Source organism: Brevibacterium sp. ACRRH, assembly GCF_022346365.1.
GTDB classification, from domain to species: domain Bacteria; phylum Actinomycetota; class Actinomycetes; order Actinomycetales; family Brevibacteriaceae; genus Brevibacterium; species Brevibacterium paucivorans.
Window position 1 is genome coordinate 1 of record NZ_JAKRMN010000009.1, and the last position, 109,881, is coordinate 109,881.

A 109,881-nucleotide genomic window follows, 5' to 3' on the forward strand; every position below is an offset into this window, starting at 1 on the left:
GCGTCGGGCAGGGACAGTGCAAGGTCGAGGTCCCAGTAGTCGGCGGGGATGAACTTCATGCGTTCACGTTCACGCTCAACGACCAGGCGGGTGGCAACCGACTGCACGCGACCAGCGGACAGCCCGGCGCGGACCTTGCGCCACAGAACCGGCGATACTTCGTAACCGTATAGACGGTCGAGGATGCGGCGGGTTTCCTGGGCGTCGACGAGGTTGATGTCGAGTTCGCGCGTGTTTTCCAGTGCGCGGTTGATGGCTTCCGGGGTGATTTCGTGGAAGACCATGCGCTTGACGGGGATTTTTGGTTTGAGCACTTCGATGAGGTGCCATGCGATGGCTTCACCTTCGCGGTCCTCATCGGTTGCGAGGTAGAGTTCGTCGGCGTCCTTGAGGAGCTTCTTGAGTTCGGTGACCTTTTTCTTCTTGCCGGGGTCCACCCGGTAGTACGGGTCGAAGCCGTTGTCCACATCCACGGCGAACTTGCCGTAGGGGCCTTTTTTCATGTCGGCCGGGAGCTCTGACGGCTGGGGCAGGTCACGGATGTGGCCTACGGACGCTTCCACATCGTAGCCGTCGCCCAGGTATCCAACGATTGTGCGGGCCTTTGTGGGTGACTCCACAATAACGAGGCGACGTGGCTGAGTGGTTGGCACGAGAGTCCTTTCTCACGCAAGTGTGTACGCGTCCACTTGAATGTAGCACTTGTGATGTGCGCGGTTTTATGAGTTGGGGTACAAGATACCACTGACAACCGCGTCACGAACCTGCGCTACGAGTTGCGACGCGAGCATATCAGGCTCCACGTCAAGCAACTGGGCGAGGGCGTGGGCCACTGCCCGCAAGGTGAGGCTACCGTCTGCGACTCCGATGCAACCGGCGAACGCGGTGTCTACGGTCATTTCGCGGGCGAACCCGGTTCCCACTTCGATGGTGATGGTTGTGGGGGATTCGTCGCCGGGGGTGAAGTGGCGGTGTTCGACAACGCCTTCGTTGCGGATGAACGCGGTGTCGAGCAGTTCGTTGTCGTCTGCCTGGTTGAGCCACTGGATGAGATCGAAGCGCACGTCGAGGAACTGCGCGATTCCGCCGGGGTTAGCGCCCAGCGGGCCGGGACGTGATTCGAAGTGGCGGATGGGGGCACCTGTTGCACCTTCGGCTTCCGCAGCCCGAGCCCGCACCTGGATCCACCCGAACGCGATCCGGGTGACGCCTCGGGAGGCGAAGTCGTCTAGCCACGCGGCCGTGTCTGCGTTCCAGCGGGAGCTGCCGGGCACCACTCCCCCGTCGCGGATCCACGTTTCAGCGTAGTGGGCGGGGGTGAGTTGTTCGCGTTCGATGACGCTGATGTCGACGGTGTTGGGGACCCAGTTGGTGGGGGCTTCGGTAGGGTCTGTGGGGTTTGCGGGGTCTTCGTTGGTGGCGGGCGTGATTTCCCAGTTGCCCAGCAGGCATGCCGTGCCCGAGGTGGTCAAGTGGTTTGGCAGCTGGGCGAGCAGCGTGCGCATGAGTTGGTCGCCGGTGTGGCCGCCGTCGCGATATTCCAGTGTGGCCGTGTGGCCTTGTGGGGTGATGACGAAGGGTGGGTTGGAGACGATGAGGTCGAATTGTTCTGGGGTGGGTTCGAAGAGGGAGCCTTGGCGGGTTTCGATGTTGTGTGCCCCGTTGAGCGTGGCGTTGGCGCGGGTGAAGGCGAGCGCGCGGGATGAGATGTCGGTGGCGATGACGTGGTCGCAGTGGCGGGCCAGCGCGACGGCTTGGATGCCGCACCCGGTACCGAAGTCAAGCGCGGTGCGCACGGGGGTGCGCGGGGTGATGTTGAGGAGGGTGCGCCCGGCACCGCCCACGCCCAGCACGAAGTCACCGGCGACGGGTTCGTCGCGGGTGAGGGTGCCGTGGTCGGAGAAGAGCCAGATGTGGTCTGGGGTGCTGTCAGGGGCGGGTTCGTCTGCCTGGTCGCTTAGGCCCGGTGGCACTTCGACGGCGCGCAGGGCGAAGGGGGCGTGTATGGTCCCGGCGCGTTCGAGTAGAGCACCGGCTTTGGTTGCCGTGTCGAAAAGGTGAGTGCCGAGGGAGGTGCGGACGACCTCGGCGTCCATGGTGGCCGCGCACACGAAAAGGTTCGCTAGCACCGAAAGCGGGTCCGTGCGACCGGTCAGGAACCAGCGGGCGGGGGCGGCGTTGTTGCGGGTGAGAGCGTCGTCGATGTCTGCGCCCCACAGTTCGCGCAGGCCGGTGGGGGTGAACTGGTGGTGGTGCAGGGCGTGACGCAGGGTGTTGCCGGTGGTCTGATCAATCGTGAGCACGGGCACTACTTTACGGGTCGGTTTGGGGTGCGGGCTACGGAGCTGTGTTTGGCGTGACGGCTAAGGTTGGGGTGTGCTGATTGATCTGGTGACTGCGTTTGGCGAGCGGGCTGACCGTGTGACGCATGCGCGCAGTTTTCCCGCGCGGGAGGCGCAGTTCGCGGATTGGCCGGAGTGGGTGAGTCCCGAGGTCGTGCACGCGTGGCAGGTCACGGGTATTGAGCGTCCGTGGCAGCACCAGGTGGAGGCGGCGCAGAGGGTGTGGAAGAACGATGATGTCGTCATCGCCACGGGCACGGCCAGTGGGAAGAGCCTGGGATTTTGGTTGCCGGTGACGCAGGCGGCGTTTGAGTGCCGGGATGCGTTGCCTACGAAGGTGGCGACGACTCTATATATTTCGCCCACGAAGGCGTTGGGGCACGATCAGTTGTCGAAGCTCGTGTCGTTGCCGTTGCAGGGGGTGCGAGCGGGCAGTTTCGATGGGGACACCTCGGAGGCCGACCGGCAGTGGGCCCAACAGCACGGCAACATCATTTTCACCAACCCCGATATGTTGCACCGCAGCATTCTGCCTGGTCATGAACGGTTTCGCCGGTGGTTTAAAAACTTGCGGTTTGTGGTTGTTGACGAGGCGCACAGGTACCGAGGCGTGTTCGGGTCGCATGTGGCGTTGGTGTTGCGCCGGTTGTTGCGAGTGGCGGCGTTATATGGGGCGCGACCGGTAGTGGTGGGGGCGTCTGCGACGATGGCTGACCCGGCCAGCGCGTTTGGCCGGTTTACTGGCCGGGAGGCGTATGCGGTGACGGAGGATACGTCACCTAAGGCTGCGGGCACGTTTCTTTTGTGGGAGCCGCCGTTGGTGGCTGGTGAGGAGGCGCAACGCCGGTCGACGATCAGTGAGGCCACGAGCATGTTGGTAGATACGACGTGCGCGGGAGTTCGGTCGATTGCGTTCATTGCGTCGCGCGCGGGGGTCGAGGCGCTGGCGGACTCGGTACGTAGCCAGGTGGAGCGGATAGCGCCGGAGTTGACCACCTCGGTCGCGGCCTACCGGGGCGGGTACTTGCCGGAGGAGCGCCGGGCTTTGGAGACGGGCCTGCGCGGGGGCAAGTTGCGGACGGTGGCGTCGACGAGCGCGCTGGAGTTGGGGATCGACATCAGCGGGTTGGACGTGGTGGTGATCGCAGGCTGGCCGGGCACGTTGGCGTCGTTGTGGCAGCAGGCCGGGCGCGCGGGCCGGGCGGGGAACGAGTGGTTGGCGGTGTTGATCGCGCGGGATGACCCGTTGGATACGTTTGTGGTGCATAACCCGGAGCATGTGTTTGACGCCCCGGTTGAGGCGGGGGTGATTCATCCGGAGAACCCGTATGTGGTGGCGGGGCATTTGTTGGCGGCGGCTGCCGAGGAGCCGTTGACGGAGGATGACTGCCGGTTGTGGTTTGGCGAGCGGGCCGTTGAGGTGGCGCGCGAGTTGGCCGAGGCGAAGTATTTGCGTGCGCGTCCCACGGGGTGGTTTTGGGCGAAGGCGGAGTCTGCGGCGGCGTTGACGGATATTCGCGGGTCTGGTGGCGCGCAGGTGCGGTTGGTGGATCAGGCGACGGGGATGTTGTTGGGCACGGTGGATGATGCGGCTGCGCCCCGGCAGAGTTTCCCGGGTGCGGTGTATGTGCATCAGGGCGAGACGTTTTCGGTGTTGGAGTTGGATTTGGCCGAGCGGGTGGCGTTGGTCGCACCCGCGACGGTGGATTACACGACACAGGCGAGGTCGGTGACGGAGATTCGCGTGGTGGGCACCGACGGGTCGCGTGGGCTGCCCAGTGGGTGTCGGGTGTTTCATGGGGCTGTTGAGGTGACGACCCAGGTGACGGGGTACATCATGCGGCAGAACGGCACGGGCGTGGTGTTGGGTGAGCGGCCCTTGGATTTGCCGGCGCAGACGTTGCGCACGCATGCGGTGTGGTGGACCGCGCCGGATTCGGTGGTGGATGACGCCGAGGTGGTTGCCGGTGATCTGCCCGGCGCTGTCCACGCGGCCGAGCATGCATCGATTGGGCTGTTGCCATTGTTCGCCGGTTGTGACCGGTGGGACATTGGCGGGGTTTCTACCGCCCGGCACGCCGACACCGGGCAGGCGACCGTGTTTGTGTATGACGGTCAGTCCGGCGGTGCGGGGTTTGCCGAGCGTGGCTTTGAGGTTTTTGGGGAGTGGCAACAGGCCACGCTGGATGCGATTGACGCCTGCGAGTGCGTTGCTGGCTGTCCATCCTGTGTGCAGAGCCCCAAGTGTGGCAACGGCAACGAACCTCTTGATAAGGACGCGGCGCTGCGGTTGCTGCGAGAGGTGCTGGGGTAAGTTTTGAGGCCAGACGAGCCGTCGCAACATCAGCCGGTTCCCTAGCCTGGCCTTTTCTCAGAACGACGGGAGGTCACCAACCCGGCTTCTACTAAGGTCAGAACGTCTGAACGGTGGCGCGTCACCAACCAGTTCTACCGACCTCGGATTCCCCTACCAAGGTCCTTCAAATCCCCCCCCCCAGCTGGTGACGCCCTACTGAGGCAAACACTTTCCTAAGGAAAACTGTCTTCTCAGAACGGTGGCGCATCGCCGACCAGCTCTCCCGGCACCGGCGCATACTCCCAGACGGACCTCTCGTCACACCTAGCTTTGCCTTCCCGGGGTGTCCTCGATTGGCCAGCAGGCTTCCGTCCTGCACCCTCAGCAGATCTTCCTACCCCAGGGTTTACCCCGTCGTCTGCCGACTCATCTACCTCTTCTGTCACGACTGGCTTGGTGATTTCTTCCTGCGTCACGAATTGCTTCGAAGCCGCAACCCCCGCTTTTGCATGTTCAGCGTCCAGAAAGCCATTCACCGAGCGACTCACATCCAACTTCCCCGCGTCGAAGAACTGGACCAACTGCTCGTACTGCTCCTGATTAATTCTGGACTCCGGCGGATACACCAGCGTCGTGCCGATCCGCGGGAACTCAACCGCCAGTCCTCCGTCGTCACGTGTGGTGATGCTGATGCGCCTGTTGGTTTTCTCCTGGTGGTGCTTCTTACACAACGGGTGCAGGTTCTCCAACACGGTTTGCCCGCCACGCTTAGGGTCCGCGTGGTTGAACGGCTCTATGTGGTCTTTTTCGCACACCCGAGCCGGCACCGGACACCATAGCACCGAGCACATCACTGACCGAGCTTCAATCACGCGCTTGAGTGGCGCTGTCACGCGATACTTTGTTGGGGTTGTTTGAAGCACGACACCAGTGTCTGGATCGGTAAACATCCGATACACCCACGTTGCCCGGGAGATCAGTTCATCAGCGGTCTGGTCATCAATCGGAGTCCGGTTGTTCACCATCGCGGGCACGTTCAGGCGTTCCCGTACCAAAACTGGGCGAGCCATATTCCCGTCATTTTCGCGCGTCGCAGTCTCGTGCGAATCACTCTCTTCTGGAGGCCTCGCACCTTGCGCGCTTTCATTTGGCGGGTCTCCAACTGGAGTAACTCCGCTTAAACCGTTTTCATCCGGAGGATCTTCACCTTGTGGTTTACCGTCTGCGTTCATTCCGGCTGGTTGCTGTACACCCGGCGGTTCACCGCCCGGATCTGTTCCTCCCGGGGACCGATCTTCCGAAGCCCAACCGTCACCACCAGGCATCTTCACGCCATTAGCTTCCAGATCCAGCTCAATGAGTCCCGGCATTTGATCTTTGAGGAAGTGGAGCACGGGGACCGTGACGTTGATGTTGGCCTGAGCTTTTAACCATTCCTCGTTGATTGGCATGGAGATGCACAGTTCCATTTCATACACGCGCTGCGCATTGTTGGCTTCCCATTTGTCATTAAACACAGGAACGCTACTTAGCCCCTTGGCTCCTTCACCTGCAACGTCAACGCTTTCGTCATGCTCCACGCTGGCCGGTTTCCGTTGCCCCGTGGATACAACTTTTGCGCGTACTTCAGTACTGGGAATAGCTCCGACTGCCATGTCGAACAAGAGTTGATCCATCAACCGGTCGTCGTCGATTTCCACGTCACCCAGGTCACCGACCCGGAGTTTAACCTTTTCACCAGATTCGCCGGGGACAAGAATTTCGCGGTCTTTATCCGAAAGCGTGGCGATGAACGGGTCGATATCGTTTTTCTTAACCGCCCGCGCGCAACCACTTAAACGCGCGAAGTACGCGTGCATAACCAGGGTTGGGCCGGTCATCGTCACCGTGGACGTACCGTCGCCGTTGTCCCAGTACCGCACGCACCGGTTTCGCACCGCGTCTTCATTTCGGCTCTTTGGGGTGGTCAGCATCGCAATGATCTCATTGACGTGTTTTCTAAACGTTTTGAAGGTCACGTCCAGTCGCCGTGACGTGAGTAGCTCATCAAACTGTGGAACACAGATCCCCAAGTGCGACAACCTTCGGGCGACATATGACACCCGGTCGTATCCGACAACACCGGCTTTCGCCAACGCCCACAGCTTGGGCATGAACAGCGCGCCTGTCACCACCCGGCGAGCCTCAGTGACCACCTGCGGTCCAGTGCAGTCCATGAACTGCGAAAGCACTCCCACCGTTGGGGAAGGCAAAGAGTCCAGCAACCGTTCCACGTCTTTTACGGAAACCACACCGCCACTCGGCCTAGGCACGCACACGACAGTGTCATCAATCGACACCCTGGGTGCCTGTTCGCGCACTTGGCCAAACGCATCTACCCGAGTTTCACCAGCGAAACTGGGCACCTTCCCGACGACAGTCGGAGCCGCGCCCGCCTCGGCATCGAAAACTGTACGTAGCTCCGATGAGTCATCCGGCATTGGGTCGAGGTGAGCAACTATCACAGACACCAAGGCCTCGGCGCGCTTAATGGTCGCGTCATTGACCTCGCGCTCAACTTGCCCGAAAGCCTCAAACACAGCATCGCTGGGTTCGCAGTAAAGGTCTACGTCTTCTTCTAAGCCTGGGTTAAGCATCGTTGCTCACCTCCTTCGTGGTTCAATCTTACCACTATTAGAACACATATTCAATATCTAGATCAACATTTGTTTATGACTATTCGATATCTGTTCGACTTACGCGCGATAGGAGCTAAATCGGTCGAACCCTAGAAGACCGGCGCCGAGGTGGTTAAAAGCTCCGCGCGCAATCGGCGCCGATCCCCTAGGTGCCCCCTAGCTTCGAAGTGTGCAAACACCCGCGCTCGGCAGTCCCTTAGACAACCACCGTCGTCTCTCGCGCGACCGAAGAAACACCACGTCTTCAGTTCCCCTGTGGGTTTCCCGCAACCGCGGTCACCTTGATGGCCTTGAGCGGTTTGGGCATATCAGCCCTCACTTCCACCTTCACAGTGCCCAGGTCCGTGCGTGCAACGCAGTCGACCATCTCGAGGTCTTCACGTTTCACCATCTCCTTGGCCACCTGGCACGGCTCGCCGGGCACCTTGCCGCGCACCGCATCAGCCGCACCCAACGCCGCCAGGTCCGCGGTCCCCTCGGCATGCGCTTTGATCAACGCACTTCGCGCAGCGAACCCCACCGCGCCCATCAGCACCAACGCAAACGCCGTCAGCGCTACGGCCATCACGGTCGCGGTCCCCCGCTCACGCAAACCCCGCTCACGCAAACCGCTCTCTCGCCTCACAGAACGCGCTCTCCACATTCCCGCCACAGAACGCAAACCACCCACCTCGGGCTTAATGCCCATCGAGCGAACCATGGCTTTCACCTTCCGTCCGTGCCTCGGCTGACGCTTCAACTTCCTTCATCACCGGATGCAACGCTTTGGGTAACGTAGTTTTCACATGCACCTTCGCGTACCCTCCACCCTGCGACACGGTCACGGTCGAACCCGGCCCAGCCTTACGCTTAGCCGCCTTCTCAATGTCTTGCGAGGGCTCACCTCGGGCCGCTTCCCTGGCGCCCGCCCGAGCCGCCTCGTACACCCGCACCTGCGCAATTCCAATGACGCCCGCACCCACCACGAGGATCAGCACCAACACCAACGCAGGAAGCACCACAGCGAACTCAGCAGTCACCGTGCCACGTTCACTGCTCCGCACCTTTGCCCTGCGTTGGCCAGAGCCTGTCCTACGCTCACCCGACACACCCCTGCGATCACCAAGCACACCGCCCGATGCCACAGCCTCGTGCCCGCCGAACCCAGCACAGCACCCAATATGCTTAACCCATTCCTGCACCGATCCTCGCAGTGGGACGAGCCATCGCATTACTGCCCCATTCCCAATGCGGTTTGCATGAGGTTGAGCAGAATGTTGTTGATCGGTTCACTCTTGAGCAACACCACCAGCAACGCCGCGAAGCCACACGCAGCTAACGTCGTAATCGCGTATTCAGCTGTGGTCGCCCCGGTTTCGTCACGCAGGTCAACGCGCATGATTTCTTTCGACTCCATCGTCTTTCCTTTCTCTTTGTGTGCGATGGACTTTGAGCGTCTCGCACCGCACTCCCCCTCAGAAAGAGCCCCATTCGCAACTGTGGAAAACGCCATTTCTTCCACATGCCGCGGGCCACTCCAACGCGTGCAGTATCCACAGGCCATGCACCCCACAACCGCCCAACACTCACCGCACGAAAATCGCCGACATATCGCCCACCAGCGTGATCACCACCGGCACCACACCCGTGAGAATCACCGACGGCAAAACGCACACTCCCAACGGAATGACCAGGTGAACGCCCAGTTTCGCCGCCGCCATCTGTCGGCGCCTACGCTCTGCGCGCCGCATATCGGACGCCAATCCGGACAGTAGCGGCGCCAACGCCACCCCCGTCGACCTCGAAAACTCCACCAACGACACCACCGTGCGGTGCTCGGCCACAGAATCCTGCGTTCCCACGTACGCGTTATCCACAGACCCAAGTGCCAAAGAACGACCTAACCGCCCCAACCCCGACCGGTCCTGCGTAGCCCTCGCCGCCAACTCAAACGCCCGCGGAATCGGCAACCCCGCCCGCAGACAAATCGCCACCAAGTCCAGATCAAACGCCAACTGCTCCACTTGGCTCTCACCCAACGTGAGCTGTCCAAACGCCCACTTCCACACCCGCTTGAGCACACTGCCCCGGCGCACCCGCCTCGGCTGCGACAGTTGGCTCAACCTCCCAGACGACCTGGGCCACAACAGCCACACCACGCACCCGGCGCACGCCCCCGCAACAAGAACAGCCACTGGCCCCAGCGCTCCCGCACCCACCGGCGCAACACTCAACACAGCCACAACGCCCACCTCTACCTCGCTCCTGCCAACATGGACCGCATCCAGATCCGCCCCACAATCAACAGCACCAAACCACCACAAATGCTCAGCGCACCCGGCACTGACGTCACCAACTCCACCAAGTCAGCACCCACCAGCACCGCCAACCCCAACGACATAATCGGTAGCCAACTCAACACCATCACTGAGGAAATCGGCCCCGCCAACGCCACATCGCGCTCCCGCATCGCGTCCGCCCGATCCCTACACGTCGACGCATACGACGCCAGCATTTCGGCCGCCGGCGCACCCGCCTGCTCCGACACGAACCACACCGACGCCATCCCCGTCAGAATCCGCGCATCCTCATCACCCAGCTCACCGGCGTACATGCGCAACGCCTGATCCGGCTTCTCACCCAACTCCATGGCCCGCGCCACCTTGCGCAACACTCGCTCCGCGACCTCGTTATCCGGCAGATCCGCTACCAGCGTCATCGCCCGCGCTGGCTCAATCCCCACCTTCAACAACTGCACCGCCCGGTCAATCACCGCGATCATGGACGAATCCTCGCTCCCATCGACCGCACCCGCACCGTCGCCCCTTCCGCGCACCCGCATCACGAACGCGCGCACGCGGTCCCCGAAACGACCTCGGCCACCGCTCTCACCTCGGCCGGCCCCGCTCTCACCTCGGCCCCCGCTCAGAGTCCCAGCTCCCCGGCCAGCCCCACCAACACCGAAGATCCGGCGCACCCGCGCGCCCGCACCCGGCCCCATAAACAGCCACACCGCGGCCGCCACACTCAGCCCCGCACCAAACGCCACCAAAGCAAACACAACAATCACCCAGCCCTAGTCCTAGCCCCAGCCCTCGTCCCTACCTCTACTCCCGCAGCCGCGCAGCCAAATCCGCCCAGCCGGCACCTCGGCCACTGCCCAGCTCCCACGCCGGCACCGTCGACAGCACGCCCCGCTCCAACACCGGAACCGCCACCTGCGACACCACCCGGCCCCTGGGCCCCCGCGTCACATGCACAATCACGTCCAACGCCGTACTCACCTGCGACGTCACCGACTCCGGCGCCATCCCCGCCAACGCCCCCAGCGCCTCCAGACGGGCAGGCACCGCACTGGCCGCGTTCGCGTGAATCGTGGCGCACCCACCCTCGTGCCCCGTGTTCAAGGCGGTAAGCATGTCCCGCACCTCGGCCCCACGGCACTCCCCCACCACCAGCCGATCCGGCCTCATCCGCAAAGCGTTCTTCACCAAGTCAGCCATGGACACCTCACCCATGCCCTCCACGTTCGCCTGCCGCGCCGCCAACTGCACCACATGCGGATGCGCCACACTCAACTCCCGCGAATCCTCCACAACCAACAACCGCTGGCCCGGATCCACCTCGGCCAACAACGCCCCCAACAACGCCGTCTTCCCCGACCCCGTCCCACCAGAAATCAAGAAGTTCTTCCGCCGCTCCAACACGTGCAACAACAAGTCAGCCACGTCCGGCACCACCGTCCCCGACCCCACCAACTCACTCAACGTGAACCCCCGATGCCGCGGAATCCTAAACGACAACACCGTCACATCCCCCGACAACGGCGGGATCACCGCGTTCAACCGCACCCCGTCGGGCAACCGCACGTCCACCAGCGGCTGCGAGTCATCCAACCGCCGCCCGCCCAACGCCGCCAACCGCACCGCCAGCGCCCGCACATCCGCCTCGGTCCCCAACGACACCGGCACCCGGCACAACCCCTCACCGTGGTCCGCCCACACATCCCGCGGCCCGTTCACAAACACGTCCGTCGTCGACGCGTCGTCCAACAACGGCTGCAACGGCCCCGCCCCCGCCAACTGCGCGGAGATCTTCGCCACCAATTCCAGCACCGCCGCTGACCCCAAGACCCTCCCGGATCGCGCAAGCGCGCTCGCCACCGCCGAGGTGGTCACCGGCCCCGGATTTTCCAGCAAGTAGTCGCGGACCTCGGCTACGAGGTCGTCATCAAGCCACTCCTTCATGACCACTCACCGCTCCTCGGCATACACGTCGTCAAACAGGTAACTGGCGAACTTCGCCAGGTGCGTGCGCCCGCGAGGTAGCCCTTCACCTCTGTCGAGCTTCTCCCCCAGCGCCACATCGTCCCGGAACGTGCCCGCCAATTCCACGCCCACCGCTTTAGCCAGCAGATCCGCGTCCACCCCACCGCGCCCGCTTTCCCGCACCGCCACCCGGATCGACGAGTGGACCTGAGTGAGCCGACCCGCCACCGCCGCCGTTGCCACCGCGGCCCGCACCCGCCCCGGCGTCACCACCGTCATGCTGTGGCACGTGGCCGCCCACTCGATCGGCGCGTGCCTGGGCAGGTCGATCACCACGAAGTCGAAAGCCTGCTGCGACGCCGCGATCACCGCGTCGAACACACCCTCCGTAATGTGCGACGTGTCCGCTTCAAGCATGCGATCCCACGACAACACCGACAGGTTCCCCTGCCTGGGCAACGCATCCTGCAGCGTCGACGGCCGCAAACGCCCACGTGAGCTCGCCAACGCCGGCCATCGCAACCCCTCGATGTTTTCGCATCCCAGCACCACGTCGAGCCCACCGCCCAGCGCGTCCGCGTCGACCAGCACCGTAGACACTCCGGACTCCGCGCTCTGCCTGGCCACCGCGCACGCCAACACCGACGCACCCGCACCTCCCGTTCCCCCAATCACCCCGTGGGTGAGCGCCGGATTCCGAGGTGGTTCAACCGCCTGGATCATGCGTTGCGACAACCATTCGGCACCGGCGGGCAGCACCACCACGTTGTCCACCCCCAGCCGAGCCGCCGCCCGCCACACGTCATCCCCAGCGCCTTCGGCTCCCACCAGCACACTCGGGATTCCGGGGGTCGCGGGCGCGTGGGTGACGTCCTCGCCCACCAGAATGAGGACGGCGTTTTGCCACCCACCGCTGTCGGGGCTGCGGACTTCCAGCGTCACTCCCACCCCGTCGGCCAGCGCGGAACAATGTTCAATCAGACTTCGCACGTGCGTGAATAAAACTACTTGCATAGCTTCACTGTGTGACGCCGTGCCTTCGCTTTCTAGAGCCGGTCACACATCTGTGGAAAACCGAGGTGGCACCCACCGACTGTGTACATCAGTCGTAAGTCTGTGCCATGGAGTCGCGCACGCCCTGGCAATTCGCGGGCCGACCCCACCCGCGAGCGCACAAAAAAGCACCCGCACTGGGAGTTATCCACAGTGCAGGTGCTTCTAGTGCGTGTTTACGGAAGGATCACATCGGACACATTGTGCAAAATTCCTTCTTGCTGCGCACTGTTGTGCACAACGTATGACGTGCCGCGGTCCTCCTGTGCCAAGAACCACTCGCCAGGTGTCACCATGAACACGGTCTCGCCCGTGGTTTCGTCCACGGCCGGGCGCGGTTCCGGCACCGCAAACCAGAATGGCTCGGAAACCGGCGCCTGCGCCTCATTGCCCTGCTGTGGTTGCACGGCGTGTGCCAGCTGCGTCTCCTGGTCTTCCGGAGCCACATTGTGCGCCCCGTATCCGGCGTTTTGGCCAGCGTCCTGGCCGGCCGCGTGTCCGCCAGCCTGCCCAGCACCGTGACCATCCTGCCCAGCTACGTGTCCGCCAGCACGCTGGTCTCCCGACCCGTCCACCGGCTCGAAGCCCTGCTCCGAGTACTCATACGGGCGGAAGTACTGCGTTGGCTCGTTGTCATCGGCCACGCGAGACGCCGCGTCGCCGCGCGCATCGGGCTCGCGTGGTGCGTCATCTTGAGCGTTCGCTCCCGCGCCCGAGGTGTTCGCCACCTCATGCTCACGACCCGCCTCGGTTGGCGCTCCTGGCTTGGCCCATGGGTTCTGCGGTTGCGCATCCCCGGTAGCGCCCGTGGCACCTGCAGCGCCCGTCGTACCAGTAGCGTCCGAGGCTCCCGCCGCACCCGCAACACCGGCGACTCCTGCGGCCACACCTGCTCCGGCGACTCCCGTGGCAGCTCCGGTCGAACGCGATCCTGCGCCCTCTGCACCGTCTGCCTCAGAAGCGTCCTTGGGTTTTGCGGCGGCCTCAGACTGGTCAGCCTTCTGTGGCTCGTCTGCCTCCTGCGATGCGTCGGTGTTCTGTGACGCGTCGGTCTTGTGCGACTCGCCTACCGCACTACCCGAGGTCGCAGCACTCTGCGCCCACGGCCCACCTGGCTGGTCACTCGTCTGGTTTTCCTTGCCACCGGTCATGAATGCCTGTGTGGGCTGGTTCTGCGCGTAGCGAGGTTCCTTGGCGCTGTGACGGCCCAGGTACGCCTGCTCGTCATCAGAGGTGTAGAACGTGTCTTCGTCCTTCTGACCCTGGCCACTCTGACCCTTGTCGCCCTGGTCCTGCTGGCCGTGATCCCCTGGCTGGTTCGGCTGTCCGCCGTTCTGTGCCCACGGCTGGCTGGTCTGCTCGCCAGGCTGGCTCTGCTGTGCCCACGGCTGTCCCGGGGTTTCGCCCTGACCTGCGTGGCCATCGTACTGAGCCTGACCAGGCTGAGCTCCAGCGCTCTGGCTGTCGTTCTGTGGCGCAAACGCACCGTGCCCTGCACCGTATCCCGCGCCACCACCGGCAGTCATCTGCTGACCGCTGGGCTGTGCCCACGGCTGGCTAGGACCGGAAGCGGGCTGCGATGCCGACTCATCAGCACCAGCACCCGACTGCGAAGCCGGCTGCGAACCCTGACCGGGCGCGAACTCTGAACCTGGCTGCGAACCCTGCTCAGGTGCGAACTGTGAACCCGGCTGCGAACCAAAGCCACCGGCTGGCTGCGATCCGGCTTGCGCCTGACCCACACCGTGCGCCTGGCCTGCGCCCTGCTCCTGGCCCGTAATCCCCGGCTGAGCCACGTGAGCAACCTGAGCGTTCGGTCCACCTTGCGCGCCCACAACCGGCCCCTGTGCCGCACCACTCTTGCTGTACGGGCGAGCCTTGGGGTGCGCGTCTGTAGCCGCACGGTACGCGAACTCTTTACCAAACACCGGAATAACGGTCAGCGTTCCAGCTACAAAAACGATGATCGCGGCCAAGAAGCCAAACACTGACCCCACGTGGAAACTTACCGCCATCGTTGCGAGCCACACGAAGTTCATCGCGAACGCCACCGAGGCCAGCACCGAAATCAGCTGGTCTACGCTCAGCGATCCGATCAATCGAATGCTTCCCGTCAGCTTGTTCACCAAAGTGAGCACTGCGGCTGCCAAAATCGGCAGGAGTCCCAGCACCACGTACCCGATCGTCGAGGCCGACCACCGCTGCACGAACCATTCGGCGTTCCCCGAGATTCCCTGCACACGAAAGGCGTACCCCGGGGTGGCCAGCGCTACCAGCGCAAACAAACCAGCAACCAAAAGCAAAATGTCACGCAGGGTCAACGGCCCAATGAGACCTGCTCCCGGCGCCTTAGGTTTCTTGGGTCCCTTAGCCTTCTTGCCCACGGTCTCCGGCATAGGCACACCTGGGTTGGGACCACCGAAGCCACCTGCCTGTGGCGCACCACCAAAGCCACCTGCCTGCTGTGGCGCGCTACCGTATCCAGGCTGCTGCGGCGCGCTACCGTACCCGGGCTGACCGCCCTGTCCTGGGTTCGGCTGGCCCGGGTGCTGAGGAGCACTCCCGTAGCCAGCCTGTTGTGGCGCACTCCCGTAGCCAGCCTGCTGCGGCGCGCTACCGTATCCAGGTTGCTGAGGTGCTGAACCATAACCGGCTTCCTGAGGAGCAGACCCCTGAGCCTGCCATGCACCACCGTGCTCTCCACCGTGCTGCGGACCGGATCCCGAGGCGCCCCACGGGCTTCCGCCGCCCTGCTGACCAGGTGCCTGCTGACCGCCGGGGTAACCGCCCTGCTGGCTTCCGGCGTAGCCACTTTCCTGACCAGGTGCCGACTGACCGGCCTGCCCACCTGGGTACTGGCCGCCCGGCTGACCACCGTGCCCACCCGGCTGACCACTGTGCTGCCCCGGCTGACCGGCGTGCTGACCTGGCTGCCCACCCGGCTGACCGTACTGGCCACCTGAGTATGAAGCGTCGGGTGTACTACCTGGATTCTGTACCCCGCCAGGCTGCGCACCGGACTGCGGCTGGCCAGGGTGTGCTCCTGGCTGCGCTCCACCAGGTTGCCCACCTGGTTGCGGTACGCCAGGCTGCTGTCCGTGACCGGGTGCGCCCCACGGGGATGACGGGTTTGGATGACTCATACAGGGATACTCCTTAATCGGACGTTAAGTCTCATACTGTCAGAATTTGCGCGATCGCACTAAGAAAAGTTTCAAAAGTTTCGTTATATGGTGACTACTGACGCCCTCATTTGTCCGCATGTAGGGTGACTACGCAGGCCCCATTCACCTCAACGACGAAGGAGAAACCAGTGGCATCGAACAACGACGTTACGCAGAACAGCTCCAGCCTGATGGACGAAACCCGAACCTTCCTCCCTTCGCAACAGACCACCTCGGTCGCGAACGTCACCCAAGACGAATACCAACGCGCACAAGCAGACCGACTCAAGTTCTGGGAGGACAACGCACGCGAACTTGTGTCGTGGGACACGCCGTTCACCCAGGTCCTCGACTGGTCCAACCCGCCTTTTGCCAAGTGGTTCGCCGACGGCACCCTCAACGTCGCATACAACTGTCTTGACCGTCACGTGGAAGCCGGCAACGGCGACCGTGTCGCCATCCACTTCGAAGGCGAGCCCGGCGACTCCCGCTCCTACACCTACGCCCAGCTCACGGAAGAAGTCTGCAAGACCGCCAACGCGCTCGCTTCCCTGGGTGTCAAGAAGGGTGACCGGGTTGCGGTTTACCTTCCCATGATTCCCGAGGCGGTCATCACCATGCTTGCGTGCGCCCGCCTGGGTGCGGCGCACTCTGTGGTGTTTGGCGGGTTCTCGGCTGACGCTCTGCACTCCCGTATTGAAGACGCCCAGGCCGAGGTCGTCGTCACCGCTGATGGCGGGTTCCGTCGCGGGAAGCCTTCGAACCTCAAAGGCACGGTCGACGCCGCCCTGGACAAGTCGGAAACTTCCGTCAAGCACGTCCTGGTCGTCAAGCGCACAGGCGAAGACACCAACATGGTCCAGGGCCGCGACCAGTGGTTCCACGACGTTGTGGGCGACCAGCCCACCACCCACACCCCAGAATTCTTCGAAGCCGAAAATCCGCTCTTTGTCCTTTACACCTCGGGCACAACAGGCAAGCCCAAGGGAATCCTGCACACGTCCGGCGGATACCTCACGCAAGCCACGTACACCATGCGCGCCGTGTTCGACATCAAACCAGAGACCGACGTGTTCTGGTGTACGGCCGACATCGGCTGGATCACCGGCCACACCTACGTCACCTACGGCCCCCTGGCCGCGGGTGCCACCCAGGTGATCTACGAAGGCACCCCGGACGCTCCTCACCAAGGGCGCTGGTGGGAAATCGTCGAAAAGTACAAGGCCACGATCCTGTACGCAGCCCCAACCGCAATCCGCACCTTCATGAAGTGGGGCGAAGAGATCCCACAGAAGTACGACCTGTCCAGCCTGCGTCTGCTGGGCTCCGTGGGCGAACCCATCAACCCCGAAGCGTGGATGTGGTACCGCCGCGTCATTGGCCGTGACGAACTGCCCATCATGGACACGTGGTGGCAGACCGAAACCGGTGCGCACATGATCGCGCCTCTTCCTGGCGTCACCGCCCTGAAGCCCGGCTCAGCGCAAACCCCACTTCCCGGGATCACCGTGGAAGTCGTGGATGACAACGGCCAGAAGATCGGCCCCAACCAGGTGGGTCTGCTGGTCATCAAAGAACCGTGGCCTTCCATGGCGCGCACCGTCTACGGCGACCCTGAACGCTTCAAGGAAACCTACTGGTCACGTTTCGACGGCATGTACTTCGCCGGCGACGGAGCCCGCTACGACGAAGATGGCGACATCTGGTTCCTGGGTCGCGTCGACGACGTGATGAACGTATCCGGGCACCGCCTGTCCACCACGGAAATTGAATCCGCACTGGTCAGCCACCCATCGGTTGCCGAAGCCGCAGTCGTAGGCGCCACGGACGAAACCACCGGCCAGGCAGTTATCGGGTTCGTCATTCTGCGCGGTGGCGCACAAGACTCCGAATCGATCGAGCAGGAACTCCGCGCCCACGTGGGCCAAGAAATCGGCCCCATCGCCAAACCCAAGCGCGTGTACATCGTGGACGAACTCCCCAAGACACGCTCAGGGAAGATCGTGCGCCGACTCCTGAAGAACCTCGCCGAAAACCGCGAAGCCGGCGACGCCTCCACCCTGGCCGACGCCTCGGTCATGGACGCGATCGCAGCGTCGGTCAACCGCGACAAAAAGTAAACCCAGCATTCACCTTGGTTTCAGCACAAAATCAGGCGCGGTTTCACCTCGGGAGCAAATAGCGCATATCCTTGAAAAAGAAATTCGTAAGAAGCCTTCTGCAGGAGGACACTCCATGACCGAACGGTCCCTGTCTCAGCTCATCCGAGACATTAAGGATGACAGTCAAGCCCTAGCGCAAGAGGAAATCGCTCTAGCGAAGACCGAATCGCAGGCCGGTGCCAAGAACCTGGGAATCGGTGGCGGGCTCGCCGTTGCGGCCCTGTTCCTTCTGTTCCTGTCCAGCTTCATGGCAATTTTCGCCCTCTCCGCTGTTTTCCACGAGGTCGCGAACCTGCCTTGGTGGGCGAGCTTCCTGATCGTGTTCGGGATCCTTGTTGTCATTGCAGGAATCCTGGTGGGTGTGGCAATTCCGCTCTTCAAGAAGGGCAACCCCACGCCTACCGCTGCGATCGACCGCGGAAACTCTGTCAAGGACGCTATTCTGCGCGCCCTGAAGAACCCCACCGGCCCTCGTTACTGATACCAAACGGTGCAAAGCGAGCGTCACGACGCGTTGTAACGCGTCGTGACGCTCGCTTTGCGCTGTTTTACACGTCGATGTGCATGTAGGTGCGGTCCCATTCGGTGGCCCATCCCAGCTCGGTGAACGCAAAGTCCAACAGCCCGGCCGTAAAACCCCAGACCTGTAGCACACCCACGTCAAACACAGGCGACGTATACGCCCGATTCGCCGGATAAAACACTCCACGGTTCGCCGGCGCCACCAGATCCGCAACCGACACCCTATACACCCGCGTCGACTCCGCAGTATCAACCACCCTGACCGGCCCCGGCTGCGTCCACACACCCACCACGGGCGTCACGCTGTGCCGGCTCACGGGCACCGCAATCGGGTCGATCTGCGTCAGCACATCCACCGACCCAGGCTCCACCCCCACCTCTTCACGCGCCTCTCGCAACGCGGCAGCAACAGGCGACACGTCCTCGGGATCCTTCTTCCCACCGGGAAACGCCGGCTGCCCCGCGTGCTGACGCAAGGTCGCCGCACGCTGCAAAATCAGCACGTCCACATCCCCCACGCCGAGGTCGTCCAACCTGGCTACCTCCCGCTTACCTGCCAGCGTTCTGGGTTTCTGCCCGCGAGCGAACAGCATGAGGACCGCTGCGTCGCGTAACTCGGACCCGCCTCGGGCCAGGCGAGCGCCCAGCCAGTGCGGTTCGGTAATGGTGGTGGGCAGCGCGCTCAGCAGCGAGCGCAAGTGCGCGTCGTCAGTCAAAGTCCCACCCGCCTTCCGGGTACGTCAGGCCGTATGCGAACAGTGATGCGGCCGTTTGCTCGTCGAGCTCACCCTCACCGTAGCTGGGGCACAGGTTCGCGATTGGGCACGCGCCACACGCTGGCCTGCGCGCGTGGCAGATTCGGCGTCCCATGAAGATCAGCCGATGCGACACCAGGGTGAGGTCCCGCGGGTCATAGAGATCTTGTAGGTCCGCCTCGACTTTGAGCGGATCTGTGTTGGTGGTGAACCCCATGCGCCGGGCCAGGCGCCCCACGTGTGTGTCCACGGTGAGCCCCGGGGTGTCGAACGCATTGCCCAACACCACGTTCGCTGTCTTCACGCCCACACCTGGAAGCTTGACCAGTTCCTTTTGCGTGCGTGGCACCTCGCCTCCGTGGCGCTCAACCAACTGAATGGCCAGCGCGATAATGTTCGCCGCTTTAGACCGGAAGAAGCCCGTGGGCCGGATGATCGCCTCAACGTCTTCGCGCGTGGCCACGGCCAGCTCATGCGCACTGGGATAACGTGCGAACAGTTCCGGCGTCACTTGGTTAACCCTCACGTCCGTGGTCTGCGCCGACAACACCGTGGCAATGAGAAGCTCAAATGGGTTAGTGAAGTCGAGCTCCGCGCGTGCATCCGGGAATACCCGCGCCAGGATCCTGTCGATCTTGCGCGCTCGGCGTACCTTTGCCAAACGTGTTTCCTGGGCGAACTGGCGTCGCTTGCGGGCTGGGATGACTGACTTCATTCCTCCAGCTTATGCAATACGACACCGGAAGCAGAGAAAGAAACAGACAAGGGATCACAGGCAAGGACGTGAGCCTGAGTTGTACGCCTCAAGCGAACGTCGTTTAAAAGAAAACTACAAATCGCCTGTTGACATGTGACAAGCGCCTCAAAGGGGGTAGGTTTGTATCAAGGACATTTTCACACGGAGGTAGATAGTGGACATCGAAGTCGTCCGCAGTGCGACCCTGTTCGCCGGACTAGATGAAGAATCGACCAGCGCCCTCATGAAGTTTATGAAACCGCGCAGCATCCGTCGCGGCACTCCCCTTTTCCACGAAGGCGACAGCGGAGACGAGCTCTACATCGTGTCCACTGGAAAGCTCAAGGTGGGTCGCGAATCCGCAGACGGACGCGAAAACCTGCTGTCGGTTGTGGGCCCCGGCGAAATCATCGGTGAGCTCGCACTGTTCGATCCAGGCCCGCGTTCATCCACGGTAACCGCCGTGTCACAGTCAGAGGTTTTGAGCCTCAAGCACGAAGACCTGCTCAGCTGGCTCGAAGAACGCCCGCAGGCCGCAATGAATCTGCTGAAGGCGTTGGCACAGCGTCTGCGTCGCACCAACGAAACCGTTGGCGACCTGGTGTTCTCCGACGTTCCTGGCCGTGTCGCTAAGGCCATCCTCGACATGAAGAACCGCTTCGGAAAGCCTGCACCAGACGGCATCTTGGTGCCGCACGACCTCACCCAGGAAGAACTCGCACAGCTCGTTGGCGCTTCCCGTGAAACCGTGAACAAGGCACTGGCTGACTTCGCGGAACGTCGCTGGATCCGCCTCGAAGGACGCTCGGTCGTCATCCTTGACCTGGAGCGCCTGACCCACCGCGCCCACTAACGCGCTACCCAAAAAGCGTCCGGGCACCCACAACTACTGGAGCACCCGCTTGCCTCGCGAGCGGGTGCTCTTGCCACCTCGGCCCCGCCACACACCCGGCACCCCGCCTTGCGATAGTCACACTGTGGACACCAGTTCAGTAATCGTGGAACGTGTACGTACCATGAAAGCACTGATCGTCCACGTGAGGAGAGAGAGGCAATGAAGCCGCATATCCGCGTGACAGCCCAAAACCCGTCCCCCATGACGCTCGACGGCACTAACTCCTACATCGTTCCGTCGAGCGACCTCTGCTCTGTTGCCCTGATCGACCCGGGACCTGAGCTCAGCTCACACAAGCGAGCACTCGAAAACGCCGTCGACTGCGCCACACTCACGGCTATCGTGCTCACCCACCACCACGCCGACCACTCTGAAATGCTGGGCACCGCCCACGAATGGGCCCCGGGTGTGCCCATTTACGCAGTCGATGAAGCCTTCGCAAAGGGAGCACCGGCCCTGACGTCGCTACCGCCTGAAGGGCACGTGGTCGAGTTCGGTTCGCACGAAAGCGACCGCCTCACGCTCATTCCCACGCCGGGCCACACCGCAGACTCCATCAGCGTGCTCCACGGCAACACCCTGTTCTCTGGGGACACCATCCTGGGTGAAGGCACCACCGTCATCATGTACCCGGAAGGCTCCGTAGGACAGTATCTGGACTCCATGCAACGGATCTCTGCCCTGGTCGATCACACCGTTGAGACCATCGAACCCGCCCACGGCCCCACCGTCGAAAACCCCCGCGCGGTTGTCGACTACTACATTTCGCACCGCAACGAACGCCTCGACCAGGTGATCGCGGCCGTTGAGCGCGTAGGCACCATTGAGCTCGATGAAGCCGACGCTATCTCGCAAGAATACGCCGGCCGGGTCGCCGACATCGTCTACGCGGACGTGCCTCAGAAACTGCGCCCCGCCGTCTTGTCGTCAGTGTCGGCGCAACTGGAGTACCTGCTGGAAGGCTAGCCCCGACCGCGGCCCCGGCCCACTTACACCTCGGTGGGGTTTGCCGGGCTTTCGACTTCTTCCAGCTCTGAAGTCAAGGACTGCGGGTCCTCGCCTTCTTCGTCGCCCGAGGTGTCAACCACCTCGGTCTGCCGCGTCCGGCCCCGCTCGGATGGGTCCGCGAGCGGATCCAGGGACACCCACCATGTCCCGTCTCTCTTGAACACCTCGGGGGTAATGGGCGTGACATTGCGGATCTTGCACATCGCAGCAGCCACGCTGGGCACGCCCAGTAGCGATTCGCAGATGAGTCGCACGGGACCACTGATGAAATCGCTGGAATGTTCGCCACACATCGACAGAACTTCGGCCGGGCTCACCCAACCGCCCCACGCACCTGTGATCGACTCGAAGTTCACGCTCTGATCCGGTGGCATCACGGTGGTGAAATACACCGTGTCAAAGCGTTTGAGTTGCCATTCGGTGTTGACCCACCGTAGCCACGGTCGCAACATGTCCGGGCGGAACTCCAGGTTGCGCGTCTCCAGCACGTCGCGAAACGCCACCTTCTTCTGGAACAGCTTGGCCCGCGCGTCACGCACATACGACACGTCAGTGTCCGTTGCGATCGTTCCATCCGCACTCTGCGCAACAAGCACTCCCGTGAGCTCCAGCGCAACCCGCCCGGCCGCCACGAAGTACGCCAGCGAACGGGTCACGTTGGTTTTGCGCAACATACGCGCGCACCGTTCCGGGCTGGCCCCAGCCATGGGCAACCACCGAGAGTCAGACGGGCGCACGTGCCCACTAGGAAAGTCCCACCGGTTACGGTCATCCTGCCCCGGTTCGTCGACGTTGCGAGTCATAAACATCTGGACGCCATGCGCAGAGTCGCGAATCAAAACAATCGCTGCGGCGGGTAGCGGTTGAGGAGGTGTCAGCGTTCGCTGTCCACCTTCGAACATGTTCAAGATCTTCGCGAGCCCCTGTGACGCGGGGATCGTGTGTGAACGGTGTGGCAGGGGATGTCCTTACGTGGGTAGCTCGGCGCTGACCCTAGATTCGTACCGTGACTTCAACTTCGACCGAGGTGCCCAATGGTAACGCTGACACACCCACGGCCGAGCGTGCGTGTTGGCCACGCTCACCGAACACTTCACCGAGCAGTTCAGAGGCGCCGTTGATCACACGCGGCTGCTGGTCGAAGCCGGGAGCTGATGCAACAAACCCCACAACCTTCACCACCTGCTTGACACGTTCCAGATCACCCACGACCGACTTGATCGCTGCAAGCGCGTTAATAGCGCACAATTTGGCCGCATCATAGCCTTCCTCTACCGTGACTGAGTCGCCCAGAACACCAGGGTTGACCAGTTCACCGCTTACAAACGGCAATTGTCCCGAGGTGTACACATGGTCACCGTCGACCAGCGCCGGGACGTAAGCGCCGGCAGGTGCTGGCACCTGGGGCAGTTCGATGCCCAGCTCCGTGAGCTTTTCCGCGACTGTCACGTTCAGCCCTCCTGCTTAGGACGCTTGAAGTATGCAACCAGTCCCTGACCATCAGGGCCGGGAACAACCTGAACCAGCTCGTAACCGTCTTCGCCCCACATGTCCAAGATCTGCTTAGTGTTGTGGATCAGAAGAGGAGCAGTCGCGTATTCCCACTTTTGCATGTCGTCACCTTTCTTAGTGCGCCCCGCAGGACGCTCAATCATCTGGGTCAAAGGAACCAACGATGGTTAACCGATGATGGTGTTGGATCCGCCTCCGCCGCCGTTGTTGCCGCCACCGTTGCTACCGCCGCCTTTGTTTCCGCCGCCGCCGTTACCGCCGCCACCCTTGTTGGACGGCTTCTTCTTTGGCTTAGGGGCGGGGCGACTGTTACCTCCGCCGCCGTTGCCACCTCCGCCACCACCGCCGGAGCCCATCATGGAGCCAGGGGCGCGGAACCCTTCATTACCCTTGGTGTGTTTGATGGCCTTGCTCATGTATGCCTGCCACGACGGGCCAGCGATAGTTCCACCGTAAATGCGTCCCCGCACTTTACCCTTTGAGTTCTTACGCCAGTCGCGCACACCGTCAGGGTCACCTGCCCATACAGCAGTCGACAGCTTAGAAGTGAAGCCCAACAGCCACGTGTGACCAACCTCGAAGTTAGTGGTACCCGTCTTGGCACCAGCAGGTGCGCCAATCCTAAACCGCGAGGTTGTACCACCGTTGAAGGTTTGCGACAGTGCGTATGCCACACCTTTAGCCACATCAGGTTCAATTGCTTCGTGGCAGTCGGGATCCGGGGTCTTCACGTCTTTACCCTCAGCGTCCTTAATACTGTCGATGGGCGACGGTTTGCAGTACGTACCGCCGGAAGCAAACACCGCGTAAGCGGAAGCCATGTCGATCGGCGTCACGGGAGTGGTCCCCAGGATCGAAGACGGCATGGTGGAGATGTAAAGGTTTCGTTCCTTCTTCCAGTTTTCTTGTGGCTGGTCGAGCGGTTCACCGTTTCCGTACTTCAGCCCCAACGCCTGTGCGGTCTTCATGATTCCACACATGTTGAGCTGGTTACCCATTGCCGCGTAGCCGGTGTTCACCGACTTCTTGGTGGCCTGGAGCGCACTCATCGAGCTGGATCCCCCACCGTCACCGGCGTTGTTGGGGTTCCAGTTACCACCTACAGCTGGGCACCCATCGTACTTCCAAGAACTAGCTGAGTATGTACGTTTCGTCGCGTTGACCGTGGTGTTAAGTTTCTTACCTTCGCGCAACCATTCCGCCAACACGAACGGCTTCCACGTCGAACCAACCTGGAACCCACTCGCACCGTTGTGCTTACGGTCCACGTTGTAGTTCAGCTGGGTGTCGAAGTTCTTCTTACCTTCGGCCACCGAATAGTTACGGTTCTGGGCCATTGCCAGAACCTTTCCGGTCCCTGGTTCAACGGACACGATCGAGTGCCCCGCACCCGATGGGTCACCAACCGGAATACGTTTCTTCACGGTGCTATCGGCAGCCTTCTGCATGTCCCGGTTGAGGGTCGTCTTGACCGTCAAACCACCTCGGGCCAGGACGTTAGCGCGCTCTTCTTTAGTCTTACCGAAAACCGGGTCGTTCTCGATGACTCGCTGCACGTAGTCGCAGAAGTACGCAGCGTCCTTAGCGGCAGCACACCCGTTTGGTGTGTTGTGGATCTTCAGGCCAAGGTCAGTTTTGACAGCTTTGTCGTGTTCTTCCTGCGAAATGTACTCGTACTTGAGCATCTGCCCCAACACGATGTTTCGGCGCTGTAATGCGCGGTCGGGGAAACGTTCTGGGTTGTATGCCGCAGGGTTCTTCACCACACCAGCCAACAGAGCCGACTGCTCGAGATTCAGGTCTTTTGCCTTAATGCCCCAGTAGTGGTGAGCGGCCGCTTCAACACCATACACACGTGGCGAACCGGAGTAGTTGTTGATGTTCAGGTAGCGATTGAGAATCTCAATCTTGGGGTACTTCTTTTCAAGTGCAGTTGCGAGTTTAATCTCACGCAACTTACGCGCATAACCGGCCGCACCGTCGGCTTCTGTCGCTGCGTCCACACCCTCGGCGTCGTCCTGCGAGTGCGCGTTTTCTGACAGCACGTTCTTCACGTACTGCTGTGTCAGCGTGGAACCACCCTGTTTGGAGTCGGAGAACGTGTTGTGTACCAACGCGCGGAAAATACCCTGCAGGTCCACACCACCGTGGTCAAAGAAGCGTTCATCTTCAACCGCGACAGTCGCGTCCTGCATGTGTTGCGAAATGTCGTCGATGTGGACTTCTTTACGGTTCTGCCAGTAGAAGCTAGCGATCTCCGAACCGTCGGCGGCGAGCATCTTGGACTGCTCAGCCAACGGCCGCTCTTCCAGCTCAGCCGGGAGCGACTCGAAGATTTCGGCAACGTTCTTAGCACCGACCGAGGCGACACCAACCGAAGGAATCGCCAAACCGGCACCCACAATTCCCGCGATTGCACTGACCGCAATGAACTGCAGGATCAGTGACATTCCGATGGTTTTTTTGTTGGACGCAGAAGACACCATGCGATCATTGTACCGACGACCGCAAATACCTGGGTTCAGCTGAAACTGAGTATCCGCTCAGGATTCGCGAGCCACAAGCTCCATGAGAGTTACCTCAGGTGGGCACGCAAATCGCACCGGCGCGAAGATCGAAAAGCCCAGTCCTGCACTGATGTGAACAGGGACTCCTGAGCGTGTGAACAGGCCGCGTGCTTCGTCCCGAGGTCTGTCAGAGTTGGTGACGGGCGCCCCGTATCCGGGGATGCGGATCTGGCCGCCGTGAGTGTGACCGGCAAAGACCATCTGAGCTCCCGCGTCGATCAGTGCGTCGACCGAGGTGGAATAGGGTGAGTGGGTCACGCCCACGTTGAGATCGGCACCGGTTTCGAAGTGTGGGTGTTCCGGGCTGATGTGCGCGTTGTTCATGTGCGCATCGCCCAGACCAGAGACGCTGACTTTCACACCTTTGACCTCGAGGGTTGCGTTGCAGTTGTCCACGAAGTTCCACCCGCGCAATGTGAGCGCCCGGCGAAGGTCGTCAGCCGGAAGGTCAGGCTCAGTCTCTTTTACCTCGCTAGGACCCATGAGGTATCTGGCCGGGTTTTTCACAGCAGGGCCGTGGAAGTCGTTTGACCCGAACACAAAAATTCCGGGGAACGCGGTGAGCGGGGCAAGCGTGTGGATCACGGTGTCGAGCGAATTGAACCCAAAGTTGTCGCCCGTGTTAATCACCAGGTCTGGTTGGAGTTTTGCCAGCGCGCGAACCCAGTTGATCTTGTGCTTTTGCCACGGCGCAACGTGGAGATCGCTGATGTGCAAAACGCGCAAAGGCGCGCTGCCGTGAGGCAGAACCCGGCATGTCTGGTGGCGCACTCTAAACAGGTGCGGCTCGATACACGCGCCCCACACACCTGCTGCGACGGCGCACGTTCCACCTACACCCACGGCCAAGCGAAGAATGTTCCTTGTGTCCACCCTTTTACGCTACCCCGAAATGACAAACGAATGTTGGTGTGAGTTACACCCCAATAGGGCAGTTTTAGAATTTCTGTCGCCCTAGCGTGGTCGAGTCCCTGCGGCAGCGGCCTTTCACAACTTCATAGGCGGTTCAGTTGATGCCGGTGAGGAAACCTAGAGAGGCCCTGGGAGCACGGGAATGAGCTTATTAGAGGCCGAAGGCGCCACCGCTGACGAGGATGAAGATACCCAGGCCGATCAAAACGATCGGGAACAGCACATGCTCCCAGCGTTCGAGAACCTCCGCGATGGGTGGGCGGGTGGCCACGAACTTCGCCAACAGGACCAGGCCCGCCACCAGGATCAGAAAGACGACGCAGTAGATGATAACAGTGGCGGTATCCACGTTGAGAAAAACCGGGACATAGACGCCGATATTATCGCCACCGTTGGCAAAGGTCACCCCGGCGACGGTCAAGACGCTTACGTTCTTTCCGCTGACTTTCGCGTCATCGTCGTCATCGTCTCCCTGCCAGGCTTGCCAGGCCGCCCACAGTCCCAGGGTCAGGGGGATTAGCCCGAAGTAGGGGATCGCCTCGGTGGGCAAGAAAGCATCCGCCCCTAGGGTGACCAGGATCGTGGCTGCGAGGATGCTCGCGAAACCAAGGTACTGCCCGGCCAGGATCCGAAGTGTGGTCCCTGCTTGGCCGGCCCCACGGGCGAAGAACAGCGAGAGCACGATGATGTCGTCGATATTGGTGGCGATAAACAGACCAACCGCCCCCAGGAGACCAGCTACCACTTACCTGTTCCCCTCTCCGGTGGCGCACCCGGGAACGTCACATGCCGAGTCAATACACGGGGCATTCTCGTCGGCAGCCAGAGTGGTATCCAGCAGTGAGTTCAACGCCTGGACAAGATGGGCGTCGACGATCGCGTAGCGGGTCTTCCGCCCCTGCGGTTCGGCGACCACAATTCCGCAGTCCCGTAGGCAAGTGAGGTGGTTGGACACATTTGACCGCGTCAGTTCCAACTCCCGGGCGAGAGCGGCCGGGTAGGCCGGGCCACCCAGCAGGGTCAGGAGAATACGGGACCGGGTGGGATCGGCCATCGCTCGACCCAATCGGTTCATCACGTCCAAGCGCGAAGCAATAGTCAGCATGCACTGAACTATACAGTGCCTGCTGAACTGTTGCAACGAGAATCGAACGTCGGCCCGACGGTGATGTGTGACACAGGCGGCACCCTTCGGTGCTGCCCGTGTCGAAATCGTTCGTTTTTGACGCAAAAACCCGGTTTCCGAAATGGCCCCATACGTAAAGGTGGGTGCGTTACGTTTTTGAGTATGGGACATGATTTCGGCTACGCCCGGGTCTCCACCGGCGACCAGGACGCCCGACTCCAACACGACGCTCTCACCGCGGCCGGCTGCTACCGGATTTTCGCCGACACCGCTTCCGAATCGTTGGAGTCGCGTCCTGAACTCGACAAGTTACTCGATCAACTTCGCCCCGGTGACACGTTGGTGGTCTGGCGCCTGGATAGATTGGGCCGGTCAATTAGGCATCTGATTGATCAACTCGCCGGCCTCCAGGAGCGGGGAGTGGAGTTTCGGTCGCTGTAGGAAAGCATCGACACTTCCTCCTCCGGCGGGCGCTGCGCAAAGAAACTGGGGTATTACCTACGCGGCAGAAGGACCCCTCGAAGTCCACATAACCGGGCATTGCGACAGGATGACTCTCGGAATCTGTGCCAACGACTTCTGGCTCTGACAGCACACCCAACGCTTACACCCGGTGTTCTGCATCGAGCTCGGCCAAACGATGATTGCGTTGGCGCGCGTATCGCTTTTCGCGACTACGACCGATCAATCTGCATACCGCATAAATGAGGAAGCTGATGGTAGTGACAAACGGGCTGATAGGCACGACGGGCGAACCCAGAGCAATCAGCACACCACCCACCGAGGACACCGTGGCAAACACCACCGACAACACCGGCACCAGGTACGGGTTCGAAGAAATCTGCGTGGCCGCAGCCGCTGGGGTCACCAGCAGTGCCATCACCAACAACACACCAACAACCTGAACGCTCAACGCGACAGCCAGACCCAACACCAGCATGAAGGTGATCGTCAGGAAGCCGATTGGGACACCTCGGGCGCGGGCGACCTCGGCGTCAATAGACGCGAACGCCAACGGACGCCAGATCACCGCCAACACGACAACCACAACAGCGGCACACACCATGAGGACTTTGAGTTGGCCCGGGTTGACCGCCACGATCTGACCGGTGAGCAGGCCAAACTTGTTAGCCGCGCGACCCTGGTACAGCGCCAAGAAAAGAATTCCCAAGCCCAGGCCAAACGGCATCAGAACGCCGATGATCGAGTTCTTATCGGACGCGCGAACGCCACCTGCACCAATGAGGAAAGCCGCGATGAGCGATCCACAAATGGACCCGAACACCACGTCGAATCCCACTAAGAGCGCGAAAGCAGCACCTGCGAAAGACAGTTCGGCAACACCGTGAACAGCAAACGGGATATCACGGATGATGACGAAGTAGCCCACCAAGCCACCCACCATTCCCAGCACCGCCGACGCCAGAATGGAGTTGCGCAGGAGAACCACGAGCTCACCGTAGTGTTCGAACGTAAAAAGTTGAGTCAGCTGTTCCACTACTCGACGCTTTCTGGTTCGGGATGGTGATGTTGATCATAGCCACCAACAACAACCACGCGTCCACCGATGTTGAGCACTTCGACCTTACTGTCGAACAAGTGCGAAAGGGCCTCAGAATTCATCACTTCGTTGGGCGTGCCCACCAAGAAGTGACCGCCCACAATGTAAATGATGCGGTCCACGTAGGGAAGAATCGGGTTGATTTCGTGGGTGACAAACAGAATCGCGGTGTCGTTTGTTTTGCGTTCTTTGTCCAACAGCGACGCCACCAAGTGCTGGTGTGGGATGTCCAGGCTCAGAAGAGGTTCGTCGCACAAGAGCAAGCGCGGGCTACTGGCCAACGCGTGCGCCAAACGCAAGCGCTGCATCTCACCGCCGGATAGGGTGCCCACGGGTGCGTCTGCGTAGTCACCGGCTCCCACGAGATCAAGAAGGTGGTCGATACGCTTCCGGAACTTCGAAGATGGCAGGCGCAGCCCCCAACGGTGCCCGTCTACACCCAGGGCCACAATGTCACGAGCGCGCAACGGCGTAGCCGGGTCAACGGACCGCTGTTGTGGCACGTAGCCAATATCCGGGTCGCCTTTGCGCACTCCGTGGTCGCCCACGCGGATCGAGCCACCAGACAGTTTGTACTGTCCCAGTAGCACTTTGAGCAGGGACGTCTTACCGCTGCCGTTTGGTCCTAGAACGGCGATGAACTCTCCCGGTTCTACCTCAAGGTCGAGGCCATGCCACAGGACGCGCTCACCAAATTTGAGGAGTCCGTCGCGAATCTCCAAAACAGAGGTTCGCGACGGACTCTCGTGCTTATTTGAGGGCACTGTTTACTTCATCGACGTAGCCGGACATCCAGTCGGCGTAGTTTGAGCCCTTGGGCATGGTTTCAGCCATGTCCACGACAGGAATACCAGCTTCTTCAGCTGCCTTCTTCAGAGATTCGGCCTGATCGTTAGTTGCCTGCGTGTTGTAACCCAGGATGACAACCTCTTTGTTCTTCAGCTGGTCTTGAGCCTTCTTGAACACTAGAGGAGGTGCGTCGTTACCTTCTTCAATTGCAGACAAGAACTCTGGTGGGGTCGCTGGTTCGAGCCCCATGTCTTCAAACAGCCACAGAGGAACTGGCTCAGTTGCCGCGGCTTTCTTGCCTTCGTTCTGCGACTTAGTGTCAGTGATCTTTGTGTTCAGATCTTCAAGCTTGCCACGCAGGTCGTCGGCGTTCTTCTTGAACTCGTCTTTGTGCTCCGGCGACTTCTCGCTCATGGTTCCAGCGACTTCGTCCACCAGCTTGATCATGGTGGGCACGGAGTACCACACGTGCTCGTTGAACGCACCGTGGTCATGGCCGTGGTCGTGGCCTTCATGGTCGTGACCCTCGTGGCCTTCCTCGCCGTGCTCGTGGTCGTGACCCTCATGGCCTTCTTCACCGTGTTCGTGGTCGTGACCCTCGTGGCCTTCTTCACCGTGTTCGTGGTCGTGACCCTCGTGGCCATCCTCGCCGTGCTCGTGGTCGTGACCCTCGTGACCCTCTTCACCGTGTTCGTGGTCATGGCCGTGGTCGTGAGGTTCGTTACCCAGTCCCTCCGAACCCGGGAGGCCGGAGATCGAAACTGCGTCAACCACCTCGGGCTTGGAGTCAGAAGCCTCCAACAGCGTGGTCATGAAAGCGTCGTAACCACCGCCGTTTTGCACAACTACGTCTGCTTTGGACAGCTTAAGTTGGTCTTCTGTAGTCGCCTCATAGGAGTGCGGGTCTTTCGACGGGTCGTCAATAATCGGCGTGACATCTACAGCGTCACCGCCAACCGTCTGAGCAATGTCGGCGTAGACGTTGGTCGATGTCACCACGTTGAGCTTGTCATCGCCGGAATCACCGGACTGGGATCCGCACGCGGACAAAATGAGGGCACCTGCTGCAATGATCGCAACTGACGTAGCACGAAGCGACTTCATGGAAGACCTTTCTAGCTAAAAGAAACAACCAGAAAATATCCGCGCACCCCAATTATTGACAAATAGTTATATAAGCATGCCTCTATGCGTGAAGCTCTATTTGCGCTGGTCGAGCAGGGCAGCGATCTGCACTGTGTTCAGGGCAGCGCCCTTGCGCAAGTTGTCGTTCGACACGAACAGGGCCAAGCCCTTGTTCCCGGGGACTGACTGGTCGCGTCGGATTCGACCCACCAAGCTGGTGTTACCGCCGGCCGCCTTGAGTGGCGTTGGCACGTCTTCAAGTTCCACGCCTGGCGCCTGCGCCAAGATCTGGGCCGCCTCGTCAGGTGTGATGTCGCGTTCAAACTCCGCGTTGATGGACAGTGAGTGGCCAGTGACAACGGGAACGCGCACGCACGTACCGGACACCAAAAGTTCCGGGATGCTCAGGATCTTGCGTGATTCGTTACGCAGCTTCTTCTCTTCGACGGTTTCGCCGTCACCGTCGTCCACCATGTCACCGGCGAGCGCCAGCACGTTAAACGCAATCGGTTCGGTGTACACGGTCGCGGCACAGCCGGCCGCCTTACCGTCCAGGGCAAGACCGCGTGCATTGGGAACGGCGGCCTCAGTTTCACTCACCAGCCCGTCGACACCGGCAACTCCGGAACCTGACACGGCCTGGTACGTGCTGATGACCAGGCGAGTCAATCCGGCGGCTTCGTGCAGTGGTTTGAGCACAGGCATGGCCGCCATCGTGGTGCAGTTCGGGTTGGCAACGATCCCCTTGGGGATCCGGTCCAGCGCTTCTGGGTTGGCCTCAGAGACCACCAGTGGCACCTGGTCGTCAGAGCGCCATGCGGACGAGTTATCCACCACGATGACGCCGGCTTCTGCAAAGCGTGGCGCGTGGGCTTTAGACGTGGCGCCCCCAGCCGAGAACAGGGCCACGTCCAAACCTGACGGGTCAGCGGTCGCTGTGTCTTCAACGACAACCGTGCGACCTTTGAATTCCAGTTCCGTGCCAGCTGAGCGGGCAGAGGCGAAGAAACGGATGTCATCAATGTCAAAGCCAGGGTCGTTGGCCAAGAGTTCGCGCATGACACGACCAACTTGGCCGGTTGCTCCGACCACGCCAACTTTCAGGCTCATCGTCCGGTACCTCCGTAGACAATCGCTTCGTTTGAGTCACTGTCCAGGCCATATGCCGTGTGCGCAGCCTTCACTGCGTCGTCGAGCAGGTCTGCGCGCGTCACAACACTAATCCGAATCTCTGATGTGGAAATCATGTCGATGTTGATGTGCGCTTCTGACAACGCATCAAAGAGCGTGGCGGTGACTCCCGGGTGGGAACGCATGCCTGCCCCAACCACTGACAGCTTTCCGATCTGATCGTCATAGCGCAGGTGATCAAACCCGATGCTTTCTTGCACGTCGTTGAGCACTCGCGTGGCAGTCGCGCCGTCAGACATGGGCAATGTGAACGAAATGTCCGTGCGCCCAGGATCGCGCGTGGAAATGTTCTGCACGATCATGTCGATGTTGATTTCGTTTTCCGCGATCACCCGGAAGATCTCTGCGGCTTTACCGGGGATGTCGGGAACGCCCACAACGGTGAGTTTCGCTTCTTGTCGGTCGTGGGCAACACCAGAGATTACAGCCTGTTCCATGCTTGTTTCCTCTTCTTCAGGAGCGAATTTAGGGGGAATGGGCGAGTCGCTAACCCAGGTTCCGCGGTTGTGGCTAAAGGATGAACGCACGTGCAGTGGCACATCGTATTGGCGGGCGTACTCGACGGCTCGCAGGTGCAAGATCTTCGCACCCGAGGCGGCCATTTCGAGCATTTCTTCGTAGCTCAGGTGGTTGACTCGGCGGGCAGTTGGCACGATTCGCGGATCCGCCGTGAACACCCCGTCGACGTCGGTGTAGATTTCACACACATCCGCGTCGAGCGATGCGGCGAGCGCGACAGCGGTGGTGTCCGAACCACCTCGGCCCAGGGTGGTGATGTTCTTGGTGGTGTGTGAGACACCTTGGAACCCGGCAACGATTGCGATGTTTCCGTTCTCGAGAGCCTCTTTCACGCGCATGGGTGTGACGTTGACGATGCGAGCACGGCCGAAGGATTCGTCGGTGATCATTCCGGCTTGGGACCCGGTGAAGGATTGCGCTTCGAAGCCCAGGTTGGCGATCGCCATTGCGAGTACTGCCATGGAGATGCGTTCGCCCGCAGTGAGCAGCATGTCGAGTTCGCGGGCCGGTGGAAGTGGCGAAATCTGGTTTGCCAGGTCGATGAGGTCGTCGGTGAAATCGCCCATAGCTGATACGACTACGACAACGTCGTGACCAGCTTTACGGTATTCGACGATCCTGCGAGCTACTCGCTTGACTGATTCGGCGTCGGCAACCGATGATCCACCGAACTTCTGAACAACTAAGCTCACACTTGTTCTTTCTGTGTAATAGGACGACGCTTGCGCAATGGCTCCATTGTAGAGGAACGCGAATGTGCCGGGCGTACTCGTGTCACACTTGTGAATTTTGCGTTGCCCAAGGTGGTCGCCGGGTTATTCGCTTGTGTGTACTTGCGTACGTCCTTGGAAGGCGCGGCCCAAAGTCACTTCGTCGGCGTATTCGAGATCGCCACCTACGGGCAGTCCGCTGGCCAGTTTAGAGACGTTGACACCCACGGTAGAAAGCAGGCGGATCACGTAAGTTGCGGTCGCTTCGCCTTCGAGGTTGGGGTCGGTTGCGATCACGCATTCGCGCACGTCGCCGGTTTGGAGCCGGGTGAGGAGCTGTTTGATACGCAACTGGTCTGGGCCGATCCCAGCCATGGGGTCGATTGCCCCGCCCAGCACGTGGTAGAGCCCTCGGTATTCGCGAGTGCGCTCAATCGCGACAACATCTTTGGCTTCTTCGACCACACAGATTACGCTCTGGTCACGTCGCGAGTCCTGGCAGATCGCGCACTTTTCACCCTCGGCGACGTTTCCGCAGATTTCACAGAAGTTGACGCGCCGTTTCACCTCAGTGAGCGCGCTGGCTAGTTTTTCGACTTGCTGAGCGGGAGACTGCAGGATGTGAAATGCCAGGCGTTGCGCAGATTTGGGTCCGATTCCTGGCAGTTTTCCCAGTTCGTCGACGAGGTCGGCGAGGACACCGTCGTAGATGGCACTCATTCGTCAACTTCCTCCAAAATCTCGCCACCGATCACTCTTAAGAACACGGGCACCCCAATGTCGCGAGCCTCCGTGATCTCTGGGTCGCTTTCGGTGTCGTAGTCGTCGTAGTTGGTGACGTCCGGCCCCTCGGTCGCGGGGTTCTCGGTTGCCTGCGCGCCTGCCGGTTGAGCGTCAGTGTGCTCTGGGCCTTCCGCTTCCGAAGCGGTGGTTGACTCTGTTCCCACACCCGCTGTCGCCACGGTCTCCTCTCCCGAGGTGGATCCGGGGACGTGTTTTTTCGGTTCACGCTTCCCCAGGTCCGCCCATGGCTCGTTGTTGGACTCCTGCTTGGGCTGGGACTTGGATGCGGGCCCTGGCTCGTCGTAGCCCAGGTTGGGGTCGGCGTAGGCGCCTAGGTAGTCTTCGAGTTCGTTGGGTTCGTCGACCGGAGGCGGGACCACAACCTGTGGCACTTCAACGGCTCCGTGCCCCGCCGAGGTGTCAGATTCGGTGTAATCGCCGTACGAACTGTGGGTGTCGGAAGCTGGCTCGTGTTTCGGTTCCGCGCTCGCCGGTTGGCTGTCAGCTATGTCGCCTGTTCCCCCAGTTTCCCTACCTCCGAAGTTCTCATGACCTGTATCGCCCGTATGGTCGCCCTCCTGTGAATCGGAGGACTCTCGGTTGCGGTTGGCCGGCGTTTCGGCGTCCAAGTTCCAGTATTTTTCGCGGTCTACCGGAGCTTGGTCTACGGCCCGGGGCCCCACGACCGCATCGACTTCTTCTTGCGTTGGACGTGGACGGTTAGGTTGTGGCGCGTTCTGTGGTCCAGGCGCGGGTTGGCGTTGCGCGTGTTCAGGCTGCTGCGCGCGAACCTCCGTATCTACGCCCACATCTCCGATCACCACGTTCGCGCGAATCCCCAGCACCTCGTTGATCGCTTGCGCAAGTTTGTCGCTGTTTCCTGGCCGGTCGAAGCTCGCCACGGACCACTGGTTATTGAATCCCAACACCAGCGCACCGTCGCGGAACGCCTGCGGAACCGCGTTGCCAGACAGGATCGCGCGCACCAACCGACTCTTCCCGGTGAGTGCATCGAGAATGTGCGGCCAGCTCCTGCGGATCGCATCGATTTCGTTGTTGCCAGCGTTCGCAGTTGGTTCCGGCTGTCGCTGTGGCTCTTCCCGCCGAGGTGGTGCAGTCTCACGGCGAGGCTCAGGCTGCTGTTGGGACTCGGGCTGGTTCCGAGTGCGCGACTGTTGCTGTGGTTCCGGCTGTCGCTGAGGCTCTGATGGTTGATCGGCCGTTGCGAGCTCTTCAGCGGCGAATGCGAAGTCTGCAATCGAGTCGAGATCGGCCTGTGGTTTTTGAGCACTCCCCTGAGACTGAGCACTCCCCTGCTCACCTCGCTGAACTGACGCCTGGGCACCCGGCTGAGCTACCTGCGACTGCGCACCTTCCTGCCCCTCTGACTGAGGAACCGCAGGTGACTGGGTAGCAGCGGGGGTCTGGGCCACCTCGGGCGCGTTCCCCTCAGCCTGCGCTGGAACCTCTGGTGGCACGTTGCTTGCACGGCCGGTGGGCGACATACCCACCCGGCGTTCCAAACGCTCCACACGGGACACAACTGCGCGCCTGGCCGACTCCACCGACGGCAGTAGAACCCGCGCGCACATGAGTTCCAGTTGCAAACGCGGGGAGGTTGCGCCCGACATTTCACTTAAGCCTTCGTTGAGCATGTCGGCGGCCCGCGAAAGTTCAGCCGCTCCGTACTGTTGGGACTGTGAAATGAGCCGTTCAAGAAGGTCGTCCGGGGCTTCCGGTAGGAACGCTCGAGCCTGGTTAGGTGCCGTGCCCACCACGATGAGGTCCCTAAATCGTTCGAGCAAGTCTTCGACAAAACGGCGAGGGTCCTGACCCGACTCAATCACGCGGTCGACAACGCGGAACACGGCTGCCCCGTCACCTGCGCTGAACGCGTCGACAATGTCACCCAGCAGGGACTCCGGCGTGTATCCCAACAGCGCCACGGCCGTCGTGTAATCCAAACCGTCAGGGCCTGCACCGGCCATGAGCTGGTCCAAAACAGACAGGGTGTCACGGACCGATCCCCCACCTGCACGCACAACCAACGGCAGGACACCTTTGCCCACCGCTACGTTTTCGCGTCGGCACAGTTCCGTCAGATACGACGTGAGGATGTCCGGTGGCACCAACCGGAACGGGTAATGGTGGGTACGCGAACGGATGGTTCCAATGACTTTTTCCGGCTCAGTGGTCGCAAAAACGAACTTCACGTGCGGAGGCGGTTCCTCCACCAGTTTCAGAAGCGCGTTAAATCCCTGCGGTGTGACCATGTGGGCTTCGTCCAAAATGAACACTTTGAACCGGTCACGCGCCGGCGCATACACCGCTCGTTCACGCAGATCACGCGCATCGTCCACACCGTTGTGGCTGGCCGCGTCAATCTCCACCACATCGAGCGACCCCGGCCCTCCCGTGGCCAGGTCGCGACACGACGCACACTGCCCGCACGGGGTTGACGTGGGTCCCTGTTCACAGTTGAGGCACCTGGCAAGGATTCTGGCCGAGGTGGTTTTTCCGCACCCGCGCGGACCAGAGAAGAGGTACGCGTGGTTGACCCGCCCATTGTCGAGGGCAGCCTTCAGCGGACCAGTGACATGGTCTTGCCCGATAACGTCATTGAACGTATCGGGCCTGTAGCGACGGTAAAGAGCGGTAGACACATTTACTAGCCTAATGCCACCCACTGACACAGTGGAGTCCATAGCCCTCCCGCCCCGCAAAAAGGGGGCGTATGATGTCCATCAGCGAACCACCTCGGGCAAGTACCCCGAAAGAACGCCCACCCAAGGAGAGACCGTGGACGAGCCTCAAATGCTTGCAGTCATCATTGTGGCCGCCTGCTTCGCGGTGGCATTTTTTGGTGGCTGGTACCTCATTCACCGCACCATGACCCGGCCAGACTCCTACATTGGAGCAAAAATGGTCAAGCGCGAAGAAGAGATGCGCAGGCAACAGGAGGGATCAGAGCACCTGTTACCGAACGACCCGCGCGCAGACTTGCCACCCAACACAAACGGAACTGCGGGGAAGCCAGACAGGCCGGACACCTCGGGCTAAAACCGCGCCTGCCCAACTGCACCCACCCACTTATGAGCGCAACGAAACCTGCGCGTGGTCCTTACGTCCGAACAGATACATCACCAGTTCCGACGGCTTACCTTCCAGCACCGCGGCACCCTCGTCGGTATTGCCCACGTGAAGCTCACCGTGCCCGGGAGCGCGCACAATCAGCGGGCCTTCGTTGCGGACGCTGGGCGAGTGTGCCAACGGCTTGCACACGTTCCACAGCTGGGCTTCCAGTTCGGGAAGGATGTTGCGTGGTTCCCAACCTTTGCGTGCGCGGCGAATGTCCTCGTGGTGGACGTAAAACTCGCCGGTGTTGGTCAGAACATCCACCGGAGTCCACCCCATAGGCGAAAGCACGCCCGGCCCGGCGGCAACCATGCCCACCAGCTTCTCCCACGGGAGAGCCTTCAATTCTGATTCGCGCATCGCGGTGCGCTTGGCAAAGAATTCGACTTTGCCCGCTTTGTCACTGGCGTTGGCCGGCAACGCTGCTGGGTAACGGTCGCGGATCACCAGGTGAACCGCAAGGTCCAAGGTGGTCCACCCTTCACACAGGGTGGGGGCATCGGGGCCCATTTCACGAAGTAGAGCGGCGACTGACAGGCGTTCTGCGCGAGCAAAGTTCGTCATATTTCAAGCCTAGAGCCTTACCACAGTGGGAGGAAGTCCTTGACCCGCGAAACTGACCGATACGTCACCAGTTCATCGCCCCGCGTGGGGCCATCAGTGACAACCACGATGGGTTTGCCTTCTTTGAACGCGTTCTTCACGAACCTCAACCCTGACAACACGGCAAGGGAACTCCCTAACACAACCAGGCCGCGACCTCGGCCGGCCAGCGCGTGAGCTTCCCGGTTACGTTCCGCTGGAACGGAGTCACCAAAGAACACGACGTCAGGTTTGAGGTCACCACCGCACACGGGGCACGGCAAGACAACGAAGCCTTGCGTGTCGTCGACAGCCACGTCGCCATCCGGTGCGGTTTCGAGCATTTCGGCCGATACGCCCAGCTGGCGCGCGAAGTCCGGGTTGAGGGCGTGCAGTTCGTCTTGGACCCACTGGCGGTCAAACAGGTTTTCGCACCTCAGGCAGATCACCCGATCCAAGCGCCCGTGCAGATCGATGACATTTTCGCTGCCTGCGGCTTGATGCAGGCCGTCGACATTCTGTGTGATGAGTCCGCCCGGGGCTATGCGTGCGAGTTCGTGGTGCGCCGGGCCGGGGTGTGCGTCCAGGATTTTGTCCCAGCCTAAGAACGACCTGGCCCAGTAGTGGCGGCGGTTACTGGCCGAGGCGCGAAAAGCTTGGATGGTCATCGGGGTGCGGCGGGGAGAGTTGGGGCCACGGTAGTCGGGTAGGCCGGAGTCCGTGGAGACTCCCGCACCAGTGAGGACCGCCCAGTCGCTGGCTGGCATCGAGTGCAAAACGGCTACGATCTGTTCATCGGTGTGGCTTGGGTTTGGCCTGGCGAGCCCTGCTAGCGGGTCCTTGATTCGGGCCATGTGTTCTCCTGTCGCGTGCGCACGTCTTGCACGTCCGTTGTACCGTGGCACTATGCCTAGCACTACACCAACTGTGTTGTTCGTCCACCATTCGCCCAGTCCGCGTGTGGAACAGCTCGCCCAAGCGGTGCGCGATGTCTTCACGCTACCCGAACTCGACGGCGTCACGCTCGTTGAGAAACCTGCGCTCGAGGCAACGACTGAGGACGTTCTGTCCGCCGATGCCTACATTCTGGGCACCACCGCGAACTTCGGATACATTTCCGGGGCACTCAAGCACTTCTTCGACACGACGTACAACGATGTCCGGGAGCCCACCTCGGGACGCCCGTTCAGCTATTTCATCCACGGTGGCTTTGACACCACGGGCGCAGAGCGTGCCATGGAAGCGATCACCACCGGTCTGGGGTGGAAGTTGATTGCAGAGCCCGTGACGTTCACCGGTGAAGTTGAGGAGTCCCACACGGACGCCATCGCCGAGGTCGCCGGCACCGTAGCTGCCACCGTCATGTAACGCTGACGGCTGGGGCGGGTGACTGGGACTGGTTACTTGGCTGGCGTGCCGGGACCGGGAGCCCCGTATGGGTCTTGAACGAACGACACGATCAGGATTCCCACGATCACGGCCGTGAGCACCACACTCACGATGAGGAAGATGATTCCCCAGGTCACGGCCCAGCGCCCGAACTTATTGTCCGGAAAACCGTCTTCACGCGAACGCTTGCGCGCCATTCCACCCATGATGATTCCGGCGATTGGCCCAATGAACGCAAACCCGATCAGGCAGGACAGCGACGCGACGAACGCGACAACCCCCAAGGGCGCGTGGGGGTCAGTTTCACGTGCGTCGAGCTTTTCGGGTGAGTCGTCTGACATGTTTACTCAGCGCCTAGGTCCATGGGGTGAGGACCAATTCGGTTGTCAGTGTTGAGCCCGCTGATCGCGGCCATGTCGCCGTCTGACAGGGCGAAGTCGAACACCTGGAAGTTTTCGCGAATGCGGCTTTCCGTCGCGGATTTAGGGAAGACGATCCGGCCGGCTTGCAGGTGCCAACGAAGCACCACTTGCGCTGGCGTGCGACCGATCCGTTCAGCGATCTGTGTAACGGTGGGGTTCTCCAGGTCGTGCGCCCGGCCCAGTGGCGACCACGCTTGGGTCACCGCACCGTATCGTGCGTTGTCTGCGCTCAGCTCAACCTGCGTGAAGGTGGGGTGGAGCTCAATCTGGTTGACGACTGGGCGAACCGAAGCGTGTTTTGCCAGTTCGTAGAGGTCACTTTCACGGAAGTTGGACACGCCAAGTGACTTCACCAGACCGTCAGCTTGCGCCTGCTCAAGTGCCGACCATGCTTCGAGTCGCTTGTTCTGTTCAGGTACTGGCCAGTGGATGAGGTAAAGGTCTACGTAGTCCAGGCCGAGTTTGGTCAAGCTTTCTTCGAGTGCAACACGCGCATCCGAGTGGCGGTTGTTCCACAGTTTGGTGGTCACGAAGAGGTCTTTACGGTCGATTCCGCTTTGGGCAATGGCTTGCCCGACGCCCTCTTCATTCTTATAGATCGCGGCAGTGTCAATGTGCCTGTATCCGGTCTCCAACGCAGTTGTAACGGCCGGAACGATGTCGTCAGTGGAAATTTGCCACACGCCAATTCCCAGTTGCGGGATGGTGTTTCCGTCGCTCAACGTCAGCTGTGGGACTGTCATGACCGTTCCTTTCTCAACGAGATCCCCGGACTTCTCTTTTTACCACTCACCGGCGTTGGTTTCATGCCCTGAGTAACAGTCTGATACTCACCACGAACGTGTCTGTTCGAAAAGCGCAAAGAGTAAACACACTCGTCACTCAATGTTCACCCCTTTCTGTCTTTTGGGTTAACCATCAGCGCCACGATGAGTATGTACTACGAAAGGTTTGTTATGTCTGAATCTGTTGACCAAAAGTCAGGCACGTCAGCCAAACCAAAAACGTCCGGTTTCTTAGGACCTGACCGTTGGTGGCACATCGCGTTCGGTGCTCTTATGGCCATCGCCCTGGTGTCGTTCACTCTCTGGTCGTTTGGCTACGTCGACCCAAGCGCAAACCGCATCCTCCTCATCACCACCATTCTTTTTGGTCTGTTCATGGCCTTCAACATCGGTGGTAACGACGTTGCGAACTCGTTTGGAACCAGTGTGGGTGCCGGAACGCTTTCCATGAAGCAGGCGCTCGTTGTCGCGGCGATCTTCGAAGTGAGTGGTGCCGTGCTGGCCGGTGGTGAAGTCACCGAAACCGTGCGTTCAGGGATTGTGGACTTGAACGCGTTTGACCTTGCACCCATGGACTTCGTGTTCATCATGATGTCTGCTTTGCTGGGAGCGGCATTGTGGCTACTGGTTGCAACCCGTATGGGTTGGCCGGTGTCTACCACCCACTCGATTGTGGGCGGTATCGTGGGTGCCTCGCTGACGCTGGGATTCGTTACCGGCACCGGTGGATGGTCCATGGTGCAGTGGTCAGAAATCGGCAAGATCGTTATGTCGTGGGTGCTCTCGCCGCTCTTGGGTGGGATCGTTGCGTGGCTTCTATTCGGTCAGATCAAGAAGCACATTCTGGTGTTCAACGACCGCATGGATGAGAAGCTGCGCGAGCTCAAGCGTGAACGCGCTGAGCTTCGCACCACGCACAAGCAGGCGTTCGAACGACTGGACGAACTTCAGCAGATTTCGTACACCAACGCCATGGCACGTGATGCTGAAGTGTACTTGCGGGACAACTACGACCCGCAAGAGCTCGAATCCGACTACTACCGCGATCTACACCAGATTGAAGAACGCGCAAAGGAAATCAACGCCCACCGCGCACTGGAAACGTGGGTTCCTCTGCTGGCTGCGTTCGGTGCTGTGGTCATTGGTTCGATGCTGTTGTTCAAGGGTTTGAAGAACCTGCACTTGGACTTGGGTTCGGTGGGTAACTTCTTGATCTTGGGCATGATCGCTGCGTCCGTGTGGATGGCAGTGTTCATTTTTGCTCGCACGCTCAAGAAGCAGGCCTTGTCACGCTCCACGTTCCTGCTGTTTAGCTGGATGCAGGTGTTCACGGCATCGGCGTTCGCGTTCAGCCACGGATCTAATGACATCGCAAACGCGATTGGACCGTTCGCAGCGATTCTGGACGTGCTCAAGACCAACAGCATTAACGACGAAGCGGGAGTGCCCGCAGCGGTGATGGTCACCGCCGGTGTGGCGCTGATCGCGGGTCTGTGGTTCATTGGTCGATTCGTCATCAAGACCGTGGGATCGGGACTCACCGAAATGCACCCTGCTTCCGGTTTCACCGCGGAGCTCTCTGCTGCCGGTGTGGTCATGTTGGCCTCGGTGCTGGGTCTGCCGGTGTCGTCGACTCACATCCTCATTGGTGCAGTTCTGGGTGTGGGAATCGTGAACAAGGCAGCGAACTGGAACCTCATGAAGCCAATCGCGCTCGCCTGGGTGATCACGGTACCTGCAGCGGCTGCAATTGGTGCGGTTGGCGTTCTGACTCTGCGCGCAGTCTTCGGCTAAAACGCACACAAGTAAAAGCGCACACAACCAAACACGTACGCGCGGGGGTAGCCATGTGGCTATCCCCGCGCAAAGTGTTTGAGCAGATGAGCCGCAACGACCTCGGGCGCTTCTTCAGGTAACCAATGCGAGCGCCCGGTGAGTTCCACGAACTCATACGGCCCTTCCACATACTGGCCGGTGAGCTCAGCGGAACTGCGCGCGAACGCCGCATCCTCACTCCCCCACACGTACAGCGTGGGGACCGTGATGGGTTGCGTGGGCATGTCCATTCCCAACCCCAGCGCGCGGTAATACTTGAGGCTGGCGGCTAACACCTCGGGGTCATTGAGGCGTTGCACGTACGCATCTTCGATGTGCCGCGGAATCGCACCTTGGTACACGGCCCGAAGTTTCACGGCGTCATCCCGCAACATACTGGTCACGATCTGCTCCGGGTGGTGGCGGATCTTGCGCAGGTATTCCATGCGTTCGTACTGGTCGGGGTCGCGCGCGATCATCTCGCCGTGGGCCCGCGTGTGCGCCGAGGCCAGCGACGTGAAGGTCTGGATCCGGTGGGGCATGTGAGGAACAGCCGCCCAACCCATCACGCCGCCCCAGTCATGGCCCACCAGGTGAAAGCATTCAATGCCGGCGGTATCAGCAACGGCGGCGAGGTCGTTGACCAGTTTTTCGACCGTGTATTCTTCCAGCGCATCGGGGCGCAGGCCGGGTGAGTATCCGCGCTGATCGTAGGCCAGGATGGGGTGGCCCGCCTTGAGAAGTTCGCTTGCGATGGGCTCCCAGCATGACGCGAACTCCGGCCAGCCGTGGACCAGGATCACCGGGGTTGAAGCGCCGAGGTCGCCGGCCGTGTAGCCGGTGAGTTTGCCTTCCGGCGTGTTGAAGGTGGTTGCGTGGCCGCCGAGCCGGGCGGCCAGGTCGGCATACGGGTGCGCTTGGCTGGTCATGTCTCCTCCTTGAGATCGTGACGGTACAAAAACAAAGCGAGCGTTACTGCACTCTATAACGTGCAGTAACGCTCGCTTTTATGTATCCAGTTGTTTAACTGAACAGCTTAGGCGCTACTTCTTTCGTTCGAAGCCGCTACGAGTACGACTGATTCGGTAGTCGATCCGTTCGTCAATACGCGCATCGACCGGGCGACCGAACTTCTCGTCGAAGTCGTCCACCAGCGATTCACTAATGCTGCGGTAGACCTCACGTAGACGTTCGCGCTCAATCGCCGACACATCAGCCTTGAAGCTGCGCAACGTTGCCACGCACATGAACAGCAGCACAACACTGAAAGGAAGAGCCGTAGCGAGCGCGGCTGCCTGCAGGGATGCCAGACCACCGGCCAGCAACAGCCCGATCGCAAGCGCACCTTCCAACACCGCAAACAGGACTCGCGACCACACCGGCGGGTTGGGGTGACCACCCGAGGCCAACATGTCCACAACCAGCGAACCGGAGTCGGAGGACGTGATGAAGAAGATCGTCACCAAAATGATCGCGATCACTGACAGGATCGAGCCCAGAGGCAGGCCAGACAGAACGTGGAACAAAGCCGCTTCGGCAACAACTTTACCTGCTTCATTCACCAGGTCACCTTCGCCAAAGAACTGGCGGTAAATACCCGCCCCGCCCATGACGGAGAACCAGAAGAAGCCCACGATCGACGGAACCAGGAGCACACCGGCGATGAACTGTCGGACGGTACGACCTCGGGAAATGCGGGCGATGAAAACACCTACGAATGGTGCCCAGGAAATCCACCAACCCCAGTAGAAGATGGTCCACGATGAGTTCCACGTGGCACCTTCTTCACCGGTGTACGCGCCCACGTCAAAGGTCATGTTGAGCACATTGGCCAAGTACACGCCGATCGACTCGATGAAGTTTTGGAACAGGAACAGGGTGGGACCCACCAACAGCACGCTGATGAGCAGGATTCCCGCGAGAGAAAGATTGATGTTCGACAACCAACGAATACCTGCTCCCAGACCACTCACAACAGACATGGTGGCTAGGAACGTGATAGCAACGATCAGGATGACGAGGAGGCGGTTGTCAGCTTCACCAACAACACCGAGTTCTGCCAGACCGGTTGCAATCTGCTGAACGCCCAGACCCAGCGAGGTGGCGATACCGAAGATGGTTCCGAACACCGCGAGGTTGTCAATGACGTCACCCATCCAGCCTTTAACGCGTTCACCCAGAAGAGGTTCAAGTGCCCAGCGAATCGAAACGGGACGACCACGACGGTGTACCGCGTACGCAAGCGCAAGACCGATCACGGCGTAGATTGCCCACGGGTGGAGTCCCCAGTGCACGAAGGTCTGTGCCATAGCGAGCTGGCCACGCATGGCCTGGTCTTCTGGCCATCCTGGCTTAGGGTCAACGGTTGCGTAGATGAGCGGTTCACCCACACCGTAAAACACCAGACCGATTCCCATACCAGCTGCGAACAGCATGGCAAACCACGACAAGAGACCAAATTCTGGCTTGTCGTCATCTTGGCCCAGTTTGATGGAACCGTACTTGGAAAACGCTACGGCCAGGGAAAACACAATGAAGGCGGCGATCACCAGCATGTACCACCAGCCCAGTGTGCCTACGATCCATCCCTGCATGGCGCCGAGTGCGTCACCGGTGGCTTCAGGGGCAGCGATTGCGATGATGGCAACCGCAAGGACCACGATGAGCGAAGGCCAAAAGACGAAGGGGGTCACTCCGCCTTTCGAGATCCGCACACCCTGGCGCTTCAGTTTTTCAATGATGACTTCGTCCGAGTCACCCTCTTGGACTTTGTTCTTTACTTGGTCCTGAACTTGATGCTCAATTTCGTGTTCTTCACCGAGTGCTGAAGACATAAACTCTTCCCAGTTTGGAGTCACAAATAACCCATCGAGTCTAACGAAACCTTGGGAATACGCTAAAAAAACTGCTTCACTCACTGACGAGGAGCAGTTCACGGCCCTAAAGAGGTTCTATAGATTGGCGCAAAGTGAGCAAAAGCCGCACGCCACCTCGGACCCCGAAGCGCGTTTAGCTACAGTCAAATCTGCCGACTGTAGCTAAACGATGAAAACCCGAGACGTGACCCAGTGGCATACCGAGGCGCCCGCCAAACACGGTCCTTATGAGGTCCTATAGAGGTGCTATAGATGGCGCAAAGCGAGCGAAACTGCGCAATATATTGCGCAGTTTCGCTCGCTTTGCGCCGTCTGGACCTGGCCAAATCACCCGGAGTGCTTCACTTGGACTGCTCTTCCGAGCAGATGTGACACACCAATCAGATACCACGTCGCCACGCGCACAAAAACCGTTTACCCACCACCCCTCGAACAGGGTTGGTGGGTAAACACCCTTTTTGTTCGTTTTGTTCACTTTTTCGGCTCAAAATCGGCCAGTTACACACCACCCCTATGCGCAAACCTCGTACTTGTGGTGGGTAACTGGGGGGAGGCATGCAAGGGGGGACGATGACCCGACACATCAACGGCGCAAAGCAAAAGTCTCGGGACATCGAGTGAACGATGTCCCGAGACTTCACAACGCGGAGGATAGGGGATTTGAACCCCTGAGGGCGTTAACCCAACACGCGTTCCAGGCGTGCGCCATAGGCCGCTAGGCGAATCCTCCGCAGAGTAGCTTAACGGACTCATGCGACTTTTACTAATCGCACCTGTCTCGGCTACACTATCGGTGGCCCTTCGTGTGGCGTTTATCCTGCGAATCCCCCAGGACCGGAAGGTAGCAAGGGTAAGGAGGCTCTGGCGGGTGCACGGAGGGTCCTTCCTATAAACACGAAATGTTTCCTGATGCATTCCGGTATGCTTATATCTCACGCCCTCCTAAATTCGAAGGGCAGTCGAATTTTCAACAGCTCTACCGAAGGTTCAAGCTCGTGTTTCGTCGTCTTCTCGTCTCGTCGACTATCGCTCTGAGTCTCGTGGCCGCTTTTGCTTGTTCCGTAAGCGCGCCCGGTGGCAACAACTCTGCTCCAAAAGAGAAGGAACCCGACCCAGAACCGGTTGTCAGCGTAGTTTCCGAGGCCGCTCCTGGCGAGAAGCTCCAGCTCTCTGTCGACAAGGGCGAGTTCGTCTCTGTTGAGCTCACCGATGACGACCACAAAGAAATCCCAGTAGACGCTGGCACCTTTGAAACCACCTCGGCATCCGCGGACCCATCCGACCCCGCGACCGACTCTGCATCCGACCCCGCGACCGACAACGCAGACAGCGACGAAGACGCCGACGACAGCGCAGAAGCCGGTGGCAACATCGGCGCTAACTCACAGGACAGCGAAAACTCAGAAGACGAAGCAGCTGAGGAAACAGATCAACCAGAGGACACCTCGGCGACTGACGAACCTGCGGACGACGCAACCGACGAATCCAGCGACGACCCGTCAGCTGACCCCGACTCCACCGACGACCCACAGGACGGCGCACAAGGTGGCGCGGCCGACAACAACCCCAAGGGCACGTCGTGGGAGTCCAACTTCACGCTCGCAGGCTCCTCGTCCTACACGTGGAAAGCCACAACCGTCTCACCCGACGGCAAGACCCACGAATCCACCGGAACCGTGGACACTCCTGAACCTAACGGCGAAGGTGCACGCATGCGTACCCTTCTCGACGACGACATGAAAGTGGGCGTGGGCGCTCCCATCATCTTCAACTTCGCGCACAAGATCCCCAAGGAATACCGCCCGGGCATCGAAAGCCGCCTGAGCGTGGAAGTCACCGACAAGGACGACAAGCCACGCAAGGTCGAAGGCTCGTGGGCATGGTTGCCAGACGACGACGGGCACTCCCGCATCCACTACCGCCCCAAAGAGTTCTGGCCAGAACACTCCAAGATTCACGTCGACGCACCTGTGAAAGACGTGCCGTTCTCCGACGACACTTTTGGCGCGAAGGACATGACGCTGGACTTCGAAATCGACCGCGAGCAGATCACCGTGGCCGACGCCAAGAAGCACCGCCTCACCGTGAAACGCTCCGGTAAGACCGTCATGGACTTCCCTGCATCGCTGGGGGCTGCACGCTCCCCGTCGTACAACGGCATGCACATCGTGATGTCCAAGTCCCGCAACTACACCATGAAGTCCGAACGCTGGGGCTACTCCACCCCCGTCACCCACGCCGTCCGCATCCACAACAACGGTGAGTTCATCCACGCGGCTCCATGGTCAGTAGGTTCGCAGGGACGGGCAAATGTGTCCCACGGATGTGTCAACCTGTCTACGGCTAACGCCACGGAATATTTCAACTCCGCACTCTTTGGCGATCCGGTTGAAGTGACCGGCTCCCGCGTTTCCCTGACCACCAGCTCTGGGGACATCAAGGACTGGGTGTACACGTGGGAAGAGTGGCAGAAGATGAGCTCCATCAAGAAGTAGCGGGCATGGGGCCAGCCCCGCGCAAGCAGGCACCCCAACTCCGCCATGACACCAGGTCACCTGGTGTTTGCCTTGGCCTGGTACCTACACAGTCATGATGTCTTCTCTTAAGCGTTCGCTCACTTTAAGCGACGCGATCATGATTGGCCTAGGTTCCATGCTGGGTGCCGGCATTTTCGTCGCCGTGGCCCCCGCTACTGCTCACGCCGGGTCAGGCATCTACATCGCCCTGGGACTGGCCGCTCTGGTGGCCTTGTGCAACGCCACGTCCTCGGGTCAACTGGCCGCCCAGTACCCGGTCGCGGGCGGCACGTACGCATACGGGCGGGCACAGCTGGGCCCGGCGTGGGGGCTTACGGCCGGGTGGGCATTCCTGTTAGGGAAGACCGCTTCAGCCGCCGCGATGGCCATGACGTTCGCGCACTACGCTCTGCCTGGCGCTCCCCCGCTCGTCCTGTCCTGTGCGGCGGCGCTCGCGTTGATCGCGCTCACCACCGTCAACATCCTGGGTGTGTCTAAAACGGCGACTGCCACCAAGGTCATTGTGCTGATCGTGCTGGCCGGGCTTGCGCTGTTCGTGGCTACGTCGTGGTTGGGCACCCCCGCCGAGGTCGCCACCCCTTCCGCCGCCTACTTACCTTCCGCTCCGTTGGGTATCTTGCAGGGTGCAGGCATCTTGTTTTTTGCGTTTGCTGGCTATGCCCGTGTAGCGACCTTGGGTGAAGAGGTAACCAACCCCACCCGCACAATCCCTCGAGCCATCATGTGGGCACTGGGCCTGACGTTGGTCGTGTACGTTGTCATCACGTTCACGTTGACCCACATGTTGGATCAGGAAACCCTCGCGCAGTCCACCGCCCCGATTTTTGATGCCGTGCAGGTGCCGTGGATGGAACTGGTTGTCCAGGTCGTTGCGGCTCTGGCTTGTCTGGGCGCCTTGTTGGGGCTCATGGCCGGTTTGGGCCGCACGTGTTTGGCGATGGCTCGGGACTCGCGCCACTTCACGTTTTTCGCCCATGTGAGCGAGCGCTACTCCACCCCTGCCCGCGCCGAAATCTTGTTCTGCGTCCTGGCCATCATTCTGGTCTTTTCGGTCGACGTAACACGGGCCGTTGGCTTCTCGTCTACGGGCGTGTTGCTCTACTACGCGATCGCCAACTTGGCCGCGTTCACGCAGGACCGCGAACACCGCATGTACCCCAAAGCCCTCCAGGTTCTGGGTGTGGTGTTGTGCGTTGCGATCGGGTTCACCGTTTCGCTGCCCGGCCTGCTCCTGGGCGCAGGCGCGGCTGTGGTGATCGCAGGGGTGGCGTTGGTTTCCAACCGCCGAGGTCGTTCGTAGTTGGTTATTTTTGGACCGTCCGAGTGTCGGCGGGTGCGACTGGTGTGCGTTTGAGAATGAGCGCAAGGATCAGAAGCAGGGCCATCTGGCTTCCGATGATCGCGGTGACACCACCCCATCCGGCGTGTGTCCAAGCAAGTGGCGTGAGGTTCCCGGTCACGGACGAACCCAGGTAGAAGCACACCATGTAAATGGAGGCGGCCTGTGCGGGCACGCCTACCGATCGGCTTGCCCGGCCAGCGACCCAGGACGCCGCGATGGAGTGCCCTGTGAAGAAACCGATTGCAAGAATCGCCAGGCCCGCGACGATGCATACCACGTTGGGGATCATCATGAGCGCGACACCTACTAGCCCAATGAGCGGGCCAAAGGACATGACCGCGCGAAGTGACGTGCGGTCAGCGATTTTGCCGGCTATCGCCGATGCCCACCCGGCCAACGGGTACACAAAGTAGATGAGCCCAATGAGCCCAATCGGAATGAAATACGGATCGCCTTCTAGGCGGAAACCCATCACGTTGAGCGCACCAATGAACGAGCCCACACCCAAGTACCCCACGACGAAAAGCCCCAGCAGAACAGGGTCGGTGAACGCCCGCCCAAATTTCTTCACCAGAACGCTAAACGAGTCGCGGTGTTGCACGAACCCTTGCGCCGGTGGCAACAAGAAAAAGCACGCAAGTCCCGCCAAAAGCCCCACAAGTGACGCAGTGAACATGGCTGAGTGCGACTTATCTAGACCCAGAATCCCTTCGATCCCTAACCAGTCGAACACCTCGATCGTGGTGGACGGGATAATGCGGGCTCCCAAACCACCCAAGGTGTTTCCAAAAATGTGCACCCCAATGACTGAGGACACGATCGACGGGTGGATCTCTTCACGCAAGTACACGGTGGCAGTCGCGGGCAGCCCCGCAAGGATGAACCCCATCACGAACCTGGCCACCAAGAACAGGTTCCAATCCGAGATGAAAACCACCCCAGCGGCCATGACGCCAGCGACAATGACAGACCAGCGAATTAAACGACCTCGGCCGATCCGTTCACTAATAGGCACCGCAACCAGCAGCCCTAACCCGACCCCAGCAGTGGCAATGGACACCGACATCGCGGCCTCAGATGGGGTAATTCCGTAGTCGCGTGTGAGGTCCGGCAAGATTGCTTGGGTATTGTAGAGCAGTGTAAAGGTAGCGAGACCGGCTAGCATGATCCCGGCCTTGATTCGTCGAGTGCGTGGATCGCCTGCGCCAGTACCCATGTATTCGCTCACCCTTTCACCATAGACCTCGACAGTGCAGGAGAAAGTTTTGGGTGCCGAAGACCTCCATCCCGGCTACGTCCCAGAAGCAGAATCACCTAATCATCTGTGGGACTTTGTGAGCCAGCCGGAACCCTTGACGCTACCGGATTTTGACCGCATCACCCCTGAACTCGTCATGGATGCTCTGGCCAGGGCCATCACGTTCCAGGAACAGTCCATTGACGCGGTCCTGGAAAACTCTGAGCCGGCAGACTTCAACAACACCACTCTGGCGATCGACGCGGCCCGTAGCTTGGTGTTCCGTTTGCAGCCATTTATTCGCTTGTACGAATCAAGCTTGTGGTCCGACGCCGTGGAGTCCATGGCAACAGACGCGGCCGCTGTGCTTACCCGCGCGGAACTTGACGTGTTCCTCAACGCTGAGCTTTTCGCCCGTCTAGAAAGCGTCAGCACCGCCGCCCTAAACCCAGAAGACGCCCGTCACCACGACCTCATGGTCGCCGACTTCGCCCATGCTGGTGCCCGCCTTACCGAAGACAACCAAGAGCGCGTCGCGGCGTTCGCGGAAGAAATTTCGGCGCTGGAAACAGAATTCGGCCAGTGCGTGCTGGCAGAAACCCAGGAGTCGGCCGTCCACATTCCACACGGGTCAGAGCTGTCGCTTCAAGGCTTGTCTGACGCGAAACTGGGCACTGTCGAATCCCACGCGGCTCAGCGTGGTCTCACGGGGGCACTCATCACCCTGGAGTCAACAACGCAACAGCCCATCACCTCGGACTTGGACGACCCGGAAACCCGCACAGCGGTGTTCCACGCCTCCACCAACCGAGGCGCGCGCGGAACTGAAACCGACACCCGCGGGGTGGTCTCCGACCTCACGGCACTGCGCGCTGGCCTGGCGGGCCTCATGGGATACAAGTCGTACAAGGACTACGTGATTTCCCAACAGGACGCAGGCAACGGCGAAAACGCGACCGCGCTGGTCGTGGACTTGCTGGAACCAGCGCTCGCGCAGCTCGAATCCGAGCTGGACACGATCCGCACCACCTACCAGCCCCAGCGCTTGGAAGCTGAGGACGTCGCGTACTACCTGAAGCGGTACAAGCAGGATACGTACCAGCTGGGTTCGGTCGCTGAGTACTTCGATCTGTGGAAGGTGTTCAACGACGGCGTGCTGTTTGCGGCAAGTCAGCTGTACGGTGTGCGTTTTGAGCGCACGGATGAAACCGCCTGGCATCCCGAGGTGGTTGTGTACCGCGCGTTCGACGGCGACCGCCCGTTAGGCGTTATCTGCGTGGATCCGTTTGCGCGTTCGTCAAAGCGTGGCGGGGCGTGGATGGACCAGTTGGTGTCCCCGGGCCGAGTTTCCGGCTTGGGCCCAGTCATCAGCCTCACCATGAACATTCCCAAACCAGCCGCCGGCGAACCTGCCCTGCTCAGCCTGGACAATGTGCGCACGCTGTTCCACGAATTCGGGCACGTGCTACACGGGCTGTTCGCTAACTCGACGTACGAAACCCGCTCAGGCACCTCGGTGCCCAGGGACTACGTGGAGTTCCCGTCCCAGCTCAACGAAATGTGGGCGTTCCACCCGCAGGTGCTCCCCCACTATGCCGTCCACGTTCACACGGGCGAGCCGATTCCTGACGAACTCGTTGAGCGCATCAAGAAGTCCCAGGTTTTTGGGCAGGGTTTCGCCACGGTTGAGTACCTCGCGGCGGCCCTTCTGGACCTCAGCTGGCACTCGTTGGAACCTGGTGAGCAGGTGGAGTCGGTGCTCGACTTCGAAAGCGACGTGCTCTCAGGCACCGGTTTCAACCCGCTGGTGCCACCTCGGTATCGCACGCCGTACTTCCAGCACACGTTCGCGTTGGGATATTCTGCCGGCTACTACTCGTACTTGTGGTCGGAGAAGCTCGCCGCGTATGTCACCGAATGGTTCAACTCCCAGGGCGGGCTCAATCCTGACGCGGGTGACGCTTTCCGCACCGCGGTTTTGGCTCCTGGGTACTCGACAGACCCGGGCGAAACGATCGTAGATTTCTTTGGCGAGCAGCCGGGTGTGGGGCCACTGTTGCGGCGTCGAGGTTTGCCAGACAACCAGCCCGAGGTGGATGGTGACTTGGTAGAGGGTGCAACCTGACGTGGGTGCCGGGAAATCGGTGTTGAAGGCCGGTTTAAAGGCCGCCACGGCTGTGGGTGGTGTGACCCTGGGTCTGGGGGCCGGTTACGGAATCGCGGTTGTGCGTGTGCGTATCCAATCGGCGTTGTTCCCAAAGTTCTGGGCTGAGTCTGCACGCACGCAGCTTGAGCTGGACGAATCCTTGCAGGAGCTTCCGCCGCTGACGGTCAACGTTCTGGGTGATTCGGCGGCGAGCGGCGTGGGTGCGTCCAAACCCGAGCGCGCATATGTGGGCCTTTTGAAACAGCGGCTGGAAGAAGAGACCGGTCGTAGAGTTTCCGTCACGAACATATCTGTTCCCGGGGCCAGTTCCTGGCTACTCATGGAAAAGCAACTGCCGCTCTTGGACGACCTGCCTCAAGCCGACATCACCATGTGCGTTATTGGGGCTAATGACTTGATCGACCCGGCCTACACGCTTGAGGGGTTCGAGTGGACGGCAACGCGCCTGTACAAGCGCCTTCCTGCCGGCACCGTCGTGTCAACGATCCCCAGTTTTGGCCTTCCGTGGCTTGAGCCGAAAGTGCGTGCCGCCAACGCGATCATCGAACGTGAGGCACGCCTGTACGACTTGGAACTGGCGGATCTGTTTTCGACCACCCACGAATTAGGGCTGTGGCGCTACCTGCTGTACACGGGTGGCGACATTTTCCACCCGTCAGAGCGTGGGTACGTGGCATGGGCCTCTGCCCTGTGGCCGGCCGTGCGCCGAGCCGCAAAGCGCGCGCTTGCACAGGAAGCGTGCGAGACTGAAAAGGCCCAAGAAGCCCCGGCCCCTAGCCCAAGTGCGAAAGCATCTTCCCAGGACTGAAGATCCCCTGCGGGTCCAGCGCCTGTTTGATCGCCACGTGCATCTTTTGCGCTGACGGCGACAGTTCGCGTGCCAACCACTCAGCCTTCAGAACTCCCACGCCGTGTTCCCCGGTGATGGTTCCGCCCAGGTCCAAGCCAGCCTGCATGATCATGCCAAACGCTTCTTTCGCGTGCCGGGTCGAAACTGGGTCGCTGGCGTCAAAAATGACGTTGGGGTGCATGTTTCCGTCACCCGCGTGACCGCACGCGATCACCAGAATGTCGGGGAACTTCTGTGCAATTTGAGCTTGGCGTTCAAAGAACTCAGCAAGGCGACCCCGCGGAACGCACACATCGTCGACCAGCTCGCCACCACCTCGGGAGTGGGCCAACTTTTCGTTCGCAGGGGCGACCGCGCGGCGTGCGGCGACCAAGGATTCGGAGTCGCGTGGGTCATCCGAGTACATCACGTCTGTTGCGCCGTTATCTTGCGCCACCTGTTGGAACAGTTCCAGGTCTTCCTGAGCGCGCGTCATGGAGCCCGAACCGTCCGACTGCACGATCAGCATGGCGCCCGCACCGCTTGGCAACCCGAAGTTCTGGTACGCGTTGACCGCTTCGATGGTGCCACCGTCCATGTACTCCAGTAGCGACGGGGTGGCGCCCTTGCCCAAGTAATCGGTGACCGTGCGGGCGGCGTGGACGGGATCGGAAAACAGCGCCACGGAGCTGAGCGGGTCGGCCAGTTTGGGCACGGTACGCAGCGTGACTTCGACGATCACGCCCAGCGTGCCTTCCGAACCGATGAACAGCTGCGCGAGATCGAACCCGGCGACACCTTTTGCCGTGTTCCGCCCCACCGTGGTGACTTCACCGTCTGCGGTCACCACCTTGAGGCTGCGCACAAAGTCCCTGGTCACACCGTATTTCACACAGCACATACCGCCCGCGTTGGTGGCCACGTTCCCGCCAATAGTGGAAATCGCCACAGAGCCGGGGTCTGGTGGGTACGACAGGTTGAACTCGGCTAGGTGCTTCTTCAGATCCAGGTTGATCACGCCCGGTTCCACCGTCACGGTGCCGTCCAGCGTGTTCACTTCCAGGATCCGGTTCATTTTGGCAACGCTTAACAGGATGCACCCGTCGAGCGCGTTGATACCTCCCGAAAGCCCAGTACGTGCGCCTGAAGGAATGATGGGGATCGCGTGTTTGGCTGCGAACCGCACCGTGGCCTGCACGTCTTCAACACACGTGGCACGCACTAACGCGAGCGCGCTCCCCACAGGTGAGAAAAGCGCGCGGTCACTGGAGTGGGCTGCGATGACGTCAGTGTCCGTGACCAGCGCGTTGGGGCTTAGTTCGGTTGCGAGTTCGTTGAGGTCTGGCAGTCCGGGGGTGCTCATGAGTCCTGGCCCGAGGTCGTCTCCCCGTTGGCGTGTCCGCGGGCAACCATTTCGCCGGCTACATGGGCGACACGATCCATCGCTTCTTCTTCGCCGATGCTCACACGCACTCCCCCGGTGAGTTGGCGAACAGCCACACCCACCTCGCGAGATGCGAGTTCAAACTCTTCTGCTTTGTCTTCAAGAGGGAGCCACAGGAACCCGCCTTGGGACTCAGCCACCGGGACACCGATTTCCCGCAACCGCGCCTGCATGTCGTCACGAATCCGGGCAACTTCCTTTGCCCGCACATCCACATCCGAGGCCAAACGCAAGGACGCAGAAGCAGCGGCCTGCGCGACTCGCGACACACTAAACGGCAGGATTGCGGTGCGCATAGCACTGATGACATCGGGGTGGGCGACTGCCCATCCCACGCGCAGACCCGCCATACCGTGGGCCTTCGAGAACGTGCGCACGACCACCAAGTTGGGGTGCGACGGCAGCGCGTCCATTCCGTCGAAACCACCTTCGACCATGTACTCGAAGTACGCCTGGTCCAGGGCCACCAGAACGTCGCGGGGAACCTTGGCCATGAACTCTTCGAATTCCTCGCGCTCCACCGGGCCACCGGTGGGGTTGTTGGGGCTGCACAGGATCACTAGGCGGGTGCGGTCGTTAATGGCGTCTGCCATCGCGCCGAGGTCGTGCCCCAAGTCATCGCGCAACGGCACCTTGACCGGGGTGGCCCCTTCGAGCAACGTCAGTGGCACATACATTTCGAACGACGGCCAGGGGAAAACCACCTCGGTACCGGGTTCTGCAGTGATGTGTACCAACGCAGCCAGGATCTCAGAGGCACCGGCCCCAAAGACCAGCTGGTTCGTCTCAACACTCAGGTGCTGCGCCATCTCTTCAGTGAGATCGAAAACACCTGGGTCGCCATAGAGGTTCATAGTCTCCAAGGACTTCGCGGCCGCTTCGACAACAGCGGGAAGCGGGCTCATGAAGTGTTCATTGGATGACAGTTTGTACGCCTTCTGTCCAGCCACGGGAGCAGCAGGCTTGCCGGGCACATACGCGGGGGTGTCAGCGACTGCTGACCGTACTCGAAACTCCATACGACCATAGTAAACACCGTGGCAAGTACGTTCCCAGAACCCTGTTGCGTAGTTGTCTCACCTGGCACAATAGGGGCATGAGCCCCAACCCACCTACGCAGTCGCAGTGGCTGCCGGACATTCTTGGCCCAGGGTTCGAATCCCTGCCCCTGGAACTGCCCAGCGGGGACCGGGCAACCCTGGTGAGGTATCTGCCCCAGGTTGATAGAAACCCCTCCCGAGGTGTCCCCCACCTGGACGGCGCCCATCCCGTGGAGCTGCACAACACTGCCGTCCTCTATATTCACGGGTGGTCCGACTACTTCTATCACCGTGACTTGGCCCGGTTTTGGGCGCACATGGGCGCCAATTTCTACGCCGTGGACTTGCGAAACTACGGCAGGAACCTGGACCTCTCCAACCCCGAACGAACTCCGGGACTCATTGACGACCTCGGGGCGTATGACGAAGAAATTTCCGCCTGCCTGAACGTGATCGCAGAGCTTCACCCCCACTGCCGAGTGATAATGAGCGCACACTCGACGGGCGGGCTCACGGCCGCGCTGTGGGCCGCGGACAACCCTGGGCGAGTCGCGGGCCTGGTGCTGAACTCGCCGTGGTTGGAGTTTCAATACTCCGCCAGTGTGCGCAAACTTTTAGGGCCACTCATAGCGGCGAGGAATCCGGTGAGCCCGCTTCGTATTGCCCTACCTAACTACTACGTGTTGGCGGTTGCGCAAGCCCACGGGGATACCCCGTTCGATCTTCGGCTCAAACCACCCGAGTCGTTCCCCGTGTATCCGCAGTTCCTCCGGGCGGTGTTTGATGGGCACAAGCGGGTCGAACGGGGGCTTGGGCTGGACGTGCCCGTGCTGGTGCAGATGTCACGAGCCTCCTTGCGTTCCGTGAACTACGCGCCACAAATGGCGCACGCCGATGTTGTGCTCGACGTGGACATCCTGGCCAAACGGGCTCTTGACCTTGCCGACACCGTTGTTGTGGACCGTGTTCCAGGCGCCATGCATGACGTGTATTTGTCTGAAGAGAGCGTTCGCGACCAGGCGTTTAAGCGCATCGTGCAGTTTGTCCACGGCTACCTGGGCTAAGCGAAAGTGCGGAAGCTGATGAGTTAGAAGCACCCAAAATGTGGCTTAGGTTACCCTGCACGCAGGCGGAAAAATCCCCAGCGCTATGGTGAAAACAACAGGGAAACCCTACCCCCAGGAGGCACGAGTGAAATCGGATCAGCTCGTTCAAGAATGGCTCGAAACCTACGCTGCAGAAGACGCAAATGCTTCGTATCTTCTGTGCGACCGTCACGACCCACAGGCCACGGCTTTCACGTTCATTGCTCACGACGGCAGCGTGTCCAAGCTGACCTACGGTGAACTGTCGGACAGGTCTAAGCGACTTGCCACGGCGCTCAAGGACAAGGGTGTTGAGAAGGACGAGCGCGTGGGTGTCCTGCTCACCAAGTGCCCCGAAATGCCCATCACGCTGCTAGCGCTGGCACGGCTTGGAGCCGTGTACGTTCCGCTGTTCACAGCGTTTGCCACCGGCGCGATCAAGGTGCGCATGGAGGGTGCTAACAGCAAACTCGTCATCACCGAACCGTCGCAAGAAGACAAGGTGAAGCCTCTCGACTGGCTCAACGTCATCACGATTGGTGAGGACTACGACCGCATGCAAACCGAGCCTGAACCGTTAGAGGACTCGGTGGCGCTGGGTGGCGAGGGGACGCTGGTACAGCTGTTCACCTCGGGCACCACCGGCAACCCCAAAGGGGTTGCAGTCCCGGTACGCGCGCTCGCCAGCTTCCACTGCTACATGCACTACTCCCTGGACGTTCGCCCCGAAGACGTGTTCTGGAACGCAGCCGACCCAGGCTGGGCGTACGGCTTGTACTACGGAGTGCTGGGGCCGCTGGTCATTGGCCTGCCCAACCTCATGCAGCAGGAGAAGTTCTCTGCCGAATCAACGTTGCAGCTCATGCGCGACCAGGGCGTGACCAACTACGCGTCCGCGCCAACCGTGTACCGCACGCTTTCTAAGTCTGGGCTGGAAACCGGGTTCACGTTGCGCCGGGCATCTTCCGCGGGTGAACCGCTCACGGTCGACGTGATCGACTGGGCTAAAGAACAGCTGGGCACCGAAGTCTACGACCAGTACGGCCAGACCGAACTGGGCATGGTGATCTGCAACCAGTGGAACGACGATGTACGCGAAGAACTCAAACCCGGATCCATGGGTAAACCGATTGCGGGGTACCAGGCTGACATTCTGAACGGCCAAATCGTCATCAACGTCCCTAACAGTCCGCTCCTGTGGTTCACTGGCTACCACGACGACCCGCTGAAATCGGCTGAGCGTTTCAGCGAAGACGGCACGTGGTACCTGACCGGTGACGCGGGGTATAAAGACGACGACGGTAGCTTCTTTTTCGAAGGCCGCGATGACGACGTGATTCTTATGGCCGGTTACCGCATTGGGCCATTCGACGTGGAGTCCGTGCTGATCACGCACCCTGACGTGGTTGATGTTGGGGTTGTGGGTAAGCCCGACCGGGATGGCGTCCGAGGTGAACTCGCAGAAGCGTATGTGGTGTTGCGTGACGGCGTTGAGGCCACCCCTGAACTGGCCGAAGAGCTCAAGCGCTTGGTCAAGGAGGGGTACTCCGCTCACGCGTACCCACGCAAGGTTCACTTTGTGGATGAGCTGCCTAAGACGCCAAGTGGCAAACTGCGTCGCGGGGAGTTGCGCAAGCGCGAAGACTGAGGGCGAAACACGAAATCGCGCGACACTGAACAATCTGTGTCGCGCGATTTTCCGACGCGGTAGCGGTGGGATTTGAACCCACGGTAGGGGGTTGCCCTACACAACATTTCGAGTGTTGCACCTTCGGCCGCTCGGACACGCTACCGCGGAATACTTTATTGTGAGCGCTGCATTCAAGTCAAACCCGCTCACCTGCGAGTAGCGAAGAATTCCTCCAACACGTGAGCAGTTTCATCTGCCATGACACCTGCATACACCTGGGGCCGGTGCAAGGAACCGCGGTCACGTGGCAGATCCCACTGGGACCCGCAAGCCCCCGCTTTTTCGTCAAACGCACCAAAAACAATCGCGTCCACGCGCGCACCTACCGCTGCGCCCGCACACATTGCGCACGGTTCAAGAGTGACCACCAGGGTCGCGCCATCCAACCGCCACCTCCCCAACCGGGCAGCCGCAGCGCGCAGAGCTACGACCTCGGCGTGGGCGGTGGGGTCCCCGTCAGCTTCACGACGATTCCTCCCCAGCCCCACAACTTCACCGTCCACCACAACAACAGCACCAACCGGAACATCGCCGCTGGCGGCACATGCGCGGGCTTCGTCTAGCGCGATCTGCATCCACGTGCGGTGGTCAGACCGACTCTGCAGGGGGCTCACCAGGGTCTTAGCGGGCCGCCTCAAGGGCTTCGTCGAAGCCCACGATTTCACCTACGTGTGCGACGATTCGGGCTGGGTCCGCAGAGTGCTTTTCGCACTGGTCCAGCAGGTCGCTAGCACTGACCCCGAGGTCGTCGAAAATGTCCGAGTCACCACCCCACGTGGAGTCCTCGTCAGGGAACATGGCGGACTCGGCTTCGTCATCGTCACTGGGCTCTTCGTAGTCATCGTCAAAGTCGTCGCCGTCTTCAAGCTCATACTCATCAAGAGGCGAGTCCAGGTAGTCCTCGAAGAGATCGGCATATGGGCTGGCCTGCGCGGCTTCGATGTCAGAAATAAACACTTTGATGTTGTCGACTTCGGTGAGGCGCACAATGGCGAACCATTCGTCTTCGCGTTCGACAATCGCGACAACTTCGCAGTCCTCACCTGCAACAGAACGGAGGGTTTCGGCCAGTTCGTCCAGGTCTGACCATTCTTCAACGTCGATATCTACGGGGCGGTATTCGTCGCCTGCCTGAGCAACGGCTGCAGTGAAATATGACATACCCCAATTGTTACCCATGATTCTGCTTGGCGCACCCCCGCGAGTGACGCGAATTACGCAATGCATATAAGGCATAATTTTTGACATGGAACTTCATGTTGCCGACCACCCCCTGATTGCCCACAAGCTCACTGTTCTGCGCGACGAACGAACCGATTCCGCACGTTTTCGTCAGCTCACCGACGAACTCGTCACGCTCCTCGCATACGAAGCGACCCGCAACATTCGCGTGACGGACAAGCATATCCGCACACCCGTTCAAGAAACTGTGGGTGTCGAGCTGGCCACCCCACGCCCACTGGTCGTGCCAATTCTGCGCGCTGGGCTGGGGATGCTCGACGGCATGATGCGCATGATCCCCACGGCAGAAGTGGGGTTCCTTGGCATGGTGCGCAACGACGAAACCCTCGAAGTGACTACGTACGCGGAACGACTGCCCAGCGACCTGAAGAACCGTCAGGTGTACGTTGTCGACCCCATGCTGGCCACTGGAAACACGCTGATCATGGCCATTGAGTACTTGTTGGAACGCGGGGTGTCCGAGGTGACAGCAGTGTGCCTGGTATCGGCACCTGAGGGAGTGAAGGCTGTCAGCGACCGCTTTGAGGGACGCGCAAACATCTCAATTCACACCGCCGCATATGACGAGGGCCTGAACGACGACGCATACATCGTTCCAGGGCTGGGCGACGCCGGCGACCGCTTGTACGGCGTCGTGTAACCACACCCGCAGCCAACACGCTCAGGGCGCGCGCCAGACCTACCCTGCACCACCTCGGGATGTCACACAGTGTCATAATTCTTCATACATTCGCCATTTATGACATGGTGAATGAGCCTCGGATCCTCGTATGAAGAACAATTACGATATGACACAGCAACGGAACAGCGGACCACTCCCCCAGCGTCGTCCCTCATCAGCAAGCGCAGCGCACCCTCGAAGCGCCGTTGCGATGCGCCGCCAGGGGTCACGCCTTGCACCGGTCGACGCCGAACAGGCACCCCGCACGTTCGGCCCTGCTGGCGTCACTCAAACCCCTCACGCTGCCCGAGGCATCGCCATTTACATCGGCCTGGACGAAGAAAAGGCCGCACAGGACGGAACCAACCTCACCCAGATCGCGCAGGCCCTCCAGGACTACGCAAAGGAGCTCGCTTCCCAGGCTGAGACCTCGGCGGTCATTGCGTTGGCCCCTGAAGGCCGAGGTCGTGACCTGGAAGCGGTGCGCGCCGCCTTGAGTGGGTCCCCAGCGGCGACTGGCGGAACGGCCGGTCGGCACGGGCCCCTTCGTACGCGTATCCCATCCCGCATCCAGCCCCCAGCCACGCGCGAGGACTTGGGTCTGCGCGTCGACATTCCCCGTCGCGAGATCTACGTGGACGGCGAGCCGCAGAAGATCACGGCTAAAGAGTTCGACCTGTTGGCAACCTTGGTGAGCCACCCAGGTGAGTCGCTGTCGCGCGAGGAACTCATCGAGAAGGTGTGGGCTGGCCAGGACACCGACGAACGCACTGTTGACGTACACATCCGCCGCCTGCGGAACCGTCTGGGCCCTTACTCCGGCGTGGTGCGGACCCTCCGAGGTGTGGGTTACCGATTCGACGAGCACCCGGATGTTTCCGTGTGGCTCGCAACAGCAGTGAAGTAATCGTCAGCGAGGTGCGAGTGCCGAGCGCCTGTTGTTGCGCCGGCCAACCTTTATAAACCCTGCAAAAGTTCTTATAACCGCGGTCAGAGTGTGGCCGTAGAGTTGAAGGGCAATGCGCAAAGGGACTGTTGTTTTTCTCATCGGGGCGGGGCTCACGGCCCTGCTTCTGCTCCACCATCTAATTCCCACCACCCGTGGGCTCGCTTTGGTGGTGGAAAGCGTGCTCCCGTGGACGGGAGCTTTGATCGTCATACTTCTGATCGTGGGGCTCATCAGGTTCTCTGTGTGGTCGATCATTGGTGTGGTGGTTCCAGCGCTTGTGTGGGGGCAGATGTTTGGCGCGTACCTTAAGCCTTCCAGCGAGCCCGAACACACAGACATTGTTGTTGCTACCCAAAACGTGGGCGCGCGCTTGCCAGAGCCGTCAGCGACAGCGCTACGCATTATTGAACGCAAACCCGACATCGTGACGCTCCAGGAGATCGAGTCGCTTTCCGGCAAGATCATTCGAGAACAGATGGACAAGAACTTCAAGCACAACACAGTGAGTGACACCGTGGGCCTGTGGTCCAAGTGGCCCATCAAGGACACCGAAGAAATCGATTTGGGCTTGTCCTGGCCACGCGCGTTCGCCGCCACGGTTGAAACGGACCACGGGAGCGTGCGCGTGTATTCGGTTCACATGCCGTCGGTGCGCCCAGGTCGGGAGTCGTTACGTAACGCTGCCCTCCAGACGGTGGCGCAAAAAGTGTCGGAGGACCCGGCCCAAAGGGTTATTGTTGCTGGCGATTTCAACTCAACCAGCACTGACCGCTACTTTGCTGACCTCAACAATTCGCTCACCGATACGCGGCGCGCAACCGGTGGAGGTTTCGGATTTACGTGGCCGGCCACGTTCCCGGTGGCGCGCCTTGACCACATCATGGTCCGTGGCATGGACCCAGTGTCGGACACGGTTTTGCCACGCGGGACGTCAGATCACCGAGCAATCGTTGCGGGCATCAACCTGAGCAAATAACCCGCCGGGCCAGAAGCCATCAACCTTTCCCCTTCACCAAGGGGCATTTCCCTGACGGGACGGGCTTTTCCGCATCGCGCCCGTCACGCAGAACAGATTCGACCTCGCCAATTGTCAGCGCGTAGCCCGTCTCTTTGTCGTTCAGTGAGGTAGCAAAAACCATTCCCACGGCTTGCCCCTTGTCGTCCAACAGCGGGCCACCTGAGTTCCCTTGGCGAATGATCGCTCTAAGCGAGTAAACATTACGAGTCACTGTCTCGTCGTCGTAAATGTCTGTGCCGCGGGCCTTCAACGTTTCACGCGTGCGCGCCGGCGAGATCGTGTAGGCCCCGTTGCCAGGGAAACCAACAGCAACTGCGTCGGCACCCGCGTTGAGGTCTGCGCCGGTCTGCAACGGGGTCGCAACCAGACCAGGTGCCCGCAGAACAGCGACGTCACGTTTGGCATCAAACGCCACTAGTTCAGCGTCGAACACTTTCCCTTTTCCGTTCACCTGGACCGTAACCCCAGACGAACCCGCAACCACGTGAGCATTCGTCGCAACGTGTTCCGGCGCGAACACCCAACCAGTCCCGGACTGCAAGTTGTCACACGCGGTCTCTTCAGTTCTCACTTTGACAACAGATCCGCTAACGGACTTACCCACATCAATCATTTCAGGGTTGGGCTCACCGATCCCGCGGATACGCTCCGGTTGCCCCTTGAAAACCGTGGGGAACCCATAGTCCACAAGAGCCTTGTCCAGCGTGCCAACAACCACGTTCGGATCTGCCGGCATAATCCAGTCAGCGATTGCAACAATGCGTGATTCGGCCACAGCGCGGTTCAACTGCACAAATGGTGTCGTTCTAATCCACGTGGCCGCTAACCACACGCACAGCAAAAACGCGACGACGCCAACAAACGCGCCCAGCCCTGCATCTACCCATTTCCCAGGGGTCTTGTGCAAAGCACGCCGTAGCCACGTGCCAAGCCCACTTCCAACACCGGCGACCACAAAACCCACAATCAGCGGGGCCAGTGGAACAACCCAGGAGGGAACGACCTCGGCGTTGGAACTTTCATTCACCCAACCGATAACTGGACCTGCCAGAACCCGGCCCAGCACAAACCCGGCCACGAACCCGACAAGGGAACACAGCGAAACAACCAGACCTCGTCTCCACCCTCCGAAGGCCATCAAGATGCCCATGATGGCGAGGATGACGTCAGGCAGGTGCAATATCAGAAACTTCCGGGCTGACCGGAAGCGTGCATAAGTGCCGAACGCTCCTGCGTGAACTGATCCAGCAAGTAACGTTCACGTTCCTGCTCGCCAGTGCCACCAATTCCGCCAACAATACGCATACGCGTGGTTGCCAGGGCAGTAGACAATTTGATCATCTTCTTCATGTGTTGCTTACCCGACGGGTATCGGCCCGCCCAACGCTTACCAGCGCGACGGCCCTTCCACGTGCCAAGCATTTCCACCTCGGCGTGGGTGAGCCAACCAGCGTTTGCGTAGTCACCCAAGTTAGCGCGCGTCTGCTTAGTTTCGTTGAACTGCAGGAAGATCGCCAGAGCGAACCAGATCGAGGAAATCAGCAACGACGGAACGATGATAAAGATGATCGCCAGGATGAACGATGTGGGTCGCAGGAAAGTGGCCAAGCCATTCCACAGAGCGTGGAGCATCATTCCGGCGAGCAGACCAGGAATCCACATGAGGATGATCGCCCACCATTGCCCACGACGGGCCGCCAACCCAATTGTTACACCCGCGCACATGGTGAAGGTGGAGTGCAGGAGCGGTGACAGCAAACAACGCACAACGAACGTCATGATGAGGGCAACCGTACCTATGCCCTGCTGCGCACCTTCCGCGTACGACCTTGAAAGGTACAAAATGTTTTCGGTAAAGGCGAAGCCGGCCCCAGCTAGCGAACCGTATACCCAACCATCCAGAGGACCTTCAAAGTAGCGGCGGGCCGCCAGCGCAATCGCCACCAAGATCATGCCCTTGGTGGTTTCTTCAAAGATCGGTGCCATGACAACCGCGCCAATCGCACCGCTGTCGTCGGTAACACCTGCGCCCGCCATCACGACTTGTAGTGGGAACTGGAAAACCAGCGTCAGGATGATCGCGGCCACGCCACCCCACAGAACGCACAAGCCCATTGCGACTTTAGGCTGTGGCTTCCAGCGGTCAAACCACAACACCATTCCGATGATGAGGATCAGCGGGAAGAACGACAGGAACATCGCCACAAACGTCACGAGACCCGACGACAGAGTCATGAGCAAGAAAATGATGGCAAAGCCCAGCAGAAGCAGGCCACCCAAGGCTAGCGCGATGACCAAACGGACAATGTCGCCGGTGTCGCTGGGTTTTTCTACAACGCTTGGGGTGACGCTGATCGCCTGCGTGGTCCACGGGGCTTGCGCGGGTGCCCCCTGGTGGGTCTCAACGCGGTTTTGGATACGGAGAGCCTGCGTGTGTGAAGGTGCGAAGCGTCCTTCGTCGTATGTGCGTTGGTGTACCTGGTCCGAGGTGTGATCCTGGAACCCGTACTGGTGACCGCCGTACTGATTGAAGTTGGCCGGCTGCTGTTGCTGGCCGCCGGGGCTGAAGCGTTGGTTGTCAGCTGGCTGGCTACCGTACTGCTGACTACCGAATTGCTGGCCACCTGGCTGGTTACCGAACTGCTGGGCTGCCGGTTGCGAACCGTACTGCTGGCCACCGTATTGCTGGCCACCAGGCTGCGAGCCGTACTGCTGACCACCGGGTTGGTTGCCGAACGGCTGGTTACCGTTGCCCTGGTTTCCCTGACCGTAAGGATCGTACTGGTGCGACATTCATTTCCTTCACGTTGGTTGCTGACACAAGCATAAGTGCTTTCACCCAACAAGCCGTGAACTGGGAGGTAACAGGTCCGCTACTTCTTTTGCCAGAAGAACGCCGAGGTCGTAGCGGTAGTCGCTACGACCTCGGCGTGATCTGTAAGTAGGGCCTACAAATTAGTCATTGTCAGGTGACTGGATCTGCAGGGTGCGGGCGGTGTATTCGGACACCTCGTTGAGCAGGGTTTCGTCCTGGTGCAGTTTGCGACCCAGCGATGGAATCATCTGCTTGAGCTTAGCTTCCCAGCCGGTGTACTGCTGTGGGAAGCAACGATTGAGAAGTTCCACCATGATGGGTGTTGCGGTGGAAGCACCTGGGGATGCACCCAGCAGTGCGGCGAGTGAACCGTCGGCGGCTGCGACGGTTTCGGTACCGAAGCCCAGTACGCCACCCTTCTTGGGGTCACGCTTCATGACCTGAACGCGCTGACCTGCCACCAGCATCTCCCAGTCGTCACGGTTGATGTCTGGGGTGAAGTCAGCGAGAGCTGCAAAGCGTCCCTTCTTGGTTTCAGCCAGCTGAGTGACCAAGTACTTGACGAGGTCGAAGTTGTCCTTGGCCACGTTGAGCATGACGGGCAGGTTGTTGCCACGCACGCTGAATGGGAGGTCCAGAATCGATCCGCCCTTGAGGAACTTGGGGCTGAAGCCGGCGTAGGGGCCGAACATGAGGTACTTCTTGTCGCCAACCACGCGAGCGTCCAGGTGAGGAACCGACATGGGTGGAGCACCGACCGATGCCTGGCCGTAAACCTTAGCGTGGTGGCGTTCAACCAGGTCTGGGTTTGAGGTGCGCAGGAACAAACCGGAAACGGGGAATCCGCCGTAGCCGCGGGCCTCAGCAATTCCGGACTTCTGGAGTAGCGGAAGTGCTCCACCACCAGCACCAATGAAGACGAACTTGGCGTTAACGACGAAGGATTCTGCGCCGGTGTGGTCGTGAACGCTGACTTTCCAGCCGTCGGCGGTGCGTTCGAGGTCGGATACGGAGTGACCGGTGCGGATCTGCGCTCCGCGCGTGCCCATGTGAGTCAGGAGCTGACGGGTAAGCGACCCGAAGTCAACGTCGGTACCTTCCTTGATGCGTGAAAGACCGTTGACCTGCCCTGGGCCACGGTTTTCAAACATGAGGGGTAGCCACTCGGCCTGTTCAGCAGGGTCGTCGGTGAACTCCATGTCCCGGAACAGTGGGTTCTGCACAAGTGTTTCGCGACGGGCGCGGATGTAGTCACGTCCCTTTTCGCCACGGCCGTAGGACACGTGTGGAACTTGGTTGATGAAAGACGACGGGGTAGTCAGAACGCCTTCGTCTACCAGGTACGACCAGAACTGGCGTGACACGTGGAACTGTTCGTTAATGTTGACAGCCTTGGTGATGTCGATGTCACCGTTTGACTGCTGTGGCGTGTAGTTCAGCTCGCACAGAGCGGCGTGGCCGGTACCCGCGTTGTTCCATGGGTCTGAGCTTTCGCGCGCGACGTAGTCGAGGCGTTCGTAAACACGAATAGACCATTCGGGCTGGAGTTCGGCAAGCATTGTGCCCAAGGTGGCGCTCATGATGCCACCGCCGATCAGCACAACGTCGACGTTTTCTTTCGTGTAGGACATGTTTACCCTTCTCAAGCCGGGTGACCCTGTGTATAGGGCTTGCTTCCTCAACAAACTCTACTCCTTTAACGCCACGGGCTAAACACCGGCTCAGGTCTGAGGGTTCCGCCGCACATCTTCATGTGTTTACACTGCAAGAGCAAGCAGTTCACTCTGCACCGCTACGTGGAAGGACGTAAGTCATGGCAGACCATGGACAGTTCGTACTCGACACTCACACTCAACTGTTTCACCAGCACGACACGTCAGTTCTAGACACGGACTTCACGGACGATTTCGTGGAGCACTCACCACTTGTGGCCGGTGACCGTGCGGGGCTTAAGAAGCTTGTGGAGGATGCCGGTGAGGGCCTGAAATACGAAAACGCACGTGTGATTTCAGACGGTGACTTGGTTGCTTTGCACGGCAAGTTCACGGGACTTGATGAAAACGTTCTTGTGGGCTTCGACATTTACCGGGTGAAAGACGGCAAGATCGCTGAACACTGGGACAGTCTGGTTCCTGAAGCTGCCCCCAACGAATCAGGGCGCACGCAGCTAGACGGTCCAACTGACCCGGATACGTCTTCTGACACGGAAGCGAACCGCGCCCTGGTGGTCGAGTTCTTCGAAAAGACCCTGGTCGGTGGCGATTACTCCGGCTTTGAGACGTACAGCAAGGACGGGCGCTTTGACCAGCACAGCCCCGACATCGCCGACGGCGTCCCAGCCGTTATCGACTTCCTAGAGAAACTCCGCGACGCGGGCGAAGGTTTGGAGTATGACAAGATCCACCGCACGGTAGCCCAAGGAGACTTCGTACTCACACACTCTGAAGGCAGCATCGCCGGTGCTCGTCACGCGTACTGCGAACTGTGGCGCGTAGAAGACGGCGCGATCGTCGAACTGTGGGACGCAATTAGCGAGGTCCCAACCGACGACCAAGCTGTTCACAGTCACGGGGTTTTCTAACCCATTCCCGCACAAACCCAACGGGCCCGAGGTCGGAGCAACGACCTCGGGCCCGTTCTTCTATGCGCGGTGTTGGTTGGGGCGGCTGAACGCCGGGGCGCTGTTAGGCGCCTTCTTCGCCAACCCAGTACAGGCGCTTGTTGACGAATTCGTCCATACCAACTGGCCCCAGTTCACGTCCGTATCCAGAACGCTTCACACCACCGAACGGAATGCTTTCGCCTTCAGCGGCGTGGGTGTTGATCTTGGCCATACCAACTTCGAGCTGGGAACCGACCTTCTCTGCGCGTTCCTTGTCCTGCGAGAACACGGAACCACCCAGACCGAACTGCGAGTCGTTGGCGAGTTCGAGGGCTTCTTCGTCGCTGGAGACCTTGTACACCACGGCGATTGGGCCAAAGAACTCTTCGTAGTACACGTCGGAGCCGCGTGGGATGTCGGTGACGACAGCGGGGCTGATGTACGCGCCCTTGTCGGAGAGCTCACCGCCCACGCGAATGTTGCCGCCGGCCTTCTTGACGTCTTCCAGCTGTCCGGCCAGGCGCTCAGCGGCTGAGCGTGAGGACAGTGGCTGGAACACGGTTTCGTCGTCCGAGGTGTAGCTGCCTGGGGTCATTTTGGAGGCGAGTGCTTCGAGTTCGGCGACGAATTCGTCGTAGATGTCGTCCATGACGATCATGCGCTTGTTCGAGTCGCAGGCCTGACCGGTGTTGTACATGCGGGTAGCCCACGCGTTGGCTGCTGCTTCCTTGACGTTGTCGGTGTCGAGAATGATGTATGGGTCGGAGCCACCGAGTTCAAGCACGGCCTTCTTGAGTGCCTTACCGGCCTGCTCAGCGATGATGGCGCCCGCGCGCTCCGAACCCGTGAGGGAAACGCCTGCAACACGGTTGTCAGCGATCACGGTGGAAATCTGGTCGTGGGTTGCGTACAGGGTTTGGTACACGCCCTTTGGCACGCCGGCGTCGTCCATAATCTGCTGGATTGCGGCGGCTGACTTGGGGCAGATTTCAGCGTGCTTGAGCAGGATGGTGTTACCCAGCACCAGGTTAGGTCCGGCGAAGCGGGCGACCTGGTAGTAGGGGAAGTTCCACGGCATGATGCCCAGGATCGTTCCGATTGGGCGGTGTTCCAGGACCGCGTGTGCGCCGTCGACTTCGAGGTCAAGGTCGCCGGTGAGCTTTTCACCGTTGGTGGCAAAGTAACCAAAGATGGCGGAGCAGAATTCGGCTTCTTCAGCGCCTTCAGCCTTCCGCTTGCCCATTTCTTGGCCGATGATGTCGGCGAGTTCGTCTTTTCGCTCGTCGAACAGGGTGGCTACTTTAGCCACGATGTCAGCTCGTTCTGACATGGGGCGTGCCGACCATTCTTTATACGCGTCGTGCGCGAGGGCGAGAGCTTCTTCAACCTGTGCGTCGGTTGCGTTGTCGAAGGTCTCAACAACATCACTGGTTTCGGGGTTTTCTACGCGGTAACCGTTAGCCATCACATCTCCTTGAAGGTTGACTCGCATGTACGGTCAGGCTAACACCGCGGTTTAGCCGTGTGGAGGGGCTGAGCCTTGGTTCTGAGGCTTCTTTGAGTGGGGTGGTTTTCTGCGGGTCTGTGATACCACCACGCACAGGACGCTAGGCGTGCGATAGCTGTCGCTCTTGTATTTTTACTTCCTGCTGGTTGTAACTGTTGAAACTCGGCAACTTTACTCCGGCACCATCTTGACTAGCTAGATACTCCACGAACAGTCCCACCGGAGCGTCGAGTGAAGGGCGGTCGTCGCCAGTCATATCGTCTGCATTACGAGCGTCGATAGCGCAAACGCTTTGCACGGAGGTTATCAGCGTGACGTAATCACCCATGTCAATAAAAATGTTTGCGTTACCGCCAACATTTTCCACGCGCTTAAACAGGTGAAACAGCTTCTCCTCAGCAAGCGCGGTGACTACTTTGCTGTTGCCGTCGTTGCCTACGACTGGCAAATCCTTATCCGCCCACATCCCGAACGCTAACTGTTTATCAATTTCGTGGGTAAACTTTTTCAGTTTTTCAGCAGCCTTACTAGTCATCGCTTCCCTCCTCCCCTTGCATTATCATATCTGCGATCTTGTGTATCTCTTTTAAGGCTAGGGCCATCGCTGTCTCAACGTCCGTTGCTGAATTAAGCGTCAACAGATGCTTCGACGCCGGAGCATCATCACTGTAGTGGACATGGCAGGTTCCGTGTGCACAGTCTATTCGTGCGGTATTTTCCCACGCTTCCCAAGTCCTTTTCTGAATAATGAGTGCGAAGTCTACGGTGCTACCTTTATGCCGCCAAAACATTACGAGGAGTTGCAAGAGCCCTTCGTCACCAATGGGGCGCTCGTAGCGCCTTTCCGCACAGTCCTTCCTAGGTGGCGGCTGGTACGTGCCTCGAGTTTGGCTAATTTGCTCATCGGCTACTTTCTTGGCGCGTCGAAGGTCACGCTTCTTCTGCTGGCCACGACGGATCATGTTGCCAATACTAATTACGTTGAAACACAAATCGCGCGATACAGTCGGTGCTGTACAGCGCGATTTCAGTTGGCGCGCCACGAGGGATTCGAACCCCCAACCTTCTGATCCGTAGTCAGATGCTCTATCCGTTGAGCTAGTGGCGCCCGTTGGTAAACCAACTCGGACTACTTTACACAACTTCCCCCAACTTCACAACGCGCCCCAAGTGACGTTCCGCACACCAACCCACGCACCCCTCACTCGCAACGCGCCACATACCCAGAAAGGGCGGGCAACCTCGGCGGGAAAGCCGTGACCCACAGCGTCTGTGACACAAATATGCCAGCTCATGAAAAAACACGTCACACAAATGATTCACATACGTCATAACCCACCACATTGTGATCTAGCGCTCAGCCACACAGCCCTCAAACCAGCCATCCCCATTCTCTCAACTTCGTACGGTGAATAGGCAATATTTCACAACTCAACAGTTTGGAGTCACGTATGACCGTCCTCGACCCTGGCTCAGTCGAAGACCTTCTCAAGAACGCACCAACCCAGAACGAAACGATCCTTCAGTTCGTTAAGCGTGTAGCGTCGCTCAGCACCCCAGACCAGATCGAATGGATCACCGGGAGCAAAGAACAGCGCACCGAAATCGCTGACAAACTGGTCGCAGCTGGGACCCTGGTAAAGCTCGACAAGCAAAAAGACTCCTACTACGCGGCTTCTGACCCAGACGACGTCGCCCGTGTCGAAGACCGCACCTTCATCTGCTCCGAAAAGGAAGAAGACGCTGGCCCGCTCAACCACTGGATGGACCCAGCCAAGATGAAGGAGATCCTCAACGACCTGTTCACCGGGTCCATGAAGGGTCGCACCATGTATGTGATCCCATTCGTCATGGGACACACGGAAGCTAACCAGCCGATGTTCGGTATCGAGGTCACCGACTCCCCATACGTGGTCCTGTCCATGCTGGTCATGGCACGTTGCGGCAACGAAGTTCTGCGTGCGATCGAGAACCACGACGGCAAGTTCGTGGAGTGTGTCCACTCGGTAGGTGCGCCTCTCGAAAAAGGCCAGGAAGACGTCAAGTGGCCATGCAACTCAACCAAGTACATCACCCACTTCCCGCAGGATCGTGCGATCTGGTCTTTCGGTTCCGGTTACGGCGGTAACGCTCTGCTTGGTAAGAAGTGCTACGCGCTGCGCATCGCTTCGGCAATTGCCCGCGAAGAGGGCTGGATGGCAGAACACATGCTCATCATCAAGCTCACCAACCCTGAAGGCGAGTCCAAGTACATCGCCGCTGCGTTCCCAAGCGCGTGCGGTAAGACCAACTTGGCCATGATTGAACCCACGGTCCCTGGCTGGAAGGCTGAAACCCTGGGTGACGACATCGCGTGGATGCGCTTTGGTGAAGACGGCCAGCTGTACGCCGTCAACCCTGAGTACGGTCTGTTTGGTGTTGCACCAGGAACCGGCTACTCCACTAACCCAACCGCTATGCGCGCAATCGAAGCGGGCGGAAACGTCTTCACGAACGTCGCACTCACCGACGACGGTGACGTGTGGTGGGAAGGCATGACCGACGAAACGCCTGCACACCTCACTGACTGGCGCGGAAACGACTGGACCCCTGAGTCCGAAACTCCGGCCGCTCACCCGAACTCACGTTTCTGCACGCCTATCACCAACGTGCCAACGCTGGCTGAGGAGTACAACAACCCCAACGGTGTGCCAATTTCGGCGATCCTGTTTGGTGGACGTCGCAAGACCACGATGCCGCTGGTCACGGAGACTCGCGACTGGCAGCACGGCGTGTTCATGGGGTCGGTCCTGTCATCTGAAACCACCGCTGCCGCTACCGGTAAGGTCGGTGTGGTTCGTCGCGACCCAATGGCAATGCGTCCGTTCATCGGGTACAACGTCACCGACTACCTCCAGCACTGGCTCAACATTGGTCAGACGGAAGGCGCGAAGCTTCCTAAGATCTTCTACGTCAACTGGTTCCGTCGCGATGAAGACGGCTCGTTCCTGTGGCCAGGGTTCTCGGAGAACTCGCGCGTGCTCAAGTGGGTATTTGAGCGCATCGACGGCAAGGCTGACGCTGAAGAAACCCCAGTTGGAAACACTCCTTCCGCTGACGCTCTTGACCTCGACGGCCTCGACGTTACACCTGAACAGATCGCCAAGGCCGTTGCGATCAAACCAGAAGAGTGGGCTGACGAACTCGAATCGATTGAAGAGTGGTACGCCCAGCTAGGCAATGACGTTCCTGCAGAACTGCAGGGCGAAGTCGACCAGTTGCGGACGCGCCTGGGACTGTAAGGCCCCTGCGTCAGCGCTGATCGAAGAAGCGGGCACTGTTCTTGAGCCAGAACAGTGCCCGCTTCTGTGTTCCCGGGGCGGCTTTGCTGCCCCGTTGCGCCCGCGCTCCCCACTCCCCCGCCGAGGTCGTCGCGAGTTTCGCTCGTCAGTTAAAGAGGGGCATGCGCCGTGTTTGATAAGCGATAGCAGCAACCGCCCCAATACAACACGTGAGCCACGCCCACGGGTTGGAAATATCACGGTCAACAATCCAGCACCAGGCACGTATTTCACCCAACCGATCACGAGCAAATGCGCCTGCGACGATCACATATGTAGAAGGGATCAAACTCGCGTAACGGCCGTTGATCATTAGACGCCCTACCAGCGCCAGCGCGGTAAGACCAACAAAATCGCGCAGGATCAATACTGAGTTTTGGGCAGAGAAGCTTGAAGACACCACGCCCACAAGAACCGCAAACACAAGCGCACCTACCACGACCGCGTGAGAGTGCGCGAACGTGTTACGAACCGATGCACAACTCCAGGACTCCTCAGCCCGGTGGACACAAGCGGACACGACGATGACGAATCCAAGTGCAGGAAGCACCGGTTGCGGTAAACCAGCGACGCTTAATAACGGCAGTGGAATATCGACCTCGGCGAAACCTCCCGCAATCACACCCGTAATTACGCTGATGACAAGCAGAACTGGCCACTGGCGAGCCTTCAGAAGGTACGTCACGATGCGAATGGCTTTGGACGTTCACAGTGCGTGGCCGAATCAAAAGTCCGGGCAACCCACGCACCTGCCTCTGACTTGCTAGCTTGTAAGAGTCGCTGCAAGGTTGTTTCAGCGGATGGATCAAGAATTGCCTTTGCATCCTCAACATCTGCGCGAACCCCTGAAGCCTGCAAACCTTTGATCCACAACCAGGCGGTCACCACACTCATCTGAGCGTGCACGTTGTCGTCAGAACAGTCGGTGTTAACAACATGCGCGGCATAAGAACTTGCCGCTGCCAGCGCAGAGTCATAAACGTCAAACGTTGGTTGAGCGACAACGTTCACCGTCCAGTCGCCGTTCGGACCAGCCATCAAGATTGAGGGGTCCGCGGTGGATTCGATGCGCACCACTTTCGGTAGCCCCGTCTCATTCGCCTGACTGAAAACATGCGCGTACACCGCGCGGTTGTCGTTTCGTGAAAACTGCCCCGGAAAGAAACACACCTGTGGCTCGGACTGGTCACACACCAGTTCAGTTGTGGGTCGCGGGCTATCTGGGTTAGGGCCCACACCAGCGGTCAAACCTAAGCCCAGAACAAGTCCTACTATCAGCACAAGCGCCGAACCAGAGGCTCGAACCCACGTGCGCGGAAGGTCGCGTTGTCTTGAATACCGGTGACTATTGATCGCGAGAAAGCACGCTACGGTCGCGACTGCTGAAAACACTATGAAGCCCGCCACGGCTTTGGTATCTAATACCGAGGCGGGAGTACAACATCCTTCAAACGCCAGTCCCGCTAAATACCGGATTCCAAAAAAGTCAATTGACCACGTTGCCCCAATCCACACGTATGGAACCACAACGCTGAGTGGAATTGCTAAGACTGGTCGGAGCCAAACTCCAAGCGCATACCCCAACATTCCGTGCATAACCACAGCAAGAACCTGCCCCACAACGAGAAACCACGGGATTCCCCGGTCAGAACTGCCTGCAACTACTAGAAGAATTGCGACGCCAGCAACTTGAACTAGTACACCGGAAAGAAATCCTGGCCAGGTTCTTTCCAAGATCTGCGTGATGAACGGTCGGCGCGAATTCTCGAAAACACCTCGGCTTTCGCGTTCGCGTCCCGCTTCGATCGCGCTTGACAGGGAAGCGGTAGCGCAGGAAAACAGCAGAAGAAATGACCCGGTAGTCACGGACGCGATGCGGTTAGCAACGAGAAAATCCCTGTCCGCATACGCCAACAGATACAGGGTTGCCAAAACTGCGGCGACCCCAGCAATCCACCATGCTGGCCTTCGCTTCAGCCTGAGCACTAGAGTTCCCTCTGGATGATGGCCGCATACGACCGGCCAATGTCTTCGGCGTGAGCATTCTTCACCGTCAACTCAGGTTCGGAGGCAACGCGACCACGCTGAAGAAACTCATGTATGTTTCCTTGAAACTGCAAGTTGCCTGATTGCAACACCGCTACATGGTCAAAAGTTTGCGCAACGTCGTCAGTTTGGTGCGTTGAAAGAATGACTGTTTTATCTTCAGGTAGCTCGCGAAGTATTTCCATGAATCGTTCGCGACTGGCCGGATCCAAAGCGACAGTTGGTTCATCGAGTAAAAGAACGTCTGCACCAGTGGCCAGAACACCAGCGAGACCCAACCGTTGTTTCTGACCACCTGACAGAGCGGTCACAGGTGCAGTTTTCATCCCTTCTAAACCAACGAGATCACATGCATGCGTTGCGCGGGGCTTCGTTTCTTGACTCTGCGCACCGTGCAACCAAGCGACATACTGAACGTGTTCTTCAACGGTGAGCCCTCGGACTGGCGAAAAGTGCTGAGGCATCCATGCAACAGCCTGCCGATAGCGACGCACATCGTTCTTTATGCTTATCGACCCTTTGGACGAAACAAGCGAAATATCACCTCGCTGGGCACGTAGCACGGTCGCGAGAATTTCAATGAGCGTGGTCTTCCCGGCACCGTTCGGACCCAACAACAGTGTTTTTCCTGGTTCGAAGTGAGCGGAGAAGTTTACGAAGACCTCACGTGAACGCGACCGCGAAAATGACAGTCCTTCAATGCCAACAGCCACCACAGGAAAAGAATACACCGACATACGAAGGAAAAAGGCCGCGCAACTTAAGCCCAGTCCCACTTGGGACCACCTCGGGCAACTAACACGTAGCCGTGCGATTCCATTCGTCAAGGAACGCGCGTTCAGCACCGTCAGGTTTGCGTGGCGCGCCACTGAGCGCGTTCCGCGCTTTCTTCGCTTTGCCACACACGGTAGATACAAAGTTCAGGTGGTTACCCTCGTTCACGCTGATGTAGGCAACCCCGTCGTACCCGCTTGCGCGCAGGGCTTGGATACCGGCGCGTGCGTGGCTCGGCCTCAGGGCCGGCCCGTCCACTGGAGTCTCGAAATCCACGCTGAACTTCGCATTCAGCTCGCCACGCGCAGACAACGTGAAATCGTAGAACCCGGTATCCCACATGTTCGCAACAACGGATTCATACTGACCCCATTCATCGCGGTTCAGATACGTGTCCCTGTCCGCACTCTGATCCTTGTGCCGCACGGACACGGAGCCCACGCCCACTGGAAGTCCGTTCACTTCCGAAAGTGTTGTTCTTATCTGTTGCGACGTCTCTAGAGCAACCTCAAACCGCGCCTCTGACAGGTCAACTATCTCCACATTGATGTTTTTTGCTGTCAACTGGCGATACACGCCCAGCGCCTGTTCGGAGCCGATCTGTTTGCGGTAACTCGGCAACGAACCTTCAGCACTCTGGATAACCTGGAGGCCCGAGGTGGTAAAACTGGTTGACACGTCCTTGTGGTCCTTCGCGAACGCCCCGCTCACTTTGTCCACAGCTTTCGCATCTGGGAAGCTCGCGTTCACGGACGCATGATCGGAGCTGGTCTGGGGTTCAAATCCCACTGCGAGCTTCCGCAACTCCCCGCCGTTTTTCTTTACCTCTGCGTGGATCGCGTCTGCGAGGCGTTGCTGAGCCGCATCATGCGGGTTCATGGTGACAGTGGTGAGTTTTGCCTCTTCCTTCTCCCCGTTCGTCGCGGTGAAAACACCGTCGACATCTTTTACTTCAGTGCGCATCCAGTCAAACGGGTCCTTATCCACAGTTGCAGACACGCTTTTTCCTTGGATCGTGCCACTCGTGATGTGTTTGTGCCCCGCAAGCTTATGTACCAGGTCGAATGAAGGAAAAGCACGGCGCGGAATGGACGGGGAGCTCGTTGGGTCAACGTACGTCACCTTAGCTTCAAACACGCCACTCACAATCACAAGGTTCACATCACTGCCGATACTCGCATTGCGATACTTTTCCTCAAGCTTGTCCATGGTTGACGAAAGCTCCCCCGGCGAAGCCTTCTCATCGACCTCAATGCGAATGTGGTCACCCTTGACCTCGGCATCTTTGATGCCCTTCTGCGACTTCGCAAAGTCGCGGAACTCTTCACGGGTCATGTTCTGAGGCGCGCTCGTGGGCACTGGCGGCAGCACGGGTCCAGGATCACGCCCCGGCACCAGCACGTCACATGCCGTCCCTGCCGTGGCCACGAGAAAAACACTCATGATGATCGTGACGATTCGAGTTCGTGCCCACAGTTTAGCTCTCATATGTTCAGATTACGGCGACTCTGGCCACGATCTGTGCCGTCGCCTGTTCCCAAACGGGCACGCATGTCATCAGGCGGGTACACCTCGGGCGCACCCATCGCCCAACCACCGTCCAACCAACGCAAAAAGGCTCGCCCCGCACTACTAACCCAGTGCGGGGCGAGCCTTTAAGCGTTACGCCTGCGCGCTACTTACTTCTTGCGACGCGCGAGGAGCACAGCGGCCCCACCAACTCCCACGAGGAGGGCAGCGAGTCCCAGGCTCACGGCCACGCTCACACCCGTGCGTGGAAGTGGCTTGCCGTCGTTGCTGTCTCCCTGGCCCGAGGTGGCATCATCGTCAGAGCCGTCACCCGGCTGGGCAGGAGCTTCCGAAGGGTCTTCCGATGGCGCTGGCTTGTCGGTTGCGTCTTCAGACGGCTTGTCGGTTGCGTCATCGCCCGGTTCTTCACCCGGGGTTTCAGATGGCTTGTCCGTTGCGTCCTCGCCCGGTTCCTCACCTGGAGCTTCCGAAGGTGAGTCGGAAGGTGCGTCGGAAGGCTCTTCTGCGGGAGGCTCCTCGGCGTCAAAAATCTTGCCCAGACGCAGGAACACGGTTTCACCGGTCGCGTCGTCAAGTCCGTCATTGTCAGTCACAGCATAGGCCTGGCCGTCAGCTGTGATTGTGAACCCTTCGAGCTTTTCCTGCGTCCAACCGTTTGTGGCCTTGAGGTATGGCAGGACGTCAACAGCCTCAGCCTTGGTGACCGGCTGTGCTGGTGGGATGTCGCCGGCGTCCGCGTCAGGAACGTCTGGCAACGTCACCTTGACAACGCGCTTGACCTTGGCGTTTGGACCGTTGAGCTTGTCGCGTTCGATGACGGCCACGGTCTCGTCGTCGATCACGGTGATCTCGGACAGTCCCATCCAGTCGCCCTTGGTGTCGGTGCCTTCGAGTTCGTAGCTGAACCAGTCGAACTCCTTAGTCTTGACGTTGTACTTACCAATCCGCGTGGTGTTTTCACCTTCGAGCGCCTTGCGGTCATCAGCTTCCGGGTCTTCCCACAGCGGACGCTGCACAGCGAAGAACACTTCTTCTTCGCCAGCCGCGTTGACGTGGCTGTCCACGCCTTCCAGACCCCACTTGCCGATGTGCTTCGAGATCTCTTCCGGAAGCGACACACGCTCTTCGATGTTGAGCTTGTCGTCAGTGCGGATCAGCGCGTTTTCAGCACCGGTCTTACCTTCGGATGCCAGCCAGAATCCGCCGTCCTTGCGGGTTGCCAGGCCTTCGATGTCCAAGCCTTCAGCTGGCTTGCCCTGGTCCATCACCGTACGGGCTTCGGTGATGCTCGCTGGAGTCTGCGAAGCGTCAACGGTGTAAACCTGCCCGTGTGACAGCGCGGAGTCCGAGGCGGCAAAGAGTTTCGTTGCATCCTTCTGATCTGCGGTCAGAGCGCCCAGCGCGGTCCAGCCAATGTACTGGCCTTCCGCCTTGTCCGACACGATGGATGGCTGCGGAACTTCCGGCTGGTCGCCGTCCAGCTGGTAGATGCCCACCGAGGAGCGCACGGCGTTGTCAGCTTCGTCCACCTCGGAGGACACGGCGAGCATGTTGCGTTCTGGGATAGGCAGGATGCCTTCTGGGCCGTTGGTGGTGAAGAGCAGCTGTACGAACTTTGGCTTAGCTGGAGTGTCAACGTCGTACACAGCGACAAAGTTGGAGCGTTCCGAACCGACGAACGCGTAGCGCTTACCGTTCATGGTCGCCAGTGCAATGCCTTCAGGCTCTGGCCCCTTCTTTTCTGCGCGCTTTTCGTTGTGCAGACCATGCTGGATCGCAATTTCAGACAGCGAGTTTCCAGCGTCCCACACGGTGTTGCCCTCGGTGTCGAACACGGTCCACCCGCGGGTTCCACCCTTCCAGTCACCTTCGTTTGCCGTGGCGATGTGCGAGTCGTCGATCCATCCGATTGCGTCAGGTTCGCGTGGCCCTGAGATGGAGTCTTTTGCCTTGATCAGTCCGTCTTTGGTTGCGTCGACGCTCCTGACAGTGGCGTCGCCTGCGCTGAATACTGACTCGATTTCACCGGTTGCAGCATCCAGGATCGCGATCCCGTTGTTTTCCTGGAGGGTCACTGCCACCTTGGTGCCCGAGTTGAACGAGACGTATTCAGGCTCCAGGTCTTCTGGGGTGTCGAGGCCGGCCTTTTCGACGATTGGGAGTGGCTTACCGTCCTCGTCGTTGAACATGACAGGTGTTGCTGCCCACGAGCTTGGGTCGCCGTCCAGCTTCAGGGTTTGAACGAATCCGCCGGGGAGCTGTGGAAGACCCCCGTCGACTTCTTCATTTTCCTCGTCACGCTGGTTCTCCATTGCGATAGCGGCGTGCTTACCGTCTTCACTGATGGCGATGGAGTCAGGCTGTCCCTTGAGGTCAATCGATGCCACACGGGAGTGGTCGGAGAGTTTGACGACGTCCAAACGACCCTTTGGTTCGGTGAAGTTTCCGCCGGTTTCGTCAATAACGACCAGCACGTAGTCGCCGGCTACCGCGACCGAGGTGGGTTGGTCATCCGCGTTGCCCAAGGTTGCGAGGTCGAGGCTCCCCTTACCCTTAGGGTTAGCCGGGTCGGAAATGTCGAGGAATCCGATGCGCTTCCCCGCAGCATCGGTGTAGATCATGGTTTTTCCGTCGCCACTGACGCTTGAGATTTCAGCTACGGTTTCGTCTGCAGGGTCTACACCCTTAGGCACGTTCTGGTACACAGGGTAGGTTGCGGTGCGCACGAATGGGCCTGCCATTGAGTTGTTTGCACCGTTCTGGTCAACAATCTCTGCAAGAGCTGGGGTGCCAAAAGCAACTCCCGAAGCAACAATTCCGCAGGCCAGTCCGCTGGCCACTAGTTTGGTGCTGATTTTGCGCGACATCTATGTGCTCCTTCTACAGGCGTGTGCGCCCTACGTGTTAGCTGGATCCGTGTGAGCGACGCGCCTCACTGTGGACACACCGCAGTCACTTCATCACACGTTTTTATCTAGCGACGGTGAACGGTTCCTTGCATAGATCTTGCACTGGGGTTAACAGACTCGGATTGGTGCTGGCACCACGCGCACAAAAACCGTTTACCCACCACCCCTCGAACAGGGTTGGTGGGTAAACACCCTTTTTGTTCGTTTTGTTCACTTTTTCGGCCCAAAATCGGCCAGTTACACACCACCCCTATGCGCAACCCTCGTACTTGTGGTGGGTAACTGGGGGGGATGCATGCAAAGGGGGGACCGATGACGTGACACATCAACACCCTGAACACAAAAATCTCGGGACATCGAGTGAACGATGTCCCGAGACTTCACAACGCGGAGTCGGTGGGATTTGAACCCACGGTCCCCAGTTCAAGGGACTCCACCTTAGCAGGGTGGTGCTTTCGGCCGCTCAGCCACGACTCCAAGTGCCACAACGCCCATCAACACGGGGTCGAAAAAGCGCGTAACCACATAAAGGTTACCCAAGGGCTCCGCATCGAGCAAAACGCGCGATGCCCACAGCACCTCGGACATGCCCCATCTTCACCCCATCCGGCACCCCCAGTCACCAAAATGGACGCTTTGCATCCACACGGAGCGTATTCATACAGTTCGCAATAAAAGCGACTAAAATACCCGTGGACTCAAAGAGCCTAAAGTAGTTTGAGTTGTGTTTTGTCAATCGAGGAGTACGTGTGACGAAAAATAGCGAGGAACAACCTCAATCGGGCACGTCAAAACCCGTCAAGCAGTTCCGCGCTTCGTCACGGCCCAGCTTTCGCGGTCAGCATTCGGCATCAGCAAGCCAGAGTGCAGGCAACAACCCCAACCACGGCTCAACATCAAACTCCACAAACAACAACGCGTCTGCAAACTCCGCTGGCAACAGTGGCGCTACGCCTCAGTTCCGCACCCGGCGCGAACGGCTGGCTAACGAAAACCGCCGCTCGGCCCACGCACCAAACGCGCCTAGCGCACCACCCACTCCCACGACACCGCCGCCGGCGTCTCCCCCGCAGGCCACCACAACGCCTGCCGCCGCACAAACTGCACCACAAGCATCAACCCCCCAAGCACCTAGTGCGCCCCACCAACCGGAACCGCCGGCACCGCGCAACCGACCACAGTCTGTAAACGCACAGGACCACGTCAATGCGCAGCAGCCACGTCCCTCTGCAGGCTCACGTGCCCGCGCAACAGTAGGCAACCTGCGCACCCGCACGCGCTCCACGCTGGACAACTTGCGCACTCGCAAACCCACGGAAGGCGAGCGCCACACGAAACAGCGTTACGACGCATTCCCTAAAGTTGTGGGATGGACCAGTCTGGGAACCCTGCTTCCTGGTCTCGCGATGATCCGTAAGAACCGCAACAGCAAACTCGGCTGGTTCTTGCTCATTGGGTTCTTCGCAGGAATCCTCGTTACCGGAATCATGACCTTGGCGCTGGGACCAATCCGCGTCGTCGCACGCGTCATCTCCAGCCCTACTATCCTGAACATCCTGGCGTTCCTGCTTCTGGCGGGACTGATCATTTGGGTGCTGGTCATCATCCGGTCCTACATCGTCAGTTCACGTGGCACCAAGATGTCGGATCAGCAACGGATCTTGTCCGGCGTGCTCGTGGTGTCACTCATGCTGATCGTCGCGATCCCCCTGGGCGTGGGTGGCGCTTACTCAAAGGTCTCCAGTCACACTGTGTCCAAGATCTTCGGCAACGGCGGCGCACCAGTGGGACCAAGCAAAGAACAGATATGGGCTGACAAACCACGGATCAATGTGTTCCTTATTGGACGAGACAACGGTGAAAACCGCACCGGAACGCGCCCAGACACCATGCTGGTCGCATCGATCGATACTCAAAGCGGCAAGAGCACGCTCATTTCCGTGCCACGTAACCTCACGTACCCCGTCTTCCCGGAAGATTCGAAACTGGCGCAAGAATTCCCTGACGGTTTCAACGCTCTGGGCGAGGAAAGCCTTATCAACTCGGTGTGGTCGTGGGCAGAAGACAACCCTGAATCAGTGGGCGACCCGCACGGACTGGAAACCGGCATGTGGGCAACCATGCAGGCAGTCGAAGGCTCGCTAGGCATCAACCTGGACTACTGGGCTTCTGTAGACATGCAGGGCTTCCGTGACCTGGTCAACGCAATGGGCGGGGTCAAGATTGACGTCGAACGCCCCATCCCCATGGGCGGTGGCGAGAACCAGCACACGGGAGCCAAGAACCGGATCTTCGGCTGGATCGACCCTGGCGAACAAAAACTCAGCGGGATGCAGGCCCTGTGGTACGTGCGTTCACGTGACGGCTCAGACAACTATGACCGCATGTGCCGCCAACAACGCATGCTCAAAACCACGCTGGAGCAAGTCAACCCGTCCGAACTCGCACTGAAGTTCCCCCAGCTGGCGAACTCCTCCACGAAGAACGTCGCCACGGACGTCAACCAGAAGGAACTGGGCGGTTTTGTGGAGCTGGCGTGGGAAATGAAGAACACTAAGATCAAGTCCGCGCAGATCAACAACGAGGTCACCCCCACGTATCGGCCGGATTACGACAAACTTCACCAGTGGGTCAAGGACCAGATCGACCCACAAAAGCCCAGCCAAAAAGAAGAAACCAAAGGCGGCGGCGACAAGGAAGAAGAAGAGCCTCAACCCACCGAGGAACCCACTGAAGAAACCGGTGCCCCAGCACCAGGTATCGAAGACAACGAGGGTAAGTGCTACCCGTCCGGCTACAACCCCGGTGACCCTTGGCCCGGCTACCCTGGGCCAGGTAACCACGGAGAGCACTGATGGCACATCTCAGCGTCGCTGTGATTGGTGCCGGTCCACGCGGTCTGTCCGTGTGCGAACGCTTGACCGCGCTGGCACCTGAGTACAAGCACCCCGTCACGATCCACGTGATCGACCCGTATGCACCGGGTCCGGGTCGCGTGTGGGACACCGAGCAGTCCCCTGAGCTGCTCATGAACACCACCATCAGTGAGCAAACCATTTTCCCCGACAACTCGTGCGACGTCTCCCCCACCAACACCGGGCCGTCCATGCGCGAATGGTACCTAGCCACGGACGGAACAGACGACCCTGACACCACGTTCTGTTCGCGCACCCTGTACGGCGAATACCTGGCTGACGCGTTCACCCGAGTCCGCGAAAACGCGCCCCAAAACGTCACCATCCAGGTCCACCGCGCACAGGCCCTGCGTATCGCTGACCCGGGGTCCCCAGTGGAGGTGACCCAGATTGTGCGCCTGTCCGATGACACCTCGGTAACGGTCGACGCGGTGGTGCTGTGCGTGGGTCACATTCCGTCCCGCCTCACCGATGAGCGCATCCAGTTGGAGCGCTACGCCGCGGACAACGACCTGAACTACTGTCCGCCCTCACTCCCGGCAGAAACTCCCGTTGACCGGGTACCCGCAGGTGAGACCGTGATTTTCCGCGGGTTCGGGCTCAACTATTTTGATTTGCAGGCGCTGTTTACCCACGGCCGAGGCGGCACTTTCGTCCCGCGCGAACCCTCCCCTGACCGTCCTGGCAAGTGCGAGCCCTGGGAGTTGGAATATGTCCCTAGCGGCCGGGAACCTGTTCTTGCGCCCAGTTCACGACGGGGTATTCCGTACCGGTGCAAACCCGTCACGCCCAACCACCCTATGAAGCCGTACCCGTTGCGGTTTTTCACGGAAGACAACGTCACCAAACTTTCCAGCGGTAAGCTTCTGCACTTTGACGATCAGCTGTGGCCGCTCATCCTCACCGACCTGCGGTATGCGTGGTACGCGGCCCTGTACCGCAGCCGGCCGGAGTTGTTCTTGCGTGACCCGGCCCCACTGAAGGAGGCCCTGACCGAGGCGGTCGACCGTCACCTTGCCCGTCGGTCTGGCGCGGAAACCCAGGGGCGTGCCACTGGACGTGAGACTCATGAGGCTCCCGCGCTTCACGAAATTCTCGATTCAGTTGTCCCTCTCGAGCACCAGCTAGACCTTCAAGCGCTCTTGCGCCCGCTCAACGAAGAGCAGTTTGCGAACCGAGAGCAGCTGACCGCGTGGATCGACAGTTTTCTGGAACAGGAGCTTCGGGACGCGTATGCGGGCCCGGACCTCGCCCCAAGTAAGGCGATTTTCGCGGTTTTGTGGACCGCACGCGGTTTCTTGAAGGAACTCGTGGCTGACGGCCGGATTAGCCCCACTAGTTTTGCGACCGAGGTGCGTGGCTGGTTTGAGTCCTTTGTTTCCGGCATCTGTGATGGGCCTCCACCGCAACGGTTCGCCGAACTGCTGGCGTTGAGCCGAGCAGGCCTCGTCACCTATGTGGGCCCGCAGGTGAAAATCGCCACCAGCGCTGACGAACCTGCGTTTATTGCCTCGACACCGGTCGTGGACGGGGACATCGTCGCCCGGAACCTCATCGACGCGGCATCGCCCACGAACCACATCCGGTTAGCCGACGACAACTTAATCACGTCCATGCTGGACCGCGGGCAACTCACTGTCGCCACGATCACCAGCGATGAAGGAACCCTGTTACCCACCTCGGGACCGTTGATCGAACGGGACACCCTACGCACGGTCGACTCCCGTGGCCGGCTCCACCCACACCGGTACGTCATGTCGATTCAGTTGTCGTCACTGCAGCTGGGCTTGGCGATCGCGGCAAATCCGAACACGAACGCCCGGACCCTCCGCGATGCCCACAGCATTGCCCGCCACATTTACGGGCTGGCCGATCGTTAGCCCTGACCAGTAACGCCCGGCCACTGTGCCCCGCAACCGCGACCCCGCAACCGCGACCCGGCCCCGGGACCCAAACGGCCCCGGCAGCCCGGCCCCGTAACCCTACGCGTGAGCGATCGACGCTGCTGACTTCACACTGCGGGCGCGCGCAACTGCAACAATCGACGCACCAACACCCAGCAGTAGCCACAGGAACAACGTGCCCCAAGCGCCACCGGCGCCCGGTGTACCGGTCACAATCGCAACCGCACCCTCAATTCCTGTGGCGGGCGGGGTGAATCCTGCCGAGGTGGTGAGCACCTCGGGCGGGGTAGTAAACAAGTGTGCCGCCACGGCAACCACAATCATAAACAGTGAAACCATCTGCCCAACAGCGCCAAACAGTCCCACGAGCGCGAAGTTCAGCACCGTAAACACCACGCTGGCAAACAGTGCAAATGCGAACAGGTGAACGCCGTTTGAAAGCGGAATGTCCATCACTGGAACCGCGAGCGCCGTCACCAGCAACGCCTGCACGACAGCAATTGCCAGGCCGGGAACCAGACCGCGTAGCATGATCGCCACGTTGCTCCGGCGCGAGGTCAGTGCGGTCGCTGAGACCGCGCGCACCACTGTGTAAGTGATGAGCGAGCCCACCCACAGAGCAAGAATCAGCATGAGCGCAACGGATTGGGCCAGTGCCGCGTTCACGAACTTGGTGCTAGACCCGTCGATCGCAGATGACACTGCAGCAGACAGCTTGTCGCGTTCCGGCGCGGTGTAGCTTGGGATTTTTTCCTTACCTTCTTCGATTCCTTCAGCGAACTTGCCGGTGCCGTCTGAGAGTTTGTCAGCACCGTCGGCCAGTTGCCGTGCTCCGGTGTTGAGCTTCTGCGCCCCGTCGGAGGCTTGCGAAACACCAAAGACATACTGGCGCAGACCTCGGGACAGTTCGTGGCCACCGTCTGAGAGCTTGTCCGCACCATCGGAGAGTTTCACAGCGCCGTCTGACAGCTTCTTAGACCCGTCTGCGGCCTTTCCGATTCCGTCTACCAGCGGGCCGGTGCCCTTCGCGAGCTTGTCGGTTCCGTCAGCCAGTTTCTTGGAGCCGTCCACCAGCTTGTCGCCGTTGTCGGACAGTTCGTTTGCACCGTCAGACAGGTCGCTGGCCCCCTTGCGCAACTTCTTGGAACCGTCCAGAAGTTTGTCGGTGCCGGCCTTGAACTTGTCCAGTTTCTTCTCGAGTTCGTCCAAGTTCTTGCCGACCTTATCCAGGTCCAGCTTCTTGTACTTTTCGAGCACCTTGGTGATCTCAGCGACGCGGTCATTGATGCGTTTAGCTGCCTCGTCCAAAGAGTCACACCCGTCGATGATTGACTCGCCTGTTGACGGGTCTTTCTTGTCGAGCGCGTCTGCCGCCGATTTCAGTCCCTTGACGTAACCAGTTGCCAGACCAGACACGTATGCGCCTTCAACCACATCGCAGGCAGGGTCCTTGGTGCCGTCGGGGAGTTTCTTACAGATCTTGCCGCGAATTTGCTTCGCTTGATCCTGCGAAATCATGCCCAGCTTCACAGCCTGGTTCAGGCTCGCAACATCGCTGGACTCGATTTTCTTCGCTTGAGCGCGGAGTTCCTTCTGGTAGTCCTTGACCTCACGTTTGAGGCCCTCCACGCCTTTCTTAAACCGATCCAGGTGCGTTTCGGTGTCTTCGAGCTTGTTAGCTTTGTCAGAGCCCCGAAGCTTACGTAACTCGTCCAGGTCGATCTTGTCGAGCTCATTGGTGAAGTCACGGACTTTGAGCACGACTTCGTCGATGTTGCCGGTGTACTCGTTCACTCCCTTTGACAGTTCGCCCGCCCCGCCAGCGAGTTTGTCTGCTCCACTGGTGTATTTCTCAACACCGTCTGACAGGTCCTTTGCACCGTTAGCAAGTTGCTTGCTTTGCTTGGGTAGGTCCTGGGTTTTGGTCTTCATTTCGCCGAGGCCGTTGGACAGTTCCCCTGCCCCGTCGGCGAGGCTTCCCGCACCTTTGGAAAGTTCCCCTGCACCGTTGGCAAGCTGTGTCGCACCACTAGTGAGCTTGCCGCCGTTGGCGTCAAGTTTGCCGAGGCCGTCAGACAGTTCCCCTGTCCCGTCAGCGAGTTCTGAAGTCCCGTTGGACAACTGCCCGGCACCGTCGTCGAGCTCACCTGCCGCGTCACCCATGGTGCGCATCTGGTCCTTCATGTCGTTGAAACCGACGAACACGTTGTCCAGGAACTTTTCGCTCATGTCCGTGTTGAACTTGGTGCGTGCCGCGTCTACCAGAGCACGCGAAACCACTGCGTTGTTCACCGGGGACACGTCCGAGGTTTGCACCTGGATCGTTGCCTGTTTGACGTCCATGGGGTCGTCTTTTGCGGTGGAGAGAACTTCGCGTGAAAAACCTTCTGGGATCGTGACGACTGCGGCGTACTTACCGCTTTCGAGCCCTTCTTGGGCGTCTTCGTCGGTTGATTGCACCCAGCGGTAGTTCTCGGTATCCAGGTCGACCAGTGCAGCGGAAAGCTGACGCCCCATGGGTACCCGCTTACCGTTGACTTCGGTTCCATCGTCGTTGTTCACAATGGCCGCCGTGATCTCGCCAAAACGGGTGTCGGCGCCGCGAGTGGCCAGAACAAAGCCACCCGCAATGAGTACCGGCACAAGGATGAGGCCAACAAGCGACCACAGGGTCACTCGTTTCCCTGAAGCTGCTCTTTCTAGGATTGGCATTACTGTGTTCCTCCAAACGCATGAGCGGGAACGTGTTCGGTACGGTTGTGATCGTCCAAATTCAACAAGGTGTAGTCCATTCCACTGGGGATCATCCAGTCAACGTCAGGGTTGTGTAGCCCCAGAATCACCGCGGACCCACGGGCGGCCGCAACGTCCACCAGGTTCTTAATTGCTTTCGCGGTGGCGTGGTCGTGCGGGGTATCAGCGTGGTCAATGACAACCACGGGTGGAAGTTTCTTAATGAAGCCGCGGATGTACTCCGGCTTAGGCACCAGAGATTCCTCACTGTGTCGCAACGTCAAGAACGGGGTAGAACGACGAACCTTGTTCGCCTGCTCCGGCAAAACATACTCGCCTACCTTCAGTTCCCCATCTTCCAGCGGCGCACGCCCGGCGAGTGCCAAAAGCAAGGCGGAACGACCTCGGCCACTGACCGCCAACAGCTCACCCGGTTGCAACGCCACATTCACGTTCTCAAACAACGGTCCACCTGTGCCGTACACGCTCAAGTTTTCGCCGTAGATCCGGTATTCGTCGCCGGTTTCTGGCCAGTTCTGCAATTTCACCTGGTGGTACAGGCCCTCACCTTCCACGTCGAAGTGTGGAAGGATGCGTTCGAGCCACTTGGGCAACCACCACGCGTGTTCACCCAGCAAGGTCATGACCGCCGGGACCAGGGTCATACGCACAAGGAACGCATCGACGGCAATACCAACGGCCAGTCCCAACGCGATCGACTTAATGATCGCCTCACCAGCGGGCACGAACGCCGCGAACACGCAGAACATGATGACCGCAGCGGCAGTCACCACAGACGCCGAACTCATGAAACCCTTCTTCACAGCCTCACGAGCAGGCGTACCGTGCGCATAAGCCTCACGCATACCCGACACCAAGAACACTTCATAGTCCATGGCCAGACCAAACAAGATACCCATGAGAATAATGGGCAAGAAGCTGATGACCGGGCCAATGTGGTCCAGGTTGAAGGCACTTGCGCCGTGGCCCTCAATGAACACCAGCTCCACCACACCAAAGCCGGCGACCACCGACAAAAGGAACCCTGCGGTGGCTTTAATGGGCACCCACAGCGACCTGAACACCATCATGAGCAGCACCAGCGACAGCCCCACAACGAACAGACCAAAAGGCACAAGCGCGCGCCCCAGCTGAGCTGACACGTCAATCGCGACAGCCGTCGCACCGGTCACCGCTGTTTGGTACCCGTATTCGTCTTTAATCTTGGGCTCCATGTCACGGAGCGCTTCAACGATTTTTTCGGTCTCAGGGTCGCTGGGGCCGGTTTCGGGAATGATTTGGAACATGGCCGTGTCAGCGTTTTCATTAGGCACGGCCAGAATGACCTGCTTGACCCCGGGGATCTTCTTGATTTCGTCTTCGATCTTTTCGACATCGTCCAGCGGGTCGTCACTGGTGACGATCTCAGCGGTCATGACCAGTGGCCCGTTGTGGCCGGGGCCGAATTCCTTGTCGATCAAGTCAAAGGTTGTACGCGCCGGGGTCCCCTCTGGTTGGCCCCCGTTGTCCGGCAGCGCGAGTTGCAGTTTGGACGCCGGAATCGCGAAAACGCTCAAGGCACCCACGATCACGATGATGGTGATGAGTGGGAACTTGGTCGCCACCGTCACCCAGCCCCGGTAGAACCTGGTTGCGAAAGTTTCCTTCTGGGCGGTGTGTGATTCCTCCGCCGAGGTGGTTGCCGGGTTGGCGTACTCGTTCTGGCGGTTTTGGGTGCCGTTGCGTTTGGCCGCTTTCTTCTGGGCTTTCTTCTGAGCCTTGCGTAACGGGTTGATGCGTTCGCCAATGAAGCCCAGGATTGCGGGAACAAGAGTCAGAGCCACTCCAACCGCAACCGCCACCGTCGCAGCGGCACCGAATCCCATGACTGCCAGGAATGGCATTCCGGTGAGCGAAAGCCCCACGAGCGCGATGATCACGGTGATCCCCGCGAACACCACGGCCGATCCAGCTGTAGCGTTTGCGCGCGCTACTGACTCTTCTGCGTCGTGGCCTTCGAGCATGAAGGAACGGGCGCGGGAAATGATGAACAGCGCATAGTCAATACCCACCGCAAGTCCCAACATGAGTGCCAGCATGGGGGCGGTGGATGACACGGTTGAAAACGCTGTGAGCCCCACGATGCCCAAGAGTCCGATCATCACACCTACGACTGCGGTGAGTAGAGGAACACCTGCAGCCAGGGCTGAACCAAAGGTGAAAAGCAATACGAAGAACGCGATCGCTACACCGATTCCTTCTACCCACGAAACGTGAACGCTGGTGGTTTTGAAGACTTCTCCACCTGCACTGACTGTGGATCCTTCAGGGAGCGCGTCGCGGAGTTGGTCGGTTTGTTTGTGCAGGGTTTCACGGTCTTCGTCTGTGAGCTCTTCAACAGGCGAGTCGTACGACACGTTAATGATGGCCGCGTTCTTATCGTCATTGATATTGCCATGTACGTGTTCATTGAACGGCGACGTCACGCCCTCAACGTTGCCCACGTCTTCGAGCCGCTCAACCGCGTTTTCGATCTCTTCTTTATAGGTGCCCTGATCCACGCGCTCCTTGTTTGCGCTCACCACAATGATGTCTCCGCGAGCACCGGACGCTTGCGGAAACGTCAGTCTCATCGAGTCGAGGGCTTCCTGTGACTCCGCGCCTGGCAGTTCAAACTTGTCGTCGAACTTGTTGGCAAAGAGCCCAACAAAAGCACCCATCAACACGATGATCAGCAGCCACACTCCGGCAGTTGACAGGCGGTGCCGGAATGTTGCGCGACCTAATCCATAGAGAAAAGAAGACACAAATTCGCTTTCGGTTGCATGGGGAGATCGAGCCAAGCGGACTCGACCACTGGTTGTGAACTTTAAGATTCCACTGGATACAATACTGTATCGAATACATTTTTGTTTTGAAGAATCACTCAGAAAGAACCCCAATGACCATCGCCCCTGACGCGGCACCAACCGCCCGTCGACAGCGCACACGCGACCGCCTTCTGGGTGCCGCTGTGATCGCTTTCGCCCGCCGTGGCATCGTCAGCACGCCCATCGAAGAACTCTGCGAAGAAGCAGGTATGACCCGTGGGGCGTTCTACTCGAACTTCAAATCGATCGACGAATTGGTGGTCAATCTCATTGACTGTGCCGTTGAGCACACGATCGCCGGAATCCGCGGAATCATCGCGACCACCGAAGACACATACTCAACAGACCGGACTACAAACACCTCGGACCCACACTGCCGATTCACCAACCTGCGCCAATCCGCCAAAACCGCCTCTGCCACACAGCGCCTGGGCTGGACCACCTCGGTCGCGTGGACGATCACGGAAGCGGAGATCGAACTGTACTCAATCCGCAACCCAGACGTGCGTTCCCGCTACCTGGAGCTGCAGAACGCACAGGTGCGCGCTGTGGGAGTGGAAGTTGAACAGCTCCTTTCAAGGCACGGGGCACGCACCACGATCCCAGCCCAAACCGCAATCCGACACCTCGCCGCAACCGATATACGGGCAGCACGGCAGTCCATTCCACCTCGGGCGGTTGAAAACGCACCAACGCCGGACGCCAGCGAACTGATTGCCCAGATCATGAGCCAGCCGGGGGCAGAGTTCGATACGTCGAAGTTGCCTGAAGATTCGCTTTTGCACCCGGTCGAACGCGAACTGGGCCCCGTTTTGGACCTGCTCAGCATGATGGTGGAGTTTTAGGCGCGCGGCGCAAACCCGCGTTAGGCGCGCAACCCAGTTAGGCTGAAAACATGAGTGATCACGCGAATGAATTTTCGGCCTTCATGGCAAGCATGCCCCTGCGACTTTCCACGTTCATCGAGTCTGACCTACCCGAATCGGTGACGCTTGAGAACGACGAAACGCGCGAGTTCCGCAAAGACCTCTCCCCTGCCTCGCTCCCGTGGGTCGAGGCATTCGCCAATTCTGCATTGGCTTCACCCGCGGTGGCCGTAGCGCCGGAAAACCAGAAGTTCACGGAAAACCTCATGCGGTATGTGGGCGAAGTTTTCTTGCGCGGGCTGGGCGGCGCGTGGGACTACGACGAATCCGGCGAGGTGGGCGAAGGCTTCCCGTTTATTCGCCCAGATTCGCAAGACGGGGACTGTGAGGGTGAACCGATTTCGATGATCGGCCTGGTGATGACCGCGCTCCAGGCGCGCAACGGGCAGGTGTTCGTCAGCCGCTACGCGGAAGAGCTGGAGAAGTTCGGGGAAGACGGTCCGCGTCGCTCGTCTTCAGCAGTGGACGACAGTGCCGCCGGTGGGGCCCCCATGGAAGATGAGGAACGCGAATTCTTGGGCACGTTCCTCCCCACGGTTGAGTCCGGGGTTGCCGCGTGGATTCAGGATCAGGCGACACCGAACGAGTGGTCGTATGACGGCGACGGCCTGCTCAAACTCAGCAAGCAGCTGGTGGCACGGTACTCAACGGTGAACGAGATGCTCGCCGACCGGTCGGACTTCTACATTCAAGGCGCCCTGCGCTTTGCGGGCGAGACCTTCCGCCGAACCGGCAAGGGCACATGGCGCTACGGAACACGGTTTGACAACGACGACCCGCGACAGAAGCAGCCGTACGTCCACTTCTCCCAGATCGAGGTGGACGTGGTTCCGTGGGCGATTCTCACCTCGGCGTTCAAAGACACGCAAGCACCCGCCGAGGCCCTAGACGCACTGCGTTCGCAAGTGGGCGGCGCGGGGGCTTAGTTCTGCGGGGTTTTGACCTGTGGACTTTGACCCTGCGGCACGGTGAAGCGCACGGTCATGGCCGATGCGTATTGGGGTGCGCCCGGGCTCATCTCGATTGTGTGGTTTGCCGGGTCGATCCGGACGGTCACCAGCGTGGCGCCTTTGTTGGGCGCGGCCGGGTCCGGGAGCACGCTCACCAGGCCGTCTTCCAGCGGTGAGCACAGAACCTGCAGCATGTCGTTCGGGTCGGTAGGCTCCCCTGCCGAGGTGGTTGCCGACTCCAGGTAGTCCATGCGGTCGTGCGTGTTGGAGTCGGGTGTGAGGAGTTGCGCGCCGTCCGCTTGGCTGGGGCATGCGAAGTGGTTGGTGCGCAGAGCCCACCCGTCGCGGGAGTTGAGGGCCACCTGGTGTGGGTTGATTTCCATGTTGACCGCCCGGTTGCGGTCAAGGACGGTGATGATTGAGGACGCCGAGGTGGGCGCGTCCTTGGCAATGCTGATAGCTTCGTCGACTGAGCTGGCGGTGCTGAGGATCCGGGCAAGCACGGCGTGGATGGGCACGCCGCCGGGAGCGTCGTCAGTGTTCTTGAGGATGTTGAGGTGGACGCCTATGCCGGCGGAGTTGAGCCCGATTTTTCCGGTCATTCCGTGTTCTGCGAAGCCTGCATAAGCGTGGCCACCTGGGAGTGCGGCTACGCGGTGGAAGTGCCAGTTGCGCACCAGCTGTGGTTTCCAGTCCCAGGTTTGGGCAGACATGGTGCGGCCGGGTTGCTGGAACGTCACGGTGCTGCATTCTTGTGGTTGCTGTTGTGCAAGCGTGAGGATTTCGGTCCGTCCCACAATGTGGCCTAGGTCTGTTGCGGTGATACCGGATCCGGCGGCAACGCCAAGAAGTTCAAGGTGCTGATCAGGGTCCCAGTCACGGATTGCGTCCATGGAGGTGCGCGCGGCTGCGGTGGCGTCTGATTCGGAGATACCGAGCGAGGAGTAGAGCTCGCTGTACGCGCGCACAGTGGAGCGGATGTGGGGAGCAATCTGCGATGCCCTGGCCATTCCCCGTTGCCTGGGGTCATTTCCTTCTACGTAGATGGACTCGGTTCGAACCAGGTGCGGTTGGTTTTTCTTCATTGATCCTCCCAGTGGCACTTTGGCTTACAGCCCGTAGAGCCTGTCACTTTCTGGACACGATACATGGGAGGCACACGCGGTGCCGAAACGGCGCACGAAAGCCGTTTACTCTACACAGCTCGATCCAATGTGTTGAGTAAACACCACTTTTGTTCGTTTTGTTCACGTTTTTGGGTGGAAAACGGGCCGTTACCCAACACAGCAAGGACAAAACTACTCACGTGTGGTGAGTAACTGGGTTGCGGACCAAAACAGAGGGCACGATGACCCGACACATCAACACCCCAAGACACAAAAAGTCTCGGGACATCGAGTGAACGATGTCCCGAGACTTCACAACGCGGTGAGTGTGGGATTTGAACCCACGGTAGGGGGTTGCCCTACAACGGTTTTCAAGACCGTCACATTCGGCCGCTCTGTCAACTCACCTAGGCGCCACAAGTACGCGACGCAAAAAACGATTATTCCACACTTCGCGCGAGGGCAACAATCTCGCCGGTTGAACACCTCCTGAATGCAGTGTCAAAAATCGTCTCTTACACCACAGTGGCACCGGTTTACAGGTATCGTCGTATATGGCTGTCGATGAAAGGGACACTATGAGCGGACACCTCAACAGAACAGGTCGCAACCGCTGGCGCCCAACATCGATTTACCGTGTGCCGGTCGACCGCAACGTCACTCTTTTTGACGTCACAAACGTAATCCCGGACATCGCTGAACTCGGTTTCACCGCTATTCGCATCAGCCCCATTACGGCCTCCAGCACCGCCAACGAAACCGGTGCCCCTACAGATCCAAACGCAACTGACCCACACCTCGGCGGAATCGAAGGGCTGGAAGCCCTCTCAACAACCGCGCACAACGCGAACATGGGCGTCATCGTCGACTTTGTGCCGGGCGCACTCCACGTCGCGCACCCCAGCATGAACCCCTACTGGTGGGATGTGCTGCTGCACGGCCAGGAGTCCCAATTCGCCGACTGGTTCGACATCCAGTGGTCACAAGGCAAAGTCACGGTGGTGGTCGACCAGCCCACGAACACGGCAACCCTGACCACCAACCCCGCAACAAACGAACCGGTACTCCAGATCGGCTCCTCGATCTACCCGGTCAACCCGGAAACCCTGCAGCCCCAAGACCCACAAGAGCCCCAAAACCACCAAGACCCCCAGCAGCTCCTGGCCGCACAAAACTACACGTGCGTTGAAAAGACCACCACACGCACGCTCAACTACCGTCGCGTCAACGCCGATTCGCACGTGGCCACCATCCGGGTGAACGACCCGCGCGTTTTCACGGAAACGCACCGCGAGCTCGCCCGCTGGTTCGACACCGGCCTCATCGACGGGGTGAGTGTGCGCCACATCGACTCGATCGCGGACCCCCAGGCGTACCTCGACCAGCTCCAGGACCTCACCGGCGGCTACATCATCACGGAGAAACGCTTCACGCTCAACCCTGAAGGCCAGCGCGAAGTAACTCCCTCGTCGTGGCCAGGTTCCGCGTCCACCACGTACCCGCTCATCTCGGCAATCGACGGTGCGCTCACGCACCCTATCGGCTTCTACGAGCTCGAATCGTTCCGCCAGCACTTGGCTGCAGACCTGGACCCACGGGACCGCCGCGAACTGTCCACTACCGCAAAGCAGCTCCGCTTCAACCCCACCTCGGTGACCGGGCTGCTCACGCTTGAGGAAGCGCGGTGCAAGAAAGAAGTCACCAACACGCTCATGCACAACGAAATGGTGGACCTTGCTATCACCACCAAGAACGCATGGGCGAGCCTGGACGAGTCCACCCGCGCCAGCATCCGCACCGACCCCACCGCCCAGGTGGACGTGGATACGCTGGCTCTGATTTTGGGGATCGTTGTAGCGTCCGTGACCGTTGCGCGCCCTGAACTCGGTTTGGATGAAGATGCCGAGGTCGTTCGCGAGGGGTTCCTGTCAGCCCTGTCAGAGTCGGATCCGGACGACTTCCTTGGCCGGAACAGCACAGGTGAAGTCCCAGTGATGACCGCGGGTTCCATGGTGGTGCCGAGGGCGTTGGCGAAAGTGCGGTCAACAGTGCCTTCGGGTACGGCTTCAGACCGCCTCCTGGCCTATGTTGGCCTGTTGCTCACCACCCCGTCATGCCCCGTGAGCACCCTGTTTTCGCAGACCACCAGCGAGGTGCTCAACCTGGGTGTGACGGAACGTGCGCACTACCGCTACTGCACGCTCGCTGCGCTGAACGAAGTGGGTGGATTCCCGTCCGAACCCGGCCACCCCGACCGCATTCTGGATGAGTTTAAAATCCAAACTTCTACCACCTCGGCGCCGGTCATCAACGGGCTCACCAGCCCGGTTACCAAATACTCACGGGCGGAGCGCTGCCGGATCCTCGCCCTGTCTGAGATCCCCCAGAAGTTCATGGAGTTCGTTGCAGACATGCGGGAGTTGGTGCCGCTGGACTACACGGTCACACAGCCAGACGCCTCCGGCACCCCAGGTGGCGCAGGCAACTCAGACGCCCCAGCCACCGCCACCTCGGACACCAGCTTCGACATTCTGCTGTGGCAGTCCGTGATGGGCGCGTGGGACTCGCACTTGAACGTGGACCGGCTGATCAAACGGTCGGTTCGAGCAGCCCGGCGGCATGGTGGCTCGGATGAGCGGTTCGTTGAGTCGGTGCGCAATGCCGTTCACACGGCGCTCACGACGCCCGAGGTCGTTGCCCGGATCGACCACATGGTCGCCATCGTGCGTCATGCTGGCGACCGCAACAGCCAAGTGGCACGCGCGTTGCAGCTGTTCTCCCCTGGCACCCCCGAGGTGTTCGACCCGCTGTTCTTGAGCCCACGCGAACGGCTGATCGACAACAACCCTGGCGACCTGTTGCTTCGAGCGGGCTTGGCAGTTCGCGCGCGCCACTCGCACATCTTCACAAACCCTACTTCGCCCACCCGCGTTGCCATCACCGGCGAGCGCGCTGAACACGCGTTTGGGTTGGCGCACTTTGGCGACACACAGTTCCCCGAGGTCGTCGTTGTGGTCGAACGCTTGCCCATCACCTTGCGCGCCACCGGCGGGTGGGGTGACACGCGGTTCCACATACCCACCTCGGTCAATGACGAAGAGGAGCCGGCGCAGACCGCATCTACGATGCAAACCATGGCCTTGCCCGTGATCCGCGAGGAGGTTGAGCCCACGTGGCGTGACGTGCTTTCTGGCCGCACGTGGACGGGGTTGGATTTCTCCGTCGCCGAGGTGTTTGGCACCCACCCTGTTACCGTCCTTGAGCGGGTGAGAGAGTAGGCCGCGGAGCTAGCGCAAGGTGCGAGCGGATTTAGGCGCGAAGGGCGGCTCGATTTCTCCGTCCGTGTCGTCCACAGGGTCGTCCGCTGGATCATCGGCAGGGTCGAACGTTGCAGGAACCGCCGTGCTTTCGTCACCGGACGTGGGTGTAGCGGGTGTCTCGGAAGAAGGCCGAGGTGTCACTGCGCGAGAGCCACCCGCCCCTTGGGGCTCTGTGGTGGGTTCCACTGAATCCGCCACCTCGGCGGGCACAGTTTCCGCGGTTTCGGCCACGCCAGCTTTGCGCTTAGTGACACCGACTGCCACCTCGGCGTCCTGCACTTTCGTCTCAGCGTTGCTGGCAACTGGCGCCTCAATCCCGTGGCCGGCCTTCTTCGCGACCTGTGACGCTTCGACAAGTCTGTCGTTCTCCTGTCGCGCCTTGGCCGCAGCCGCCCGCGCGTGCGCAACCTTTTCTTCTTGTGCTTTTCGGTGTTCGGCTAGGCGTTCTTCAATTCCAGCGCGCGTCGCCTCGGTGGACGTGCGTGGGTTGAGACGTGCCGGTTCGGTAGCCACTTCAGTGTCGGTGGTCAGAAGGCGCCTGAGTTCGGACAGTGGCACGATCAGCCACGTGGGCCGGTTGCGCAACTCGCTCACGCCCTCAACGAGCAGGCGGTCAATGAGCATGGCCCGCAACACGGGGTCCTTCATGCTGAAATCGGCGCCGCCAACATGTGAGTACCCGGCCAAGAGAGCCTTTTGGGATTCGTGTGACCAGCGGGCTTCGGGCGCCCCGTCGACTTGAGCAATCAGGTCGTCGTCCACCAGTCCGGTCGCACCCAGGGTGCTGGGCGTGGCCTTGGGGTCAAGGGCTCCTGTGCGAGCCAAGAATGCGTACCCTGCCGCGTAGTCCAAACTACGCAACAGCGCCACTAGGTCGAATGTTGGTGGACGCAGTTCCGAAGTCTCCGAAAAGTTTGCAACCGTGTACCCGTGGACCGGTGCTTTCACCACGTGATTGAGGGTGAGCCCGCCGTGAATCCGTTGCAGGTTCCCCACTGATGACATGTCAGCCAATGCCCGTTTGTGGGCGCGCAGCTGCTTCTCTAGAGGCTTGAGTGCCAGCGTGGCGCGGGCCAGCGCCCAGTCCACGCGGTCGGACCACTTCTTGATCCAGTTCGCGGTAGGTTCGCCGGTGCCTTCAGCCTTGCCAAGTTCACGGCCCAGGTCTACGTGTAGGCTGGCAACCCGGCCACCGAGGTCGTGCGCTTGTCGCGCGTACCCCGTCGCCTCCGCAGCGTTCCGCGCCGCTCCTACGGCTTCGTTCCATGCGCTCACCGCGCTAGCTTCCGAACGGGTCAGCATAGCAACTGGAGCAGTGTGCGTGTGTAGGTCAGTGCCGTCGAACCACCGCGACGCCATCCACCCCAGAACGGGCGCAACGGCTTGTGATTCGGCGATCGTGAGCATGATGGGCAACCGCACTGATTCGGGCACGTCACTGATGTCGAGTGTCCTGAAAAACGTCAGCACGCTAGGGAATGCGTGGTCGTCGATCAGAACCGCGGTTTCACCCTTGCGCGAATTGTCGAACTTCAGCTGTGTGGTGGTGGCGCGGTGCCACAGCACCGAAATGTTCGTCAGGTCGTTAAAGTCGCGCCCGCCACGCCCCACGCGCAACGCAGTCAGCTGCGAGTGGTCGGAGTTCTCAAACTGGCTGTCAAAGGCCTCGCTGACACTCACCGGCTCCGCACTCAGGTCCGCGTCGGCACGCATCCCGGCGGCCGCCTCGGCCATGGGGTCCTTGTGTTCTTCGCCATCCTCAGAAGGCGTCCCGAGGTCGTCGAAAGCCGCCTCGCGCCCCAACGCGAAGCTGGCGTCACCGGTGGCCATGGCGGTAGCGGCGAAAAGAACGAAAACAGGGTCGGCGACCGCGTCGTATACGTAGCACGGCCCCAACATGAAGTCGTCGATCTGGCCAATAAGATGTTCGCGCAGAGGCCCTTCCTCGCGCGTGCGCAGGGTCAGCGGAACACTGATGCGGCGAACGTTGTCACCACTCCCAATTCCCACGACTGCGATCCAGCCCTGGACGGTCAGCGTTTCATCGTCCTGAAGCGGGAAGTCCAGCTCAAAGACCTGGGTGTCGGACATTGGGACGACGTCCGGTGTGCCGACCAGCTCAAAAGACGTCACTGGAAACCAGGCCTGGCGTGGCAACCATTGCGCAAGCAGACCTTCGAGTTCACTGCTCATCGCCATGAGCGAACCCTCTTCCTTGATATCGAACGATGACGGTCACGTCACCACTTTATCTGCCCTGGTATTCGATTAGACGAACATCCTGAACAGCGGCGAGTCCTGCGAAACGCGTTCGATTTCGAGCAGCGATTCGTCCATGCGTTCGAGGAGCCCCGTGAGGTCCTCAGCGCGACCCAAGGTGATGCCCACGAACGCGGGACCAATTTCGCGGTCGGATCGTTTCACGTACTCAAACATGGAGACGTCGTCGTCAGGGCCCAACACATTGTCCAAAAAGCGGCGCAGCGCCCCGGGTTCTTGTGGGAAGTTCACGATGAAGTAGTGCTGTAGCCCCTCCCACACCAGGGCACGTTCGAGCACTTCAGCGTAGCGGGACAGGTCATTGTTACCACCACTGATGACGCACACGACAGTTGATCCGGCTTCAATGGGCACGGGAACGTCGGAGTCAGCGGGGCCAATGGAGGCAGGCGAAATCGCCCCGGCGGGTTCAGCGATAATCCCGTCGACCTGGTACAGGTCCACCATCTCTTTTGCCACGCGGCCTTCGTCCACGGTGGTGATGGGCAGGCCGAGGTCGCGGACCATCGCGTACGTCAGGTCACCGGCCCGGCGTACCGCGGCACCGTCGGCGAAGGAGTCCACAGTGTCCAGTTGCACGGGCGCCCCGGTTGCGAGCGCCGCTGTCATGCACGCCGCCCCTGCCGGTTCGACGCCCACAACGCGTGTGTTTGGGGTGCGGTGGTGACAGTATTCGGCCATTCCAGCCAGCAGGCCACCACCGCCCACCGGGACCACCACGGTGTCCGGGGCAAAGCCCAGTTGGTCGGTGATTTCAGCGGAAATGGTGCCCTGACCGGCGATGGTGCGCGGGTCGTCGAACGCGGATACGACCAGCGCCCCCGAGGTGGCGGCGTGTTTCTTTGCAAGTTCTGAGGCGTCGTCGTAGGTGGAACCGGCTACCGTGATGGAGATCCGGTCGCCGCCGAAGTGACGGATCCGATCGATCTTCTGCCTAGGCGTGGTCTTAGGGACGAAGATGCGCCCTTCGACGCCCAGCGTGTTGCAGGCACGCGCGAATCCTTGCGCGTGGTTACCGGCGGATGCGCAGACCACGCCGTGTTCCCGCTCTTTCGCGTCGAGTTGCAGGAGGAAGTTGAACGCGCCTCGGATCTTGTAGGAGCGCACCGGCTGCAAGTCTTCGCGTTTGAGGTACACGGTGGCGCCGGTGAGGTCGGAGAGTCGTTCGGAAATGTGCAACGGGGAGGTGATGACGCAGTCAGCGATTCGCTTGGCGGCGTCTTCGATGTCAGACACGGTGGGTGGATTTGTCGTCTTCTGTCCCTCTACTAGCACTCCTCCATTGTGCATGAAAAAGGCGCGTTTGCCGGTCGCGTCCGCCAATCGTACAGGTAGGGTGGTTCGTATGCGCTCGATTACAGCTCCTCAGCCGGGCGGTCCAGACGCCCTGAAACTTTCCGATTCCCCCGTTCCTTCCGCCCAGCCTGGCGAGGTTGTTGTGAAGGTGGAGGCCGCTGGTGTGAACCGCGCCGATGTCCTCCAGCGCATGGGCTTTTACACTCCTCCCGCGGGCGCCACAGACATTCTGGGGCTCGAGGCGGCCGGGACCGTCCACCAGGTTGGTGACGGGGTTGAGGAGTGGCAGGTGGGTGACCGGGTGGCCGTGTTGCTCACCGGTGGCGGGTACGCGGAGTTCGTGCCGGTCCCAGCCGGGCAGGTTTTGCCTGTGCCTGAAGGGATGAGTTTTATAGAGGCGGCGGCCCTGCCCGAGGTGGTTGCCACCGTGTACTCCAACGTCGTCATGGCGGCGGGGTTGAGTAAGGGTGACTGGCTTTTGGTCCACGGGGGCGCGTCCGGGATTGGCACCATGGCCATCCAGATTGCGAAACAGGTGGGGGCGCGTGTAGCGGTAACAGTTGGCAGTGACGACCGGGCACGCAGGTGTGCTGATCTGGGCGCCGACGCGGTGATCAACTACCGCGAAGAAGACTTTGTTGAGCGGATTCGTGAGATCACAGGTGGCGGTGCAGGTGCGGACGGTTCTGCGGCTGCGCGTGTTCCGGGCGCGGATGTCATTTTGGACATTATTGGAGCCAAGTATCTGGAGCGCAACATTCAGGCGCTTTCGGCTGACGGCCGTTTGGTCATCATTGGCATGCAGGGCGGAACCAAGGCCCAGATTAACCTTGGTGACCTGCTCCCCTTGCGGCGTTCGGTCATGGGGACCACACTGCGCGCGCGTCCCGATGAACAAAAAGCCCATATTGTTTCTGAGGTGCGCAAACACGTGTGGCCGGCGGTGGCCAGTGGCAAGATTCGCCCCATTGTGGATCGCGTGTTTGCGCTTGATGACTGTGTGCAGGCGCACAAACACATGGACCAGCCACACTTTGGCAAGATCGTTTTGGAGGTAAACCCGTGAGCGAGCACCCTGAACAGCAGGACTACCCGGACATCGAACTACCGGATATCCCCGAAGACGAGGAACAGGCGATCCTTCCGGACCTCACGACAGCCGAGGCGGGAGAACAGCCGGAACCACCTCGGGACGATGAAGGTGAGGCGGTAGCCGAGCCGGGCGAAGCCCAAGGTGACACCACTGACGAGACCGCGCAACCCGACGATGCCGGGGACGCGGACAGCGCTGGCGAAGCTGACGGCGACGAAAACGACAGCGACAGCAAGGACGCTGACGACAAGAAGGACGAGCCGGACATTACGAACCCGGGCAAGCTCGTGCGCTTGGGGCACATGCACGCGAAAATCTTGGAGGAGCTCAAGTCGGCGGAAACCGACCCGGCCGGGCGCAAACGCTTGGCACAGATCCACGAGAACACGATCGAGGCGATGAAAGAAGCGCTCGGGCAGGATCTTGAGGACGAGTTCTTGAGTTTCACACCTAGGTTGTCGTCCTATTCGACGCCAAGCCACAGCGAACTGCTGGTAGCGCAAGCGGGCCTGGTGGGGTGGATCGAGGGGTTGCTCCAGTCGATCCAGACCGCGATCATGGCGCGTCAGGCGATGCACGACGACTCGCCTGCAAACCCTGAACACCCGGCGAAGCACAACCCCGAAGGCGCTTACGGCCCGGGCAACTACCTGTAATCGCGTGGGCTTTGCCAAGTTTTTCCAGGGGTTGCGGAAGAAGGAACCGCAACCCGACAACCTGTACGGAACGGGTGTCTGGCGGCAACACCGTGACCGGTTCAACCGTGCGGTGGACCGGTTTTTTGTCACCGCGAGCCGGTTGCATGAGGAGGTTCACGCGGGCGCGGGCACCCAAGAGGCGCACGTACGGGCCACTGAACAGCTGGCCGCGCTCACGCACACGCTGAACCAGGTGGCGCACAAGGTGGACGACTGTGCGCGCACGCTTCACACGCACGTGCCCGTCAATGAGCAGACGATTCCCGCGCAGGTGCGCACACAGGTGGGTACGCTCCCGGAGCTTATGTCTCGCGCGGCCACCAAGGTCGCCGAGGCGGCCCAGGCTGCGGCGATGGTGCGCGCCCAGGTGCGGACGACCTCGGGCGGGGTAACTGAAAACAGCGAGACAGACGAAACCAGCCAGGCAGGTCCGGCCGAGGTGCCCGGGGTGAACGCGGCCCGCAGGTACGTCGACGACGCGGCCAGGTTGGCGGAGGAATGTCACCGCATAGCGGAGCGGATCGCGTCCTCTGACAGTTCGAAGTAATCCTGAAGCGCCGTGGCCAGACCGTCTTCCTCAACGGTCCCGGTGATGACCGTTCCCAGGTCTTTGAGCTTCTGGCCGGCCTGTCCCATGACGATCCCGTGAGCAACCCACTCCATCATTTCGTGGTCGTTGGTGCCGTCGCCTGCGCCCACGGTGTGTTGCTTGTCAATGCCCAGCATTTCTGCGACCCGGGCGAGTCCGCTAGCTTTGGAAACGCCTTCGGGGGCGATGTCCAACCAGTTGCTCCAGCCCACCGAATACGTAACGCCGTGTAGGCCGATCTTTTCGACCGCGTCTGCGAACTCTTCGCGCGACCCGTGCAGTTCACGTAACACGATGCGAGTTGCGCGCAGGGTTTTGAGTTCTGCGAACCGCACGATGTTGAGGTCGTCGCCGGCGGCCAGGTCACCAACGGGGAAATCTGCCGACGCCCAGCGCTCCAGGTTCGCGTCTTCCACCATGCACAGGGACGTGGGCAGGGCGTGGTTCATGCGGGTCAGGGCCGGGCCAGGGTTGAAGGTCTCCACGTGGACCAGTTCGTAGCCGTTGTCAGTGTCCGGGTTGAGGGAGGCGATGACGGCACCGTTGGACACCACGACGAATCCTTCAGTGAGGCCCAGCCTGTTCGCTACGTCGAGAGCACCAGAGAGCGAACGACCCGTGGAGATCACAATGTGGTGACCTTGCGCCCGGCAGGCCCGCACGACTCCGCGGACACGATCGGAAAGTTTGTCGTCATAGTCGACAATCGTGCCGTCGATGTCGAGCGCAATCAGGTGCGGTGTCACAAAGCCTCCTGGGGATGAGTGGGAACTAGAAAATTTCGCCGTCGGGGCCGTATGCCTTCATTCCACCCAGGTATGGCTGCAAGGCGGCGGGGATTGCGACAGAGCCATCGGCCTGCTGGTGGTTTTCCAGGATAGGGACCAGCCAGCGCGTGTTGGCCATGGTTCCGTTGAGTGTGGCCACGGGAATGGTCTGCCCTTCCGAGGTGCGCTCACGGATCTTGAGGCGACGCGCCTGGAACGTGGTGCAGTTCGAGGTTGAGGTGAGTTCACGGTACGTGTTCTGTGTTGGGACCCAGGCTTCGCAGTCGTACTTGCGAGCAGCGGAGTCACCCAAGTCACCGGCAGCGATGTCGATGACGCGGTAGGGCAGTTCGCACGCCTGCAGCATCTGTTCCTGTAGCGACAGCATGCGGAGGTGCTCGGCTTCGGCGTCGTCCTGGTGGACGTAGGCGAACATTTCCACTTTCTGGAACTGGTGGACGCGAATGATTCCCCGGGTGTCTTTGCCGTAGGAGCCGGCTTCGCGACGGTAGCAGGACGAAATGCCGCCGAACCGAATGGGCCCGTCTGACAGGTCGATGATTTCGTCCATGAAGTAGCCGGCCAACGGAACTTCAGAGGTTCCAACCAGGAACAGGTCGTCGGCTTCCAGGCGATACACTTCGTCGGCGTGTTCGCCCAGGAACCCGGTGCCACCCATGACCTCTGGTTTCACTAGGGTGGGCACAACCATGGGAGTGAACCCAGCACTCAGCGCGGTGTCCATAGCGAGGTTGAGGATCGCCATCTCCAAGCGCGCACCAAAACCGGTGAGGAAGTGGAAGCGGGAGCCGGAAACCTTGGCTCCGCGAGTGGTGTCGATGGCGTGGAGGCGTTCGCCGATTTCTAAGTGGTCGGCAGGCTCGAACCCGTCAGCGGAGAAGTCGCGGACAGTGCCTTCCCGGCGCAGTTCAACCGAATCTTCTTCGCCACCGGATGGCACGCCGTCGATGATGAGGTTGGGAAGCTTCATGAGGATGCGCTCAAAGTTCTGCTGAGCTTCATCGTTGTCAGCCTGCAGAGCTTTGACACGGTCCGACATCTCTTTAGCTTCAGCGACGAGCTTGGCTTTTGCGTCCTTGTCTTTTTCAGACGCGACCTTCTTGCCGAACGCTTTTTGCTGAGCACGGATCTCTTCAAATTCCGCAATCGCGGATCGGCGCGCTGAATCGGCTGCCAAAATCTGGTCGACGAGTTCGACACTGGCCCCACGCGCACGCTGTGAAGCTTTGAAAATTTCCGGGTTCTCTCTGAGCTGCACTAGATCGATCACGTCTTTAGCCTACCTGTTCAGCACATACGCCTGGTGACCACATCACAAAAGCCCAGGCAAGTACTCAGACAAGTCTGATGTACTAGCGACTATGACCCTCACTGCATGGATCGTTCTGGCTGTTGCTGTTGTTGTTGCGTTCGTCGTGGGCTACCTCGTAGGTGGCACGCGAAACAAAACCACCCACACCACACCCCAGGAGACTGGAGAGACCACACCGGCGACCACCTCGGCGGCGGAAACCCCGGACACCGCACCCCAGCCGCCACGGCGCAGGGCCGCCATCATTTACAACCCCACAAAAAACGAGATGGACACGTTGAAGTCCGTGGCCACGACCGTGTGCCGCAACGAAGGGTGGGACGAGCCGCTGTTCATTGAGACCACAAAGGATGACCCCGGAACGTCCATGGCGCATGAGGCGCGTGAAAAGGGCGCCGAGGTGGTGATCGCGGCCGGTGGCGACGGTACCGTGCGTGCGATCGCGGAGGCGTTGGCCGACACCGACGTCCCCATGGGCATCATTCCGATGGGAACGGGCAACCTGCTGGCGAGGAACCTGTCGATTCCACTCAACCGGTTCGAGTGGGCCATGCGTGTGGCCCTGTGGGGGCAGGATCGGGTGATTGATGCGGCGCGGTTGCGCACGTCGCCGGACGGTGAGGACACGCTGTTTACCGTGATGGCGGGGATCGGGTACGACGCCACGGTGATGTCGAATACCAGCGAAGATGCCAAGTCGCGCATGGGCTGGTGGGCGTACGTCCGGCAAGGATCGCGTCAGCTGTTGGGCAAGCCTACCGAGGTGCGCATCCAGTTTGATGACGGGGAAGAAGAGACCCGGAAGATTCGGTCCATCCTGGGTGGTAACTGCGGAAAAGTGCAGGGTGGAATTGAGCTGATTCCCGGTGCGGTGATCGATGACGGGCACTTGGACGTGCTGACGGTGACGCCACGCAATGTAGCGGAGTGGGTCAGCGTGGTCACGTCGATTGCTGGGCGTTCACGCAAGGGCATGCACGCCGATGTGACGAAGTGCGCTGCTGTGAAGGTGCGCGCGGAGAAGGAACTGGATGTGCAGGTCGACGGGGACGTGTTGGGCGAGACCGACTACCTGGAGTTGTCGGTTCTGCCAAACGCTTTGACGGTGCGCACGCCCAGCCCTGAGCAGGAGCGTCACATCAGGTTGGATTCGCTTTCGTTAGGCATGGCCCGACGGGACTAAAGGCATGGCCCGACAAGACTAAGTAGCGCTGGGCGTTCGATCTTCGAACGCCCAGCGTTTTGCTATTCACGTGCTTTGTCGTGTCAGCGACATCGATTGCACATTTACATAGCCCGCCTATATAGTGACGCTATGAATACTGGCCAGCAACCCACTGAACATGACCAGGAAACACTGGACAACCTCGCTTATGCCCTCGTCGCCAACAGCTGGAGTTTTCGACGCGCGTACGCTCGTGGGCTTGATGGACGACGCTCCCTTATCGCAATTCGCGTTCTTTCCAACCTGTCGCACGGCGGACCACTCCGCGTAGGTGAACTCGCTGCACGTGAGGCGGTCACACAACCCACGATGACCGGGATTGTCAACCGACTGGTGGCCGATCATCTCGTAGAACGTCGCACCGATGCCCACGATGCACGGGCAAGCGCGGTCACGCTCACGGATGCTGGTCGGAAAGAACTTGAGCAGGTTCGCACCGCAGCCGCACGATCCGTACGCCCCGCTCTCGAATCCCTCGACTCCGACGATCTCGAAACCCTTCAACGCGCAACAATCCTCCTCGGCAAACTTGGCGCCGCACTCGCCGAATAACGCACGCCACTCAAAAACCACGCCGCACTAGGCGCCACCCATTTCACACCTCGGCCGACAGCCAACCACTTCGATTGGAGACCACATTCATATGCCCACCACACCGCCCAACCCACAGAAGGCAGACGGCACTGAACTCCGCGACACAGAGACTCAACAGCAAGGAAAACAGTCGTCAATCTTCCACCAACCAATCGCGGTGTGGGCGATTGCCTTTGCCTGCATGGTGTCGTTTATGGGGATCGGCCTCGTCGACCCAATTCTTCCCGCGATCAGTCGAGAGCTGAACTCGACTCCCTCACAAACAATGCTCCTGTTTACGAGTTACCTACTCGTCACTTCCGCTGCAATGTTCTTCAGTGGATTTATTTCGAGTCGACTCGGAGTGAAACTCACACTGATCGCAGGGTTGGTCCTCATTGTGCTCTTCGCGACACTCGCCGGTACCGCAGGGAGCGTCGATATGATTATCGGATTCCGTGCTGGCTGGGGGCTTGGCAACGCGCTTTTTATTTCAACTGCGCTTGCTGCAATCGTTGGCGCCGCTTCGGGAGGCTCGGGCCAGGCGATCATTCTGTATGAGGCAGCGCTCGGGGTTGGTTTAGCAGTTGGGCCGCTTGCTGGAGGAGTTCTCGGTTCGATCTCGTGGCGAATGCCGTTCTTTGGCACAGCAGCCCTCATGGCAATTGGGCTCGTAGCGATTATTGTCCTTCTACCGCGCCCCACAGAATCCACTGCAAAAGCTTCCTTGTGGGCAGGGTTCTCAGCGCTTCGTCGCCCGCCGTTGCTCCTTTTGAGCGCCGTCTCCCTGTGTTACAACTTTGGGTTCTTCACACTGCTCGCTTACTCTCCCTACCCGCTTGAAGAAGCTGCAAAGAGCGCCGGAATTCAGTTTGGCGCACACGAACTTGGACTGGTTTTCTTTGGGTGGGGCCTTGCGCTTGCCATCACCTCGGTGCTCGCAGCTCCGCGCTTGACCCGCAGGTTCGGACTTATTCCGGTGCTCTCAATCACCTTTGCAATGCTTGCCGTGTGTCTCGTCACCATGACTTTCGGAGTTAAGAGCTTGCCAACACTTGCCAGCGCAGTCGTCGTGGCTGGGCTGTTCCTCGGCATTCTCAACACTTCCCTCACTGAGGCGGTCATGGAGGCGACCGACCTTCCGCGCAATATCGCAAGTTCAACCTACTCCGGCGTGCGATTCCTTGGCGGGGCTGTCGCGCCCCTCGTGACCGGCCCACTCGCAACAGCAGCAGGCGCGGGAGCACCGTACTGCATTGCAACGATCGCCGTACTGGGGTCAATGATCATTCTCGGCAGTGGACGCCGACTTCTTTCGCGCGTCAACCGCCCGCATGTCACCTCACAAGAAGAGGCCTCTGCTATTACGACAGGCGACGAGGTGTGACGCGCAATCATCGCCCTACAACTGTGCAGCCCAGACGCATGTAAATCCTCAGATATGACCAAAATGATCACAAGTTGCGCGGATCTCGTGGTGGGTAGATTCTAAGTGTGAGAAGTCACTTCAGACCCCTCGAATTAACTACTCATTGAACCTAAGGATTCGCATGAAGAAGCTCGTTCTTGCACCTGCCGTTGCTGTTGTTGCTGGTGCACTCGCATTCGCAGGCACCCCCGCCTTCGCCGCCCCCACCACCGAATGCTCCAACAACACGCTGAACGCTAAGCAGGGCGCACAATGCACCATCACGCTTGACGCCGACAAGGTTAGCGCTTCCACCAAGGCAGTTATCACCGTTTCGAACCTTCCTGCTGGAGCTAAGATCAAGTCAGTAGAAGCACTCAACAACGCTGACAGCAGCATCAAGCTGTACACCCGCGTTGACCAGCTCGCTAAAACACCGACGTTCGAGGTTTACGGTGTCGATGGCCTGACCGGTGGTGACAACGTCAAGAACCCTAACGGCGACTACACCGTCAACATCACTCTCGAAGACGGCACCAAGGTCAACGCCGGTGTTATTCGCTACATCGACAAAGACAACGCAGTAGCTGGCGACCCTGAACTGTCAGCTCAGTTCGACAAGTACCACGTTTCCTCCTTCCGCGCAGTCGGAATGTTGGCGTCCTACAAGAACCTCGAAGGAAACGAGGACTTCACCTGGGTTCTCAAGCACAAAGAGTCAGGAAAGACTTCAACTGGAACTTTCCACTCGAATCGTTTCTCAAAGGATGGTGGCACCTTCTACGCAAAGGTAGAAGGTGCTGACAAGATGTCCGACTCTGAGCTCATGGGTGCATACACGCTCACGGTGAAGGACAAATCCGGTAAGACCCTCGACACATCGCTCTCGTTCTCTGTGGTCACTGACCGCGAAGACGTGGGCACACCGCAGCCAAACAACCCTGAGCCTGGTGAGGGTGGCAAGCCTGAGCAAGAGGCCGCTAAGTACGGTCTGAAGGTTTCGCCTAAGGAAGTTACCCCTGGTGACTTCGTGAAGAAGGACAAGGGTGTTCAGCTTACTGTTACTGGTCTGAAGCCAAACGAGAAGTTCCGCTACTCGGTGTCTAAGAAAGACGGCGGTAAGGTAAAGACCCTCTTCAAAGAGGTACAGGCTAACAAGGATGGTGTCTGGTCCTTCACGGTTTACGGTCAGGAAAGTAGCAACGGGCTGTCCGGCTTCCTGGGATCCTACAAGGTCACCGTCAAGAGCGAAGAAGGCGTACTCACCGACAGCTTCAAAGTCACCAACACCCCTGGCAAGAAGGACAACGCACCGAAGCCAGAGAAGCCAAAGCCTGAAGAAGAGGCACCAAAGCCAAACAACCCTGAGCCTGGTGAGGGTGGCAAGCCTGAGCAAGAGGCCGCTAAGTACGGTCTGAAGGTTTCGCCTAAGGAAGTTACCCCTGGTGACTTCGTGAAGAAGGACAAGGGTGTTCAGCTTACTGTTACTGGTGT

87 protein-coding genes, 5 tRNA genes and 1 other RNA gene are annotated in these 109,881 nt (G+C 59.9%); 33 read left to right on the forward strand and 60 right to left on the reverse strand.

Features of this window, described 5'->3' with window-relative positions:
- Both MHX53_RS09300 and MHX53_RS09305 read right to left on the reverse strand, forming a co-directional pair.
- On the reverse strand, positions 1-653 hold a 653-nt coding region (locus MHX53_RS09300), incomplete at its 3' end, for a DNA topoisomerase (protein ID WP_239272407.1).
- A gap of 66 nt (positions 654-719) precedes the next feature.
- On the reverse strand, positions 720-2,303 hold the full coding sequence (locus MHX53_RS09305; protein WP_239272409.1) for a class I SAM-dependent methyltransferase: 1,584 nt from the start codon (positions 2,301-2,303) through the stop codon (positions 720-722).
- A 73-nt stretch (positions 2,304-2,376) separates the two neighbouring features.
- On the opposite strand from MHX53_RS09305, the gene MHX53_RS09310 reads away from it, so the two are divergent.
- Entirely contained in the window at positions 2,377-4,656 is a 2,280-nt protein-coding gene (locus MHX53_RS09310; protein WP_239272411.1) for a DEAD/DEAH box helicase, read from the forward strand.
- Between the two features lie 233 nt (positions 4,657-4,889).
- Here MHX53_RS09310 and MHX53_RS09315 read toward each other — a convergent pair whose 3' ends face one another.
- The 9 genes from MHX53_RS09315 to MHX53_RS09355 all read right to left on the reverse strand — a co-directional run bounded on the left by MHX53_RS09315 (position 4,890) and on the right by MHX53_RS09355 (position 15,759).
- A complete protein-coding gene (locus MHX53_RS09315; protein ID WP_239272413.1) occupies positions 4,890-7,274 on the reverse strand; it encodes an HNH endonuclease signature motif containing protein in 2,385 nt (794 codons plus the stop codon).
- A 286-nt stretch (positions 7,275-7,560) separates the two neighbouring features.
- Positions 7,561-8,016 (reverse strand): Rv3654c family TadE-like protein, encoded by a 456-nt coding sequence (locus MHX53_RS09320; RefSeq protein WP_239272415.1) that lies wholly within the window; start codon positions 8,014-8,016, stop codon positions 7,561-7,563.
- Positions 7,994-8,335 carry a TadE family type IV pilus minor pilin gene (locus MHX53_RS11830; protein ID WP_204515423.1) on the reverse strand — a complete coding sequence of 114 codons (342 nt, stop codon included), beginning with the start codon at positions 8,333-8,335 and terminating at the stop codon, positions 7,994-7,996. Before MHX53_RS11830 ends, MHX53_RS09320 begins: the two co-directional genes overlap by 23 nt.
- A 191-nt stretch (positions 8,336-8,526) precedes the next feature.
- Positions 8,527-8,712, reverse strand: coding sequence for a DUF4244 domain-containing protein (locus tag MHX53_RS09330; protein ID WP_102238411.1), 186 nt, complete (start codon positions 8,710-8,712; stop codon positions 8,527-8,529).
- 169 nt (positions 8,713-8,881) lie between these two features.
- Complete coding sequence (locus MHX53_RS09335; protein WP_239272417.1) at positions 8,882-9,538, reverse strand: type II secretion system F family protein; 657 nt, start codon at positions 9,536-9,538, stop codon at positions 8,882-8,884.
- An 11-nt stretch (positions 9,539-9,549) separates the two neighbouring features.
- A complete protein-coding gene (locus MHX53_RS11835; protein WP_239272419.1) occupies positions 9,550-10,365 on the reverse strand; it encodes a type II secretion system F family protein in 816 nt (271 codons plus the stop codon).
- Positions 10,366-10,402: 37 nt separating this feature from the next.
- Positions 10,403-11,542, reverse strand: coding sequence for a TadA family conjugal transfer-associated ATPase (locus tag MHX53_RS09345; RefSeq protein WP_204515421.1), 1,140 nt, complete (start codon positions 11,540-11,542; stop codon positions 10,403-10,405).
- 6 nt (positions 11,543-11,548) lie between these two features.
- Positions 11,549-12,577: a septum site-determining protein Ssd gene (gene ssd, locus MHX53_RS09350; protein WP_239272421.1), complete on the reverse strand. Its 1,029-nt coding sequence runs from the start codon at positions 12,575-12,577 to the stop codon at positions 11,549-11,551.
- Between the two features lie 215 nt (positions 12,578-12,792).
- Positions 12,793-15,759 (reverse strand): hypothetical protein, encoded by a 2,967-nt coding sequence (locus tag MHX53_RS09355; RefSeq protein ID WP_239272423.1) that lies wholly within the window; start codon positions 15,757-15,759, stop codon positions 12,793-12,795.
- A gap of 212 nt (positions 15,760-15,971) precedes the next feature.
- Here MHX53_RS09355 and acs point away from each other — a divergent pair, with 212 nt between their 5' ends.
- Both acs and MHX53_RS09365 read left to right on the forward strand, forming a co-directional pair.
- Positions 15,972-17,900 carry an acetate--CoA ligase gene (gene acs, locus MHX53_RS09360; RefSeq protein WP_239272548.1) on the forward strand — a complete coding sequence of 643 codons (1,929 nt, stop codon included), beginning with the start codon at positions 15,972-15,974 and terminating at the stop codon, positions 17,898-17,900.
- A 115-nt stretch (positions 17,901-18,015) separates the two neighbouring features.
- Entirely contained in the window at positions 18,016-18,423 is a 408-nt protein-coding gene (locus tag MHX53_RS09365) for a phage holin family protein (protein ID WP_239272425.1), read from the forward strand.
- A 67-nt stretch (positions 18,424-18,490) separates the two neighbouring features.
- Here MHX53_RS09365 and MHX53_RS09370 read toward each other — a convergent pair whose 3' ends face one another.
- Positions 18,491-19,180: a CoA pyrophosphatase gene (locus MHX53_RS09370; protein ID WP_239272426.1), complete on the reverse strand. Its 690-nt coding sequence runs from the start codon at positions 19,178-19,180 to the stop codon at positions 18,491-18,493.
- Positions 19,173-19,934, reverse strand: coding sequence for an endonuclease III (gene nth / locus MHX53_RS09375; protein ID WP_239272428.1), 762 nt, complete (start codon positions 19,932-19,934; stop codon positions 19,173-19,175). The genes MHX53_RS09370 and nth overlap by 8 nt, the downstream gene beginning before the upstream one ends.
- Positions 19,935-20,130: 196 nt before the next feature.
- On the opposite strand from nth, the gene MHX53_RS09380 reads away from it, so the two are divergent.
- Positions 20,131-20,808, forward strand: coding sequence for a Crp/Fnr family transcriptional regulator (locus MHX53_RS09380; RefSeq protein WP_102238405.1), 678 nt, complete (start codon positions 20,131-20,133; stop codon positions 20,806-20,808).
- Positions 20,809-21,009: 201 nt separating this feature from the next.
- Positions 21,010-21,816: an MBL fold metallo-hydrolase gene (locus tag MHX53_RS09385; RefSeq protein ID WP_239272430.1), complete on the forward strand. Its 807-nt coding sequence runs from the start codon at positions 21,010-21,012 to the stop codon at positions 21,814-21,816.
- Between the two features lie 23 nt (positions 21,817-21,839).
- On the opposite strand, the gene MHX53_RS09390 is transcribed toward MHX53_RS09385, so the two are convergent.
- The 7 genes from MHX53_RS09390 to MHX53_RS09420 all read right to left on the reverse strand — a co-directional run bounded on the left by MHX53_RS09390 (position 21,840) and on the right by MHX53_RS09420 (position 27,954).
- Positions 21,840-22,760: a hypothetical protein gene (locus tag MHX53_RS09390; RefSeq protein WP_239272431.1), complete on the reverse strand. Its 921-nt coding sequence runs from the start codon at positions 22,758-22,760 to the stop codon at positions 21,840-21,842.
- Positions 22,761-22,851: 91 nt separating this feature from the next.
- Positions 22,852-23,307, reverse strand: a complete 456-nt coding sequence (locus MHX53_RS09395) for a RidA family protein (RefSeq protein ID WP_239272433.1) — start codon at positions 23,305-23,307, stop codon at positions 22,852-22,854.
- A 2-nt stretch (positions 23,308-23,309) separates the two neighbouring features.
- Positions 23,310-23,471: a hypothetical protein gene (locus tag MHX53_RS09400; RefSeq protein ID WP_180965307.1), complete on the reverse strand. Its 162-nt coding sequence runs from the start codon at positions 23,469-23,471 to the stop codon at positions 23,310-23,312.
- Positions 23,472-23,537: 66 nt separating this feature from the next.
- Complete coding sequence (locus MHX53_RS09405; RefSeq protein ID WP_239272435.1) at positions 23,538-25,856, reverse strand: transglycosylase domain-containing protein; 2,319 nt, start codon at positions 25,854-25,856, stop codon at positions 23,538-23,540.
- 57 nt (positions 25,857-25,913) lie between these two features.
- A complete protein-coding gene (locus MHX53_RS09410) occupies positions 25,914-26,810 on the reverse strand; it encodes a metallophosphoesterase (RefSeq protein WP_239272437.1) in 897 nt (298 codons plus the stop codon).
- Between the two features lie 190 nt (positions 26,811-27,000).
- Positions 27,001-27,594: a cadmium resistance transporter gene (locus tag MHX53_RS09415; RefSeq protein WP_239272438.1), complete on the reverse strand. Its 594-nt coding sequence runs from the start codon at positions 27,592-27,594 to the stop codon at positions 27,001-27,003.
- Entirely contained in the window at positions 27,595-27,954 is a 360-nt protein-coding gene (locus tag MHX53_RS09420; RefSeq protein WP_239272440.1) for a metalloregulator ArsR/SmtB family transcription factor, read from the reverse strand.
- Positions 27,955-28,137: 183 nt separating this feature from the next.
- On the opposite strand from MHX53_RS09420, the gene MHX53_RS09425 reads away from it, so the two are divergent.
- Positions 28,138-28,416, forward strand: coding sequence for a recombinase family protein (locus MHX53_RS09425; protein WP_239272442.1), 279 nt, complete (start codon positions 28,138-28,140; stop codon positions 28,414-28,416).
- Between the two features lie 163 nt (positions 28,417-28,579).
- Here the strand turns inward: MHX53_RS09425 and MHX53_RS09430 are convergent, their stop codons facing one another.
- From MHX53_RS09430 to MHX53_RS09460, 7 genes are all read right to left on the reverse strand, one after another.
- Entirely contained in the window at positions 28,580-29,473 is an 894-nt protein-coding gene (locus MHX53_RS09430; protein WP_239272444.1) for a metal ABC transporter permease, read from the reverse strand.
- Positions 29,473-30,300 (reverse strand): ABC transporter ATP-binding protein, encoded by an 828-nt coding sequence (locus tag MHX53_RS09435; protein WP_239272445.1) that lies wholly within the window; start codon positions 30,298-30,300, stop codon positions 29,473-29,475. The genes MHX53_RS09430 and MHX53_RS09435 overlap by 1 nt, the downstream gene beginning before the upstream one ends.
- Positions 30,287-31,429, reverse strand: a complete 1,143-nt coding sequence (locus MHX53_RS09440) for a zinc ABC transporter substrate-binding protein (protein WP_239272447.1) — start codon at positions 31,427-31,429, stop codon at positions 30,287-30,289. Before MHX53_RS09440 ends, MHX53_RS09435 begins: the two co-directional genes overlap by 14 nt.
- A 96-nt stretch (positions 31,430-31,525) precedes the next feature.
- Complete coding sequence (locus MHX53_RS09445) at positions 31,526-32,560, reverse strand: aspartate-semialdehyde dehydrogenase (RefSeq protein ID WP_239272449.1); 1,035 nt, start codon at positions 32,558-32,560, stop codon at positions 31,526-31,528.
- Positions 32,557-33,852: an aspartate kinase gene (locus tag MHX53_RS09450; protein WP_239272451.1), complete on the reverse strand. Its 1,296-nt coding sequence runs from the start codon at positions 33,850-33,852 to the stop codon at positions 32,557-32,559. Before MHX53_RS09450 ends, MHX53_RS09445 begins: the two co-directional genes overlap by 4 nt.
- A gap of 123 nt (positions 33,853-33,975) precedes the next feature.
- The gene (recR, locus tag MHX53_RS09455; protein WP_343212368.1) at positions 33,976-34,581 is read right to left on the reverse strand and encodes a recombination mediator RecR; all 606 of its coding nucleotides are present in this window, start codon (positions 34,579-34,581) and stop codon (positions 33,976-33,978) included.
- A gap of 5 nt (positions 34,582-34,586) precedes the next feature.
- Positions 34,587-37,316, reverse strand: a complete 2,730-nt coding sequence (locus tag MHX53_RS09460; RefSeq protein WP_239272454.1) for a DNA polymerase III subunit gamma and tau — start codon at positions 37,314-37,316, stop codon at positions 34,587-34,589.
- Between the two features lie 136 nt (positions 37,317-37,452).
- Between MHX53_RS09460 and MHX53_RS09465 the strand changes: the two genes are divergently transcribed.
- Positions 37,453-37,713 carry a hypothetical protein gene (locus tag MHX53_RS09465; RefSeq protein ID WP_239272456.1) on the forward strand — a complete coding sequence of 87 codons (261 nt, stop codon included), beginning with the start codon at positions 37,453-37,455 and terminating at the stop codon, positions 37,711-37,713.
- 30 nt (positions 37,714-37,743) lie between these two features.
- On the opposite strand, the gene MHX53_RS09470 is transcribed toward MHX53_RS09465, so the two are convergent.
- Positions 37,744-38,352: a TIGR03085 family metal-binding protein gene (locus MHX53_RS09470; protein ID WP_239272458.1), complete on the reverse strand. Its 609-nt coding sequence runs from the start codon at positions 38,350-38,352 to the stop codon at positions 37,744-37,746.
- A 17-nt stretch (positions 38,353-38,369) separates the two neighbouring features.
- Positions 38,370-39,224, reverse strand: coding sequence for a Sir2 family NAD-dependent protein deacetylase (locus MHX53_RS09475; protein WP_239272460.1), 855 nt, complete (start codon positions 39,222-39,224; stop codon positions 38,370-38,372).
- Positions 39,225-39,276: 52 nt separating this feature from the next.
- Here MHX53_RS09475 and MHX53_RS09480 point away from each other — a divergent pair, with 52 nt between their 5' ends.
- Positions 39,277-39,738 (forward strand): NAD(P)H-dependent oxidoreductase, encoded by a 462-nt coding sequence (locus MHX53_RS09480; protein WP_239272462.1) that lies wholly within the window; start codon positions 39,277-39,279, stop codon positions 39,736-39,738.
- A 32-nt stretch (positions 39,739-39,770) separates the two neighbouring features.
- On the opposite strand, the gene MHX53_RS09485 is transcribed toward MHX53_RS09480, so the two are convergent.
- Both MHX53_RS09485 and MHX53_RS09490 read right to left on the reverse strand, forming a co-directional pair.
- Positions 39,771-40,100: a DUF4190 domain-containing protein gene (locus tag MHX53_RS09485; protein ID WP_102238390.1), complete on the reverse strand. Its 330-nt coding sequence runs from the start codon at positions 40,098-40,100 to the stop codon at positions 39,771-39,773.
- Positions 40,101-40,102: 2 nt separating this feature from the next.
- The gene (locus tag MHX53_RS09490; RefSeq protein WP_239272464.1) at positions 40,103-40,924 is read right to left on the reverse strand and encodes an aldo/keto reductase; all 822 of its coding nucleotides are present in this window, start codon (positions 40,922-40,924) and stop codon (positions 40,103-40,105) included.
- Between the two features lie 213 nt (positions 40,925-41,137).
- Here MHX53_RS09490 and MHX53_RS09495 point away from each other — a divergent pair, with 213 nt between their 5' ends.
- Entirely contained in the window at positions 41,138-42,760 is a 1,623-nt protein-coding gene (locus MHX53_RS09495) for an inorganic phosphate transporter (protein WP_239272466.1), read from the forward strand.
- Between the two features lie 59 nt (positions 42,761-42,819).
- Here the strand turns inward: MHX53_RS09495 and MHX53_RS09500 are convergent, their stop codons facing one another.
- The 3 genes from MHX53_RS09500 to MHX53_RS09510 form a co-directional block, all read right to left on the reverse strand.
- Positions 42,820-43,710 carry an alpha/beta hydrolase gene (locus MHX53_RS09500; protein ID WP_239272468.1) on the reverse strand — a complete coding sequence of 297 codons (891 nt, stop codon included), beginning with the start codon at positions 43,708-43,710 and terminating at the stop codon, positions 42,820-42,822.
- 114 nt (positions 43,711-43,824) lie between these two features.
- Entirely contained in the window at positions 43,825-45,615 is a 1,791-nt protein-coding gene (locus MHX53_RS09505; protein ID WP_239272470.1) for a BCCT family transporter, read from the reverse strand.
- A 687-nt stretch (positions 45,616-46,302) separates the two neighbouring features.
- A tRNA-Ser gene (locus MHX53_RS09510) sits at positions 46,303-46,387 on the reverse strand.
- A 62-nt stretch (positions 46,388-46,449) separates the two neighbouring features.
- Between MHX53_RS09510 and ffs the strand changes: the two genes are divergently transcribed.
- The 3 genes from ffs (at position 46,450) to MHX53_RS09525 (ending at position 49,494) form a co-directional block, all read left to right on the forward strand.
- An RNA gene (ffs, locus tag MHX53_RS09515) (signal recognition particle sRNA small type) lies at positions 46,450-46,545 on the forward strand.
- A 107-nt stretch (positions 46,546-46,652) separates the two neighbouring features.
- Positions 46,653-48,152 (forward strand): Ig-like domain-containing protein, encoded by a 1,500-nt coding sequence (locus MHX53_RS09520; RefSeq protein ID WP_239272472.1) that lies wholly within the window; start codon positions 46,653-46,655, stop codon positions 48,150-48,152.
- A gap of 97 nt (positions 48,153-48,249) precedes the next feature.
- Entirely contained in the window at positions 48,250-49,494 is a 1,245-nt protein-coding gene (locus MHX53_RS09525; RefSeq protein ID WP_239272473.1) for an amino acid permease, read from the forward strand.
- 4 nt (positions 49,495-49,498) lie between these two features.
- On the opposite strand, the gene MHX53_RS09530 is transcribed toward MHX53_RS09525, so the two are convergent.
- The gene (locus MHX53_RS09530; RefSeq protein WP_239272475.1) at positions 49,499-50,764 is read right to left on the reverse strand and encodes an MFS transporter; all 1,266 of its coding nucleotides are present in this window, start codon (positions 50,762-50,764) and stop codon (positions 49,499-49,501) included.
- Positions 50,765-50,786: 22 nt separating this feature from the next.
- Between MHX53_RS09530 and MHX53_RS09535 the strand changes: the two genes are divergently transcribed.
- Both MHX53_RS09535 and MHX53_RS09540 read left to right on the forward strand, forming a co-directional pair.
- Complete coding sequence (locus MHX53_RS09535) at positions 50,787-52,898, forward strand: M3 family metallopeptidase (RefSeq protein ID WP_239272477.1); 2,112 nt, start codon at positions 50,787-50,789, stop codon at positions 52,896-52,898.
- A 1-nt stretch (position 52,899) separates the two neighbouring features.
- Complete coding sequence (locus tag MHX53_RS09540) at positions 52,900-53,748, forward strand: SGNH/GDSL hydrolase family protein (protein ID WP_239272479.1); 849 nt, start codon at positions 52,900-52,902, stop codon at positions 53,746-53,748.
- Here the strand turns inward: MHX53_RS09540 and MHX53_RS09545 are convergent.
- Both MHX53_RS09545 and MHX53_RS09550 read right to left on the reverse strand, forming a co-directional pair.
- Complete coding sequence (locus tag MHX53_RS09545) at positions 53,714-55,132, reverse strand: FAD-linked oxidase C-terminal domain-containing protein (RefSeq protein WP_239272481.1); 1,419 nt, start codon at positions 55,130-55,132, stop codon at positions 53,714-53,716. The two genes, MHX53_RS09540 and MHX53_RS09545, sit on opposite strands and share 35 nt — an antisense overlap.
- On the reverse strand, positions 55,129-56,232 hold the full coding sequence (locus tag MHX53_RS09550; protein ID WP_239272483.1) for a histidinol-phosphate transaminase: 1,104 nt from the start codon (positions 56,230-56,232) through the stop codon (positions 55,129-55,131). Before MHX53_RS09550 ends, MHX53_RS09545 begins: the two co-directional genes overlap by 4 nt.
- 77 nt (positions 56,233-56,309) lie before the next feature.
- Between MHX53_RS09550 and MHX53_RS09555 the strand changes: the two genes are divergently transcribed.
- Positions 56,310-57,317, forward strand: a complete 1,008-nt coding sequence (locus tag MHX53_RS09555) for an alpha/beta hydrolase (RefSeq protein ID WP_239272485.1) — start codon at positions 56,310-56,312, stop codon at positions 57,315-57,317.
- 127 nt (positions 57,318-57,444) lie between these two features.
- On the forward strand, positions 57,445-58,986 hold the full coding sequence (locus MHX53_RS09560; protein WP_343212367.1) for an AMP-binding protein: 1,542 nt from the start codon (positions 57,445-57,447) through the stop codon (positions 58,984-58,986).
- 57 nt (positions 58,987-59,043) lie between these two features.
- On the opposite strand, the gene MHX53_RS09565 is transcribed toward MHX53_RS09560, so the two are convergent.
- The 3 genes from MHX53_RS09565 to MHX53_RS09575 all read right to left on the reverse strand — a co-directional run bounded on the left by MHX53_RS09565 (position 59,044) and on the right by MHX53_RS09575 (position 60,189).
- A tRNA-Ser gene (locus MHX53_RS09565) sits at positions 59,044-59,131 on the reverse strand.
- A gap of 43 nt (positions 59,132-59,174) precedes the next feature.
- Positions 59,175-59,633, reverse strand: coding sequence for a tRNA adenosine(34) deaminase TadA (gene tadA, locus MHX53_RS09570; RefSeq protein ID WP_275433736.1), 459 nt, complete (start codon positions 59,631-59,633; stop codon positions 59,175-59,177).
- Positions 59,634-59,649: 16 nt separating this feature from the next.
- Entirely contained in the window at positions 59,650-60,189 is a 540-nt protein-coding gene (locus MHX53_RS09575) for a tRNA adenosine deaminase-associated protein (RefSeq protein ID WP_102239589.1), read from the reverse strand.
- A gap of 85 nt (positions 60,190-60,274) precedes the next feature.
- Between MHX53_RS09575 and upp the strand changes: the two genes are divergently transcribed.
- The 3 genes from upp to MHX53_RS09590 all read left to right on the forward strand — a co-directional run bounded on the left by upp (position 60,275) and on the right by MHX53_RS09590 (position 62,856).
- Positions 60,275-60,910, forward strand: coding sequence for a uracil phosphoribosyltransferase (upp, locus tag MHX53_RS09580; RefSeq protein ID WP_204515390.1), 636 nt, complete (start codon positions 60,275-60,277; stop codon positions 60,908-60,910).
- 148 nt (positions 60,911-61,058) lie between these two features.
- Entirely contained in the window at positions 61,059-61,838 is a 780-nt protein-coding gene (locus MHX53_RS09585; protein WP_239272489.1) for a winged helix-turn-helix domain-containing protein, read from the forward strand.
- A gap of 112 nt (positions 61,839-61,950) precedes the next feature.
- On the forward strand, positions 61,951-62,856 hold the full coding sequence (locus MHX53_RS09590) for an endonuclease/exonuclease/phosphatase family protein (RefSeq protein WP_239272491.1): 906 nt from the start codon (positions 61,951-61,953) through the stop codon (positions 62,854-62,856).
- Between the two features lie 19 nt (positions 62,857-62,875).
- Here MHX53_RS09590 and MHX53_RS09595 read toward each other — a convergent pair whose 3' ends face one another.
- The 3 genes from MHX53_RS09595 to MHX53_RS09605 form a co-directional block, all read right to left on the reverse strand.
- The gene (locus MHX53_RS09595) at positions 62,876-64,078 is read right to left on the reverse strand and encodes a MarP family serine protease (protein WP_239272493.1); all 1,203 of its coding nucleotides are present in this window, start codon (positions 64,076-64,078) and stop codon (positions 62,876-62,878) included.
- 2 nt (positions 64,079-64,080) lie between these two features.
- Complete coding sequence (locus MHX53_RS09600; protein WP_239272495.1) at positions 64,081-65,691, reverse strand: PrsW family intramembrane metalloprotease; 1,611 nt, start codon at positions 65,689-65,691, stop codon at positions 64,081-64,083.
- 162 nt (positions 65,692-65,853) lie between these two features.
- On the reverse strand, positions 65,854-67,344 hold the full coding sequence (locus MHX53_RS09605) for a malate:quinone oxidoreductase (RefSeq protein ID WP_239272497.1): 1,491 nt from the start codon (positions 67,342-67,344) through the stop codon (positions 65,854-65,856).
- A 182-nt stretch (positions 67,345-67,526) separates the two neighbouring features.
- Here MHX53_RS09605 and MHX53_RS09610 point away from each other — a divergent pair, with 182 nt between their 5' ends.
- The gene (locus MHX53_RS09610; RefSeq protein WP_102239583.1) at positions 67,527-68,294 is read left to right on the forward strand and encodes a nuclear transport factor 2 family protein; all 768 of its coding nucleotides are present in this window, start codon (positions 67,527-67,529) and stop codon (positions 68,292-68,294) included.
- A 103-nt stretch (positions 68,295-68,397) separates the two neighbouring features.
- Here MHX53_RS09610 and MHX53_RS09615 read toward each other — a convergent pair whose 3' ends face one another.
- The 3 genes from MHX53_RS09615 to MHX53_RS09625 all read right to left on the reverse strand — a co-directional run bounded on the left by MHX53_RS09615 (position 68,398) and on the right by MHX53_RS09625 (position 70,930).
- Positions 68,398-69,780, reverse strand: a complete 1,383-nt coding sequence (locus MHX53_RS09615; RefSeq protein WP_239272499.1) for an NAD-dependent succinate-semialdehyde dehydrogenase — start codon at positions 69,778-69,780, stop codon at positions 68,398-68,400.
- Positions 69,781-69,922: 142 nt separating this feature from the next.
- Entirely contained in the window at positions 69,923-70,357 is a 435-nt protein-coding gene (locus MHX53_RS09620) for a hypothetical protein (protein WP_239272500.1), read from the reverse strand.
- A gap of 497 nt (positions 70,358-70,854) precedes the next feature.
- Positions 70,855-70,930: transfer RNA gene (locus MHX53_RS09625), tRNA-Arg, on the reverse strand.
- 343 nt (positions 70,931-71,273) lie between these two features.
- Here MHX53_RS09625 and MHX53_RS09630 point away from each other — a divergent pair.
- Positions 71,274-73,103, forward strand: coding sequence for a phosphoenolpyruvate carboxykinase (GTP) (locus MHX53_RS09630; protein WP_239272502.1), 1,830 nt, complete (start codon positions 71,274-71,276; stop codon positions 73,101-73,103).
- A gap of 145 nt (positions 73,104-73,248) precedes the next feature.
- Here the strand turns inward: MHX53_RS09630 and MHX53_RS09635 are convergent, their stop codons facing one another.
- The 6 genes from MHX53_RS09635 to MHX53_RS09660 all read right to left on the reverse strand — a co-directional run bounded on the left by MHX53_RS09635 (position 73,249) and on the right by MHX53_RS09660 (position 80,878).
- Positions 73,249-73,827, reverse strand: coding sequence for a hypothetical protein (locus MHX53_RS09635; protein WP_239272504.1), 579 nt, complete (start codon positions 73,825-73,827; stop codon positions 73,249-73,251).
- Positions 73,824-75,128 (reverse strand): hypothetical protein, encoded by a 1,305-nt coding sequence (locus MHX53_RS09640; RefSeq protein ID WP_239272506.1) that lies wholly within the window; start codon positions 75,126-75,128, stop codon positions 73,824-73,826. Before MHX53_RS09640 ends, MHX53_RS09635 begins: the two co-directional genes overlap by 4 nt.
- The gene (locus MHX53_RS09645; protein WP_239272508.1) at positions 75,128-75,904 is read right to left on the reverse strand and encodes an ABC transporter ATP-binding protein; all 777 of its coding nucleotides are present in this window, start codon (positions 75,902-75,904) and stop codon (positions 75,128-75,130) included. Before MHX53_RS09645 ends, MHX53_RS09640 begins: the two co-directional genes overlap by 1 nt.
- 79 nt (positions 75,905-75,983) lie before the next feature.
- Entirely contained in the window at positions 75,984-77,450 is a 1,467-nt protein-coding gene (locus MHX53_RS09650) for a hypothetical protein (protein WP_239272510.1), read from the reverse strand.
- A gap of 191 nt (positions 77,451-77,641) precedes the next feature.
- Positions 77,642-80,359, reverse strand: coding sequence for an esterase-like activity of phytase family protein (locus MHX53_RS09655; RefSeq protein WP_239272512.1), 2,718 nt, complete (start codon positions 80,357-80,359; stop codon positions 77,642-77,644).
- Between the two features lie 430 nt (positions 80,360-80,789).
- Positions 80,790-80,878, reverse strand: a tRNA-Ser gene (locus MHX53_RS09660).
- Positions 80,879-81,150: 272 nt separating this feature from the next.
- On the opposite strand from MHX53_RS09660, the gene MHX53_RS11840 reads away from it, so the two are divergent.
- Both MHX53_RS11840 and MHX53_RS09670 read left to right on the forward strand, forming a co-directional pair.
- A complete protein-coding gene (locus tag MHX53_RS11840; protein WP_204515373.1) occupies positions 81,151-83,256 on the forward strand; it encodes an LCP family protein in 2,106 nt (701 codons plus the stop codon).
- Positions 83,256-85,196, forward strand: coding sequence for an FAD/NAD(P)-binding protein (locus MHX53_RS09670; protein WP_239272514.1), 1,941 nt, complete (start codon positions 83,256-83,258; stop codon positions 85,194-85,196). The genes MHX53_RS11840 and MHX53_RS09670 overlap by 1 nt, the downstream gene beginning before the upstream one ends.
- Positions 85,197-85,298: 102 nt before the next feature.
- Here MHX53_RS09670 and MHX53_RS09675 read toward each other — a convergent pair whose 3' ends face one another.
- Both MHX53_RS09675 and MHX53_RS09680 read right to left on the reverse strand, forming a co-directional pair.
- Positions 85,299-87,932, reverse strand: a complete 2,634-nt coding sequence (locus tag MHX53_RS09675; protein ID WP_239272516.1) for a YhgE/Pip domain-containing protein — start codon at positions 87,930-87,932, stop codon at positions 85,299-85,301.
- Positions 87,932-90,760 (reverse strand): MMPL family transporter, encoded by a 2,829-nt coding sequence (locus MHX53_RS09680; protein ID WP_239272518.1) that lies wholly within the window; start codon positions 90,758-90,760, stop codon positions 87,932-87,934. The genes MHX53_RS09675 and MHX53_RS09680 overlap by 1 nt, the downstream gene beginning before the upstream one ends.
- Positions 90,761-90,894: 134 nt before the next feature.
- Here MHX53_RS09680 and MHX53_RS09685 point away from each other — a divergent pair, with 134 nt between their 5' ends.
- Positions 90,895-91,668 (forward strand): TetR/AcrR family transcriptional regulator, encoded by a 774-nt coding sequence (locus MHX53_RS09685; protein WP_239272520.1) that lies wholly within the window; start codon positions 90,895-90,897, stop codon positions 91,666-91,668.
- 50 nt (positions 91,669-91,718) lie between these two features.
- Positions 91,719-92,675, forward strand: coding sequence for a hypothetical protein (locus MHX53_RS09690; RefSeq protein WP_239272522.1), 957 nt, complete (start codon positions 91,719-91,721; stop codon positions 92,673-92,675).
- Here the strand turns inward: MHX53_RS09690 and MHX53_RS09695 are convergent.
- Together MHX53_RS09695 and MHX53_RS09700 are read right to left on the reverse strand one after the other, a co-directional pair.
- Positions 92,672-93,784, reverse strand: coding sequence for a C45 family peptidase (locus tag MHX53_RS09695; protein ID WP_239272524.1), 1,113 nt, complete (start codon positions 93,782-93,784; stop codon positions 92,672-92,674). The genes MHX53_RS09690 and MHX53_RS09695 overlap by 4 nt on opposite strands.
- A gap of 341 nt (positions 93,785-94,125) precedes the next feature.
- Positions 94,126-94,213 (reverse strand) — tRNA-Ser (locus tag MHX53_RS09700).
- A 170-nt stretch (positions 94,214-94,383) separates the two neighbouring features.
- Here MHX53_RS09700 and MHX53_RS09705 point away from each other — a divergent pair.
- On the forward strand, positions 94,384-97,083 hold the full coding sequence (locus MHX53_RS09705; protein WP_239272525.1) for an alpha-amylase family glycosyl hydrolase: 2,700 nt from the start codon (positions 94,384-94,386) through the stop codon (positions 97,081-97,083).
- Between the two features lie 9 nt (positions 97,084-97,092).
- Here the strand turns inward: MHX53_RS09705 and MHX53_RS09710 are convergent, their stop codons facing one another.
- Complete coding sequence (locus MHX53_RS09710) at positions 97,093-99,324, reverse strand: hypothetical protein (RefSeq protein WP_239272527.1); 2,232 nt, start codon at positions 99,322-99,324, stop codon at positions 97,093-97,095.
- Between the two features lie 69 nt (positions 99,325-99,393).
- On the reverse strand, positions 99,394-100,695 hold the full coding sequence (ilvA, locus tag MHX53_RS09715; RefSeq protein ID WP_239272529.1) for a threonine ammonia-lyase IlvA: 1,302 nt from the start codon (positions 100,693-100,695) through the stop codon (positions 99,394-99,396).
- Between the two features lie 55 nt (positions 100,696-100,750).
- On the opposite strand from ilvA, the gene MHX53_RS09720 reads away from it, so the two are divergent.
- Genes MHX53_RS09720 through MHX53_RS09730 form a run of 3 tightly spaced genes read left to right on the forward strand, consistent with a single transcriptional unit; the run spans position 100,751 to position 103,039 of the window.
- Positions 100,751-101,767, forward strand: coding sequence for an NAD(P)H-quinone oxidoreductase (locus MHX53_RS09720; RefSeq protein WP_239272531.1), 1,017 nt, complete (start codon positions 100,751-100,753; stop codon positions 101,765-101,767).
- Complete coding sequence (locus MHX53_RS09725; RefSeq protein ID WP_239272533.1) at positions 101,764-102,450, forward strand: proteasome activator; 687 nt, start codon at positions 101,764-101,766, stop codon at positions 102,448-102,450. The genes MHX53_RS09720 and MHX53_RS09725 overlap by 4 nt, the downstream gene beginning before the upstream one ends.
- Before the next feature lie 4 nt (positions 102,451-102,454).
- Entirely contained in the window at positions 102,455-103,039 is a 585-nt protein-coding gene (locus MHX53_RS09730; protein ID WP_239272535.1) for a hypothetical protein, read from the forward strand.
- Here MHX53_RS09730 and MHX53_RS09735 read toward each other — a convergent pair.
- Positions 102,994-103,827: an HAD family hydrolase gene (locus MHX53_RS09735; protein ID WP_239272537.1), complete on the reverse strand. Its 834-nt coding sequence runs from the start codon at positions 103,825-103,827 to the stop codon at positions 102,994-102,996. The genes MHX53_RS09730 and MHX53_RS09735 overlap by 46 nt on opposite strands.
- Positions 103,828-103,852: 25 nt before the next feature.
- Entirely contained in the window at positions 103,853-105,139 is a 1,287-nt protein-coding gene (gene serS, locus MHX53_RS09740) for a serine--tRNA ligase (RefSeq protein ID WP_239272539.1), read from the reverse strand.
- Between the two features lie 91 nt (positions 105,140-105,230).
- Between serS and MHX53_RS09745 the strand changes: the two genes are divergently transcribed.
- The 4 genes from MHX53_RS09745 to MHX53_RS09760 form a co-directional block, all read left to right on the forward strand.
- Positions 105,231-106,364: a diacylglycerol kinase family protein gene (locus MHX53_RS09745; RefSeq protein WP_239272541.1), complete on the forward strand. Its 1,134-nt coding sequence runs from the start codon at positions 105,231-105,233 to the stop codon at positions 106,362-106,364.
- Between the two features lie 132 nt (positions 106,365-106,496).
- Complete coding sequence (locus MHX53_RS09750) at positions 106,497-106,958, forward strand: MarR family transcriptional regulator (RefSeq protein ID WP_239272543.1); 462 nt, start codon at positions 106,497-106,499, stop codon at positions 106,956-106,958.
- A gap of 91 nt (positions 106,959-107,049) precedes the next feature.
- Entirely contained in the window at positions 107,050-108,366 is a 1,317-nt protein-coding gene (locus MHX53_RS09755; RefSeq protein ID WP_239272544.1) for an MFS transporter, read from the forward strand.
- A 163-nt stretch (positions 108,367-108,529) separates the two neighbouring features.
- Positions 108,530-109,881, forward strand: a 1,352-nt coding sequence (locus tag MHX53_RS09760; protein WP_239272546.1) for a hypothetical protein, incomplete at its 3' end; no start/stop codon positions are given.

Excerpts from the sequence above, each read along its gene's own strand:
- MHX53_RS09315 (WP_239272413.1), bottom strand. The coding sequence starts at position 7,274 with ATGCTTAACCCAGGCTTAGAAGAAGACGTAGACCTTTACTGCGAACCC.
- MHX53_RS09320 (WP_239272415.1), bottom strand. The coding sequence starts at position 8,016 with ATGGTTCGCTCGATGGGCATTAAGCCCGAGGTGGGTGGTTTGCGTTCT.
- MHX53_RS09330 (WP_102238411.1), bottom strand. The coding sequence starts at position 8,712 with ATGGAGTCGAAAGAAATCATGCGCGTTGACCTGCGTGACGAAACCGGG.
- MHX53_RS09345 (WP_204515421.1), bottom strand. The coding sequence starts at position 11,542 with ATGAAGGAGTGGCTTGATGACGACCTCGTAGCCGAGGTCCGCGACTAC.
- ssd (WP_239272421.1), bottom strand. The coding sequence starts at position 12,577 with ATGCAAGTAGTTTTATTCACGCACGTGCGAAGTCTGATTGAACATTGT.
- MHX53_RS09355 (WP_239272423.1), bottom strand. The coding sequence starts at position 15,759 with ATGAGTCATCCAAACCCGTCATCCCCGTGGGGCGCACCCGGTCACGGA.
- acs (WP_239272548.1), top strand. The coding sequence starts at position 15,972 with ATGGACGAAACCCGAACCTTCCTCCCTTCGCAACAGACCACCTCGGTC.
- MHX53_RS09365 (WP_239272425.1), top strand. The coding sequence starts at position 18,016 with ATGACCGAACGGTCCCTGTCTCAGCTCATCCGAGACATTAAGGATGAC.
- nth (WP_239272428.1), bottom strand. The coding sequence starts at position 19,934 with ATGAAGTCAGTCATCCCAGCCCGCAAGCGACGCCAGTTCGCCCAGGAA.
- MHX53_RS09385 (WP_239272430.1), top strand. The coding sequence starts at position 21,010 with ATGAAGCCGCATATCCGCGTGACAGCCCAAAACCCGTCCCCCATGACG.
- MHX53_RS09390 (WP_239272431.1), bottom strand. The coding sequence starts at position 22,760 with ATGTTCGAAGGTGGACAGCGAACGCTGACACCTCCTCAACCGCTACCC.
- MHX53_RS09400 (WP_180965307.1), bottom strand. The coding sequence starts at position 23,471 with ATGCAAAAGTGGGAATACGCGACTGCTCCTCTTCTGATCCACAACACT.
- MHX53_RS09405 (WP_239272435.1), bottom strand. The coding sequence starts at position 25,856 with ATGGTGTCTTCTGCGTCCAACAAAAAAACCATCGGAATGTCACTGATC.
- MHX53_RS09420 (WP_239272440.1), bottom strand. The coding sequence starts at position 27,954 with ATGCTGACTATTGCTTCGCGCTTGGACGTGATGAACCGATTGGGTCGA.
- MHX53_RS09425 (WP_239272442.1), top strand. The coding sequence starts at position 28,138 with ATGGGACATGATTTCGGCTACGCCCGGGTCTCCACCGGCGACCAGGAC.
- MHX53_RS09440 (WP_239272447.1), bottom strand. The coding sequence starts at position 31,429 with ATGAAGTCGCTTCGTGCTACGTCAGTTGCGATCATTGCAGCAGGTGCC.
- MHX53_RS09445 (WP_239272449.1), bottom strand. The coding sequence starts at position 32,560 with ATGAGCCTGAAAGTTGGCGTGGTCGGAGCAACCGGCCAAGTTGGTCGT.
- MHX53_RS09470 (WP_239272458.1), bottom strand. The coding sequence starts at position 38,352 with ATGACGAACTTTGCTCGCGCAGAACGCCTGTCAGTCGCCGCTCTACTT.
- MHX53_RS09475 (WP_239272460.1), bottom strand. The coding sequence starts at position 39,224 with ATGGCCCGAATCAAGGACCCGCTAGCAGGGCTCGCCAGGCCAAACCCA.
- MHX53_RS09480 (WP_239272462.1), top strand. The coding sequence starts at position 39,277 with ATGCCTAGCACTACACCAACTGTGTTGTTCGTCCACCATTCGCCCAGT.
- MHX53_RS09485 (WP_102238390.1), bottom strand. The coding sequence starts at position 40,100 with ATGTCAGACGACTCACCCGAAAAGCTCGACGCACGTGAAACTGACCCC.
- MHX53_RS09490 (WP_239272464.1), bottom strand. The coding sequence starts at position 40,924 with ATGACAGTCCCACAGCTGACGTTGAGCGACGGAAACACCATCCCGCAA.
- MHX53_RS09495 (WP_239272466.1), top strand. The coding sequence starts at position 41,138 with ATGTCTGAATCTGTTGACCAAAAGTCAGGCACGTCAGCCAAACCAAAA.
- MHX53_RS09500 (WP_239272468.1), bottom strand. The coding sequence starts at position 43,710 with ATGACCAGCCAAGCGCACCCGTATGCCGACCTGGCCGCCCGGCTCGGC.
- MHX53_RS09505 (WP_239272470.1), bottom strand. The coding sequence starts at position 45,615 with ATGTCTTCAGCACTCGGTGAAGAACACGAAATTGAGCATCAAGTTCAG.
- MHX53_RS09525 (WP_239272473.1), top strand. The coding sequence starts at position 48,250 with ATGTCTTCTCTTAAGCGTTCGCTCACTTTAAGCGACGCGATCATGATT.
- MHX53_RS09545 (WP_239272481.1), bottom strand. The coding sequence starts at position 55,132 with ATGAGCACCCCCGGACTGCCAGACCTCAACGAACTCGCAACCGAACTA.
- MHX53_RS09550 (WP_239272483.1), bottom strand. The coding sequence starts at position 56,232 with ATGGAGTTTCGAGTACGGTCAGCAGTCGCTGACACCCCCGCGTATGTG.
- MHX53_RS09555 (WP_239272485.1), top strand. The coding sequence starts at position 56,310 with ATGAGCCCCAACCCACCTACGCAGTCGCAGTGGCTGCCGGACATTCTT.
- MHX53_RS09575 (WP_102239589.1), bottom strand. The coding sequence starts at position 60,189 with ATGTCATATTTCACTGCAGCCGTTGCTCAGGCAGGCGACGAATACCGC.
- upp (WP_204515390.1), top strand. The coding sequence starts at position 60,275 with ATGGAACTTCATGTTGCCGACCACCCCCTGATTGCCCACAAGCTCACT.
- MHX53_RS09585 (WP_239272489.1), top strand. The coding sequence starts at position 61,059 with ATGACACAGCAACGGAACAGCGGACCACTCCCCCAGCGTCGTCCCTCA.
- MHX53_RS09590 (WP_239272491.1), top strand. The coding sequence starts at position 61,951 with ATGCGCAAAGGGACTGTTGTTTTTCTCATCGGGGCGGGGCTCACGGCC.
- MHX53_RS09600 (WP_239272495.1), bottom strand. The coding sequence starts at position 65,691 with ATGTCGCACCAGTACGATCCTTACGGTCAGGGAAACCAGGGCAACGGT.
- MHX53_RS09605 (WP_239272497.1), bottom strand. The coding sequence starts at position 67,344 with ATGTCCTACACGAAAGAAAACGTCGACGTTGTGCTGATCGGCGGTGGC.
- MHX53_RS09610 (WP_102239583.1), top strand. The coding sequence starts at position 67,527 with ATGGCAGACCATGGACAGTTCGTACTCGACACTCACACTCAACTGTTT.
- MHX53_RS09615 (WP_239272499.1), bottom strand. The coding sequence starts at position 69,780 with ATGGCTAACGGTTACCGCGTAGAAAACCCCGAAACCAGTGATGTTGTT.
- MHX53_RS09620 (WP_239272500.1), bottom strand. The coding sequence starts at position 70,357 with ATGACTAGTAAGGCTGCTGAAAAACTGAAAAAGTTTACCCACGAAATT.
- MHX53_RS09630 (WP_239272502.1), top strand. The coding sequence starts at position 71,274 with ATGACCGTCCTCGACCCTGGCTCAGTCGAAGACCTTCTCAAGAACGCA.
- MHX53_RS09650 (WP_239272510.1), bottom strand. The coding sequence starts at position 77,450 with ATGAGAGCTAAACTGTGGGCACGAACTCGAATCGTCACGATCATCATG.
- MHX53_RS09655 (WP_239272512.1), bottom strand. The coding sequence starts at position 80,359 with ATGTCGCGCAAAATCAGCACCAAACTAGTGGCCAGCGGACTGGCCTGC.
- MHX53_RS09670 (WP_239272514.1), top strand. The coding sequence starts at position 83,256 with ATGGCACATCTCAGCGTCGCTGTGATTGGTGCCGGTCCACGCGGTCTG.
- MHX53_RS09675 (WP_239272516.1), bottom strand. The coding sequence starts at position 87,932 with ATGCCAATCCTAGAAAGAGCAGCTTCAGGGAAACGAGTGACCCTGTGG.
- MHX53_RS09685 (WP_239272520.1), top strand. The coding sequence starts at position 90,895 with ATGACCATCGCCCCTGACGCGGCACCAACCGCCCGTCGACAGCGCACA.
- MHX53_RS09690 (WP_239272522.1), top strand. The coding sequence starts at position 91,719 with ATGAGTGATCACGCGAATGAATTTTCGGCCTTCATGGCAAGCATGCCC.
- MHX53_RS09695 (WP_239272524.1), bottom strand. The coding sequence starts at position 93,784 with ATGAAGAAAAACCAACCGCACCTGGTTCGAACCGAGTCCATCTACGTA.
- MHX53_RS09705 (WP_239272525.1), top strand. The coding sequence starts at position 94,384 with ATGAGCGGACACCTCAACAGAACAGGTCGCAACCGCTGGCGCCCAACA.
- MHX53_RS09710 (WP_239272527.1), bottom strand. The coding sequence starts at position 99,324 with ATGGCGATGAGCAGTGAACTCGAAGGTCTGCTTGCGCAATGGTTGCCA.
- ilvA (WP_239272529.1), bottom strand. The coding sequence starts at position 100,695 with ATGCACAATGGAGGAGTGCTAGTAGAGGGACAGAAGACGACAAATCCA.
- MHX53_RS09720 (WP_239272531.1), top strand. The coding sequence starts at position 100,751 with ATGCGCTCGATTACAGCTCCTCAGCCGGGCGGTCCAGACGCCCTGAAA.
- MHX53_RS09745 (WP_239272541.1), top strand. The coding sequence starts at position 105,231 with ATGACCCTCACTGCATGGATCGTTCTGGCTGTTGCTGTTGTTGTTGCG.
- MHX53_RS09750 (WP_239272543.1), top strand. The coding sequence starts at position 106,497 with ATGAATACTGGCCAGCAACCCACTGAACATGACCAGGAAACACTGGAC.
- MHX53_RS09755 (WP_239272544.1), top strand. The coding sequence starts at position 107,050 with ATGCCCACCACACCGCCCAACCCACAGAAGGCAGACGGCACTGAACTC.